This is a genomic window from Halostella limicola, from assembly GCF_003675875.1.
GTDB lineage: Archaea > Halobacteriota > Halobacteria > Halobacteriales > Natronoarchaeaceae > Halostella > Halostella limicola.
Genome location: NZ_RCDI01000004.1, coordinates 56,133 through 166,479 on the forward strand (window position 1 = coordinate 56,133; position 110,347 = coordinate 166,479).

Sequence of the window (110,347 nt, forward strand, 5' to 3'; positions counted from 1 at the left end):
GGTCGAAGACGGCGACTACCGGTAGAATACCCCGATCCAGGGACGAACAAATCGATAGAGGTGTCTCACCGGAGATAACGCTCCCGGCATCCCCCTTTTGATGGACTCTGACGGGGCCGGCCCCGGCCGACGCAGCATCGATCTCCGTCGGTTCGCAAAGCTCCGAACGGTTCGCAAACGTCCGAAAACACCTTGTGAGAAACCTTCGATAGGCGGCGTATGCCGACCGACTTCGTCACGCCGCCGCCGCTCTCGCCCGGCGACCGCGTCGCGGTGGTCGCCCCGTCGAGCGGCGGCGCACGTAACGCGCCGCACGTGTTCGAACTCGGCCTGACCCGCCTCCGCGAGGAGTTCGACCTCGAACCGGTCGTGTATCCGACCGCGCGACAGAGCGACGAGTATCTGGTTGCCAGCCCGCGAGCGCGGGCGGCCGACGTCCACGCTGCGTTCCGGGACCCCGACATCGCTGGGGTCGTCGCCACGATCGGCGGTTGGGACCAGTTGCGCGTCCTGCGTCACCTCGATCCCGGGGTCCTGCGCGCGAACCCGACCCGGTTCTACGGGATGAGCGACAACACCAACCTCTCGCTCGCGCTGTGGAACGCCGGCGTCGTCTCGTACAACGGCGGGCAGTTGCTGAACGAACTCGCCGTCCCCGGGGAACTCCCCGAGTACACGAAGCGGTACTGCCGCCGCGCGTTCTTCGAGGAGTCGCTCGGCGACCTCGACGCGTCGGCGGAGTGGACCGACGAACCGAGCACGTGGTGGACGAACCCCGACGAACTCGACTCGCCGCCCGCGTACGAGCCGAACCCCGGGTGGCAGTGGGCCGGCGGAACGGACGCGGTCACCGGTCGCCTCTGGGGCGGGAACCGGCAGATCGTGGAGTGGTACCTCGCGGCCGACCGACACGTCCCCGACGCCGAGCAACTGGACGGGGCCGTTCTGGCCCTGGAAACCGCAGAAGACCTGCCGAGTCCCACCGACGTTCGCGGGACGCTGATGGCGATGGGTGAGCGAGGCCTGCTCGAGCGATTCTCCGGGGTGCTCGTGGGGAGGCCGCCGGGTCGGAGCTTCCTCGAAGAACCGCCCCGCGAGGAACGGGAAGCCTACCGCGAGCAAGTGTACGACGCCGTCGTCGAGGAGGTCGGTCGGTACAATCCAGACGCGGCGGTTGTCTGCGGGCTCGACTGGGGACACACGACTCCGGTCGCGCCGCTTCCCGTCGGCGAGAGAGTGACCGTCGACCCCGCGGACGAGACGGTACAGTTCCACTGACGGGCTAGGGCGTAATCCTCCCTCTCTTCGGGTCTATTCGACGTGCGTCGTCTCCTCGCCGACGGCGACCATCCGGAGCGCGTCGGTGTCGAGGAAGTTCTCGGCGTCCGCGGTGACCTCGCGACCGGTCTCTGACTCGAAAGCGGCGTCCATCGCCTCGGGGTCGTCGAACCACAGCTGCGCGACGTAGTCGACGCCGGCCGAGGCGGGGTCCAGTGGGACCGAGGACGTGTACTTCTGGAGCCCCGGCAACTCCTCGACGAGCGGCGCGTGCTCTTCCTCCATGTACTCGATGCACTCCTCGTGACTGGTCCCCTCTTTTCGGGTGGCGAAAATGACCATCTTGCACGCCATGCCCGGAGCGTTCCACAGGACGACGGTTCAAACTACGGGAACCGGTATGCCGGGTCGGTCCTCTCCTAACACTCGAGGGCGTCGAGGCGGTCGTCGCGGACGAGCACCCCGCTCGACGCGGACTCGATCTGAACGCCCTCAGGGAGTTCGGAGCGCGCGACCGGATCGAGCAGCAGCAGTTCCTCGGCTTCCGTCTCCACCCACTCCCGACCGGTGTCTTCCTCCCAGCAACAGGGCTGCCACCGCCCGGCTTCTAACCGTTCCCACACCTGCACGTCGCTGTAGTAGCCGCCGTCCGAGCACTGGTAGATGGTCGCCATCTGTCTGACCCCACGGAGGAACCCTATTAAAATCTCGTGGCCGATATGATAGACTAAAGACTGGAACGCAGCGAAACACCGGGCGGGCTCAGTCGTCGACCGTTGCGCCGGCTGACTCGCCCTCCTCCGTAGCGGCTGGCGCGACCCGGACCGACGACACCTTGTACTCCGGGATCCCGCTCGTGGGGTCGAACGCCTCGTTCGTCAGGCGGTTGACCGCGCCCGTCGCGAAGTGCATCGGCACGAACACGACGCCCTCGCCGACCCGGTCGGTCACACGCGCCGTCACGGTGATCTCGCCCCGCGGCGACTGCACGGTGACGCGGTCGCCGTCGCCCACGCCCGCCGCTTCCGCCGTCGCGGGATGGATCTCGACGTAGGACTCGCCGGCGTGGCGCATCATCCCCTCCTGCCGTCTGGTGAGCGTCCCGGTGTGGAAGTGATACAGGACGCGCCCGGAGGTGAGCGTGAGCGGGAACTCCTCGCCGGGCACCTCCTCGGGGTGGCCGGAGTCGGCGGGGACGAACCGCGCCTTGCCGTCGTCGAAGTTGAACCCGTCCTCGTAGAGGAAGCGCGTTCCGGGGTCGTCGGCGTCGCGGCAGGGCCACTGGAGGCCGCCTTCCCGTTCGAGGCGGTCGTGGCTGATGCCGCCGTAGATGGGCGCGAGGTCGGCTATCTCGTCCATCACCTCGGCGGGCGAGTCGTACGACCAGCGGTCCCCGTCGTGGGCGATGCGCCGGCTGAGGTCCTGGAGGATCTGCCAGTCCTGCCGCGCGTCGCCCGGCGGGTCGATGGCCTGCCCGACCAACTGCACGCGGCGCTCCGTGTTCGTGAACGTCCCCTCCTTCTCCGCGAACGAGGCCGCCGGGAGCACGACGTCGGCGTACTCGGCGGTCTCCGTCGGGAACAGGTCCTGCACGACCAGGAAGTCGCAGTCGTCCAGCGCCTCCTCGGCGTGGGTGATGTCCGGCTCCGAGAGCGCGGGGTTCTCCCCCATCACGTAGAGGCCCTTCACGTCCCCGACGTGCATCGCGTCGACGATCTCGGGCACCTTCAGCCCGATCTCGCCCGGCGGGCGCGTTCCCCACGCGACCTCGTAGACGTCCAGCACGTCGGGGTCGGTCACGTCGAGGTAGCCCGGCAGGACGTTGGGGAGCGTCCCCATGTCCCCGCCGCCGCCCTGCACGTTGTTGTGGCCGCGGAACGGCGACAGCCCGGCGTTCGGCTTCCCGACCTGCCCGAGCGCGAGCGCGAGGTCCGCGACGGCCTGCACGTTCGCGGTGCCGTGGGAGTGCTGGGTCATCCCCATCGCCCAGCCGAAGACGACGCTGTCGGCGGTGCCGAGCGTTTCACCGGCCCGCTCCAGTTCCTCGGCGGGGACGCCGGCCAGCTCCTCCACGCGCTCGGGCGTGAACGGCTCGACCTTCTCCCGGAGGTCGTCGAACCCTTGCGTCTGTTCCTCGATGAACGCCTCGTCGTGATAACCCTGCTCGATCACGTACCGCGTGAGGCCGTTGAGCCACGCAACGTCGTAGCCCGGCCGCGTCCGGACGTACTGGTCGGCGTGCTCGCCGATCTCGTTCTGTCGCGGGTCGAACACCACCAGGTCCGCGCCCTCGCGGACGTTCTGCTTGATCCGCGTCGCGAGCACCGGGTGGGACTCAGTCGTGTTGGATCCCGTGATGAGGTAGGCGTCCGCGTTCGCCACGTCCTCGATCGAGTTCGACATGGCGCCGAAGCCGACGGTCTGTTTCAGCGCCGCCACCGTCGAGGAGTGACAGAGCCGCGCGCAGTTGTCGACGTTCGGCGTTCCGAGCACGCCGCGCGCGAACTTCTGCATGAGGTAGTCCTCCTCGTTCGTGCACTTCGAGGAGGCGAAGCAGGCCAGCGCCTCGGGGCCGTGCTCCTCGCGGATGGCCTCGAACTCGTCTGCGATCCGCGACAGCGCCTCGTCCCACGTCGCGGGCCGCAACCGGCCGTCTTCCCGAATCAGCGGCGTCTCCAGGCGGTCCTCTGCGTCGGTGAAGTCGTAGCCGAACTTTCCCTTGACGCAGGTCGAGAAGTCGTTCGCGGGCGCGCCGTCGGGGTCAGTCGCCCGGACCCCGAGCACCTCGTTCTCGTCATCGTCCGACCACACCTCGAAGCGACAGCCGACCGCGCAGTAGCCGCAGGTCGTCTCCGTCTGCTCGATGTCGCGGGACCGCGCTCGGGCCACCAGTGTCGCGATGTCGAACAGGCGGCCTTCCGGAACCGTCTTCCCCACGAGCCACTCGGCCGCGTGCTCGCCCTCCAGGAAGGCACGCATGCCCGCTTGCCGTGCCACGTCGCTCGCCTGTTGCTTCGCTCGCTGCATGAACCCGGCGACGCCCGAGCGCTCGGGCGCGCCGGCGAAGGGCTGCTGTTGGTCGGCCGTCCGCACTACCGCGTCGCTCTCGATGACCGTCCCCACGGAGTTCTTCTGCGTGAACCCCGGGAGCGGGAGCGTCGTCTCGTCGACGAGCCCCTTCTCGACGAGCGACCCGGTCGGGCACACCGTCGCGCAGTGGCCGCAGGAGACGCAGGTCGAGTCCTCCATCGTGTCGGCGTCGCTCATGAAACCGATCCGGGGGTCGCCGTCTGGGCCGTCCTCGATCCGGAGGACGCCCTGCACCTGCACGTCGTTGCACGCCTCGACGCAGCGGTTACAGAGGATGCACTTGTTGCGGTCGATCTGGATGAACGGCGACGTGTCGTCGATCGGTTCGTAGGCGTCCCGGTCGTCGAGCACGCCGTATCGCGGGTGTTCGACGTCGGCCTCGATAGATGCGTCCTGGAGTTCGCACCGGCCGTTCTTCCCGCAGGTCGTGCACCGGAGGTTGTGGTTCGAGAGGACCAGATCGAGGTTCACGCTCCGTGCCTCCGCGGCGGCCTCCGATCCAGTCCGCACGCGCATCCCGTCGCGGACGGGGTACGAACACGACGGCACGACCTCGCCGTCGGCCTCCACCGCGCAGGTCTGACAGGTCGTTCGTGGGCCGACGATGTCGCCGGCTTCTGTGTCGCGGTCGTAGTTACAGAGCGCGGAGACCTCGTCCTCCCGCCCGGCCGCTTCGAGGGCGTCGAGCAGCGTCGCCTCGCCCTCGACCGTCACCTCCCGGCCGTCGACATGCAGCGAGACGGGACCGTCGGCCGCACCGCAGGACCTTCCTGCGCCGACGGGCGGATCGTTCGCCGTGCCCGTGCGGAAGTCCTCGGTCAGCGGCGTCTCCTCGCGGGGATCGGTCACGTTGCGGACACCGGGGGTGGAGTCGGCCGGGCCGGGGCTGTCGGGGCCCGCCTCACCCACGTCCGGCACGCCCGGTGTGGGACCGGACGACCCGTCAGCGTCGGGATCGGGATCGTCGGCGCTCATGGCTCGCACTCCCCCGACGGGCACCGGCCGTCGGCGTGGGCCAGGAACTCGGGTTCGAACTCGTCCATCGCGGTCCGGGTCGGCCGCGCGGCGGCCACGCCGAACTGGCACAGCGACGTGTCGCGCATGCTCCGCAGCAGTTCGCGCAGGCCGGCGGCGTCGTAGTCGCCGTCGTACACGTCACGGAGTTTCTCCTGCAGTTGCTTCGACCCCTCGCGACAGGGGACGCACCGCCCGCAGTTGCGCTCCTCCGCGAAACGCGCCCGCCTGCCGGCGACCGCGACCGCGCAGCGGGACCCGTCGAACAGCTCCACGACGCCGTTCTCGCCGAGGTCAGCCGCCGCCATCGCGTCGGCGTTCGCCGGCACGTCGAGCGACCGCGTCAGGCCGCCGAACTGCCCGCCGACGCAGGCCATCTCGAAGTCCAGTCCGTCAGAGGGCCCGGGACGGTCGACGGCGTCGAGCGCGCGCGACAGCGAGGCGTCGGTCGGCAGTTCGACCGTCGCCCGCGGGGAGTCGCCGCAGACGGTGACGAGCCACGTCTCCGGGTCGTCCGGCGCGCCGACGTGGTCCTTCGCGGCCTCGGCGCGCACCGCCTCTCGCAGCTGGGCGACGGTCCGGGGCGTGTGGACCACGGTCGGCCGCCCGTAGAGGCCGTACGTCGCGGGCCCCGGCGGCCGCCGCCGCGCCTCGATTCGGTCGTTGCCCTCCAGCGCCTCCAGCGCCATCGTCGGCTCGCCGACCTCGAAGGCGTCCGGGCCGGTCGCGACCTCGAACGTTCCCGGGCCGACCGAGACGGTGGACGACTTTAGGTTCTCCTTCAGCGCATCGAGGCGCGACCGGGCGAGGTCGTGTCGCTCGCCGAGAAACGCCACCACGTCGGTCGCTCCGACGACGTCGGCGACCGCGAGCGCCCCGTCGACGACGCTCGCGGGATCGGATTCGAGGAGCAGGCGGTCGGCGTCCGCGTTCGGGTCCGCGTCGTTCCCGTTCACGACCACGACGGGGTCGCCGTCGGCCTCGCGGGCCTCGTCCCACTCCTCGACGACCGGGCCGTCGGCGGCGTCCGCGCGGCCGCGTCCCCGGACGCCCGTCTCGCGGGCGACCGATTTGAGCGCTTCGGGGTCGGTCTCTCCCATCGGCGCCGGGTCCGTCGGATCGACCCAGCCGCAGCGCGCGAGGACGCGCCGCTCGCCCGCCGCGAGCGGGCCCTCCGACGGCCACGGGAGCGCGTCCCCGTCGCCGACAGTCTCTGCAGGCGGCTCCAGCAGTTCGTCTGGAAACGGGTTCAGAAGCCCCCGAACCCCCGTCGGCGTCACGCCGCCGTACACCGCGGTCCGGCCGTCACGGGTCATCGCGACGAGGGGTTCCCGCCACGTCGCCCCCGTCGGCCCGACCTGTCGGACGTCGACGCCCGCGTCGGCGGCCTCCCGCGCCGCCCGGAACACGTCTCCACCCCCGCGTGAGCCGACGGTGACTCGCACCGTCGGCCCCGCTCCCTCGGTTCGTTTCGGCATGGACACGTGAACGGATGCTGTAATGTTAAATGTTGTCTAATATCATGAAAGGGTTCTTATTGGTACGATGCTAGCTAACCTGTGACATGAACGCTCCGATCGACGGTGACGCCATCCCCGTCACCACGATCAGCGGGCCGCTCGGCGCGGGCAAGACGACGCTCGTCAACAGGCTGTTGAGCGACCCGGGCGACAGGCGCATCGCCGTCGTGGTCAACGACATGGGCGAGGTGAACGTCGACGCCGCGCTGATAGAGGACGGGACGGACGAGGGGATCGTCGACCTCTCGAACGGCTGTATCTGCTGTCGCCTGCAGGACGACTTCGTCACGGAGGCGACGCGGCTGGCAGAGGCGCGGTCGTTCGACTACCTCGTCGTCGAGGCGTCGGGGATCAGCGAACCGATCCCGATCGCCCGGGCGATGACGGTTGGCACCGAGGACCGGGATCCGCCGGACGGGTTCCGACTCGACACGACCGTGTCGGTCATCGACGCCTACGGGTTCTGGAAGGCGTTCGACCCCGACGAGTCGCTGCCCGCCGCCGCGCCCGACCCGGAGCGGCCCCTGACGGAGGTGCTCGTCGATCAGGTGGAGTTCTGCGACGTGCTCCTGCTGAACAAGTGCGACATGGTGCCCGACGACGCCCTCGACGCGGTCGAGGCGGCGATACGGGAACTCCAGCCTCGGGCGATGCTCTATCGGACGACGTACTCCGAGGTGGACCCGTCGACGGTCCTGGGAACGGGCCTGTTCGATTTCGAGGAGGCACGCCGGCAACAGGGGTGGAAGCGGGCGCTCGCGGCGGGTGAGGGTACGCATGGCGGCGACGGAGCCGGCAGCGACGGAACTCACGCGCACGACCACGGCGACTCCGACCACGACCACGGCGACGCGTCCGCCGCCGAGGCCCACGGCGTCGAGTCCTTCGTCTACCGCGCCGCCCGTCCGTTCCACCCTGAGCGTTTCGACGCGTGGCTGGACGACTGGCGCGGCGACGTGATCCGCGCGAAGGGGTTCGCCTGGCTGGCGAGCCGACCAGACGAGGTCGTCGGAGTCAGCCAGGCCGGCCCCGCGGTGCAGGCCGGACCGATCGGCGAATGGGGGGACGACGACCCCGCGACCCGACTGGTGTTCATCGGCCGCGAGGTGGACGAGACGGCGATCACGGCGGAGCTCGACGACTGCCTCGTGACGGAGGACGCTGGTTCGTGGGCGCGGTCGGACGACGCGTTCCCTCGCGGCTCCGGCTGAGGGACGGCGCGGCGGTGGATAGATCCTGGCGCTCGGATGCCCTAGAAATGGCAGTCCTCGCTCCGCGCTGCCTGCCCTCGGTCCGCGTTGCGCCGCCCCAGCCCGCGCTGCATCGTCCTCAGTCCGCATTGCATAGTCCTCAGTCTCCGCCGCATCCCTCAGTCCGTGCCGTAACCGACCTCCTCGCGGAGGTCGTCCCAGGACTCGTGGAAGCCGTAGGTGGACCGGGACTCGCCCACGACGGCGTCCTGATACACGTCGTCGTACTCCAGAAGCGCCGTCCAGCCGTCGTGGTAGCGATAGCTGCAGTACTGACACATGTGAACGAGTACCGCGACGACGAACAAAGAGGTGTCGGCGGGCGCTTCCTCCGGCCGACCACCGACGCCCTCTCGGAGGGGATCCGCGGCGTCTCCTACTCCCCCTCAGCGAGGATCCGTCGCAGCTTCTCCGCGTCGAGGTTCCGGCCGGAGACCGGCAGAACGACCGTCCCGCCGCGGAGTTCCTCGGACCGCTGCCGCATCGCGGCGACGGCGGCGGCGCTGGCGCCCTCCATCACGACCGTCTCGTCGACGAGCAGGTCGCGGACGCCCGCCCGGAGCGCCTCCTCGCTGACGAGACGGAAGTCGTCGAGTCGCTCGCGGAGCAGGCGCGTCGTGAGCGCGAAGGGGACCCGAGTCGCCAGTCCCTCGGCGAACGTCTCCATCCGGTCGCTCGGGTCGAGGTGGTCCTCCGCCCACGCCCGGTACATCGCCGGCGCGGCCTCGGACTGCGCGCCGACGACCGTCGCGTCGGTCAACTCGCCGACCGTGAGGCAGTAGCCCGACGCGCTCGACCCGCCGCCGACCGGGCAGAACACGTAGTCCACGTCGGGGAGGTCCTCGACCACCTCAAGGCCGGCGGTGCCGACGCCGGCCACCAGGTCGGGGTCGTTCGCGGAGTGGACGTACCGGTACCCCTCCGCGGCGGCCAGTTCCTCCGCCCGCTCGCGCGCCTCGTCGAAGTCGTCGCCGTACTCCCGCACGTCCGCGCCGAGGCGCTCCATCGCGGTCACCTTGGTCGGGTTGGCGTCCTCCGGGACGACGATGGTGACCGGCACGTCGAAAGTCCGCCCCGCGTAGGCGACGGACTGGCCGTGGTTGCCGGTGCTCGCGGCGATCAGCCCCGGGTCGCGAAACTCGGGGTCGAGTCGTGAGACGAGGGTGATCCCGCCGCGCACCTTGAACGCCCCCGTCGGGAGAGTGTCCTCGCGCTTCAGGTAGACGTCGGCGTCGAACTCGGCTGAGAGCGGTTCGCTCCGAACCAGCGGAGTCCGGGGAAGGTGCTCGCGGACCGTCCGTCGGGCGCGGTAAACGTCCGCGACGGACGGTGCCGAGAGGTCGTGGTACGGGAAGACGGTGGTCTCGTCCGGCGAATCGACCGGTTCGTACTCTGGAGCCACGGTTGCTTTCGCCTTCGCCGACCAGGTACAAAAGCTCACGTGACGGCCGAAAAGCGCCGGTTCTCGCCACCAAGGTGGTTTGGAACAAGGGTCATCAGTACTTGAGCGCCAAGCTATGGCATGACGAACTCGAAGCGGGAGACGACTAGCGAAGCGCGGATGGAGACGACGGTCGAGACGGCAATGGATGCCGCCGTCCGGCGGGGTGTGGGCGCGTGAGCGACAGCGCGAATCCCCGCGGCGACGGCGAGGCGTGCGTCTGCGAGAAGTGCGGCGACGCGTTCCGGCTCGTCTCCGTGCTGCCCGCGGCGTCCGAGTGGGAGTACTGCCCGACGTGCATGGAAGAGTACATGAACCGCTGAGTCAGGCCCGCCGCGCGAACGGCTCCCTGTCCCGCGGCGTCGCGTAAAAAACGAGTGCGGACCGTGGCTTACGGCTCCAGCAGGACCTTCGTGACGCCCTCCTCGCGGTCGTCGAACTTCTGGTACATCTCCGGCGCTTCGTCGAGGCTGACCCGGTGCGAGACGACGAAGCTCGGGTCGGCGCGGCCCTCGATGATCAGGTCGCGGAGCTCGCGGTTGTACTCCTTGACGTTGCACTGGCCGGTGCCGAGCTTCTGACCCTTCTCGAACAGTAGGCCGAAGTCGATCCCGAGCCGACCCTGCGCGGCCATCTCGTCGGGCGCGCCGGGGTCCTCGGGGACGTACAGGCCCGGGATCCCGAGTTCGCCGGTCGGCCGGACCGTCCGGATGAGGTTGTTGATGACGATCGCCGGGTTCTCGCGCGCAGGGTCGTACGCGTCGTCGCCTTCCTTGTCCGGGTCGATGGCCTGATAGCCCACCGCGTCGACGCCCTTGTCCACGCCGCCGCCGTGGTGCTCCTTGATCTGCTCGACCGGGTCCGCCTCCTCGAAGTTGATCGCGGTCGCGTCGCAGTGCTCCTCGGCGAGTTCGAGGCGGCTCGGGACGCGGTCGACCACGTAGATCTCCGCCGCGCCCTTGATCTTTGCGCTGTAGGCGGCCATCAGCCCCACCGGCCCCGCGCCGTAGATGGCGACCGACTCGCCGGGCTGGAGGTTCGCCAGTTCGGTGCCGTGCCACCCCGTCGGGAAGATGTCCGCGAGTAGCGCGAACGAGTCCTCGTGCTCGTCGCCCTCCGGCAGTTTGAGCGCGTTGAAGTCCGCGTACGGGATGCGGAGCTTCTCGGCCTGGCCGCCCTTGTACGGTCCCATCGCGACGTAACCGTACGCGCCGCCGGCGAAGCCGGGGTTCACGTTCGTACAGAACCCGGTGTAGCCGTCCTCGCAGTTCTCACAGAACCCGCAGGCCACGTTGAACGGCGCGACGACGCGGTCGCCCTCCTCCAGAGAGCTGACCGCGTCACCGACCTCCGTCACTACCCCCATGTTCTCGTGTCCGAACACGATCCCCGGCTCGGCCGCGGTCCGACCCTCGTACATGTGCAGGTCTGACCCGCAGATGCACGACGTCGTGATGTCGATCAGCACGTCGTTCGGATGCTCGATCTCCGGTTCGTCTACCTCTTCCACCGCTACCTCGTGTTCCCCCTTGTACACGACGGCTTTCATTGACATTGTCTAACAGCCCACACATAGGCAACGTCCGCTGTAACTTAATGCTAATTTATGATAGTAGAGTAATACCGAAAACTCGTGTCAAGTTCCTCCCAGTAACCGGCCAGGATTGCCGAATCCCGCGCGTACTGTCGGTGTGCGGTGCAGACCGCTACGCATCCTTGTCTGTCATTCCGGGACGCGTACGCGATTCGTCCGGTAGTGAAGCCGTTGTTACGAGAGTAGTGACGCGCGCGTTCTCACTTCTTTCATTACGGTACCGTTTAATATCGAAATACCACCTAATCAGGTGTTCGATGGAAGACGGACCAGCATCGGGGGGTGAACCGCAGACGTTCGGACGGTGTACGGCGTGCGGTACCGTCTACGCGGTACAGCGGACGAAGGAGGGGAACATCAGACCGGTTGGCACTGACGGCTCTTGCGGATGTGGAAACGAGCAGTTCGAACCGCTCTTCGAACCGTAGCGCCCGCTCGTCGTCCCGTCAGAACTCTCCGCGGATCACGTTCGCGACGCGTTGGTGGTCGAACAGCTGTTCCTCCTCCGGGAGGCTCGGATAGGGGCCCTCGTCGTAGGTCGGCCACTCGCCGAACTGCTCGGGGTAGAGCTGTTTCGCCGTCATCTCGATCTGGAAGAGGTTCACGAGCGGCCCCTGGTGGCGCGTCCCCTGCGCGTGGACTCGGCCGTCCTGAACGGCGGTGATCACGCTCGCGACGGGGTCGTCCTCCAGACCGCTCCGGATCGCGGCCATGTCGCGGAGGTCGACCGTCCCGCCGAGAACGATCAGCACGTCGGGGTCGGCTTCGACGAGCGCCTCGTAATCGATCTGGTCGCCGTTGCCCACGTCGTCCCCGAACGCGTCGACCGCTCCGAACGGTCGGGTGTGCGACGTGTGGTAGCCGGGCGCGTTCACCCGGTACACCCACATGCTCTCGTCCGTCGTCGACGTGAGGACCATCGCCACGCTCGGCCGCTCGTTCTCGGGCGGGAGGTTCTCGCGGACGGTCGAGAGCATCGCGTCGCGCTCCTCGAGCAGGGCCTCGTAGCGGTTCCGCTCCCGGAGCGCGTCGGCGACGCGTCCGAACTGCTCCCAGAGGGTGTAGTACTCGTAGTCGTCCGCGTACTCGCTCGGCGGCTCCCGGTGCTGGTCGCTGAACGTGTTGCCGAACCACGGCCCCACCGTGTCCCGGACCTCCTCGATGTCCGACTGCTCCCAGTTCTCCATCGTCAGGACGTTCGCGGGGTCGGCGAGGTGGACGTCGCTGTCGAGTTCGTACAGCGTCTCCTTGTCGGGATTCCACGCGGCGTAGAGGTCCGCCCAGTCGACCGAGACGCCGTCGAGGGGGTCGACGAAGGCGCTCATCAGCGAGTCGGTGTACTCGGGCGAGTAGACGCCGGTGAGGTCGTCTCCCCGGCCGAGCGCGAGCGCCATGTCGGCGTGGTGGCTCAGCACCGTGAACACGTCCTCGGGTTTCGACTCGAACTCTACTTCTCCGACCGGGGCTATCGACGCCGTGTACGCCGGTTCGTCGTCGGTCTTTCCCCCCGATTCCGCGTCACCCCCGGCGGAACAGCCGGCGAGCAGCCCGCTCCCGACGACTGCGCTGCCGTATGTCAGGACCTCCCGTCGCGTCGGTTCCGGTGATCGCGTGGAATCGCTGCCCATGAGGTTTAGGCTACCCTAAAACACCATAGTGATTCCGATTCCTAGGCAGGCCTAATACTCGTCCCAGTCGGTTCTCGTCGAGCGCGGACGACCGCGGCTACGCTACGAGACGGCTGTTACGCGGCGTCACCGACGACGTTTCCGAGGACGCGGTCGCCGAACGCGAGGACGAGCAGCGCGCCGACGAGGTCGAAAACCAGATCCAGCAGCGTGTCGGTCGCCCCGTAGTGGACGAGTATCGGTTCGAGGCCGACGCGCTCTGCGACGGCGTGGATCCCGTATTCGAGGAGTTCCCACGCGAGTCCGAGGGTGACGACGGCGGCGAGGACTCGCGGGCGGGGATCGCGGCCGTTCCGACGCGCCGCCGCGAAGACGGTCCCGCCGAGGAGCGTCGCGGAGTGGGCGTGCGTGAGATGGTCCCACCACCACACGTCGTCGTACAGTCCGAGCATGCCAGCGGCGTGGGTGACCATCGCCGACTCCACGTACAGCCGCTGCCACGGGCGGAACTCGACGCCGTACCAGCGTTCCGCGAGCCCGGGGAGGTACGTGGCGGCGAACGAGAGGGCGGCGTTGACCACCGCCCCGGGGTTTCGCCGCCGAAGCCCGGCGAGAAACACCCCGAGTATCGCGCACCTGATACCGCCTTCGGCCGTCCGTTCCGCCGCCGTCCGTGGGGACTCCGTCATCGATACTCGTTGGTACGCCACAGCTCGGAAAATAGGTGGTGATCCGCGCAGGCACCCACCGATCACGTGGTTCCGGATCCCCGCTCCGACCTGCGGCTTGATGACTCCCGGGAACGAACAACCGTCCAACGGATGTTCCGAGACGTTCTCGTTCCGACCGACGGCAGCGACTGTGCGGGCGTCGCGGTCGAGTACGCCGCCGACCTTGCGGGACGGTACGACGCCGACGTCCACGTGCTGAACGTGGTGGACAACCGGCGCGTCGAACACGGCCCGCACTACGACGAGCGCCGTGAAGCGGCCGCCGAACTGGTCGATTCCACGGCGGATCGGCTCGAAGACGACGGGCTCGGGGCCGAACGGGCCGTGCGGACGGGGGTCCCGTACGAGGAGATCGAAGCGTACGCGTCCGAGGCGGGCGTCGACCTCGTCGCGATGGGGACGCGCGGGCGAACCGGTGTGGACGAGCACCTCCTCGGGAGCGTCACCGAACGAGTGGTTCGATGCTCCGACGCCCCGGTCCTCACGGTCCGGACGATGGACGATTCGGCCGTCACGTTCCCATACGACGACGTTCTCGTGCCGACGGACGGCAGCGACGGCGCCGAAGCCGCAGTCGGTCCCGCCGCGAGCGTCGCCGGCACGTACGGCGCGACCCTGCACTCGCTCTCGGTCGTCGACACGCGGTCGCTCGGGATCGACGTCCGCTCCAGCGCGCTCGTGGACGCTCTCGAAGACCAAGCCCGGGACGCCGTCGAAGCGGTCGCGGAACGGGCGTCGGCGGCGTCGGTGGCGAACACCGAGACGGCGGTCGACCACGGCCTGCCGTCGGAGTGCGTCCGAGCGTACGTCGAGGAGAACGACGTCGACCTCGTCGTGATGGGCACGCACGGCCGGAGCGGGGTCTCCAGGTACCTCCTCGGGAGCGTCGCCGAGAAACTCGTCCGCACCTCGCCGGTACCCGTGATGACCGTCCGGGAACCGACCGGGGACGAGGCGTAGCGGCGCCCGTTCCCCCGGGCGATGCCGTCCTCGTCCGCTTTGGCCGGCGGGGTCGCCTGCAGGGCGACTCAGTCCGACAGGTCCGCCCTGAGGCCCGCTGCGGCGTCCTCGACCACGTCACGGGTACGATCGATGCCGGGTTCGACGAGCATGGTGAACACCCCGTGGACGAGGTCGTCGTAGTGGTAGTGCGTCGTCGGGACGCCGGCCTCGGCGAGCGCGTCGGCGTACGCCCTGCCTTCGTCGCGGAGCGGGTCGAACCCGCACGTCTGGACCGTCGCGGGCGGCAGCCCGGCGTGGCTCGCCGCGCGGAGCGGCGACGCGTATGGGTTCGCCCGGTTCAGATCGCTCGGGAAGTACTGCTCCTCGAACCACCGCATATCCGCCTCGGTCAAGTAGTACCCCTCGGCGTTCTCGTAGGAGTCCCAGTGCGTGCTCGCGCTCGTCACCGGGTAGATCAGCAGTTGCGCGTCGATCGCCGGGCCGCGACGCTCCCGGGCGAGTAGGGTGACGGCCGCGGCGAGGTTGCCGCCGGCGCTGTCGCCGCCCACGGCGAGGCGGCCGTCGCCGCCGACGGCGGCGGGGTTCTCCGCCACCCACTCGGTCACCGCGAAACAGTCTTCGACGGCCGCGGGGAACGGGTGCTCCGGTGCGCGGCGGTAATCCGCGGCGACGATCACGCAATCGGCCGCGTTCGCCAGCGCGCGGCAGGCGGCGTCGTGGGTCTCCAGGTCCCCGAGGACGAACCCGCCGCCGTGGAAGAACGCCAGCGCCGGGTGCGGCCCGCCGCCGTCGGTTCTCGGGGTGTACACTCGGATCGGAATCTCGCCGTCGGGGCCCGGGACGGTCCGGTCCTCTGTCGCCGCCACGTCTTCCCGGTCCGACGGGTCCGAGAGAAACGCCGCCGACAGCTCCCGGGCCTGCTCCGCGCCGACGTCCGCGAGGTCGGGTTGGCCCAGTTCGTCGAGGAAGTCGAGGTAGTCGCTGACCTGGGGGTCGAGTTCGGCCATATCCCCTGATCGGTCGATAGGGGCAAAATTGTGGGGATTGTGAACGGAAAACAACCCAGAGAGAATTCACCGCAAGGATCAGCTATTTGCCGCCCGAACGCCTTTCTCTGCCAATGAACGATGAGATAGTTCGTCTCGGAGTCGTAGGGCTCGGGTTCATGGGCCAGACGCACGCGACGAACGCCGAGACGTTCGGACACGAGGTGGTGGCCGGCGCGGACGTGGTCCCCGAATCCCGCGAGGAATTCGCGGCGGAGTACGGCGCCGCGACGTACGAGGACCCGGTGGACATGTACGACGCGGAGGAGCTCGACGCCGTCGCCGTGGCGACGCCGAACGCGTTCCACGAGGAGGCGGTCGTTCCCGCGCTGGAGCGGGGGTACGACGTCATCTGCGAGAAGCCCCTCGCACACGACCTGGAGAGCGCGGAGCGCATCGCCGCGGCCGCCCGCGAGGCGGACGCGTTCTGCACGGTCAACTTCCACAACCGCGTCTCGACGGCGGCGGAACTGTTCAAGGGCTACCAGGACGACGGTCGCTTCGGCGACGTCCGCCACGTCCGGGGCAACTACATCCGCTCGCGCGGCATCCCGGGCGTCGGCTCGTGGTTCACCGACGAGAACCTGTCCGGCGGCGGCGCTGTCGTGGACATCGGCGTCCACGCCATCGACTTCGCGCTCCACCTGATGGACTACCCGGCCGTCGAGAAGGTGTTTGCCGTCACCCGCTCGGAGTTCGGCACCCGGGACGACTACGTCGATCCCGGCGACTGGTACGAGGCCACCGACGAGGCCGTGTTCGACGTCGAGGACTCCGCGACAGCGATGATCCGCCTCGCCGACGACCGGACCATATCGCTGGAGATCGCGTGGGCGGCGAACGAGGCGTCCTCGCAGGAGTTCGTCGTCCGCGGGAGCGATGCGGGCGCGAGGCTGGACCTCGGCGGCGACGGACTGACGATGCTTGAGTCGGGCAAGCAGGGGACCGACCACCTGGTCGACTCGGCCATCGACACCGGGTCGATCGACCACACGGGCTGGGAGGGCAGCGACAAGCGCTTCCTTGACGCGGTCGCCGCGGGCGCGGAGCCCGAGACCACGGTCGAGGAGGCGCTCACGGTCCAGCGCGTCATCGACGCGATCTACCGGTCCGGGGAGTCCGGCGAACTCGTCTCGGTCGACGAGGCGGACGCGGCGACGCGGGCCGGGGAGTAGGCCTCGGCCGCCCGAAAGGACGAACTGCCCCCGGCGCCTAGTCGGACCGTGACCCGGCGCATCCCGCGGTTCCGGCCCGGACTGCCGGTGGCGATGGAGTGGCGCGACGTGCTGTTCGCGAACTGGCCGGTCGATCCCGACCTCGTCGCGGCCCACCTGCCGCCGTCGCTGTCGGTGGACACGCACGAGGGCCGGGCGTGGCTCTCGGTGGTCCCCTTCCTGAACGACGACGTCCGCCCGCTCGGCGTCCCGGCTGTCGCCGGCCTCTCGCTCCCGGAGCTGAACCTCCGCACGTACGTCACCCGCGACGGGGTGCCGGGGGTCTACTTCTTCAGCCTCGACGCCGAGGGGCTGCTCGGGGTCCTCGGCGCTCGCGTCATGAACCACCTCCCGTACTACAACGCCCGGATCGCGATCGACGAGACCGACGACGGGACCCGGTTCACCAGCCGCCGCCGGCATCCGGGGGCTCGACCCGTCGACTTCGCGGCGACGTACCGCGGTACCGGCGACCGGTTCTACGCGGAGGAGGGATCGCTCGCGGCGTTTCTCACGGCCCGGTTCCGCTACTTCACGGAGGCGCAGGACGGCACAGTGCGGTACGCGTCCATCGACCACGACCCGTGGCCGCTGTACGAGGCCGAGGTCCGGATCGACCGGAACACGCTGTTTCGCGCCAACGGGTTCCGGCCGCCGGAGTCGGATCCCGTCCACCTCTACAGCCCTGGGGTGACGACGACCGCGTCGGAGAGCCGTCGATGGCGGCCGATCGACGACAGCGGTGCGGACTGATCCGCGCCGAACCTTTGACAGATAGTACCAAGGACACCGCGCTCCTACTCGACCGCATGGACCCGACTCCCGCGGCGGAGTGGCCGGAACGGCCCCTCACCGAGACCGAGGCGTCCGATCTGCTGGGTGACACCCCGGACCGACCCTATCCGGCGTTCGACGAACCGGTGACGGCCGTGTGGGTGATGGACCACGACCCGGCGACGCGGGCCGCCGTCCTCGGCCCCGACGCGCCGGGCGACGCCGTCATCGAGATCGTGCTGGAGACGCGCGGGTCGTTCCACATGTACAGCTACGCCGCTGGCGACGGCGAACCGGAGTGGACCTACTACGGCGAGGAGGAGAAGGAAACGGCGGGCGCGGAGCAGATGGCGGCGACGCTGGAGAGCTATCGGGTGCTCGCCGGGGAGAGCGACCTCGACTGACGGGCACGGTTCTCCGGTCAGAGGCCGAGCGCGTCCCGGATAGCGGCGAGGACGCCGTCGTCGCCCGTCGGTAGCTCGCGGGCCAGCGCGTCGACCTCGTCGTCGCCGAAGCGCTCGTCCTTCCGGGCGGACCGGAGCCACGCCTCCCACTCCGCCGGCGGCAGCGTGCCGCGCGAGTCCTCGCCCCACTGCTCGGCGAGCGCTTCCTCGTCGGGGAAGGGCACGTCCATGTCGCTCCCGCCCCAGTACAGGGGGACGAGTTTGAAGTCGTACTCCTCGTGGTTCTCGGCCCCCGTCCGCGGGATCGATGAGTCCTGCTCACCGGTGTCGAGCGGCGCGAAGCGGTAGGGGTAGTCGTTGAAGAGGAAGACGTCTTCCGGGGTGACGACCTCGCCGTTCGGGAGTTCGAGCGTCTCGGGCATCGGCTACGGGACGGTTGGGGCGCCACCTCCTTGAGGATGTACGTCTGTCTCTTCAGAACAGCGCGCCGACGAGCAGATACGTCAGCGCGCTCACGACGAGCAGGTACCCGCCGACGACGCCGACGGGCACGACCCCGGCGTTACGCAGCTCACCGAGGCGGATCTCGAACCCGAGGCCGGCGAACGCGAGCAGGAAGAGCGCGTCCGACGCCGTCAGGATCGGGTCGACCGCCCACCCCGGTATCGCGCCGACGTTCGTTAGCAGCGCGACGAGGACGAACCCGAGGAGAAACTTCGGAAAGTCGACCCACACCTGCCGAACGGGCTGGTCGATCGCCCCTGCGGTCCGGCCTGTGTACCGGATCGAGTACCCGACCGCGACGACGCCGATCAGCGCGTTGCGGGCGAGTTTCGTCATCGTCGCCCACTTCCCCGCGACGGGGGAGTGTGCGAACCCGGCGGCCGCGACGGGACCGGTGGAGAACATCGAGAGGCCGATCCAGACGCCGAACGGGCGCGGCGCGACGTCGAGCAGGCTACCGACCGCCGGGAACGCGACGAGCGTGACCGCGTCGAACAGGAGGATCGTCGCCGCGGCGTGGGCGATCTGGGACTCGTCGGCGTCGCAGACCGGCGCGACGGCGGCGATTGCGGAGACGCCGCAGATGCTCGATCCCGCCGCCAGGAGCGACCCCATGCGGTCGCCCAGCGCGGCGGCCCGCGAGAGCGCCTGCACGAGCGCGAGGCCGAAGGCGACCACGGCGACGATGAGGCCGACGAGCACCGGCCCAGCGGCGACTATCGCCTCCACCGAGAGGCTCGCACCGAGGAGGATGATACCGGCCTCTAGCAGCGTCGAGTGCGTCGCGACGCCCCGCTCCGCCCACGCCGGGATCCGGAAGACGTTGGCGGCAACGGCCCCGACGGCGATGGCGAGGACGAGCGGCGTCACCAGCGGGATCGCGCGCCCGAGAAGCGTCGCCGCGCCGGCGACGGCGACGAGCAAAAGCAGGCCCGGGACCGACCGCCGAGCGCCGGCGATCATGCGGCGTCCGCGCGCCCGCTGTCGGTCGACGTCGACGGGCGGCGACGGGTCCGTCGATCATCGGCGAGCGACGCCCGGCGTAGCCGCGGCCCGCAGGGTTCCATGCTCCCCACCAGAAGCCCCCGATGCAAAGAGGTTCCCGATCCGAGGACGGCCGCGAAGACGGCTCCCGACTCACTCCGGCGACTCGCCGAGCACGGCGTCGAGGAGCGCACGGGCGTCGCGCCGACGCCGCTCGCGCTCCGCCGGCGACTGCTGGTAGTCGAGGCGCTCCTCCTTGAGCGCTCGTTTGATCGCCGCGACCCGCTCCTCGCCGATGTCGCGGTCCCCGGGGATCCGCTCGTCGATCCACTCGTCGACGTGGGCCTCCCACTCCTCGCCGCCGTACGTCCCCTCCTCGACGCGCCAGTCCCAGAACTGGGCGAGTTCCCCCGGGAGGCCCTCCTCGCTTGCGCGGTGGTCCCGGACGAGCGACTTCGCGACGCGGGCGCCGTGCCCGGCGCTGACGAGCACCTGATGGGGGTCGCCTGAGAGCCACCCCGCGACGTAGAGGCCGTCCACGTCGGTCCTGCCCGTCGCCTCGTCGGCGTCGACGGGGTGGTTGCCCTCCTCGTGGAACTCGCCGTCCCGGAGGCCGGCGAGGTAGTCCGCGTCGTACGCCGTCGCGGCGACGACGTACGTCGCGCGGAGTCCCTCGCCCCCGTCGGTCCGGACGCGGAACGCGTCGCCGTCCCGCTCGACCCGTCGGACGTGGCCGTCGACGACCTCGGCGCCCTCGTACCGGGCGTGGCCCCTCGCGAGCGCGAGGAACGATTCGGGGTCGATCCCGAGAAAGCCCACGTAGTTCTCGACGAGATAACACCGCCGGATCGCCGACGTCCCGCGGTCGAGGACGACCGTGTCGAGCCCGTACCGCGCCGCGAACACGGCCGCCGCGAGCCCCGACGCGCCGCCGCCGACGACCGCCACGTCGTACTCCTCGCTGGTCGGCGCGTCGGTTTTCCCCGTTCTGATGGCGTCCGCGCGCGTCCCCTCGGACATCTCTCCCATAGTGTTTTAGGCTAACCTAAAACAATTTAACGGCTTCGGAGTTCCGCTCCGCAGAGCGACGAGCGAACGGACACGCAGTCCACGGCCGGGTGTCGAGCGATCCGGTACGGTGCACTGACGGAAGGAAGCGCTCGCCGTTACCGACTCAGGTCGTCGAACGAAAGCGGCGTCGCCGACTCCCAGTAGCGGTCGAACGTGTCTCTCGCCCACGACTGCACCGCCGCGTCGTCCGCGTCGACCGACGCCTGCAGAACGCCGTTGTCGTCGCGGACCAGCAGGTGCACGACGCCGTCGGCCACGGTCACCGCGAGCGGTATCGGTTCGTCTCGGACTCTGACCGCCGCGCCGTCGGCCGAGAGCAGCGACCGAAGCCGCCGGCGCAGTTCGTCGTCCTCGGCGAGCGCGTCGACGGCGCGCTTCGAGAACACGCCCCGAAAGGTCGCCGGTCCCTCCGTCACGCGGTCCTCCACCGCCGCGAGGCTCTGCTCGTTGAACGCGTGGGAGAACACCCGCACCTCGTCGGCGCCGGCGATCAGGTCGACCACCCGCTGAACCGGGGCGTTCGGGCGCGTACCGGACGGGACGGTGATGGTGGCGTCGGCGAGACGCCGGAGGTCGAAGTCCATCTCTCGCGTCGGCAGGTACCGCACGACGCCCCGAAGTTCGCTCTCCGTCTCCAGGATCTCCAGCAGGTCGGTGAACCCCTCAGCGACGAGTCGACCCGTCGCCGTCGCTTCGTACCGCCCGTCCTCGCGCCGGATCCACGACCGATCGTCGAAGTCGCTCAGGATACGTCCGAGCGTCGCCTGCGAAGCGCCCGTCTCCGCCGCCAGGTCGCTGCGCGCGTGCGGTCCCTCGGCGAGCAACTGTAGCACCTCGACGCGGTTCGCCGAGAGCGCGAGGAACTCTATCTCTTCGAGTGCCGACTCCATACTCCTTCCTTTCCCCGTCGCGCGGAAAGGACTTTCGCACCGTGAAACTATTTCACACCGTGAATAGGTGCGGCGGTGCTTGATCGTCTCTTCCCGTGAAATAGTTTCTGAACGAAACTATAAGCGGTCATCTCCTACGAGAGAGTAAGATGATACGTCGTTCCCTTTCGCCGCTTCGCAGTTTTCCGGTATCGTCGCTCCACGGGGTGAGTTCACCGTGGTAGACCGACGCGCCGTGGTCTTCTTCGCCGCCGCGAGCGTCCTCTTCGGCGGGACGTTCGTCGCCGCGAAGGCGGGACTGGAGTACTTCCCGCCGCTGCTGTTCGTCGCGTTCCGGTTCGACGTGGCGGCGGTCGTCCTCGCGGCGTACGCCGTCCTCACATCGACGCGAGACGAACTCGTGCCGCGCTCGCGCGGCGACGCGGCCGGCATCCTGGCAACGGGCGTCCTCTCGATCGGTCTCACGAACGCGCTGCTGTTCGTCGGGCAGCAGTACGCCACGAGCGCCGTCGCCTCCATCGTCTTCAGCCTCAACCCCATCCTGACGCCGGTGTTCGCGGCGGCGCTGCTCGCCGACGAGCGCCTCTCCGTGCGCGCGGCGACGGGGATGCTCGTCGGCCTCGTCGGCGTCGCGCTCGTCGTCAGTCCCGACCCGGCGAACCTCCTCGGGGGAGACGCCGTCGGCAAGGCGATCCTCTTCGCCGGCGCCGTCGCCGGCGCGCTCGGGAGCGTCCTCATCCGGTGGTCCGACGGCACGCTGTCGAGCACCGTCCGCACCGCGTGGGGGCTGCCGTTCGGCGCGGCCCTCTGTCACCTCCTCGCGTGGTCGGCCGGCGAGTCACCCGGCGCCGTCGTCTGGGGACCGGAGGCCGTCGCTTCGCTCGCCTACGTCGGCGTGTTCGCCGGCGCGCTGGCGTACATCGCCTACTTCGGCCTACTCGACACGGCGGGCGCGATCCGCGCGAACCTGGTGTTCTACGTCGTGCCGGTCGTCGCGACGCTGGGCGGGTGGGCGGTTCTCGGAGAGACGATATCGCCGGGCGCGGTCGCCGGGTTCGTCACGATCTTCGCCGGGTTCGCCGTGATCGGCAGCGAGTCCGTCGACGTTCGGAGGGCCGTCACGGCCGCGGTCGCGCGGCTTCGGGTGACCGACGACCGACTCGACGTCGGCGACGATCCCGGCGGGTTCGGGTCCGACTGAGCCGTTACTGCGCCGGGTTGGCGACTTCGGCGTCCTCGCCGAGGTACTGCTTCTCCCAGCGCTGTCGGTCCTCGATCTCCCGCCGTCCGCGGCTCGTGAGCCGGTAGGCGTTCGTCCGCCGGTCCTTCTCGCTCTTGTCGACGAGGCCCTTGTCGACGAGCGTGTCGAGATTCGGATACAACCGGCCGTGGTGTACTTCCTTCTCGTAGTAGCTCTCCATCTCCTCTTTGATCGCCAGCCCGTGGGGCTCCTCTTGCCCGGCGATGACGTACAGGAGATCGCGTTGGAAACCAGTCAGGTCGAACATCTTGAATTATCCTCGTTCCGAGATAGCAACACCTCGTTACTTAATAGTCGGGGGAGACGTGCGCGGTCCGCGGGCACGAGCTTATATCCGTTCCCGGGTCGTTGCGCCGACCACGATGACCGGAGACCCCGCACCGTACGACCACGTCTGGGCGACGGACGCGGCGATCCCCGACGGGACGTATCGCGTCGTCGGCGTCGAGGACGGCGTGACGCTCCTCCGCGTCGGCGACGCGTCGGGGAAGCGTGTTCACGACGGTCGGGTCTTCACCCTGTCGCGCGCGGAGTACGCGGCGCTGCCCGAGGCGGACAACCCCGACGAGGAGAGCGCCCTGCGCCGGTGGGGGCTCGTCGCGCTCGCGGCGGCGGTGTTTCTCGTCAGCCTCTCGCCGGACGCCGCGGACGCGCTCGGGGTGTCGCAGTCGGCGCTCAGGAACGTGGTCGTCGTCCTCGTCGCCATCGATCTAGCCGACAGGTTTCGGTGACGGAGGATCTCACCCATTTATGTCTCCGAGGCCCTTCCCTGTGAACGATGGATAGCGTCACCGAAGGGTCGGACGCGACGGCGTCTACGGACTACGACATAGTCGTCGTCGGTGGTGGTGTCGCGGGAAGCTTCGCGGCGGCGACCGCCGCCGACCGGGGAGCCGACGTGGTTCAACTGGAACGGAAGTCGGAGGAAGAGGCGGGCCACATCGCCTGCGGCGACGCGATAAAGAGCCCCACCGACTCGGAGCTGTACCCCGGCCCGATCGACATGGACGCTATCGCGGCGAACGAGGACGTCCTGGTAGACGAGAACATCGACCAGATCGAGTGGTGGGACGAGGACCTCGACGTGCGGAAAGTCCTGCCGTACGACAGCGGCAGCAACGTGATAGACCGGTACGAGTTCGGGCAGGCGCTCCTCAGCCAGACCGCGGAACAGGGCGTCGACCAGCACTTCGACACCGTCGTCAACGGCGTCCTTCAGGACGACCAGGTCCGGGGGGTCGAAGCGGTGCGCGACGGCGAGACCGTCGAGTACCGCGCCGACCTCGTGATCGACGCCGGCGGCTCCCTCTCGAGCGTGATGGCGTCCGTCGACTTCGACGACCTGGACGCGCGTCCCGAGACCAGCTTCGAGGAGCCGCACTACCAGCAGTTCGGCTCCGCCTACCGGGAGATACTCGTCACGCCGGAGGACGTGCCGTACGACAACGCGCTGGTCGGGAAGCCCTTAGAGGAGATGGGGTACGTCTGGTACTTCCCGCGGACCCCCCGGGAGATAAACGTCGGGCTCGGCTTCCAGATGAACAAGGAGCCGGTCGAACTCGTCGACCGCCTCCGCGAGGACGTCCGGGACAGGCCGGAGTACGAGGGCGCGGAACTCGACGAGGTCAACGGCGAGCCCGACAAGCTCGGCGCCGCGCTCGGGCTCCGGCGACCGCTGGACTCGATGGTGGCGCCCGGGTACGTCACCGTCGGCTGTAACGCGGGCACGACCCACCCCATCTCGGGCAAGGGCATCAGGGGCGCCGCCGTGACCGGGTACTCGGCGGGCAAGCACGGCGCCGAGGCGGTTCTCGGGGACGAGGACGGCTTCATCTCGGAGGCGGACCTCTGGGACCACAACTACTTCGTCTACGTTGAGCACGGCCTCGGCACCCGGATCGCCTCGAAGGACCCGTACAACATCGCCGCGTCGCAGGCGGGCATGGAGAACGTCAGGGCGGCCGTCGCCCTGCTCCCCGAAGCGGAGATAACGGACGTCGTCTCCTCCGAGGGCGATTCGTTCGGCCTCGGCAACGTCGCGACCCTCGCGGCCGGCGTCGCTCGGAACGCGTGGAGCCTGTTCGCCGGCGGCGGGTTCGATCAACTCGACACCTCGAAGCGGGAGGTGGTGGAGACGCTCGCCGACTTCGTCGCGACGCGGCGCTACGCCGACCAACTCGAACGGCAGTACGAGAACTACCCAGCGGACCGCGACGAGTTCTTCCGCTGGCGCGACGAGCGGGACGCGCTGGACGCCGAACTGAACGAGCGGCTGGGGGTCTCGGGATCCGAGGCGAAGTACTGACCGCCCGCACGGGGCCGTTCCCGGGGCCGCTCCGGCGAACGTCGCTTTCGACTCATCCGACGTTTGGCTCCCCGACCGCGAAAGACCGGTGCGGAGAGCGCCGCGAGGGGATCGATCCATCCACCGCGTCTCAGGGGCGGCTAGAGCCTGTGGCTCGCCAGCGACGCAGCGGCTAAGGACGGCGACTCACCAGCGGCGCGGCGGCCGGCGTTCGCGCCGCCGTCGCGGCCGCGTACGGCGATTTCGGCGGCGGTTCAGCCCCGGTCGCGTGGCAAAGAGAATATATTTACACGAAGCCGAGTAACTTTTTCCTTGGATGTCTACAGCCACGATACGGGACGTCATACGCGGTGACGGTGACCGATTCGTGTACATCGTCTCGGCGCTGGCGGCACTGAACGGACTACTGTTCGGGTTCGACACCGGCATCATCTCCGGCGCGTTTCTGTTCATCGAGGACACCTTCGTCATGTCCCCCCTCGTCGAGGGGATCATCGTCAGCGGAGCGATGGCCGGCGCGGCGGTCGGCGCGGCCGTCGGCGGGCAACTGGCGGACAGGATCGGCCGCCGGCGGCTCATCCTCCTCGCGGCCGGCGTCTTCTTCCTCGGCTCGTTCACGATGGCCGTGGCCCCGACCGTCCCCGTGCTGGTCGCGGGGCGGTTGATCGACGGGGTGGCGATCGGGTTCGCCTCGATAGTCGGTCCCCTGTACATCTCGGAGATCGCGCCGCCCCGGATCCGCGGCGCGCTCACCTCGCTGAACCAGCTCATGGTGACCACGGGGATCCTGCTCTCGTACTTCGTCAACTTCGCGTTCGCCGACGCGGGCGCGTGGCGCTGGATGCTCGGGGCGGGGATGGTCCCCGCGGTCGTGCTCGCCGTCGGGATGCTGAAGATGCCCGAGAGCCCGCGCTGGCTCTTCGAGCGCGGCCGGGAGGACGAGGCCCGCGCGGTGCTCCGGCGCACTCGCCAGGACGGCGTCGAAGCAGAACTCGACGAGATCGCCGAGACGGTGGAGAAACAGGCCGATAGCGGCCTGCGGGACCTGATCGCGCCCTGGCTCCGCCCCGCGCTCGTGGTGGGCCTCGGACTCGCGGTCTTCCAGCAGATCACCGGCATCAACGCGGTCATCTACTACGCCCCCACGATCCTCGAGTCGACCGGCTTCGGCGGCGTCACGTCGATCCTCGCGACGGTCGGGATCGGGACGATAAACGTAGTGATGACCGTCGTCGCCATCGCGCTAGTCGACCGCGTCGGTCGCCGGAAACTGCTGCTCGTCGGCGTCTCCGGGATGGTCGTCACGCTCGCCGTCCTCGGGATCGTGTTCTACCTGCCCGGGTTCGGCAGCGTGCTCGGGATCGTCGCGACGGTCAGCCTGATGTCGTTCGTGGCGTTTTTCGCCATCGGGCTGGGTCCGGTCTTCTGGCTGCTCATCTCCGAGATCTACCCGCTCGCCGTCCGCGGCTCCGCGATGGGCGCCGTCACGGTCGCGAACTGGGGCGCGAACCTCCTCGTCTCCCTCACCTTCCCCGTCCTGACGGCCCGGCTCGGGACACCGTCGACGTTCTGGCTGTTCGGGCTGTGTAGCCTCGTCGGGCTCGCGTTCGTCTACCGGCTCGTCCCCGAAACGAAAGGGCGGTCGCTCGAAGCCATCGAGAACGACCTGCGGGAGAACGTGTCGCTGACCGACTGACGACCGGCGGCGTCGCCCTTTCCTCGTGTCTTACCGTCGCTGATCCCCTGCGCCGACCTACGCCGCCTCCACTGTCTCCACCAGTTCGTCGTACGGGGGCTCGTTCGTCGGGTCGTCGGCGACCCAGGAGTACGCGACCGTCCCCTCGTCGTCGAGGACGTACACGGCGCGGTTCGCGATCCCGAACAGGCCGAGGTCTGGGATGTCTGTCTCGAGGTCGTACTCCCGGATCGCCTCGCCGCTCATGTCGCTGACGAGATCGAACTCGATACCGTGCTCCTCGCGGAACGCCCCCTGCGAGAACGGCGAATCGGCGCTCACGCCGAACACGGTCGCGCCGGCGCCCTCGAAGTCGTCGATGCGCTCCTGCATGGCGACCATCTCGTTCGTACACGGCGGCGTGAACGCCCCCGGGAAGAACGCGAGGACGACCGGTCCGTCGCCGATGTGGTCGCCGAGGTCGAAATCCTCGTGGTCGCTCGTCCCCTTCGTCGCCGAGAACACTGGTGCGGAATCTCCGGTGGACAGCATCGTCCTTCGTTAGGGGCCGATACTAGTTAAAACCAAACGCGAACGCCGGAGCGACAACGCGTCACCCGCTCGCCGATAGCCGGTGAGCGAGTGACGGTCGGGATCCCTACCTCCCGCCGTACCGTGCGGATGAAGGCGTTCGCCAAAGGGCCTATTCGGGACTCCCGCCAAGGTCGGACCGATGACGCTCGATCTCCGCGACCGGCCGCGAGCGGACCGCAGCGAACAGGTGTTCGATCTGCTTGACGACGTCGACGGCGGCGACTCGGTGGACATCGTCGGTCCTCGGCGGACGGAGCTGTATCTGCAGTGGTACCAGATCAAACGCGGCCGCCAGTTAGACTGGCGGACGACCAGGGCGGACGACGCGCTGGAGGTCAGCGTCACGAAAGCGGAACCGTTCGGCGACGGGGAGCGAAGCGAGTTCGACGTCCGCGAGATGCCGCCCCAGCGCCGCCACGAGGTCCTCCTAGACACGTTCGACGCCCTCGACCCGGAGGAGGGGTTCGTCCTGGTGAACGACCACGACCCCAAACCGCTGTATCACGAGCTGCGGTCGACCCGCGGCGACGTGATCGACTGGGAGTACCTGAGCGAGGGCTCCAACGAGTGGCGGGTAGAGATCGTCAAGACCGGGGCGTCGGACCCGGCTGACGACGGAGTCGTCACGAAGTTCGACGTCCGCGAGATCCCGAAGCCTGAGCGCCACCCGACGATCCACCACCGGTACGGGATGATCCCGGACGGAGGGACGATGGAGATCGTCGCGCCGCACGAACCGCGCCCCCTGTACGGCGAGTTCCGGGAACGGTACGGCGAGTCGTTCTCGTGGGACGTGATCGAGGACGAGCCCGGCCGCTGTCGCGTGCAGATCACCAAAGCGGAGGACGCCGAGACGGGGAGCGGAGACGACTCGGCGGCGGCACAGTCGCTGGAGGTGACGGCGGAGATAGACGTCCGCGATCTCCCGCCCGCTCGACGCCACGAGAAGATATTCGAGGAGTACGAGGGGCTCCGGTCGGGCGAGGCGTTCGTCCTCGTGAACGACCACGACCCGAAGCCGCTCTACCACCAGTTCGAGGCCGAGGCCGGGGACGAGTTCAGGTGGGAGTACCGGCTGAAAGACCCCGGCAAGTTCAGGGTGCTCATCGGCAAGGCCGACGCGTCAGGCACCGAGACGACTACGAACGAGACCCCCAACGCACCGTTCTGATCGCCATGACCGAAACGTCTCTCGACCCGGACCGACGGCTCGGCGAACTGGTCACCGAAGCGCCCGAGCTCGCGCGAGCGCTCGAGTCCCTCGGGATCGACTACTGCTGCGGCGGGGACCGGACGCTCGCCGAGGCGTGCGCCGAGGCGGACCTCGACCTCTCGACCGTCCGCGAGCGACTGGCGGACGCGCGCCGGACGGACGCCGACGAGCGGATCGAGCGCGAGTCGCTGTCGGCCCTCGTCGACGACATCGTCTCCACGCACCACGAGTACCTCCGGGATGAGCTCCCGCAGCTCGAAGAGCTCGTCCGGAAGGTCCGGAGCGTTCACGGCGAGAACCACCCGGAGCTCCGCGAGGTCGAGTCGGAGTTTATCGCCCTCTCGGAGGAGATGCGGACCCACACCGAAGAGGAGGAAACGGACGCGTTCCCGGTCGTCGAGAAGCTCGACCGCGGCGAGCCGCTCGACGGCGCCGAGGCCGAGACGCTCCGCGAGACGTTCGAGGACCTCGAAGCGGACCACGACGAGACCGCGGCCCGCCTCGAACGGATCGCTGACCTGACCGACGACTACGCGGTGCCGGACGACGCCTGTCCGAGCTACCGGAGCATGCTCGACCGGCTCGAAGCGCTCGAACGGGACACGCACATGCACGTTCACAAGGAGAACAACGTCCTCTTCGAGGAGGCCGAGAAGCGGCTGTCCGGCTGACCCGCCCGCCGGGGCGCTCCGACGATATCGCCGCTCGATTCGCGACCCCCCATCACGCCAACCGCCGGACGAGCAGGTAAGAGTATCCGACGGTCCCCAGCAGCGCGAGCGCCGCGCCGAGCGTTCTGATCCGCTGAAGCGAGGGAAGGGTACCGACCGCCTTGAGGACGCCGCCGCTTCAGAGCGCGAGGATCGTGGTCAGGGCGACCCGTTCTGTCGCTCCCGGGAACCCCCCGGCCGTCACCGGGAAGAACTGGTAGGCGTAGCCGAGTATCGTCAGCAGCAGGAACCCGTCGAGGACGAGCGGGACGTGGACGGCGACCGCGAGGCCGGTCTCGATCCCGAGCGCGCCGACGGCGGCGACCCCGACGGCCGCGACGCCGCCGAGCGCCCCGAGACCGATCCCGTAGAGCCCGACCCGCCGCCGGTCGGTTCGGTACGCGACGACGGCGACAAGGGCGGCGTAGCCCGCCATCGCGACGAGTTCCAGCCCCGCTCCGACGAGGAACCACGGCGGCCGCCAGAACGCCGCCGACAGCACGGCCGGTGCGACTGCCCCGCAGCAGAGCACGGTCCGCGAGAGGGCCGACGGCGGCGTCACGTGGAAGAAGCCGGTCAGCAGTCTGGTCCCGAGAGCGAAGATCAGCAGCGCGGCGAACCCGGTCCCGTAGTAGTGCACGACCATCGGGAGCGTCGCGCCGATCGGGTCCGGAAACGGGGGCGTCGCGGAGAGCAAGGCGACGGTTCCGACGACGAGGTAGCCGACCGCGACCGGGATCGCTACCGTGCCGAGCCGCGTCGAGCGCTGCGGCCGTTCGCCGGCGCGGAGGACGACTTCTGGGTCGGCCGCTATCGCGGGGAGAACCGTCCGGAGGAGCGTCCAGACGAAGATCCCGACGCCCGCGCTCCACAGGGTCGCGCCGACGGCGGTGACGGGGCCGCCGAGTTCGAAGACCGAGTCGCCGGCGAGCAGCCCCACTCCGGCGTACGCGAGGGCGAAGTGGACGCCCGGGAGCCGCCGCGCGGAGAGCGTTCGTCCGACGTACGACGGGAGCAGGAGGTACGCCATGCCGAACACCATCGGCAGCGCGGCGCCGAGAAGACCGACGACGGCGACCGTTCGGAGCGACGGATCGCCGAGGAACGCGGCCTGCAGCGCGACCATCGAGAGGGCGCTCGCGACCGCGAAGCACCGCGTCCACCGGCTCAGGCCGCCGCTGACGGCCATGTTTCGGAGAACGAACGGTCTTCGGTCATCGAGGGGTCGCCGCGCGGTACGCGCTGGCGTCCGTTCGACGGGCGATTACGGCGTTTCGGGCGTTCGGACTCGGCTCTAGCGACTGCCACGGCGCTCACCGGTCGAGGTAGGGAACGCTCTCACAGAAACCTGTGCCCGCATATATTCGCCGGCCCCGATCGGCCGGCCTCGAACGATCGTCTTCGAACGAACCTCTATTGACGTGGGGCGCTCATCCCCGATCGATGGGCCGCCTCGAAGGACTCAGGGTGTTTCCGGTGAAAGGACTGGACGGTATCGACGTGGAAGCGACCGAGATCCTCGACGGTGGGACGCTGAGCCGCGACCGGGAGTTCGCGCTCTTCGACGCGGAGGGCGACGTCGTCAACGGGAAGCGGACCGACCGCGTGCACGACCTCGCGACCGACTTCGACCCGGCGTCGGGGGCGTTGCGGGTCGAAGCGCCCGACGGCGAGGTCCGTCGGTTCGACCTCGCCGAGGACCGCGAGCGGGCCGAACGGTGGTTCAGCGACTTCTTCGACGCGGACCTGACGCTCCGGCGAGACGCCTCGCTGGGGTACGTCGACCGGCGCGAGATGGGGCCGTCGGTCGTCAGCACGGCCACGCTCGAAACGGTCGCGTCGTGGTTCGACGGGATGAGCGTCGAGAGCGCGCGCCGCCGGCTCCGCGCGAACGTCGAGGTCTCGGGCGTCCCGGCGTTCTGGGAGGACCGGTTCGTCGGCGACGGGGCGCCGGCTTTCGAGGTCGGCGGCGTCCCCTTCGAGGGGGTCACGCCCTGCGGCCGCTGCGTCGTCCCGAGTCGAGACCCGGACACCGGCGAGCCGACCCCCGAGTTCCGGGAGCGGTTCGTGCGAAAACGGCGAGAATCGTTCCCGGAGTGGGCCGACGAGGGCGCGTTCGACCACCACTACTCGCTGATGATCATCGCTCGGGTCCCGGAGCCCGACCGCGGTCGAACGCTCCGCGTCGGCGACAAGGTGGACGTGGTCGAACGGTAGGTCCCGCGGCTGAGCCGCCAGACGAGCGACGATCTCGGTCGTCAAACCCGGAGCGGCGCGCTCGGAGTGAGCGATGGCTTCCTCAGTCGTCCGTCACCGCGGCGTCGCTCGGGGGTCCCGCAAGTCGTTCACGTACTCCTTCAGGACGCGCTCCTCGGCGCGGTGGAGGATCTCGCTGCACGTCGACTTCGCGATGTCGAGGTCGTCTGCGAGCTCCACCAGGGTCGTCCGCCTCGGCGTGTCGTAGTACCCGCGGTCGATCGCTTCGTCGACCAGCCACAGCTGGCGGTCGGTCAACAGCGAGTCCGACTCGACGTCCTGTTGCACCCGCTCCACGGTGTACGGGATCCCGACGTCGTCGAGCGTGTCTCCGAGCTTCGAGAGGTTCCGCTGGGGGAGCGTCTCCGCGAGCGTCATCTCGCCGTCTCTCACCTCGAAGGGCGTGTCCAGCGGCACGCCGGAACTCTGGAGCGAGGTCATCAACAGCGGCACGGTCGTCTCGACCTGTACCCGTCTGCCGTCGCCGTCGGTCTCGAACTCCGTCAGGTCCGTCACCGATTCGTACTCCCGGATTTGGTCACAGACCGCTGCGGGGTCGCCGCCGAGTAGCTCGATCCGGGCGACGCCGGTCGCGTCGTTCGCGGTCGCCGCGAGGACGCGGAACTCGGTGTCGGGATTCGCTCGGGAGACTTCGCCGATCCATACCGAGTCCGGGACCGTTATCGCGAGTTCTACGTAGGGCATGTTGTGGCGTGGTTCGGTCCTCGGACCGCCCGCGCCCGGGTCGATCCGATTCCCTCCTGCCCGCACGTTTTCGGCCGGCCTAAAAATATGTTGGCGTGAATATCTTCGGGACGAACTGCAGTGTCCGCTCCGCGGGTCGGTGCCGACCGCGAACGAGTCGTTCACGCCGGCGGATCAGCGCCGGCGACCGTCGGGCCGGTCGCGCTGTCGTTGAAGCCCGCCCGTCTCCTCAGAACGGGGCGTCCGGCGACCCCCGACTGGCGCTCTCGGATTCCTTGGCCTGTTCCATCGGGGTCGAGCCGACTTCAGCGCTGTCCTCGGGGTCCGCCGACACGTCGCCGGTCGCCAGGAACGTCTCCTCGAGCTCCGCGAGCTGGTCGTTTATCGCCTCGCTCTGGTGGTGCATCGGCGCCGCGCGGACCCGGACGAGGTCGTACTCGTGGCGCTCGGTGAGCCCGTTCCAAGCGCGAAACGACCCGATCGTCAGCGTGTGGGTCTGCGGACAGAACGGGGTCGTCGGCGTGAACTCCGCGCGCAACACGCGGTCGACCTCGTCCTCCTCGACGGCGCCGTCGCCGTCGGTCCGTTCGACGGCGTAGCGGTAGCCGGCGTTCCGGTGACGCGTGTCCAGGTTCAACCGGGCGAGGTTGTAGTTGAACGTCATGTCGTAGACCTTCCGCTCCTCGAACAGCTCGCGAGTCAGCCGGTGGAAGGCGACGTGGTCCCGTCCTTCGAGGACGTCGTGGCCCTCGAGGAACCGCTCCGGCCTCGGCGCGTTGTCGGGGACGAACTCGTCGTAGCCGTCGAACAGTTCGTCGTCGCTCTCCCCGAACGGAGACGGTATGCTCGGCATGGGTGCGGCTACGCCGACGCCCGGGGTACGGCTATTGCCGGAGATATTCGCGGTGCGACGTAATACGTCCGGCCCGGCCGCCGCGAGATCCCGCGTCGGCGTCCGGACGCGTCACGGCTCGCGGTGGATCTCGAGATACGTCGTGTACTCCCGCCTGAAGAGCCGCTTCCGTTCGGACTCGATCGCGAGCAGTTCGTGGCCAGTCTGGTCGGCTAACCGCGGGTACTCCTCCTCGGCCCGCCGGTCGGTGCTCTTGATGACGAGTACTGCGCCCTTCGGGAGGTCTTCGAGGGCTCGCTGGACGCGCGCGATGCCGCTCGCGCACCCGCGGCCGCGGTTGTCGACGGTCATGTCCGGTTCGACGTCGGGCGCGGCGTCGGGGACGGCGGGTTCGGTCACGCTCGTCACCTCCCTCCGTCGGTCGGCCCGTCGTCGGCCGCCGCTCCGAGGTCGTCGAGATCGCAGACACCGTCGATCGGGGAACACGCCCGCCACATCGGACAGAGCGTGAAGATGACGACCAGCGCACCGATGAACCCGACCTTCGCGAGGACGGCGAGCCCTAGCGTCGTTTCGAGGTACGCCCCGCTCGCGGTTCCGAGCGTGTCGACCGCCTGGTACAGCCCCGTGAGAAACAGCGTCGGGATGATGATCCGGACGGCCCACCGGAACCGTTCGAGCTGTTCGCCCGCCGCCCGTGCGACGGCCGCCGTTGGCCGCCGCTTCCCCGTCGGGACCGCGACGAAGATGTTCCAGACCGCGCCGCCGATCCAGACCGCGAACGCGAGCAGGTGCAGCGCCCGCACGCCGGCGGCGACGGGTTCGAACCCGCGGATGGCAACCTCCATGAGGGCCGTCGAGACGGTGACCGCGAGAGCGAGTCCCAGCGCCGTCGCGCCGAGGCGGCTCCGGAACCGGTCGTCGACGGCTCCCGTCCGTCGCGTCGTCCCCGCCGCGGCCGCGATCGCGAGCCCGAGCAGCGCACAGTAACCGACCACTGTCGGACCGTAGTCGAGCCGCGACGCGTACGTCCCGGCGACCGCGGCGCCGCTGACGGCCAGCACGACGAGCGCGCCGGCCGCGATCCGGTCGAACCGGTCGTACATCTCCGCGCAGTAGCCCTGCGCTCCGGCCGCGAGGTCGTCCGGGCGGACGAAGCCGTGCTTCCAGAGCAGTCCGCCGGCGAGAACGCCGAGGGAGACGAAGTACGCCCACCTCGCCGCCGCGAGCGCGGCGTCGCTACCGGCCAGCGTCGTCGACGCCCACGCCCCGACGAGCGACGCGGCGAGGATGACGCCGAGCGCGATCTTCGGCAGGACGTACTTGTCGAAGAGGTCGGTCGCTTCCCGGGTCTCGGTCCGCGTAGGTGAATCTGACATGGTCGACGGGGGCTCCCTGCCGACGGTTTAGGTCTCCCAAAACTAAGGCGCGGGGCCGGAGATATTCGGGCGAGGAAACACGGGGGCACGTTGGAAAGGTGTCCGGTATGGAGACGGTTTCGTACGATCGAGCGGTGGACGCGACGCGAGGCTCCGCGGTCGGAGCGACCGCGGGACGATGCAGGCGGGCGTTCGCCGGCGACGAGCGACGTTTGCCCCGCGGTAACGGTGCGGACCGGACTGCGGTGCGAGACACGGCGGCGAAACGGGAGTTGATCTGATGGGGTCGAACGCGTACGCGGACCGCGAACCGGTCACGACGCGGCGTCACGACCGAGCGTGGACGGCGGACCTGGAGACCGACGAGCACGCGGCCGACCGCCGGCTGGTCGTCGCGGAGGGGATCGAGGCCGTCGAACTGACGAGCCCCGGGCGGTTCGTCGACATCGTCACCCCCGAGCGTCACGGTCACCCGTCGTCGTACCTCTACCCGGCGCTGCGCTCGCTGGACGCGGATCTGCGGCTCTCCGACGAGGACCGCTGTTCCTGCGGCGGGTACGTCACGCGAGCGTTCCTCGGCGGGGAGTGACCGGCCGGCCCCGTTCGCCGGGCGCACCGTTTCGACGCCGGAGAGCTTCGGGAGGAGGCATTTACCGCCCCGCTCCGAGAGACGAGATACGAGCGTCATGGACACGACTCGAACGGACTCGACAGAGGCGTCGTGGCGGCGGGTCCCGCCCGATTCGGTCGCCGCGCCCGTCGTCCGACGGGTTCCGTACCTCGAACTGAAGCTCGAACACCCCTCGCTGGACCCGACCGCCAGCGGCGAGCAGTTCTACCCGGACGCGGTACCGTACGAGGTCGACGGCGAGCACCGGGTGTTTTACTGGCGCTCCGGGCTCCCGGACGCTGCCCCCGACCCAGCCGATTGGCGGCTCGCGTGCGCGACGACCCACGGGCTCGCCGGCGCGGAGTCCCTCCCCGCGTCGCCCCCGCCGCTGACGACTGACGGGGCGGTCGGGACGGTCGTCGTCGTGGACGGCACCGTCGCCGGCGAGGTGACGACGGCGAGGCTCGACTCGTACGCGGTCCCGAGCGTCCGGATCGAGGCGGTCGACAACTCTGCGGTCGAACTCTCCGCCAACGGGACGAGCTACGCCGTCCCGAGCGGCGACCGTCGGCGGATCGAACTCCCGCGACAGCGGGTCGAAGCGCCGGGCAAGGACGACCCCTCGCGGACGGTGACGCCGGTGCTCGCCGCCAGGTATCCCGGCCCTCGGACCGTCTACCATCCGGCGCCGGGGGCGTCGTACCGCCTGTTCCCCTCGTTCGGGCTCGACCTCTCCGCGGTCCCGAACCCGCTGCCGGTGCCGCTCGCGGCCGGGGAACTCGACGACGAGCGGCTGGCTGAAACGATCGGCGTCGATCTGTCCGCGCGGCCGTACGCCGAACGCGTCCTCTGGCAGGCGTTCGCCTACACCGCGTTCGACCCACATGCGGACTCGACGCCGAAACTGGCACAGCTACCGCGCGGGCACGTCGCGCTCCGCGTCGACTAGCGGCGTTAGGACGACTCGACGGTCGCTCGCCGCGGGGTCAGACCGCGCAGCACTTGACGTCCCGCCCCGACTCGGGACACAGTTCCAGACACGGGGCGGTGACGAGTTCCCGGAGCCGAGCGATCCCGTCTCTCGGCAGCGCGACGCCGATCTCCAGCGCCGTCCGGTCGTCGAGCGCCGTCCCCAGCACCGAATCGAAGAAGCTCGTCACGACGCAGAACCGCCACGCGACGCGCGCCGCCAGCGCCTCTCCGCGACTCGTGAGCGTCACCCCCCGGTACTTCTCGTGGTCGACTAGCCCCCGGTCGTCGAGCTTCGAGACCATCTCGGACGCGCTGGCGGGCGTTACGCCCAGCCGCTCCCTGAGGTCGCCGGTCGCGATTCGGTCCGCCTCGTCCGTCGACAGCGCGTCGATCGCGAAGAGGTACCGCGCTGTCGTGCGCTCCACGTCCGACGGCGAGGGCGACGTGGACGGTGACGCCCGCACCCGGTCGTTCGACGACATGCGTCACCGTTTCACACCCACTGGGGAAAACGTCGTCCCGAATTCCTTCCCCTCACGTGCCGCCGAGTGGCCGAACGACCCCTCTACCGGCGAGCGTCCGGCGACGGCCGACTCGTGCCGTCCCGTCGCCCGCGTCGAGACGCGAAGATCTTCGGGCGAACCCTCTCGATAGGCGCGGTCGATCGTTCGAACAGGATGTCAGGACGACAGCTCGACCTCCGCGAGATCCCCCCGCCGAAGCGACACCCGAAGATCTTCGACGCCTTCGAGGAGCTCGAGAGCGGGGAAGCGCTGACGCTCTTCAACGACCACGAACCGACGCCCCTCTATCACCAGATGGCCGCGGAGGTGGAGTCGTTCGACGCAGAGGGCTACACCGTCGACCGCATCGGTCCGCAGGAATTCATCGCGACCCTGCCGAAGAAGTAGTCGAGCGGCGCAGCGACCGGCGGTCAGCCAACCGACGGGTCCTCCCCGGGATCGAGCGAGACGGCCTCGATCCGCGCCAGCTCCTTCACCGACTGTTCTCCGTCGACGCCGGGACCGACGAATCGCGTCCCGGGGCCGGCGTCGACGAGATCCTCGCCGTCGCGGGCGAGAGCGACCAGCGCGTCGAGCGCGGTCGCTATCTCGACGTGGACGCGGTACCCGCTGTCGCTCGTCAGGCGGAGGTGCGTCGTCACCGGCGGCGCGCCGGCGGACACGAGCAGGTCCGGGACCGGCACGCCGGTCCACGACGCCGCGGTCCGGTCGCCGGTCGCGCAGACGACCGTGCACTCCCGTTCGACGGTCGGCCGCGCGTCGAGGTCCGTCCGCGTCAGCGCCAGCCGCTTCTCCCCGACGACCTCGACGGTCGCGCCGCCGTCCGCCTCGTGCTCAGGGCCACTCTGCGGGCCGCGGGGGTTGCGGGTCACGGGTCGCTTCGGTTACGGCCGGACGGCCGTAAGCACCCAGTCGTCGGGCGTCCGTCGCTCGACCGCGAACGGTTCGATCGCGCCCGGATCGGCGTCTGCGAGGTCGGCCAGGTACCCCCTGACGGGTGACGGGTCCCTGTCGCTGACGAGCGTGAGCGTCGCCCCGCTGTCGAGCGACGCGAACCGGTCCGCGACACGCTCGCGTCGCACTTCCGGGGGCTCGCCCCGAATGTCGACCGCGTCGTCGGGCACGTCCACGTCCCAGGCGGTCGCCGCGGCGTCGGTCACCGACTCCGCGAGTCGCTCCATCTCCGGCGGCGCGTCGCCGGGTGCGGGCGTCTCCTGGAGGTCCGTCGAGAACGGTATCTCGGCGAGGACCGGCGCGGACAGGGCGTCGGCGGGCGAGCTGCCGGGGAACAGGTCATGGTCGTCGCCGCAGGAGGGGCAGGTGAACCCGCCCATGTTGACGACGGCGCCGAGGACCGGCACGTCGTTGTCCCGGAACAGCTCGACGCTCCGCGCGGTGTCGTCGAGACTCGCCGGGAACGGGGTCGTCACGACGACGACGCCGTCGACCGGCACCTCCTGCAGCGTGGTGAGGACGACGTCGCCGGTGCCCGGCGGCAGGTCGATGACGAGCGTGTCCTCGGCGCGCCACGCAGCGTCCTCGAACAGCTCCGTCAGCGCGTCGTGAGCCATCGCGCCGCGCCAGGCGAGCGGCGCGCCGTCCTCCATCAGGCCGACGCTCATCACGTCGAGATCCGCGTCCGGGCCGGACGCGCCGACGGGAAGCGGTCGTCCCTCGTCGTCCGAACGGACGGGGCCGGACACGTCGAGGAGCCTCGGCACGTTCGGGCCGTGGATGTCGGCGTCGAACAGCCCCGTCGACCGTTCCGCGGCGAGCGCGCAGGCGAGGCCGGTCGAGACGGTCGACTTACCGACGCCCCCTTTCGCGCTAGCGACGGCGATCACCGTGTCGAACCCGGCGACTCCCTCGCTCCCGTCGCCCGCCGACGGGGCGACCGGCTCGACGTGGGCGCTCCCGACGCCGGGGACGTCGCGGACCGCCCGCAGCATCGCCTCCATCGCGCCGGTCGCGCTCGCCTCGTCGAACGCGTCGACGGCGGCCTCGACGGTCACGTCGGTCCCGTCGACCCGGATCGACTCCACCAGTCCCGCCTCGAAGACGTTCACGCCGGCGTCGGGGTCGCGGACGGCTCGCAGCGCGGCCTCCACGCGGTCTTCGAGGGGGCCCTCGTCCGGATTCGCGGTAGCAAGGCTGTCGTCCGGGCCGAGGGTGGCGGCGTCGGTATCCGTCTCCGCGGATCCACCGTTCGGTGGTGGGTTCTCGTCCGGTTCCCCGGACGGCGTGCGATCGGCGTCGGTCGTCGTGTGTGGGTTGTCGGTCATGCTCAGAGGTTCGGCGTTCGGTTGAGGTCGTCTTCGCCCGGCAGCGTACGGTCCGTCTCGTCGAGCGCGCCCGTGAACTGCCGGCGGAAACTGCCCGCGTCGACCTCCTGCGCGCGGGCGGCAGTCTCGCGGACGATACCGCTCTCGTCGTCCGCCAGCCGGTCCAGCGTCTCGCGGGCCCGCTCGTCGTCGACGCCCCCCAGCAGGTGTGCCGCCCACTCGCGGACCCGTTCGCTCGGGTCGTCGGCCGCGTCGACGAGCGCGGGGAGCGCGTCCTGGCCGCGGAGCTTGAACAGCGACACGATGGCGTTCCGGCGGGCGGCGTGATGCTCGTCGTCCAGCGCGGCCTCGATCGCGTCCTCGTGTTCGGCCCGGTCGAGCCGGTCCAGCGCGACCACGGCCTCCGCGCGGACCCACGGTTCGGGGTCGTCGGTCAGCGCGAGCGCCGTCTCCGCGGCCGCGGGACCGCCGAGCTTCGCTAACGCCTCGACGGCGAACTGCCGCACCTCGGCGTCGTCGTCGGTCGCGGCGGCGCTGCCCAGCGCACGGACTATGCGGTCGTCGCGCTCCCGCTCCGCGAGTTCGAGCGCGGCGCGGCGGCGCTCGACCGCGTCGTCGCCGGCGAGCGCGGCGATCAGCTCCGCCGCGGGGACGTCCTCGACCGGCTCGGTGTCGCTGGCAGCGAGCTCTTCCGGCGACGCCTCGCCGATCGTCACGTCGCGGTCGACCTCGATGTCCTCCAGCCCGTCGGGCTCCTCGTCGAACCCGGGGCTCCGCTCGGGGTGAAGCCCCGGATCCGGCGGCCCGTCGGTCGCCTCCTCCTCGTCTCTCATGCGGCCTCACCTCCCGGCGCGTCGGCGAGCAGCGCGACGGCGACGACGACCCCGAGCGCCCCGAGCAGCGTGCCGGGGACGCCGGCCGCGAGGAGCAGTCCCGCGCCGAGCGCGTCGTCGATAGTTCCCCCTCGAAGCGCGTGAACGAGTCCGGCGACGCCGGCCCCGACGGCGAGGACGACGAACGCGAGGGGCGCGCCGATGACCCCGCCACCGACGAGCAGCACCGCACCAGTCACGTACGGGGCGCTCGTCGCGACCCCGAACGTCAGAACGCCCGCGAGCGCCCCGACGATCAGGCTCGCTCGGTCGCCGCCGACGAGCAGCGACGTCAGCGCGACGCCGACCAGCGCCAGCCCGGCGCCGAGCGGGCGGAGCGTCGCGGCCGCCACGCCCGCCGTCGCAGCGAGCGAGGCGACGACGCCGGCAGTGAGGACGACCGCGACGCCGGCGCGCCGGACCGAGGCGGCACTCACATCACGCCGGAGCTGCCGGACGCGACTCCCGGCGGCGAGCCCGCCCCCGAAGACGACGCCGGTCGCGGCCGGGAGCCACGCCAGTGGCGACGCGAGCGCGACCAGCCCGAAGCCCCCAGCGAAGGCGAGGCCGACCCGCTCGCCGGGGGCGTCCGCGGTGCCCGCGACGAGCAGCGCCGCCAGCGCGGGGCCGACGACGGCGGCCGGGAGCGCGACGGTCGCGACCTCGACGAGGGGAGCGGGCAGCGGTCCCGGGGCGTTGTGGGCGACGCGGTACAGCGTCGCCGCCGCGACCGGGACGAGCGCGACCAGCCCCGCGGCGGTGCGCGTCGAAACCGGCGTCCCCGCCGAGAGCCGGGCGACGCCCCCTGTGACCCGGCCGGTTATCGCCTCCTCGACTCGGCGTCCGCTCACCGCGCGTCACCCCCTTCGAACCGGTCGGCGAGGGCGGCCTGGTCCGCGGTCACGAACCGGTCGAGGAAGGCGGCGAGTTCGCCGTAGAGCCCCGTGCCGCGCTCCTCGGCCATCCGGTCGGCGAGGCCGCCGGCGACGACGTGGAGGTGGCGGTCGTGGAGGTCGAGCCTGGCCCGCGCGGCGTCGGCCGATGACTCGGCCTCGCGGCGCGCGAGGTAGCCCGCGAACTCCAGCTGGTACGGGAGGTAGTCGTGGTTGTCGCGGGCCGACTGGTCGACCTCCAGACCGAAGTAGTCGTACGCCCGCGCCAGGTCCAGGTTCACGTCGTTCCACGACGCCTCGGGCCGGTAGGACGTCTCGTACAGCGACACCGCCGGCCCCTCGCTGTCGAGCGAGCCGTCGGTGCGGTCCTCGTACTCGGCGTAGCCGACCGTGAACAGGTCGTTGAACCGAGCACAGAGGGTCTCGTGGTCGTCGTCGACGGTCAGGTCCGGCGGGTCGACCGCCAGTCCGGTCGCGTCGACCAAGTCGCGACAGGTCGCGTCGACGCGGCCGTCCGCGATCCGGGCGTACAGCGACTCGTCGGGCTCGTCGAACAGGGTGGCGAGGAGCGCGTACACCCCGCCGCGGGCTGCCGCCTCGCGGTCGATCCGCCGCGGGTCGATGGTCGCGGGTGCGGCGGCTCCGTCCTCCTCGGCTCCGCTGTCTGTCCCGTCAGCGCCTGGTCCGTCCGGTCCGTCGCGGCTCGCGTCGGCGGTCATCTCGTCTCACCCCGCGTGGTCCGCACGGCGTGGATCGTCACCAAGGCGACGCCGGCGATAGCGAGCCCGGCGACGCTCCACAGTATCGTCTCGTACGGCGGTCCCTGGGGGCCGGATCCCAGCGGGAAGTGGTACCACTCGCTGACCGACTTCTGGCCGGACCGCTCCATGTTCGACCCGTTCCACGCCGCGAACGCGACGTCGACGTCGCGGTCGACGGCAAAGGAGGTCCGGTTCTCCGCGTCCGCCGGGATCTCCCGCGACATGACGACCGTCCAGCGGCCGTCCTCGTGGGTCGTCGACGTCTCCACCGCGGTCCGCTCGAACTCGGTCGTCGTTCCGGGACCGCCGGCGAGCAGCTCCTCCGACTCGCCGTCTGCGCTCCAGTACCAGACGTTCACGGGGTTGTCCGTCCCGCCCATCGCGATGGGCGGACGGGCGCTGCTGTTCGCCGGCAGCTGGACCGCGACGGCGTCGACGAACGCTCGCGGGCCGGTGGCGTTGCGGTCCGCGGTGCCGTCGGCCCACGAGAGCCGGAGGTAGAACCGGTCGTCCGTCCGGGCGGACTGGACGCTGAGCGTCTCGACGGTCGTGTCGCTGGCGTTCGGCACGCCGCTCGGCGCGGCGGCCATCGGCACGTCGACGGCGGGAACCGCGTTCCACGCCTCGCCCGTCGGGTCCTGCGGGTCCTCCTCGGCGTCGACCGACTCGACCGGGATCTGGTTCGCCGGCCGCGCGGCCGCGAGCATCGGCGCGAGCGCGGTCGTCACCAGGATGAGGCAGGCGACGACGACCGCGCCGACGGCGACGGACCGTCGATCGCCGGAACTTCCCGTTCGATTGTCGGCGCCGCGCCGCCGTTCGCGCGGTCCGCTCATCGCTGACCACCTCCGGTCCGGTACGCCGACCTCGGTACCGGTTTCGGCGGGCGCATCAGTCGAACACCTCCAGTCTGTACTTGCGTGCTGGGTTCGTGTCGGTGAGCATGTCGAGCAGTTCGCTGGAGCCGCCGCGGTTCACCTTGTCGCGCTCCCGCTCGATGGTGTCGAGCGCGTCGTGGACCCGCTCGCCGAACAGCTCCTCGAGGTACGTGCGCGGGATGCGGTCGACGTCGACCGTCTCGCCGTCCTCGGAGTGCTGCGGCGGCGCGTACGGCGGGATGTAGTAGACGTTCGGCTGGGTGCGGTACTCCGGGTGAAGCGGCAACGCGACCTCGTACTCCTCGACCAGCTTGTAGATCGGCCCCTCCTCGTCGTCGAGGAAGCCGACCAGCCGCAACTGCGGCGGACAGTCCTCCGCGCAGGCCGGGGCGAACGTCTCGCCGTCGGGCCCTTCCCCCTCGATGCGGGGGTAACAGAAGATGCACTTCTCGGACGTCTTCTGGGCCGCGTTGTAGTACACCTTCTTGTAGGGACAGCCCTCGACGCAGTAGCGGTAGCCGCGGCAGCGCTCCTGGTCGATCAGGACGATGCCGTCCTCCTCGCGCTTGTAGATGGCCTTGCGCGGACACGCCTCGACGCAGGAGGGGTGCGTGCAGTGGTTGCAGATGCGCGGGAGGTAGAAGTAGTACGAGTTGGGATACTCGCCGGCCCCCCGGTCCTCGTCCCAGTTCGGCCCCCACTCGGGGTCGCCGTCGGGCCGGAGCGGCCGGTCGCTCCCGTCGTACATGATCTCCTCGTGGTTGAACTCCCACGACTCGCCGTAGTCCTCCTGGTCCGGGATCTGACCCGGCTGGCGCTCGCTGTGCTCGTCCGACTTCCAGCCGCCGCCTTTCTCCTCCCAGTCGCGCGGGTAGCCCTTCCCGGGCTTGGTCTCGACGTTGTTCCAGTACATGTAGTCGCGGCCGCCGCCTTCCGTCCACAGCGACTTGCACGCGACCGTACACGTCTGGCAGCCGACGCACTTGTTGAGGTCCATCACCATCGCAACCTGATGGTCGACGCCGTCCGCAATGTCGACCGTCTCGCCGTCCTGCGCGGTCATCAGTCGTCACCTCCCTTCTTCCGCACGTCGACGCGGACGTCGCTGTTGACGCCGGTCGGCCCCCAGTAGTTGGGGAAGAAGTAGAGGTGTTCCCCGGTGTCCTCCGGGTATTGCACCAGCTGGGTCGGCTTCATGTACATCGGGACGAGCGTGTTGAAGTTGTTCCGGCTCGGATACTGGAACTTCTCCCAGGAGAAGAAGTGCCTGACCGTGCCGGGGTCGCCGGACGGGTAGAGCTTCGCCTGCACCTCGACCGACCCCATGTCGTTGAACACCTCGACGGCGTCGCCGTCCTCGATGCCCCGCTCCTCGGCGTCCTCGGGGCTGAGGAAGACGGTCGGCTCGCCGCGCTGGAGCCGCAGCATCTTCTCGCTGTCCCGCCACGTCGAGTGGATCGCCCAGCGGCTGTGGGGCGTGTTGTACTCCATCGGGTAGTCGCCGCCCGTCTCCGACGGTCCCTCCTTGTGCGTCGGCAGCTGCTCGCCGAGTTCGAGGAACCAGTCGTGGTCGACGTAGTACTGCTGCCGGCCGGTGACGGTCGGCCACGGGTTCTTGTCCTGCACGAAGTCCTTCCACGGCGCGTACGCCTCGCCGTCCTCGATGTCCGAGGTCCAGTGGTCGCCCGCCTCCAGCAGGCGCTGGGGCTGCTCGACCGTGTCCGCGAACGTGATCTGCTCGTCGCTGTCGGCGGGGTTCGACTCCTCGGAGTGGTCGAGGATGTACTCGCAGGCGGCGCGGTCCTCCGCGAGCGCCCCCTCCTCGTCGGTCGACCAGTCGCGGACGTAGTCGTCGTGGACCGACTGGAGGTCGATCTCCCGGTCGAACTTCCGGTCGGGCACGGGGTCGACCCCGCGCTCTGTGGCGACCTCCTGGATCTTCGCGGCGAGTTCGCGAAAGATCTGCCAGTCCGTCTTCGCCTCGCCCAGCGGTTCCACCGCGGGCGTGAACGGGTGCACGTAGGTGTGCATGTCCGTCATCGACAGGTCGTGCTTCTCGTAGTGGCTCGCGGTCGGCAGCACGATGTCGCTGTACAGCGCCGTCGAGTCCATCCGGAAGTTGATGTCGACGACGAGATCGAGCTTCGGCCACAGCTCCTCCTCGACCGCGACCCCGCCTTTCGCCTGGTTGAAGTAGTTCCCCCGCCAGACGAACATCGTCGTCGGGTCCGGTCGGGAGCCGTCCTCGCGCTCCTCGGGGTAGACGGGCATCCACCCCTCGTCGATCGACTCCCGTATCTTCGCAGCGGTGTCAGGGTCGGTGTTGTCGAGGATGCCGGCGTGGTAGTAGGTCCACAGCGTCGTCGGCACGCCACGGACGTTCCCGGTCGGGAAGGAGAGCGTCTTCCAGCCGTGGAACGTCCAGATCTTCTCCTGGCCGACGTAGTGGTCGAGCCCGGTCCCCTGCTCGCCGAGGTTGCCGGTCAGCGTGACGAGCAGCTGGATGGCGCGGTTGCCCAGGTCGTTGTGGTACCAGTCGTTGACGCCTTTCCCGTGGATGATCTTCGCCTTGTCCGCCGCGGCGAACTCCCGGGCGATCCGCTGGTGGGTCTCCCTGCCGACCCCCGTCTCCTCGTGGACCGTCTCGGGGTCGTACTCGGCGAGTTCGTCGCGGAGCTCGTTCCACACCGTCCGGACCCGCACGGTGCCGTCCGTCGTCTCGACCGTCCGCTCGGCGTCGAGCCGGGGGTCGAAGTCCAGTTCGATGCTCTTCGAGTAGTCCTTCTGGCCGTCCCGCTCGCCGAGGGACCCCGGCGCTTCCCGGAGCCGCCCCTCGTCGTCGACCATGAGGAGCATCCACTCGGGCCGGTCGGCGTCGGTATCGACGGCGGGTACGTCGCTCGCGCGGAGGAACTTCCCGGTGTCCTCGCGGACCAGCAGCGGCATGTCCGTCTGCTCCTTCAGGTGGGCCTCGTCGTGCAGTCCCTCGTCGACGATGGTGCGGGCCATCCCCAGCGCCAGCGCGGTGTCAGTGCCGGAGTCGGGACTGATCCACTCGTCGGTGTGGATCGCCGTCTGGGAGTAGTCGGTGAACACGCCGACGCGCTTCGCGCCGTCGTACCCCGCTTCGAGGAAGTACTTCGCGTCGGGGATGCGCGTGACGTTGACGTTCGACCCCCACGCCATCAGGTAGTCGGCGTTGTACCAGTCGGCGCTCTCGGCGTTGTCGGTCTGGACGCCCCACGTGATCGGCTGGCCCGGCGGCAGGTCCGAATACCAGTCGTAGAACGAGTGGGAGACGCCGCCGAGCAGGTTGATCAGCCGGGAGCCGCTGGCGAAGGAGACGGGACTCATCGCCGGGATCGGCGTGAACCCGCTGATCGCGTCGTAGCGGCCGGCCTGCACCTCGTCGACGACGTGTTCGGCGATCTCGGTGAGCGCCTCGTCCCACGAGACGCGCTGCCACTTGCCCTCGCCGCGCTCGCCGACGCGCTTGAGCGGGTGTTTGACCCGCTGGTCGGCGTTGACGTAGTCGGTGTAACAGGCGCCCTTCTGGCAGCCGCGCGGGTTCGGGTCGGGGAGGCTCTCGTCGAAGCGCGGGTAGTCGCCCGCTTGCTCCTCGCGCCAGACCTGCCCGTTCTTCACGTAGACGTTCCACGAGCAACTGCCGGTGCAGTTGACGCTGTGGGTCGAGCGCGCGACCGAGTCCCAGTCCCACTCGTCGCGGTAGAGGTCCTCCCACTCGCGGTAGGGGTAGTCGCCGATGGGGTCGTCGACGGTCTGCAGTCCGTTCATCCCGAGCAGCCCGTCGCCGGCGGCCGACGCGCCCCCGAGGCCGAGCACCGACGCGATGCCGACGCCCTCCAGGAAGCTGCGGCGGGAGACCGCCCCGCCGGAGTCCGCCGGATCGCCCGGCGGGTCGCCCACTTCGGGGCCGTCGCTCGCGTGCTCCTCGCCGTCCGGTACCTCTGTCGTCTCGTCGGTGATGTCGTTTCGAGTCATTCGTCTCTCCGTACGAAAACCGTCGTCAGTGCGAGCGCTACGCCGACCGCGCCGAGCGCCGCTCCCGCGACCGTGTCGCCGCCGGTTTCGAGGCCGAGCGCGACCAGTCCGACGCCGAGGAGCTTGCTCGCGCGGTCGAGATGCCGGTACGTCCGGGCCGACAGTTCGATCCCGGCCGTCCCGTCCGCGGCGGTGCCGGCGTCAGTCATCGTCGGCCACCTCCGCGGCGTCTCCCCGTTCGCTCGGCTCGCCTTCGTCCCGCAGGACGCGGTAGGTCAGCAGGCCCGAGGCGAGCGGGACGACCAGCAGCGCGACGGTGAGAACCTGGTTCACGGCGCCGGTCCCGACGCCGAGCGCCCGCGCGAGCAGGTTGTTCATCCCCGCGATGGAGGCGATCATGATGGTCTGGACGGCCGCGACGCCGACGGCGGTCTGCCACGGGCGGTCGAGCGGGCTCGCCGTGAAGTGGACCGGCTCCTCGTGGTAGTCGACGAACGGCCAGAGGGCGACGGCGCCGAACACCAGCGTCGGGAGCAACACGCCGCCGACGAACTCCGTCGACACGTGCACGCCGACGACCGGGATCGTGAAGCTCATCCACGCGGGCAGCAGCTTCAGGAAGCCGTACACCCACATCAGGAACCAGTCCGGCATGATGAGCTCCGGCGTCCCGGCGGGGTCGTTCGGGCCGTACTCCGCGATGTTGTGGACGGGGAGAAAGCCCGCCAGAATCGCCAGCGTCGCCAGCGTCAGGAAGAACACGACGGCGCTGACAGCGGCCTGATTCGGGAACGCCGGCAGCCCGACCACGACGCTGTCGTCGCTCTCGTCGACGGTCGCCGGGCCGCCGTCCGGGGCCGTCCCCTCGTCGGCGGTCGGCGGGGGCCCACGCACGTCGTCGTCGCGCGGCGCTTCGGTGTGCTTCTGGCGGACGAGGATCCCCATGTGGACCGCGAGCAACACGGTGATGGCCGCGGGGATGACGAGCACGTGGAGGAAGTACAGCCGCGGGATGGTCGCGCTCGACGGGAACTCCCCGCCGAAGAACGCCTTCCCGAGCAGCTCCCCCGCGAACGGGACCGACGTGGCGAGGTTGTAGCCGATGCCCGTCGCCGTCGCGGCGAACTCGTCGAACGGGAGCGCGTAGCCCGTGTAGGCCGCGCCCATCGCCAGCCCGGCGAGACCGGTGCCGACGATCCAGTTCGGCTCGCGGGGGTTGCGGTACGCCCCGGTGAAAAACACCCTGAGCATATGCAACCCGATCGAGGCGACGAACAGGTGCGCCGCCCAGTGGTGCATCCGCCGGATGAACATCCCGAACGGCACGTCGTAGGTGATCTGCAGGACGCTCGCGAACGCCTCCGGCACCTCCTCGCCCTGGTACTCGGCGACGCTGCCCTCGTACTCGACCTCGCTGGTCGACGGCTCGAAGAACATCCCCAGGAACATCCCCGTCAGGACGAGCATCAGGAAGCAAAACAGCGCGATCTCGCCCAGCAGGAACGAGTCCTCGGCCGGGAACGCCTTCCCGAGGAACTCGCGGCCGCTGTCCAGGCCGAACCGCACGTCGAGCCAGTCGTACGCGCGCCCGCCGGCGTCGGCCGCCCGCTCCGCGAGCCTGTCGGACCGGGACATCAGTCACCACCCGGGCCGACCGGCCCGTCGAAATCGCCAGTGGCGATCAGGTTCCCGTCGCCGGAGAGCGTGATCGGCAACTGCGGCAGCGCCCGCTCCGGCGGCCCCCCGACCACGGCCGCGCCGTCCGTCGGGTCGAACTTCCCGAAGTGACACGGGCAGACGAGCGTCTCGCCCTCCTCGTTCGACACCATACAGCCGGCGTGCGTACAGACCTTCGAGTAGGCCGCGTAGCCGGAGACGGTGTACTCCATCTTCGTCTCGCCGCCGTAGGCGTCCTCCGGGTGCCGGACGAGCAGCGTCGGGGCCCGCTCGATCCCCGGTCGCGGCTCGGGGAAGACGGTCATGCGCTCGCCCTCCGACAGCGCCGACTCGCCGACCCGGTTCCCCTCGCCGTCGACGAGGTTGATGCCGTCCGAGTAGACCGGACCGGTGTACGACCGGTCGAACACGCGCGTCAGCCCGGCGAGCGGGGCCGCGAGGCTCCCGACCGCCGTCAGCCCCCCGACGGTGGCGAACAGCTTCGCGTAGTCGCGCCGGGCTATCGACGCCCGCGCGTCGGTGAAGATGCTCGGGTGATGCCGTCCGCCGCCATCGCCCGGACAGTCGGTACAGCCGCCGTCGCAGTCGTTCGGTTCGGAGTTCGGTGTGTCGTGTCCCATCAGTGTCCCCTCCGTTCGGCGACCTCGACGTGCGGGAGGAACCAGGCGTAGTACGCGACGGTGAGCAGTGCCAGCGACACGAACATCCCCGCCGCGTAGACGCCGAAGTACTGCGTCCGCGCGAGCGTGAGGTACTCGCCGGTGAACAGCGCGGCGAAGACGATCGCGACGATCGTCAGCCCGCCCATCGCCAGGACTCCCTCCATCGCGTCCGAGGCGTCGTGGTACTCCACCACCCATCGCTCGTCGGTTCGGAACCACGGTAGCCCGACCTGTCCCCCGTCGGCGACCGCCGCATCGTCCGCGTCGTCCGGCCTCACCGCCGAGTCCATGAACCGGTGGACCGCGGTGAGCGCGGCCACCAGGCCGAACAGCGCGACCCAGACGATCACGCCGACCTGGCTCGGCGCGAGCTTCTCCGGCGTGTCGACGATGTCCTGCAGCGGCCGCATCTCGCTGACGCTCTTGTCGATCTCGATCTCCTCGCTGGGGGGCTCCCCGTGCAGCGCGACCCACCACATCGGCAGGAGCACGGCGACGACCAACAGGACGACCACGACCGCTCCGCGCTTCACGGCCGGTCACCTCCCGGGGTTCGCGCGCGACGGATCGCTACCCGCCTGTGATTTCTGAGCATACTCTCTTCCCGACACTTGCGCCCGAACGCCGGTAACACAGCGACCACAGGATGGTGGGTGTTTAAATAGGGGCGAACGGTTTCGCGGGACTGCCCGTCCGGACCAGTGGGAGGGGAAGATATTTGCTGTCCAGACCCCGATACTCTCACGATGGGAGACAGCATACGGGCCGAGATCCGGGTCGACCACCCCTCGGAGTGTCAGATCGCCTCCGTCTCGCTGGAGGCGTCCTCGGTTCGGTCTATCTCGCGAAGCGCCACGCCCGTCGGGGACGCGGTCACCGAGGAGTTCACCGTCCAAACCGACGCCGACGTCGACGGCGACGAGATGGACGAGATCTTCAGCTACGACGCCGAGAGCGTCTACCGGTTCTCCCGCGACCAGGGGCAGGGCTGCGTCTGCGAACTCGTCGAGTCCCACGACATCCCTATCCAAACGGTCCGGGCGAAGGAGGGGTCGCTCTTCATCGCCTTCTTCGTCACTGACCTCGACGAACTGCGCGCGATCGTCTCCGACCTCCGCGCGGATTTCGACGGCGTCAGCCTCCGCCGACTCACCCGGTCCGAGGGGCCGAAGTCGGACGAGAGCCTCGTGTACGTCGACCGCAACGAACTCACCGACCGGCAGCGGGAGGTGCTCGCGACGGCACACGATCTGGGGTATTTCGACCACCCGAAGCGCGCGAACGCGACCGAGGTGTCAGAGGAACTCGGGATCAACCGGTCGACGTTCGCCGAACACCTCGCCGCGGCGCAGTCGACCCTGCTCGATACCGTCCTCGACGCCTGAGTCGAACGAAACCTGAACCGGACGAGATCGCCGACGTCGCCCTCCAGCGGAACTTCAACGCCCACAGGATGCGGGGTGGACGGTCATCACGTCGGAGGTCGATCTGAGAGTTGTGTGTCCCGATTCACGTTCGACTGTCCGGAGTGTAGCGTCGAGACGGAGGTCGACGACGAGGTCCGTTCGGAGATCCTGAACGCCGGTTGCGTGCTGTGTCGGGCGTCGGTCGGGTCCGACGACTTCTCGCGGATCGACGCCGAGACGACGCGGTGAACGTCTCTCCTTCTCAGGGCGCCGTCGCGGGGGGCTACAAATACGCCTGTATATTGTAGCGAACCACCGTTACCGGGTCGGGAACGAACTAGAACCATGTCGGTGAGCATCTCACTCCAGCGCTCGGTCCCGGACGACGACGGCGACCGGGACCGCTTCGACCGGGAGGCGATCGTCGGGCTGCTCGACGACGACGACGCCGTGTGCCTGTTCCGGAGCGCCACGGACCCGAAGACGGTGTCGACGCTGGCCGACGAGTGCGACGTCCCGCTGTCGACGGCGTACAGGAAAGTGGAGAAACTCGAAGACGCCGGACTGATCGGAGAGGTTGCGCGGGGGCTCGCGGACGCGTCGGAGCCGGCGCGGTACCGGCGCACGGTCGACGCCGTGACGGTGACGCTGCGCGACGGCGTGAGCGTCGAGTGCGCCGTCGCGGTGGGACGGGACCCGGCCCGCTCTCAGTAACTGAGAACCGTGACGGCAGAATTAAACGACCCCATCGTACGCTCACCTGTGACACGACACCTATGAACGATCAATGGACGGTCGTCGTCGGCGTCAAGCAGGTACCCGACGAGGACGACGTGTCGCTCGACCCCGACACCGGGACCCTCGACCGCGCCGACGCCGAGGCGATACTGAACCGACCGGACCGCAACGCGCTGGAGGCCGCACTCCGGATCAAAGACGAGGTGGGCGCGCGCGTGGTCGCGGTGACCATGGGCCCGCCGATGGCGACGCCGGTTCTGGAGGCGGCCGTCGCGATGGGCTGTGACGACGCGGTGCTGGTGACCGATCGGGCGTTCGCCGGCAGCGACACCTGGCCGACGAGTCTCGTCCTCGCGGCGACCGCGGACTACCTCGACGCCGACGTCGTGGTCTGCGGCGAGGAGACCACCGACTCCTCGACGGGGCAGGTGCCGCCGGGCATCGCCGCGCACAACGGCTGGGCGCAACTGACCTACGTCGAGGAGCTCGACCCGCTTCCCGAGGACGAACAGATCGCGGCCCGCCGCGACGTGGAGGGCGGCCACGAACGGGTCGTCGCCGACCTGCCGGTGGTCGTCGCCGTCGCCTACGGAGAGAACGAGCCGCGGACCGCCGGGCTCCACCGGAAGATACACGCCGAAAACGAGTTCGAACCGGTCGAGCTCACCGCCGACGACCTCGGCGTCGACGAGGACGCGGTCGGCCTCGCCGCCTCGCCGACGCAGGTCGGCGGGATGGAGACGGTCGAGCCCGTCGAACGGGAGCGCGAACGCGTCGAAACGCCGTCGGAGCTCGTCGGGGCGCTCGCCGACGAGGGGGTGATGTAGATGCCGGTGGACGTCGACGAGTATGAGGACGTCTGGGTGTTCGTCGAGGAGCACGACGGCGACGTCGCCCCCGTCTCGTGGGAACTGCTCGCCGAGGCGCGGGACCTCGCGGCCGAACTCGGGGAGGACCTCGTCGCGCTGGTGATCGGGGAGGACGTCGACGACGTCGCCCGCGAGGCGCTCCGCCGGGGCGCCGACCGGGTGCTCGTCGCCGACGACCCCGTCTTCGAGCCGTACCGCGCGGACCCGTACGGCGAGCAGTTCCGACACCTCGTCGAGGAGCGGCGGCCGGACGTCGTCCTCATCGGCGGGACCCACACCGGGCGGGACTTCGCCGGGCGCGTCGCGGTTCCGGCACACGCCGGCCTCACCGCGGACTGCACGGAACTGGGCATCGACGAGGACGGGCACTTGGAGGCCCGCCGCCCGGCGTTCGGCGGCAACGTCCTGGCGACGATCAAGTGCGAGAACCACCGCCCGCAGATGGCCACCGTGCGATCGGGCGTGTTCGAGGCCGCAGAGCCCGACCCCGACCGGGACGGAGAGATTGAGCGCGTCGACGTGATCGTCGACGAGGCGGACACGCTGACGTCGGTGCTCGATCGGTCCGTCGGGGAGACGGCCGACATCACCGACGCTGACCGGATCGTCGCCGCGGGCGGCGGGACCGAGGGCGACCTCGACCCCGTACTGGACCTCGCGGACGCGCTCGACGCCGAACTCGCCGCGAGCCGGAAGGCCGTGGACGAGGGCTGGGTCGGTCACGACCGACAGGTCGGTCAGACCGGCAAGACGGTTCGACCCGACCTCTACGTCGCGGTCGGGGTCTCGGGGGCCGTCCAGCACGTCGAGGGGATGAACGACAGCGACGTCGTGGTGGCGATCAACGACGACCCGAACGCGCCGATCTTCGACCACGCGGACTACGGCATCGTCGGCGACCTGTTCGAGGTGTGTCCCGAACTGGTCGACCTGTTAGAGGACGCCGACGACCCGACGGAGGTACCAGCATGACCACGGACCGAGAGACCGAGACTGGGGGGACCGACTCCGAGCACGACGGTTCCGCCGGCGGACTTCCGTCCGACCGCACGGCGTCGAACCCGAACTACGACGGCGCGTTCGACGCGGTCGTCGTCGGCGCCGGCCTCGCGGGAAGCGCCGCGGCGGTCACGATGGCCCGGGAGGGACTCGACGTGCTCGTGATAGAGCGGGGCGCGTCGCCCGGCGCGAAGAACGTGTTCGGCGGCGTGCTGTACACGCCGACGATCCGGGAACTCGTCGACCTCGACGACGCGCCGCTGGAGCGCTACGTCGCGGAGAAGCGCTTCGGCGTCCTCTCGACCGAGGACGAGACGGCCGTCTCGCTCCGACCCGGCGAGTGGCACGCCGAACCGCACAACGACTCCTACACCGTGTTGCGCGGCGACTTCGACGAGTGGTTCGCCGAGCAGGCGGTCGACGCCGGGGCGACGCTCGTCACCGAAACGACGGTGACGGGGCTCCTGCGAGACGACGACGGGACGGTGGTCGGCGTCGAGACGGACAGACCGGACGGCGAGCTTCGCGCGCCGATGGTCGTCCTCGCGGAGGGCGGGAACTCGCTCGTCAGTGAGGGCGCCGACCTCAAGGGACGCCCCGACCGGGGCGACGTGGCCGTCGCGGTGAAGGAGGTGCTGGAGTTTCCCGATAGCGACGACGCCATCGCGGACCGGTTCCGCCTGTCCGACGACGCCGGGGCGTCCTACCACTACTTCGGCGAGGGGGCGGTCGGCGACGCGTTCGGCGGCGCGTTCATCTACACGAACGACGACACGGTCAGCGTCGGCCTCGCCTACCGGATCGAGGACGCGGTGACGGGACAGCCGGACCCGGAGCGGACGCTCGACCGGTTCAAGTCCCACCCCGCCGTCGCCCCGCTCGTCAGGGGCGGCCGCACCATCGAGTACGCCGCCAAGACGATCCCGGAGGGCGGCGCCGATGCCATCCCGGAACTCGTCCACGACGGTGCGGTCGTCGTCGGCGACGCCGCCGGCCTCGTGCTCAACAACGGGGTCCACCTCGAAGGGACGAACATGGCCGTGGAGAGCGGCTATCACGCGGGGCGGACGGTGGCAAGCGCACTGGCGGACGACCGGACCGACGCGGCCGCCCTGCGGGCGTACCCCGAGTCGCTGAACGAGTCGTTCGTCGTACAGAACCTCGAACACTACGAGTGGCTGATGGAGACCGTGCGGGAAGACCGCGACCTGCTGTTCCGCGACCTGCCGCGCGCCGTCGCCGACGCCGGCGAGGAGTACTTCCGCATCGACCGTCAGCCGAAGGCGCTCCACGCGGAGAACGCGAAGACTCGCCTCCTCCGAACCGTCGGGGGGTGGCGCGGCGCGGCGAAACTGGCCTGGCGCTACCGCAAGGTGATCTCATGAGCACCCATCCCAAGACGCCCGACGTCGACAACGCGACGCTCGAAGACCGACTCTACACAGTCAAGTACGAGGACCCCGGCGACTCCCACCTGGACGTGAAGGTGCCGGGGTTCTGCGCGGAGCGGTGCGACACCGACGACTGCGTCGACGTCTGCCCCGCCGACGTCTGGCGGAAGGAGGAGGGCGACGACGTGCCGACGATCGCGTACGAGAACTGCCTGGAGTGTGGGAGCTGTCGGTTCGCCTGCCCGTACAACAACGTCGAGTGGGAGTATCCGGAGAACGGCTCCGGGGTGACCTATCGGTACGGCTAGTCGAACGGCGCGGGAACGGCCCACCGGATCCTCGGACCCGGGGCCGGCGAGTCGTCCCGGCCGTACCCGAGGGTCGGGCGGAGATAGCGTCCGGAGGTTCGTCAGCCACCTGCCGAATCCGAGTTCCCGGGAATCGTCGAGCGGTTCTTTTTTCGCGATCGCCTAGTCGAAAACGAGATGGGATACTACGACCGGCTCCTCGGCGGTATGCTCGCGTCGCTGCTGGCGGGCGCGGTGGTGGGGTTCCACCCGGTCGTCCAGATGCACCAGGGTCTCGCGGGGGGAGCGGCGCTGGCGACCCTGCTCCTGTGGGAGGGGTTATTCCGCAACCCGCCCGTGCCCCCGTCCGACCGGCGGGTCGCGACCGCTGCGGCGGTCTGGCACGGCGGACTGCTGTTGCTCCTCTTCTCGGCGTAGTACCGGGGGGCGGCGACGCCGCCTTCAGTCGCCGGTCCCCGCGACCCGCGTCTTCCCGGTCTCCGCGTCGACGTGAACCCTGAACTCGCCGCTCCCGGCACGCATCGGAACGATCCAGGAACTCGTGCCGCGGTAGGGTTCCTCCAGCGGCTCGGCCTGCCCGTCCCCTGTCTCGTCGAGTGCTGCAGTGGCGCGGTCGATCGCCTCCTCCGGGGAGTCGACCGCCGGCGCCGTCTCGATCGCTCGAACCGTGGTCACGGGGACCTTCGCCTCCCGGACCACGCGCTCGGCGACGCTCCCGAGGAGCACGCGGTCAAGACCGGTGCGACCGTTCGTCCCCATGACGATCCCGTCCACGTCGAGGCTTCTCGCCGCCGCAAGGATCTCGGCGTGGGGGATGCCGCGCCGCAAGGCGGTCTCGACGTCGACGTCGGCCCGCGCGCCCACCTCCTCGACGACCTTCAGGGCCTTGCGTCCGCGGGCTTCGATCGAGTCCACGACCGGCCCGTCGAGCGTCTTGTACTCGGAAGTATCGACCACGTAGAGGGCGTGGATCGACGCCCCGGTCTCGTCCGCGATCGCGACCGCGTGGTCGATCGCCCGTCGACTCCCCTCGCTGCCGTCCGTCGGTAGCAGGATGCGTTCGTACATGGTCCTCCGTTTGCGGATACGACGATCGTTATCAATAGATCGTCGGGAATTCCCGCGATCTGAGAAGCGAGACCTTCGACATCGGCGTCTCGTAGCGAAAATTCTGAGTTCGCGGATGCGTTCTCGCATCGGTGCAGGGGTTCCCATGGCTCGACCGCGGGAAGCGCTTCCCCGCCCTGAATCAGGGTCCGTTTTCCACCGATCCGGAATGGCTCCTCGTCGCGGTTCTACGAATCCGAACGGGCGACAGTCTACACTTAAAACCCTGTAATCTGGTGCGGAGTCGATACGGGGGCGTCCGTCCTCGTTCTACACGTGAGGTGAGATAACCATGTCATATCAAGCGGCCAACCCCCTGTCGGAGGAGTTCGAGTTCGAACTCTCGGGGGCGCTCACGGGATACTGGCTCGCGTTCCTGCGCGTCGTCGTCGGCTGGTGGTTCTTCCACTCCGGCGTGACGAAACTCATCGAGGACGGCCTGGCCTACAGCTACGGGCCGATATACCTGCAGGGGATGGAGGGTACCGCGCTCGGCCCCATCCCGGTCTGGATGGGGAACAACCTCGGCTGGTTCATCGAGGCGATGGTGCCCCTCGGCGAGACGCTCATCGGCCTCGGCCTCATGGTCGGGGCGCTGGTGCGGCTGGCCTCCCTGTTCGGGGCGCTGTTCATGACCCTGTTCTGGCTCGGCAACGCCGGGTTCGGGCACGGCCTCGTGAACGGCGACCTGATGGGCCTGCTGCTGTTCGTCACGATGATGGTGCTTGCCACCGGGCGCTACTACGGCCTCGACGCCATCCTCGAACGGACGCGCTTCGTCGAACAACGCCCGAAACTCCGGTACCTGCTCGGTTAAGGAGGTGAACGACATGAAACACGACATCGACGCAATCGACAGGCTGGCGATGGGACTCAGCGCCGCGTTCATGCTGCTGGGTATCGTCGTCCTCGGAATCGTGGAAGTGATCGCGGGCCAGCCGTACGGGGCCGCTCCAGTGACCAACGACGCGGGTGAGGTGGTCGCGACCCCGACCGTCGACCCGACGCTGCGGACCGGTCTCGTCCTCGCGGGACTGGTGGTCCTCCTGCTGTGGGGGAGCTACCGGTTCCTGACGGCCGAGACCGAGACCGAACGCGGCCGTACCGTCGAAGCCCCGTCCGACTGACATCGGCTGACCCTTTTCCTGCGGTTTTTCACTGACACCCGAGGAGCGGTCGCTGGGTCCCGCGGCCCCGAAGCGCCTCGCGTGATCCGGCCGCCGTCCCCGATTCTCCGATCGTGGGAATCGGGGCCGTATATATTGGGGCGAGGTGACCAACTCTCACACGTCATGAGCTACACCGTCGAGGAGAGCGGAACCGGTGCGGACGTCGGTCCGCTCGACGTGCGGCTGGCCATCGACGCCGACACCGCCACGGGGTGCCCGCTCAGCGGGCGAGACGTCGACGGGGTGCGGCAGTCGATGACCAACGGCGACGCGGGGGAAGACGAGACGTGTCAGGTCGCGGTCGACGACGCCGAGGCGCACGGCTACTGCCGGACCCCGGTAACCGAGACCTGTCCCTGTGCGGTCTTCGACGAGCACGACTGCATCTCCGACCTCGAAGCCGTCAGGGACGGCCGGCTACTGTTCTCGATCATCGTCCCCGGTCGCGAGACGCTGCGCTCGCTCGTCGACGACCTCAGATCCATCGGCGCGTCGGTGTCGCTCGAACGGATCCGAGCCGACGACGCCGAGGACGACGCGGTGTCGGACGGCGTCGTGTTGACCCCGAAGCAGCGTGAAGTGCTCTCGCTCGCGATCGAGTCCGGGTACTACGACCGGCCGCGGGGGGCCTCGCTGGACGACCTCGCGGACGAACTCGACGTCACTCCGTCGGCGGTGTCCCAGCGTCTCAACGCGATCGAGCGAAAGCTGGTCTGCGAGCGGGCTCGCGAGTTCGACCTCCGGTGACACAGTCGGCTCGGGCGCGGACGGTCGGGACTGCGCTCCCCGGCCGTGCTTGTGTCAACCGCGTCGGTTCGCGCCGATTCGGTGGTAGCTCTCTCGACGCTCGTTGCGGTCGTTTCCGTCGCCCGGGAATCGCCGGCTCGTTTTATACGGCTGTGAGGCGACTAATTACTCGAAGAGGACCATGTACGATACGATTCTGGTACCGACGGACGGAAGCGACCACGCGGTCCGAGCCGCCGGACACGGACTGAGCCTCGCACGCGCGTTCGACGCGACGGTCCACGTGGTCAGCGCCGTGGACGTTCAGGCGGCGGCGGGGCCGTTCGACGTCGGCGGGGTCGGCGACGACTTCGTCGCCCGACTCGAAGCGAAAGCGGAGGAGACCATCGACGCGGTCGAAGCGATCGCCGACGAGTCGGACGACGTTCGAACGGCGGTTCTCAGGGGGACCCCGTCCGACGCGATACTCGAATACGCGGACGACCACGACGCCGAGTTGATCGCGATGGGGACCCACGGCCGGTCCGGTCTGAAGCGCTACATCGCGGGGAGCGTGACCGAACGCGTCGTCAGGCTCGCCGACGTGCCGGTTCTCACGACCCGGGCGACCGAACGGAGTCGCGTCGGGGACGGGTACGAGGAGATCCTCGTCCCGACCGACGGGAGCGAGCTCGCGGCCGCGGCGATCGAACACGGGATCGCGATCGCCCAGCGGTTCGACGCCCGCGTTCACGCGGTGAACATCGTCGACGTGAGTGGGATCGCCGCCACCCCCAACTACACCCCACCGATCGAACTGATAGAGCGATACGAGTCAGAAGGGGAAGCGGCGACGGAGCGGATCGCGACGGTGGCCCGTGACGCGGGTCTCGACGCCGTCACCGAGGTCCGCGAGGGGTTCTCGGCCGTGGACCTCCTCGAGTACGCCGACGAGAACGATATCGACCTGATCGCGATGGGGACGGCCGGCCGGTCGGGACTCGACCGGTTCCTCCTCGGGAGTACCACCGAACGCGTCATCAGACGCGCCGACGTGCCAGTCGTCGCCGTCAATCCGGGGGAGAGCGCGGACGACTGACCGCCGACCCCGTTCGGAAACCGAGGGTCTCGCGAGCCCGCCGTCTCGTCGGTCGACTCGTCGCCCCGGCCACGCACTCACCGAGGCGACCGCGTCGAAAAACAGGAAGCGATCGGCTCCGATTCCGCGCGGTCGGAGAGCCCTGAACAGACGGGGCGGAAACGGCCGCGTTACCGGTGCCGTTTACTCCTCGAGCAGCCACCCGAAGCGCTTCTCCCAGAACGCTTCGGTCGGGTGCTTCTTGCTCCGTCCGCGGGTTTTCTCGTCCCGGATCCGTCGCTCCAGCACGTCGCGTGCCTCGTTCAGCGCCCGACTGGCACCGTACCCTTCTCCGGAGGCGAGGTACTGCCCCTCGTCCGTGTGTAACCGCACCCGGGCGAGCAGCAGCGGCGTCCCGCGCAGGGTCTCGTCGTGCTCGTGCAGGTGGACCTTCGCGTCGAGGACGGTCATCGCGCGGTCCCTGTCGCCGACCTCGTCGATCATCGTCGCGACGTCGTCGTACGTCACGTCGTCCAGCAGATCCGCACCGTAGACCTGGACGGCCCGAGTCCCCTCCGCTTCCCACGTGAGGGCGTCGAGGACGTCGGTTTTGGTGAGGATGCCACCGGGACTCCCGTCCTCGGTGACGACCAGCGACGAGCCGCCGACGGCGTCCATCTCCCTGACGGCCGCGTCGAGCGTCTCGTGTGGCCGGATCGTCCGGACGGGAGAGGCCATCACGTCACGAACCGGGAGGTCCAGGAGCCGTTCGCGTTCTCCCTCCCGCGCTCCGAATCCGCCGCGGCCCGCGCCAGCGGCGCTGCCGACCACCTGTGCCCCGAACGAGCCGGTCCCGTCCGCGTCTCCGCCCTGACTCCGCCGAACGGATTGGACCGAGACGTCGGTGACGTCGTAGAGGCTCAGGATCCCGACGGTCGCGTCGTCCTCGACGACCGGGAGGTGCGCGATGCGGTTCTCGCGGAAGGCGTTGAGCGCCGCTCCGAACGTCGTCTCGGGAGTCACCGTGACGAGGTCCGGTGAGTACGCGTCGGCGACGGTCGCCGCGTCGAGGAACGGCTCGACCTCGCGGAGGATATCGTCGTCGGTGACGACGCCGATCAGGTCCCCGCTCTCGAACACCGGCAGTAGCCGCGAATCGCTGTCGATCATCAGCTGGGCGACTTTTCGGACGTCCTCGTCGGGCGTGAGTCGCGGGACGTGCCAGACGACCGAACCGAGCTTTTGGTCGGGGTGGTGGCGCGCGGCGGCGAGCTGGCGCCTCGTGACCACCCCCTCGTACTCGTCGCCGCGCACGACGGCGCCCGTGACCGCCGGGTCGTCGAGCGCTCCGACGAGCTTCGAAACCCGCGTCTCCGGTGTGAACTCTTCGTACTCCGCCGAAACGATATCTGCGATGTCCATGGGTGTTGGTTTGCTGCCGCGGTCGGTCGGTTTCCTTGCTCCTCGAACGGCGCCGTCCGCGGTCGTATTTCGTCGGCGACGGCCAAGTACCCGCCGTCCGTTCCCGATATCTGAAAAATCACATTCACTACTTGACGGGCCCCGATCCCCGGAAGGCCCCGGATCGCGCGGGGTGGTCGTCGGGGCGGTTCGGCGTCGTTCCGGGGTTCCTGATCGCTGACGATCCCGACTCGAAACGCCCGGGCCCGGCGGGTCGATCCCGCCTCCACCGTCACGGTGATCTCGGCGATTGTCGGAGGTTAGTACGGCGGGCGCTGGGCGCGAATTACCTCGGCGACCTGCTCCTGTTCCTCGGCGAGGAGTTCCGTCAGGTCGTCGGCCGTGATGATGCCGGACAGCTCGTCGCCGTCGCGGACGGGGAGCCGACGGACGCCGTTTTCGGACATCAGCTCCGTTGCCTGATAGAACCCGGCGGTTCGGTCGATCGTACACAGGTCGGTGGACATCACGTCCGCGGCGGTCGCGGCCGACGGGTCGGTCCCCTCAGCGAGGACCCGGAGCGTCAGGTCCCGATCGGTCACGATACCGGTCGGTTCGTTCCCGTCGGTTATCACGATGCTACCCACGTCTCGCTCTTTCATCGTCGAGGCGAGTTCCTCGACCGACGCGCTGGACTCCGCGGTGACCACGTCGCTGCGTGCTAGGTCTTCGATTGGCATGGTGCATGTAGGACGTGGACGTGCCGATATTTAGACGCGATCAGGATTCCTGAAATATAGGAATCTCCGCCGGTTTTAGGCCCATACGCGGTCATATAGGTTCCCCGGACTGTATCGTCGCTACCCGTCCCGGTCGCGACTCGGTTCGACGCCCAGTCCGCGGTGAACGCGCGACCGGGCGGACCCGCGCGGTCGGGTATCCCGGTCGTCCGGTGCCGTCTTCCGTACCGGTCGAACCGCCGACGACACGGTGATTTTTGCCGAGACGTCACGTACTCGGTACCATGTCTCAAGATATCGGCGAAGCACTGTCCGCGGAGGAGATCGATGGGTTTCTGAGGGAACGGGGGCTCGGGGTGCTGGGCTTCGCGACGGGGAGCGAAGCGTACACGATCCCGATCGCGTTCGCGTACGACGGAGACTCGAACCGCTGCTTCTTCCGGTTCATCATGGGCAGTGACAGCCTGAAGCGGTCCTTCGTCTCCGAGACGGACGTCGCGAGCCTGACGGTGTACGAGTGGAAAACCAAGAACCAGTGGAAAAGCGTCGTGATGAGGGGGCCGATCCGGGAAGTGGAGAACGCTGACCTGGACGTGGCGGCCACACTGTTCTCCGCTATCGGCGAAGAGGCCGCTCTCGAAGTGTTCAACGACTCCCTCTCCGAGTACGAGACGGTCTGGTACGAACTCGAGGCTTCGGAGATAACCGGCCGTTGTCGGTACGTCGGATCCGGCCCGAGTCACGACTGATGTCGGTCCCGCAGCGTTCTCGCTTCACGGGAACCCACCTCCGGATTAAGGTGCTATCGGCGTCGATCTAAGCGTAGAGGACCATGTACGACCGAATCCTGTTACCGACCGACGGCAGCGACGTCGCGGAGTCCGCGGCAGCGGCGGCTATCGCCCTCGCACAGCGGTACGACGCCGAGTTGCACGCTATTCACGTCTCCGAGTCGAACCGGGTGGTGTCCCGGTCCGCGGGCGATAATGAGCTCGACCGCCGCGGCAGCCAGGCGGCGACAGCGGCCGGCGAGAGGGCCGCCAACGTCGGGCTCGACGCGACGACGGCGGTCGTCGAAGATGCCGACTCGGTCCATCGCGGTATCCTCGACTACGCCGACGAGCACGATATCGACTGCATCGTCATGGGGACGTACGGCCGGACCGGGCTCGACCGACTGGTCGTCGGGAGCGTCACGGAGCGGACGTTGCGCGAATCTCCGGTTCCGGTCCTGACCGTCCACGAGGACAGCGTCATCGATCCGGGCGTCGACGCGGTGCTGGTGCCGACAGACGGTAGCGACTTCGCGGCGGCGGCAGCCGACCACGCGATCGAACTCGCGCTGACGACCGGTACCGCTCTCCACGTCGTCTACGTCGTCGACCCCGGCATGGTCTGGGGCAACGTGAACACCGGCGTGGTCCGCGACTCGCTCGAGGAGATGGGGCAGCAGGCGACCGAACGGATCGCCAGCCGAGCCGAGGCGTCGGGCGTTTCCAACGTCGAAACGGCGATTCTGAACGGGAATCCGTCCCGCGAGATCGCCGACTACGCCGCCGAACGTGGGGTGGATTACGTCGTGATGGGCACGCACGGACGAACCGGGATGGATCGGTACCTCCTCGGCAGCGTCACCGAGCGCGTGATCCGTCGCAGCGAGGTCCCGGTACTCGCGACCACGGATCGCGGGCCGCGTGACTGACTATCACCGTTCGGACCTGGAACGACCCTTTCGGGGCGGATCGCGCGGGAGTCGCGAGGTTCCGACGAGGCCGCCGACCGCGGCGCGCCCGCGAAAGAGGCCGATCCGTCGACCGCGCTCGGCGGTACTCTCGTGCCCTCACTCTCTCACGCCACGGCGTCGGCGGATTCGACGACGCTTCGGTCGATAGTCCGACAGCACCCCTGTCGCATTTAACGTAAAAATACGATGCATTGGGAATATTCTACAGAACACCGAGACGTATAGAGCGATGACGGGTTACTAGTACTCATCCGGGGACTTTATTTTCCAGAACCGGGCGTACATAACCGAAGCGGCGGTATTTTACAGAGGTAACCGTGTAAGCGGACGCGACGGAGCAACGAAATACTATTCCCTCTGTTGATAGGAATCGTCTATTGATTCCCTTCGAGAAATTACACCCGGTTACGATGGGTGGAACGCCCCAGAGGATCTAGAAGTCTGTCGCGTCGCGTGGAAGCGGACCCAGGCCCCCGGACCGTCCCGTTCGGACGGCCTCCGGGGCCCGGGTTCATCGCTCGTCGGGCGACGACAGGCTCAGTACGGGCCGTTCCGAGAGCCGCACGACGCGGGCGGTGACGCTGCCGAGGAGGTACCGATCCAGACCGGTCCGGCCGTGCGTCCCCATGACGATCCAGTCGACGTCGCGCTCGTCGGCGTAGTCGAGGATCGAGCGGGCGGGCGTCCCGCTGAGCACCGACGCCTCGACGGACCGCACGTCGGCATCGTCGGCACGTTCGACGACCTCGTCGACGGCTCGTTGCCCCGCTTCCTCCAGCGCCTCGTACAGCTGCGGACTCTCGATCTCCCCTCCCCAGCCGCCGGTGAGGTTCACGACGTGAACCACGTGCAGGGCCGCGTCCGTCGCCGCTGCGAGTTCGATCGCGTGGTCGGCGGCCGCGTTGGCCGGATCGCTTCCGTCGGTCGGCACCAGCACCGTCTCGACGTCGCGATCCGAATCCGCCTCTCCGCTGACCGTGAGCACGGGCACCGGCGAGGTCCGGAGCACGCGCTCGGCGACGCTTCCGAGGACGAGTCGGTCCCAGCCGGTGCGGCCGTGGGTTCCCATCACGATCAGGTCGACGCCGTAGTCGACGGCGTAGTCCACTATCTCCTCGTGGACCGGGCCGGTCGTTTCGACGACGCGGGTCGTCGTCGCAACGCCGGCATTGGTCGCCAAGTCGGAGACCTCGGCGAGGGCTGTCTCGCCGATCCGGGTCAGTTCTTCGGTGGCCTCGGCCGCGACGTCGGCCGGCACGTCGTCGACCTCCAGGACGTGGATCGCGTGGATCGAAGCGTCGAACCGTCGCGCGAGCGCTATCGCTTTCTTCACCGCCACCTCCGAAACGTCGCTTCCGTCCGTCGGGACGAGGATCGTGTCGTACATGTCGATCACGTCGTGGTACGTCGCGCACCAGTGTCAAACCGGGCGTCGATTCCCGCGCCGAGGGAAGACCGCGAACGCCGTCCGGACTCGTCCGGGACGGAACGCCGATCGAACTCGCGACGGTCGGTTACACCCCCTGAATCGGGACGGGGGAGTTCTCCCTCGCTGGGAACCGACGATCGATTAACGAAACTCGGGGTCGTCGGTTCGCACATGACGACCGACGAACTGGGGGACTACGGGATGGAACGGATGGACGACGAGGAGATCGGGGGGTTCCTGTCGAGCCAGAGTGTGGGGGTCCTCTGCTTCTCGGCGGAGGACGCCCCCGACATGCGACCGATGTCGTACTGGTACGACGGCGAGGACAGCGTTTATTTCCTCTACGTCGTCGGATCGAACAGTCGGAAGGAGGCCCTGACCCGGCGAGCCGACACCGTCCGGTTCCTCGTCTACCGGGCGAACTCGACGTTCGAGTGGCGGAGCGTCCTCCTCACCGGGACGATCGAGGAAGTCCCCGAGAGCGAACGCGACGCCGTGCTCGACGCCGCGGAGCTGAAGTGGCGACCGGAACTGTTCGAGCGGGCGAGCGCGTCGGAAGACACCAAGCTCTACAGACTGCGGATCGAGAAACAGGACGGTATCAAACACTCCGAACTTCCGCCGGGGTTCAAGGAGAACTAGTCCGACCCCCGACGACGCTACTCGCCCTCGACGGGCGTTTTGACGATCGTGACCGGCCGCTCGGACATGTTGGCGACGCGTTCGGCGACGCTACCGAGCAGGCGTCGGTACTCGCCGGACCGGTTTTTCGACCCGATGACGGTCAGGTCGATATCCGCCTCGGCCGTGTATTGGAGGATCTCTGCGTGCGGAACGCCGTGTCGGATGACCGGTTCCGCTTCGACGTTCGCGGAGTTGGCCCGGTCGATAATGTCTTCGACCGCCTCCCGGCCCGCTCGTTCGAGAGCGGCTTCGAGGCCCTCAAACTCGTGGACGTACTCGTCGCCGGGGTAGGAGCTGTACGCCTCGGTATCGACGACATAGAGCACGTGTAACTCGGCGTCGTATCTCCGCGCAGCGTCGATCGCGTGCTCGATAGCTCGGTTCACACCGGGGCTCATATCCGTCGGTAGCAGGAGGCGGTCGTACATCCTACTCGATACGTTTCGCCCGCAGAAGCGTATCTTGACCCCTCGATTTTGAAGGCGTTTTTAACGGTCCCCCCTGCCCAGTCGTCCGTCCGCCGCGGAGACCGAGCGGACCGTCTCAGTGGTCGTGATCGTGACTGGTAGCCTCCGGGCTCTCGCCCGCGTACGACGCCGGGTCGGCCTCGAACGCCCGTTCGCAGGCGTTCGAGCAGAAGTAGTACGTCGTTCCATCGTGGGTCGCGCTCGGTCCGTCGTCGTCGGTGCGCATTCCGCACACCGGGTCCCGGTACTGGCCGGACGCGCCGAGACCCCGCCGGTACACGTACAGCAGGAATCCGGTGAGCCCGAACGCGATCAGGTTGAGATAGAAGGTGTAGTTGAGCTCGAAGTACGTCCGTTCAGTCGCCGTTTCTCCGCCGGCGAGGTCGGGGACGATGCCGAGTGCGTCGAACAGCAGTTCCATGACGAACCCGGTGAACGCCATCGTCACGAAGAAGACGCCGAGGATGTACAGCATGACCGTCCAGCCGTAGTACTTCCGGTAGACGTTCAAGACGGGGATCGTGATGAGGTCCGCGTAGACGAACGCGATGACGCCGGCGAAGCTGATGCCGCCGCCCCAGAGCGCGACGGCGAACGGAACGTTGCCCATGCTGCCGACGAAACTTATCACGGCTATCGCGACGCCCATGATCGCGTTCTCGGCGGTCACGAGCAGGCCGTCTCCCTAGAGGAAGAGGGCGTTCCAGACCCACTGCGGGACGAAGACGATAACGAATCCCGAGATGAGAAAGCCGGCGATGACGTCCTTCCAGATCATCGACCACTCCTTCCGGTACTGATTCCCGATCCTGTACCACCCGCCCCACGAGCGCAACTCGTCTCGCCAGCCGCCACGACTCGACGCCGACTGGCGGTAGGTCTCCATACAGCCCTCCGAGCAGAACTTCAGCGTCTCGCCGCCGTCAGTGGTGAGGGCGTACTCGTCTCTCCCCTCCATCCCGCAGGTGGGGTCTTCGGTCACGTCGGACTCCCCGTCACGCTCGTTGAGCGTCTGCCGAACCTCTCGAAAGAGGTTTTCGGGGAGCGTCACGTGGACGATGACCGCCATGACGGCGATGAGGACGAGGCCGCCGAGCAGTTCCGCGAGGAGGAACTCCCAGCCCAGCAGGATGAGGATCATCAATCCGAGTTCGACGATGAGGTTCGTCGACGCGAACATGAACGCCAGGAAGTTCACCGCGTGCGCGCCCTTCTTGAACAGCCCCTTCCCGATGGCGACGGCGCCGAAGCTGCAACCGCTGCTCGCCGCGCCGAACGCGGTCGCCATCGTGAGACTGCGCAGGTCGCCCTCGCCCAGGACTTGCGCCATCCGCTCCTTGGAGACGTAGACCTGGACTAGACTGGTGACAGTGAGGCCCATGATGATAGCCCACGCCGCGGTCCAGAGAAACCCGACGCCGATGCGGAGTGATTCGAGGACCCCTCCGACGGCCGTTTCAGGCATAGTGGTACGATCGCGGGGATCATCTATTGCAGTTTTCCCTAGAAAAACACCGTCTTACGCCCGCGATACTGTTGAATCTAAACTTCCTGCGGATCATTTTCGAACGGTCGCGTCGTGTTCGACTGATTCTCCGCAGTCCACGGCGGCCGTCGGAACGCTGGCGGACGGTCGACCGCGGACGGAGCCCCACCCCTCTTCGGTTAGGAATATGAAGGAAAACTGCATTGAACACCGCACGCGTAGCTAGCAATAGCGGACTCACGGAGTGAAACATATGCCAGAAACCACTGACGACACACGGCTCGTCGCGATCGTCTTGCTCATCATCGGCGCGCTAGCAGTCCTGCCGATGTTCTTCATGGGCTTCGGGATGATGGGGTACGGCCCGATGATGGGCGGGATGTGGGACCGCGGAACGGCGCCCGGCTGGATGCTCGTCGCGAGCGTCGTGATCCGGCTCCTGTTCCTCGGAGCGCTCATCGGCGGCGGCTACCTCGTTTACCGGGCGCTGACGGGGAGCGACGGCGACTCGGACCGGGCGCTCGAAGAACTACGCCTCGCGTACGCTCGCGGCGACCTCACCGACGAGGAGTACGAACAGCGACGGGACTCCCTCGAACGGGACACCTAGCGAGCGAACGATGGTCGGCACCGCAAAGCGTGTTCGACCGACGGGCCGTACTCTCCCCGGCTGGCTCGATCGATACGCGACGATCGGTCTCTACGGGCTCGTCGTCGGGACCGTGCTCTGTCTCGTCGCGCTGTTCACCAACCCGGTACCCGACCCGTCGTTCCCGTGGGCGTCGCTTCCGGCGTCACAGCGTCTTCCGGTCCGGCAGCCGCGGATCGAACACTGGCCGGTGACGTACACGATCGGCATCTGGCTCTGGGTCGCCGGCTTTCCAGCGGTGTTCCTCGCGGGCTACAGGCGGTACGCGGAGAGAACCCGCGCGGCTGTGCCGACGTGGCTCGCCGGCTTGCCGACGCTCGCGATGCTCGGGTGGACGACCTACTGCCGGTTCTTCTGGCCGAAGCTTCACCCGCCGACGTGGAACGCGCCGTCCTACACCTTCGTCTGCTGGTTGTACTGCTCCTCCTACGACGTCATCTGGAGTAACGCAGCCTACGCCGTCGCTCTCTTCGGGATCGTCACGACGGTCCACGCGCTCCGATGCCGGAACGGAGCAGGGTACGCCCTCATCGGGTTCGGGATACTGGCGCTGCCCCTCGGACTGCCGGCGCTGTACGCGGGGTACCGCCGAACGACGGGGACGGCTCTCTGAGGCGGATCTTCGGCCGCTCGAACTCCTGAGACGGGACCTCACGCGGTTCGTTCCGCACCGATTCTCGCCTGACGGCAAGAAAGCCGGTATATCGCATCCACACCGTCTTTTATTCACGGCGCTATCGTACGAGTATGAACGGACTCGAGCTCGGGATTCGCCTCTCCGCCGGTCTCGTACTCATTCTGGCGAACGGTTTCTTCGTCGCGATCGAATTCGCGCTGACCCGCGTCCGACAGTACCCGGAGTCCGAGTTCGACGAACCGGGCCTTCGCCGAGCCTGGGAGATGACCCAGGACCTCGAGATCTACCTCACCAGCTGTCAGGTCGGGATCTCGGCCACGAGCATCGCCGTCGGGATCGTCGCCGAACCGGCCCTCGCGTCGCTGCTGGAGCCGCTGTTTCGCAACACACTCCTCGCCTCGGTCGGCGCCGGCGGCGTCGTCGCGTTCGTCATCATCAACCTGCTCCACCTGACTCACGGCGAACAGACGCCCACGTATCTCGGCGTGGAGCGGACGAAGTTCGTGGCCCGCTACGCCGCGACGCCGCTGTACTGGTTCGCGAAGGCCATCTCTCCGGTCATCGTGCTGGGCGACGGCGTCGCCAAGTGGACGCTCCGGCTGTTCGGCGTCGAGATGACCGGCGCCTGGCTCGAAACCGAGACCGACGTCATCGAGTCGCGGGCCGACCTCCGCCATCGGCTGGACTCGCTGCTCGACCGCGGTGGGATCTCCAGGGAGCGGAAAGAAGAGATCCTCAACGCGTTCGCCGTCGGCGACCGTCCCGTTAGCGAGGTGATGACCCGCCGCGAGGACGTCGTGTTTCTCTCGACGACCGAACCCGTCGAGGAGAACCTCCGACGGATCGGGAACAGCCCCCACACCCGATTCCCTCTGATCGGCGAGGAGCCGAGCGACTTCCGGGGAATCGTCTACGTGCCCGCGATCGTCGACAACATCGACGACCTTCGGAGCGGGGTGGTGACCATCGAGGAGGTGGCCGCGCAGCCGATGACGATCCGGGAAGACACGTTCATCAGCGACGCAGTCGACCGATTTCAGGACGAACATCAGGAACTGGCACTGGTGCTCGACGAGGGCGAACGAGTCGCGGGGCTGATCACGGCGACGGACGCGCTCGAAGCGATGATGGGGGAGATCGAGGACCCCCTCGACGTCGAACTGAAAGAACGAAATCGCGGATCCGGGACGAGGTCCGCGTCCGGCGGCGACGCGTGAAGGGGTCGATCCCGGGCGGAATCAGTCGTGTCCCGCGTCCGCTGTTCGCGTTCCGGCCCTCCAGTCTGTGCCAGGGAACGCGCTGACCACGTTCGGGCCCGCCACGTTGTTACCGACGGAGCCGAGTTTGAGGTTCTTCGAGCGCTCATCGTGAGGGACGTCCAGTCCCCGGAACGTGTGGGAGTTTGTGACTCCGTAGCCGATCGCGGTCGCCGAGGCCTGTGAGAACCAGCGGGCGTAGGCACGTCGAGCGCCTCCGCGATGGTGGTGAGAATTGCGTATGCTTCGAACAGCTACGATACCTAATCCCTGTTCAGGCTAGCTATCAGTCCCAGCACTCGGCCTGCTTCTATTGAATTCTCGCACCGGTATTCTGTATCGCGTATTCTGGTGAGTACTGTACAGCGGTTGACCTCCCATCCGGTCCTTCCCTACTACTCGGCCTGTAAGTACCGGCATTGCGGACACTCTGATGACGATATTGTACATTTTACCCAAAACCCTTAATTACTGACGGGGCGTACGAACAGGTGATGACAACTGAAACCGCTTCCGAGACCAGCACAGATGCTCTCGACGAACCGGTCCACGTGGACGGGCAATCCGAGTTCGACGAGCTCGTCGCGGACTACGACGTCGTGCTCGCGGACTTCTACGCGGACTGGTGCGGTCCGTGCCAGATGCTCGAATCCGTCGTCGAGCGCCTCGCGGCCGAGACCGGCGCCGCGGTCGCGAAGGTCGACGTCGACGCCAACCAGCAACTCGCCGGCGCGTACGGGGTCCGCGGTGTTCCGACGCTCGTCCTGTTCGCCGACGGCGAGCAGGTCGAAGAAGTGGTCGGCGTCCAGTCCGAAGACCGACTGCGCTCGCTGATCGAGAGCTACACGGAATAGATGACCGGGCACGTTCGCGACCTCGTGATCGCCGGGTCGGGCGTCGCCGGTCTCTCGGCAGCCGTGTACGCTGCGCGCGCCGACCTCGACCCGCTCGTCCTCGAAGGCGACGAGCCCGGCGGCCAGCTGACGCTCACTACCGACGTGGAGAACTATCTCGGGTTCCCCGACGGCGTCGGCGGGATGGAACTCGTTCAGCGCGGGAAAGACCAGGCCGAACAGTTCGGGGCCGAGTTCCAGCGCGGCAGCATCGACGCGGCGGCCCTCGACGGCCAGCCGATGGAGCTCTCGCTGTCGACCGGGGGAACCGTCCGAACCCGTAGCCTCGTCGTCGCGACCGGCGCGAGCGCTCGATGGGTCGGCGCCGAGAACGAAGATGAACTGATGGGATACGGGCTCTCGACGTGTGCGACCTGTGACGGCGCGTTTCACCGCGGGGACGACGTCCTCGTTGTCGGCGGCGGCGACAGCGCGATGGAGGAAGCGCTCTTCCTCACGAAGTTTGCCGATACCGTGACGGTGGTCCACCGCCGCGACGAGCTTCGCGCGTCCGAGATCATGGCGGAGCGGGCTCGCGACCACGACGACGTCGAGTTCCGCTGGAACACGGAACTGCAAGCGATTCACGGCTCGCAAGCGGAGGGCGTGACCGGTGCGACGCTTGTCTCTCATCCCGACGGTTACCCGAAGGAGAAAACCTCCGACGGGATCGACGTCGATACGGAAACGGTCGACGTCGGGGGCGTGTTCTACGGTATCGGTCACACGCCAAATACCGAGTTCCTGGACGGAACCGGCGTCGAACGCGACGAGGAGGGCTACGTCGTTACCCTGCCCGACGAGACCGGGCGGATGACGGCGCACACGGACGTCGAGGGCGTCTTCGCTGCCGGCGACGTCGCCGACCCCACGTATCGACAGGCGATCACCGCCGCTGGGACCGGCAGCATGGCCGCCCTCGACGCCGAAGCGTACCTCGAAACGCTCGAAACGGCGGATCAGGCCGAAGTCGACGCTTCGGCATAGAAACAATATTTTCGATCAGTTCATGATTTCCAGAGTTACAGACGTACTCAGGCGAACGGCTGTAGGGACGATAGCGTCGATCGGTCTGAGTGGCGTCGTGACGGCGCAGGGCGGTGGTCACGGGGGAGGAATGAGTGGCGGTATGAACGGTCTCGGCGGGTGGCCGCTCCTCTGGGTAGTCGTCGCGCTCGTCGCCCTCGGCTTACTCGTGTACGTCGCCGCAACTCAGCGGCGCACGAATCCCGACAATGAGAGAGACGGGGCGGCCGATGACGCCCTCTCGACGCTCCGTGCTCGCTACGCCCGCGGAGAGATCTCCGACGAAGAGTTCGAGGAACGGCGAATCAGATTAGAAGAGTGGGAGTAAACAGCCGCCGCCGCACTGTTCCTTGCGAACCATCCGACGGCACCGTCCACGAACGGACGAATTCGCGTTCGTTCCGGAGGCCGTTAATCGATCACAGCGCGTTGAGGACCCGTTCGAACCGAGCCGCGACGTCCTCGGCGATCTCGTCGAGGGCGGGGTTCTCAGCGATACCGACGAGTTCCGCCGGATCGACCGCGCTCACGGTCACTGTTCCGTCGTCGGTCTCGTAGACGATGACGTTACAGGGGAGCAGCGCCCCTAGTTCGAGTTCGTCTTCGAGGCCCTGATACGCGAGCTCCGGGTTGCACGCTCCGAGGATACGATACTGGCGGAAGTCCTTGTCGAGTTTCTCCGCGAACGTCTCTCGGACGTCGATGTCACAGAGTACGCCGAATCCTTCGTCTTCGAGAGCGGAGGTCGTTTTCTCCACGGCGTCGTCGAACGATTCGCTCACCTGCTTTTGGGTTGTATAGGCCATACTGTACACGACGGTGTCGACACTAATGACTGTTGTGCGGACGGCGGTTACTCGGAACGCGATCCCCTCTGATCTCGGCTACCGGAGTGGAAGCGGGCGCCCGTCTCGTCTGCCAAGGCGACACCGGCTACGCTTCGCCGAGGAACTGTTCTGCCGCACCTCGGAACAGGTTCTCGAACGCCGTTTCCGAGAGGTCTCGACGGACTAACCCCTCGTATTCCCGGGCGTAGGCGTGCGGCAGGTTCGGATAGTCGGAGCCGTACATGACGCGGCCGGCGAGGTCCTCGAAGACGGCGTCGTCGATGGCGGCGGCGTCGAAGTCGACGTAGCGGTCGACGACCGGCGACGTCGCGAAGCTCGTGTCCAGATACACGTTCTCGTCAGCGCGGGCGATCTCGACGAACGCCTCGTGCTCGAAGGTACCCATGTGGGCACAGCAGGCCCGCACCTCCGGGAACCGCTGGCGGAACCGCCGGAACCGTTCGATCCCGACGTACGGGCTGTCCTCGAACATCGGCGCTGTGCCGGCGTGATGAAGGACGGGACGGTCGTACTCGGCACAGAGCTCATAGGCGGGATCTAGCCGCGGGTCGTCCGGCGCGACCTCCTGCACGGGGCACTGGAACTTCAGCCCGCGGGCGCCGCCTCGGAAGGCCGCCTCGACGACCGCGCGGACGTCGTCGGCGGGGTGGACCGTCACGAAGGGGATACACATCTCGGAGTCGCTCGCCTCCTCCAGCAACCAGTCGTTGAGGTCGGCGGCGATACCCGGTTCGTGAGCGTACGGTAGCGCGACGTATCGCTCGACGCCGTGCTTGCGAAGCACGGCCTCGACCGCCTCTCTGTTCGTCGGATGGTCGAACTCCCAGCCTGCGGCGTCGTTGAGCGCCTCGCGGATGGCGTCCATCAGCCGGTCAGGCATCAGGTGGGCGTGCGCGTCGATCGCGCCGTCGACGGGGATCCCATTGCTCGTCATTGACTAGCCTCTCCCTCGCGATCGCGAAAAAGACTCTGTCGGTTCTCGACCGCCTAACGCCACGCCGCTCGAGTGAGAACGTGCCACGAAAACAGGGAATCAACGACCAGAGTACCACTGGAACAGTTCTCCAGTGTACCCGCTTACGTATCGGTCACCAGTGATTAAAGCACTCTGCACGACTGCTGCTCATAGTCGGAAGGTGCGTAATATCGGTTGGGAGAAAAAAATCGCGCCCGCCCGTCCCGACCGTTCTCTCAGTGAGCGGGCTCGGGCGTTCGTTCCACGGTCACGACCGGCTCCATGTCGTGGGCGTAGCGCATGAGGCTCCAGACCGGAGACCGCTTCGCACCGGTTGCCAGAAGGTCAGCGTCCTCGTTCGAAAGGTTCTCGCCGCTCACCTCTATTTCGACCCGGATGTCGTCGAAGGCCTCCTCGGAACGGTCGATGTCGTGGATCATGAGCACTACACGCGGATCGAAGTCCAGCCGAACCGTCGTTTCGAGGTCGTCGAGTTCGATCTCGTTGGCTAGTGCGGTGACGCCTACGGCAACGTTCAGGCAGCCACTGAGTGCCGCAAGTGCCACTTCGATCGGCTCCATTCGATCGGTGGGGTCGATAAAGCCTGCAGCTTCCTCGACCTCTTTCCATGCCCCCAGTGGTAGCGTGTACTCGCGAGTCTCTCGGTGAATCTCTTCCCCGCCAAGCGTATATTCGTCGACGCTCGCCAGGCTGTGAAAGAGTCGCCCCTCATACGGAGCACGGGCACCGAGCTCCATCTGCACATCGTCGGGGTTCGCCGTCGCGTGCTCGACGAACTCGTGGAACTTCTCTAGATCGATCCCTTCTTTTACCGATTCTGTCGGTTGTGTCGTTGTCATTGGTTCTCCCTCCGTTCTAACCCACGGCAAAATCGCGTTGGCCCCGACCGCGCCGAACCCTCCGAAGACGTTCCGCTGTGGATCACCTTTAACCACGCGCTCTAAGGTAATGAATGTTCATTATGGAAAACTGGGATCTGATTCTCAGAGTACTCCATGCTGGGGACGAATTTCGTCGCTGGACAACCGACCGAACGTCTCGACGGGACGCAGGAGGCGGAGTCGCGTTCGCTCATCGGAACGCACACTGGTTCCTGACTGGAGATCACACGGATGTGGAGCAACCGAACGGCCCACGACGCGAACGGACACACGGCGCGTACGCGGCTGTCGGTCCAATGAACAGTCGCTTCCGTAAGCCCAGGCCCGTATTCCGCGGGACGGTCTCGCGGTGGCTCGACCACAAACCCGATAAATGAGGGTGCCGCATACTTGTACGTCAATGGAAAGCGAGAGCAATATTACACGGCGCCGGATCCTCGCTGCCGGCGGCGCATCCGTCGCTTTCGGCGGCGGGATCGCGTACTTCGCATCCCGCGACGGTTCGTCCGACCGGGAGTACGTCCCGGATACCTTCCACCGGAGTGACGAGACGACAGGGTTCGGCGTCGAACTCGCCGGACGACCGATCGCGGGGGAGCGGGACGCTCCCATGGACATCTACTACTGGACGGACTACCTCTGTCCGTTCTGCAAGCAGTTCGAGACGGAGACGCTCCCCGACGTCGGGACCGACTACGTCGATACCGGAGAGGCAAGACTGATCGTCCTCTCGTATCCCAACATCGGGGAGTACTCCACCCCTGCGGCGGTCTGGGGCCGCTGCGTCTGGGAACAGGTCGCCGAGGATGTCCCGGCGGCGTTCTGGCGCTGGCACGGGGCCGCGTTTGACGAGCAATCCGAGTCGGGTCACGACTGGGCGGACGATGAAACGTTCGCGGCCGTCACGGAAGAGACCGAACATGTCGCCGTTTCCGAGGTCAACGACTGCCGACAGACACGTGGCGACGCGGTCCGCGAGTCGATCGGGACCGACGTCGACGCTGCACGATCGGCGGAGATACGGGGGACGCCCGGCTTCGTTCTCTACAACCGCGAGGCCGATGCAGCGGGTAAGCTGGTCGGTGCGCATCCCTACGAGAACTTCTCGGACGCACTGGATCAGGTGCTAGAAGCGTGACGCCGAGTGTCGGGGACTCGGGGTGGGTCCGGACGCTCCCCGACGCGCTCGCGTATCCGCTGACGTCGAACAGGCGACTCCTGACCGCCGGGGTCGTTACCGTGCTGACCTACGTCGGGCTGGTGCTGAACACGTTCCCGCAGTTCACCGTCCAGCTCCTCGCGCGGGACCCGACTGACCTGTTCTACGCGGTCACGGTGCTCACCAGGGAAACGTATCTTAGCGTCGGCTGGCTCGGGCTCGTCCTGGTCGCGACTTACGCACTGCTCACCGGGGTCGCCGTAACGGCCGCGGTGACGCTGTTCAGCCGGGCACGGCGGCGGAGCGCGTCGACGGTGTTCGGGGTCCTTCCGGGCCTGCTCGCCGCCAGCTGTGCGAGCTGTGGGGCCGGAGTCCTCGGAGCACTGGGGTTCGTCGGCGCGATGGCGGCGCTCCCGTTCCAGGGAAACCTCCTTCGGGTCGGCGGGATCCTGTTGCTCGTGTTCTTCCTCGGGCGGACTGGCGACCCACGAACGTGTACGATCAACCTTTCAGACACATGAATCAGGATCGGATACTCCACAGCGACGGGGGGTCTCGTCACGGAAACGAGAGGCGTACTGAGCGTCGGGAAGGTGTTCGCAACGGATGACGTCGCTTTCGCACCCGCGCTTCTTCAAGAGTGCCGGCATCGGCGTCGGGGTTTTCCTCCTGTTCGGGACGGTGACCGGACTGATCCCGAACCCGGTCTACGTCAGGATGGTGGACCGGACGCCGGCCGATTACCTGTTCCTCGTCGCGACGTCCGCGTTCGCCGCGGCGTTCGTCTACCAGCGCTCGTTGGCCGCCGAACCGATCGGGGACCGTTCCGCGGTCGGCGGCATCGTCGGAGGGTTCCTCGCGTTCGGCTGTCCCATCTGCAACGCGGTCCTCCTGGCGCTTTTCGGTTCCTCGGCGCTGATGACGTATCTCGACCCGTTACGCCCGGTACTGGGGGCAGTGTCGGTCCTCTTTTTCGCTGGGCTCCTCTACTACCAGCGACGGCGGTGTGAGGTCTGCTGACCCCTCTTGTGCCTATCTGCTGTTACATCGACTGGACCCCACTCACAGGCGACCCACGTGACTTTCCTCATCCTGTCCGATGCGACCGACAGTATCGAATTGCCAGAGGTGTTACTGCTGCCGTCGGAGAACCGATGACGAAGAAGAGCAGCCTTACGGTGCGATGCGGTCAGACGAGGAGCTGGATGTCGGCGTCGGCCATGTCCTGCAGAGCGGTTGCGGCGCCGACGCCGGTGGTGACGCCGTCGTAGAAGTCGTCCTCGTCGTAGTCCATCAGGTCGATGGTCATCTGGCAGGCCTGGAACTCGACGCCCATCTCGAGGCTGGTTTCGACGAGTTCCTCGATCGTCGCCGTGTCGTTGTCTTCGATTTTCTTCTCCATCATCTTCGTCGTCACGCGGTCCATTCCGGGGAGCGCGCCGACGACGTTGGGAACCGGCATGTTCGGATTGCCGACCGAACTGAGCTTCAGGTCCTTCGAGCGCTCCTCGTGGAGGATCTCCAGCCCCCAGAACGTGTGGAACACGGTCACGTCGTAGCCGAAGGCGGCCGCCGTGCTCGCGAGGATCAGCGGCGGGTACGCCATGTCGAGCGTGCCCTTGGTGGCGATGATGCTCATCTTCCTGCTATCGTCCTCGCTGTCCGCCGTGGCCTCAGCGAGCGCGTTCTCGAGGTCGTCGACGCGCGCGGCGAGTTCCGCACGCGAGGGTGCGTCGTCGGCCGGCACGTCGGATGTCTCCGTGCTCATCGTCACTCGGTCTTGCGCACGTAGTGTTTGTACACGTCGTCGCCCTCCTCTTGGTCGACGAGTTCGACGCCGGCGGTGCCGGACGCCCAGCCGTCGATGTCGCTCATACTCCCCGGGTCGGTCGCCAGCACTTCCAGTACCTCACCCTCCGCCAGGTCGTCGATGGCGGATTTGGTCTTCACGACCGGCATGGGACACGATGCGCCTTTCACGTCGAGCGTCTCCGCGATGTCGAATTCCGTACTCATTGGTTGTCCGCTCCGTTGGTCTGTATTGGAGCTATCGCACAATATAGGGCCCATGGTTAAAAGAATGTTGGTTCTTGTGGTGAATCTGAACAACCATGCTCTATCCCTGTCGGCTTATATGGGTCAGTACCTCCGATTCGAGTGTCTTGGAGAGTGTGGAATTTGATATCGGGGTCCTATATTGTGTGGTTAGTGGATTACTATGCAAACCCTTTTGTACATCCGTCCGGTAGATGGGGGTACACGATATGAACGCCGAAGACTTCCCGACTCCCGACGTCGAAGTCGAAACGATCGCACCGGAGACGCTGAAGAGCCGCATCGACGCGGGCGAGGAGCTCACGCTTCTCGACGCGCGGATGAACTCCGACTACGATGAGTGGCGCATCGACGGCGAGAACGTCACCTCCATCAACGTCCCGTACTTCGAGTTCCTCGAAGACGACATCGACGAGGACGTTCTCGAACGGATCCCCGCCGACCGCGAGGTGACCGTCCTCTGTGCGAAAGGCGGCGCCAGCGAGTTCGTCGCGGGAACGCTCGCCGAGCGCGGCTACGACGTTAACCACCTCGAAGACGGCATGAACGGCTGGGCGCGCATCTACGAGGCCGTCGAGGTCGCAGACTACGACGGCGCCGGCACGCTACTGCAGTACCAGCGCCCGTCCTCGGGCTGTCTGGGCTACCTGCTGTACGACGACGGCGAGGCCGCGATTATCGACCCGCTGCGCGCGTTCACCGACCGCTACCTCGCGGACGCTGATGACCTCGGCGTCGAGCTCGAGTACGCGCTCGACACGCACGTCCACGCCGACCACATCTCGGGCGTGCGCGACCTCGACGACGACGGCGTCGAGGGCGTCATCCCCGATGCCGCCGTCGACCGCGGCGTCACCTACGCCGACGAACTCACTCGGGCCGAGGACGGCGATACTTTCGAAGTCGGTGACGCCACCATCGAGACCGTCTACACGCCCGGCCACACGACCGGGATGATGTCGTACCTCGTCGACGACAGCCTGCTCGCGACCGGCGACGGGCTGTTCATCGAGAGCGTCGCGCGCCCCGACCTCGAGGAGGGTGACGACGGCGCACCCGACGCCGCGCGCATGCTCTACGAGTCGCTCCAGGAGCGGGTGCTGACCCTCGACGACGACACGCTGGTCGGGGGCGCGCACTTCAGCGACGCGGCCGAGCCCGCCGATGACGGCACCTACACCGCGCCGATCGGCCAGCTCGTCGAGGAGATGGACGCGCTCACGATGGACGAAGAGGCGTTCGTCGAGCTGATCCTCTCGGACATGCCGCCGCGGCCGGCCAACTACGAGGACATCATCGCGACGAACCTCGGTCAGAACGAGGTCGACGACGAGGAGGCGTTCACCCTCGAACTGGGTCCGAACAACTGCGCGGCGAGCCAGGACTCGCTCGCGGGTGACTGAAACCGCCGATGGTGACTGACCCGCTCCCGCTGCAGGTGGCCGCCGAACTGTTCCCCAACGGGATCAGTCGCTACGCCGTCGGCGGGCTGCTCGTCGGGCTCGGCGTGACCGTCATCTACCTCGGCACCGGCATCAGCGCTGGCGCGAGCACGTTCCTCGAGTCCACGCTGTCGTACGTGTCCGACCGGTCCCGGTTCCAGCAGTACGTCAGCTCTCGTGATTGGCGGCTGGTGTTCACGGTCGGGATCGTTCTGGGTGCGGCCGTGTACGCGGTCGTGTATCAGGGCGGGGCGTGGACGACGGACGTCCAGCCGTGGCGACTGCTCGTCGGCGGTATCTTCGTCGGCGTGGGAACGCGCGTCGGCAAGGGCTGTACCTCCGGCCACGGCGTCTGCGGTGTCGGTTCGGCGTCGAAGACGTCGATCGTCGGCGTCGTCACGTTCCTGCTCGTCGCCATCGCGACCGCGCAACTCGTCGCGGCACTGGGGGTGAGCCCGTAAATGTCCGACCGACACCCCGCGTTCATGCCGCTGGTGCTCGTCGGCGGCCTGATCTTCGGGTTCGGGCTGGCGTACAGCCACATGGCCCGCCCGGAGGTGGTGCTGAACTTCCTCCAGTTCGAGGACTTCGGGCTGGTGTTCGTGATGTTCGGCGGGGCCGCGGTGACCGGGCTGACGTTCTTCGTCGCTCCGCGGCTCGTAGGACGGGCGCCCCTGACCGGCGACAGCTTCGAGCGGCGACTGAAGTCCTTCGACCGGGACGTGCTCGTCGGAGGAGCGATCTTCGGCGTCGGCTGGGGGCTGTCCGGGATCTGTCCCGGTGCGGCCTACGCTAGCCTCGGGATCGGTAACGTGACGATCCTCTGGGCGCTCGCCGGGATGTTCCTCGGGGCGTACCTGCAGGGCTACTGGCGGAGCCGCACGACCGAGACCGGTCCCGTGGCATCGGGTGCCGACTAACCCCGCATACTTCGTTCAGAGATGGATCCCTCCACAGTCGGACTGTTCCTGACCGCCGGATCGGCGAGTCTGTTCATGGCCTGGGTCATCGGGGCCGGGTCGAGCGGCGCGACGCCGTTCGCCCCCGCCGTGGGTGCCAACGCCGTTTCGACGATGCGAGCGGCGTTCATCGTCGGTATCTTCGGCTTTGCGGGCGCGGTCGTACAGGGGAGCAACGTCTCCGAGGCCGTCGGTCGAGGACTGATCGGCGGCGTGAGTCTCCCGGCGACGGCCGTCATCATCGTGTTGCTGATCGGCGCCGGGCTCATGGCGATCGGTATCAAGACGGGCTATCCGATCGCGACAGCGTTTACCGTGACCGGGTCGGTCATCGGGGTCGGACTCGCGCTCGGTGGAACGCCCGTCTGGCCGAAGTACCTCCAGATCGGTGCCGTCTGGGTGCTGACGCCGTTCGTCGGCGGCGGCCTCGCGTACGCCATCGCGAGTGTCCTCCCCCGGTCCGACGTGCCGGAGCGATACAGCGTCTCCATTCTGGCCGGTCTGGTCGGTGCGGTCCTCGCGAACGTCGAGTTCGCGTATCTCGGTCCGAACGGCGCGGCCGGCTCCCTCGTCGGGGTCAGCCAGCGGACTCTCGGGAGCGACGGGATAGCGATCCCTCTCGCAGTTTCGCTGCTCGCCGCAGCTGTCGTCGCCGGGTTCGTCACGCGAGACATCCGTCGTGATATGAGCGGGGGACTGCGACGGGTGCTTCTCGCTCTCGGCTCGCTGGTCGCGTTCTCCGCGGGCGGGAGCCAGGTCGGACTCGCCGTCGGTCCGCTGCTCCCCCTCCTCGACGGCCCGGAGACGGTTCCGGTGATCGCGATCCTGACCGGCGGCGGATTCGGGATCCTCGTCGGATCGTGGACCGGCGCGCCCCGGATGATCAAATCGCTGGCGCAGGATTACTCGTCGCTCGGGCCCCGTCGGTCCATCGCCGCGCTCGTGCCGTCGTTCCTGATCGCGCAACTCGCCGTCCTGCTCGGGGTCCCCGTCTCGTTCAACGAGATCGTCGTCAGCGCGATCATCGGGAGCGGCGCGGCCGTCGGCGGAAGCGACGCGATCGATTCGCGGAAGATACTCGTGACGGTGAGTGCATGGGCCGGATCGCTACTGCTTGCCCTGGCAGTCGGCTATATCGCAGTCGTCCTCCTCCCGGTCGGCTGAACCGTTTCTCAGCGAACCGGGTTCCGCAAGGCCAACCCTCGGGACCGTCACCGCTGTGGGTCAATTGCGCGCGTTCAGTTTCCTTCCGCTCGTTCTAGCAGACGACGCTCTCGTGGTGACTGAGAGACCAGTTCCCGGGCAACTGCCCGCTCGCGACACCGAGCGAACTTCGATCCGTACGAAAGAAGGTAGGCCGCCGGCTCGGTTCGAGCGATAACTTATGAGTAGCATACGTGACGCCATCTCGGAGTTACGGGGATATAGTATTGTACAGTAGTCCCAAAACCGTTTTCAACCCCTCTCCATTAGATAGAATTGTACAGAATAGTATGAAGCAGACAATCTCGACTGCAAGAGAAGAGGTGACGTACGATGATCGGCGTTGAATCGCTCGGCGGATGGTCCCAAGCAGCGGCTGTCATCGGTGCTGTCCTGCTGGAAGCGATCGTGCTGTACGTGGGATACGGGGCGTTAGAGCGATTCCTCGGACCGTCGATCACCGACGCGATTCGAGGTGACTGACGATGGAGATATTCGGCATCGCCGCATCACTGCTCGTGATGTTCTCCGGGTTCGGCCTCCTGATCGGCCTGCTGTTCGGCTTTTTCGGAATGGGCGGGTCGTTTCTCGTGACTCCCGCGTTGCTCGTGATGGGGTACGAGACCGATGTCGCCGTCGCGTCCGGGCTCGCGTTCGTCTTCGGGACCTCGGTCATCGCGACGCTGAAACACCGCGACCTCGGTCAGGTCGACTACAAACTCGGCGTGCTGATGATCGCGGGTACCACTGCAGGTATCGAAGTCGGCAAGCAGGGACTGCACCTACTGCAGGACCTCGGACTCGCCGATACCGTTGTGAGTGTGGCGTACGTGGGGTTGCTCGGTGGTATCGGGCTGTTCATCACTCACCGAGCGATCAGTGACGACAGCGGCGGGGGCATCGCCCACGATGCCGAAACCGACGGGGAGTTCGACGAGGAGGACGTCCCGGAGATCGCCAGGACGATCCAGTCGTACGAAGTCCCTCCGATGATGTCGCTCCGTGGCGGCGTGACGGTTTCGCTGTGGATGATCCTCGCCGTCGCGTTCGCCACAGGCCTGTTGTCGGGGTTCCTCGGCGTCGGCGGCGGATTCATCCGAATGCCGGCGCTGTTCTACCTCATCGGTGTGCCCGTCCCCGTCGCGGTCGGTACCGACCTGTTCGAGATCGTCTTCTCGGGCGGGATCGGTAGCTTCCTCTACGCCATCGACGGCGCGGTCGATCTCGCGATCGTCGCGCCGCTGCTGGCCGGGAGCGCCCTCGGTGCTCGGGTCGGCGCTGCGGCGACGAGCATCGTCGACGAGGACGAGATCAAGGTGTACTTCGGCGTGATGCTGCTGCTGGGCGCTATCGCCGTCGCGATCCGGAAGATCGGCGGCGTCATCGAGATGCCCGTGCTCGACGTGGTCGCACTGGCCATCATCGTCGGTGCAGCGCTATTGGTGAGTAGCGCAGTCGTCTACAGTTCCATCCGTGAACTCCGGACGACCTCCAACGAGACCGATACCGTCACAGCTGACTGAGGTGCGATCCGGCTGCCAGTAACGCGGTATTTTTGCACAGTTTCGACTGAGCACGCTTCGTGGGTGTCCCCGCTTCCGAGTGTTCTTCCCGGACGACCAGCAGACCGTACCACGCGTCATCGTCGACGTGATGAGGGATACCCGGCCTCTCGAGTTGTGTCTCATGTTCGTGGTTGGGTCTGGTTCCCTCTGTTTGAGAACTCGCCCCGTCGCTTATCGGGGTGTCTGGCGTACCACTCGGCATGGGAGAACTCGAAACCGAGGCCGAGAAAACGCGGTCAGAAATCGCATCGTACCTCCGCGAATTAGCTGCGCAGCTTGACGGCGGGGGAGACGTGACCGTTGAACTCGGCGGTCAGCAGGCACGGTTGAATCCGACGAACCCGGTGACCTTCAAACTGGAGGGAGAATCGGACTGGACCGAGGGCGAGACCGAGGCAAAACAGAGTATCGAGTTCGAGTTAGTCTGGTGGCGTGATGCTCGGACGGCGGACGAGGGAAGACTGGACATCAACACCGAGGGGGAGTAACATTCCTTGTTTCCTTGAACCACGTGACTATGTACGAGCAAATCCTATTCCCGACGGACGGAAGCGAGCCAGCAGATTCAGCCCTTGATTATGCACTCCAGATAGCGTCCGAACACGAGGCCACGATCCACGTCCTCAACGTTGCGGATACGAACCAGGACAGCCTCGTCCGGATTCAGGGGAATGTAATCGACGTCTTGGAGCAGGAAGGAGAAGAGATCGTGGAGGACGCGGCACAGCGTGCAACAGAACGCGGCATCTCCGTCGTCTCGGAGGTACTCCAGGGCGACCCGTACAGAACGATCGTCGACTACAGCAAGCAGTGGGATATCGACTGTATCGTCATGCCGACGCACGGCAGACGTGGGCTTCAGCGGTTCCTTCTCGGGAGTGTCACTGAACGGGTCATCAACACTGCGCACGTACCAGTAATCGCGGTCAGCCCCGATCGAGATCGGCCACTCACGTATCCACCTCAGCACATCCTCGTTCCGACGGATGGGAGTCGGGGTGCGGAACTCGCAGTAACGGAGGGAATTAACGTTGCGAAGGCGTCAGGGGCAACGCTCCATCTGCTTCATGTGGTTGAGACGGGGAACATCGGCCCGGATGCACGATCCGTCCTGAAACAGGGCGAATTGACAGAGCGGGCATACGAAGTTATGAACGAGGCTACCGAGAGGGTCGAGGAAGCGTCGCTTGATCCAGTCACCAGCGTGATCGAGCACGGTGACCCGTCGAAGGTGATTCGTGACTACATCGACGAGAACGGAATCGATCTCGCCGTCTTGGGAACTCATGGCCGAACCGATTTCAGTCGGTACGTCATGGGCGGTGTCAGCGCCAAACTCGTCCGAACGTCACCAGTACCGGTGATGTGGGTTCGAGAATCTGACTCAGATGATACCTGACTCCTGAAAGGGATGCCCCAGAGCAATTCCACTCCTTCGGTAGAATTCGACGTGTCGAGGCACAACTTTTCGCAACCGAGCCCGAATTATTCGTATGGAAGATGTCCGCTCGGTACGGATGAGTAGAGAAGAACGGAACGAGTTCTTAGGGAGTGGTGGTACGGGTGTCATCTCGTTCGATCCGCCGGACGACGGCCCTCCGTACTCCTGACCGATTTCGTATGGATACGACGCAGATACGGGGAATTTCTATTTCCGGTTCGCCATTGGTCCTGAAGACACTGGAAAGAAAGACTTCATCGACGAAGACAGGGAAATATCATTCGTTACGTACGACGAGACGGATCGTGGCTGGCGAAGCGTCATCGCAACCGGTAGACCGGACGCGGTTACAAAATCAGCACTCGACACCGAAGTCGCCGAGGCGATGCAGCGAGTGAGAATCCCGTTTGTGGATGTGTATGATAGTTATCCTCTCACGCCCGTGTTCCGATTTTTCCAGCTCATCCCGGAGGAGGTTACTGGCCAACAAGAAGTAGGAACTGGGGAGTGAGAAGCTCGAAGAGAGCGGGTTACATCTCCCCCTTAACATCCTCATCGCGTAATCACGCGCTGTATGCCATCTGAACTGGCTTCGAGTTCGTCGTAAATTCGGCTGATCCCTTGTGAATGCCAGCTTTCGGGCTCCGCCGACGAGGAGACGGCCATCGAAATGTAAGATAGGTTACAAACCAGTGGTCAGTGTTCAGTATCGTCCGGGTGATGGGAGCCTCGTACTTCGACTGGTGAGCGCTTTCGACTCGGATCCAGCATTCAGAAGCATATCCTCACTCCTGATAGACAGATCACTCGACTTCGTTACTTGTGCATCGTGTTGTCGCATTCACCCGGTCTTTTTCGACTGCCAGTGACGATAAACGCCACCTCTTACTCTGCGAAACGATGCATGATGGTTCCCGGCGGGGGGAAACGGATTTATCCGCTCACATTGCTCTTGCAAGCGATGAGAGAATGAAATCAGAAGGTTTGTCACCGCGGCGTTCTACGGGCAGAACTCGGTGCGGCGGAAACGAAATGAGCCGTCGTACGTTCGTCGCCGCGGGTGTCACCACGGCGGGAGCCACAGCCGGAACCGCCGTCGCGAACGCGACGCAGGAGACGCAGACGGTGGAACTGGTTGACTATGCGTACGAGCCGGGGACCGACGAACCGCTCGTTATCGCACCGGGGACTACCGTCCGCTTCGTGTGGATCACCGACAATCATAACATCGCCGTCGACTCACAACCGGACGAAGCCGAGTGGGAGGGGCACCAACCCATCGAGAACGCGGACTTCGAGTACGAGCACACGTTTGAGGTGGAGGGGGTGTACGAGTTCCACTGCGACCCCCACCAGAGCCTCGGGATGGCGGGGACGATCGAAGTCCGCGAGGGCGGCGCATCGGAAGAGGAGGGGGGTCCCGTAGAGGACCTCCTGCCCGACGAGGCGTTGACGGTCGGCATCTGGGCCCTTGGCGCGCTGCTGGTCATCGTGTTCTTCGCCTACTTCTTCACGAAGTACAGCGGAGACTACGGGGAGTGACCGTCCCGGGCGAATCAGCGGTGCGGGGATGCCGGTGAAAGCGGCGATCGATCGCATTCACCCCGGCGTTCACGCCGCGTAGTTGTTCGGTCCGAGATCCAGTTCGGTCGCCTCGTCCTCGATTTCGGGCGATTTTCGGCCGTTGTTCATCGCGATAACGTCCTCGTAGTTCGGCGGCTTCTCGGAGACGTCGACGGTGCGCCTATCGAGGAACGCCTCTCGATCGAGTCGCAGCAGGTCGAGGTCTTCTCTGAGAGTATCCCAATCGGGCCATAATCAGGTTGCCCGGCGACCCCGTGTTCGTACCGCCCGTCGGATGACACCGAAACGTGGCCGGGGAGGACGGTCGTGTGGTCCGGTAGGTCGAGGATCTTCTCATGGAGCGTATCGTTGAGCAGCGCCGCCCCGTGGGCGGCCTCGGCCTCGCCGAACTGGAGTTCGGTGCGTCCGACCGATTCGACGGACAGCGTGTCTCCTGTCAGTAGAAACTCGTCATCAATCCCGTAGTTCATCATCTCCCTGGTGTAGCCGGGCGCGTAGATCGCACGGACCCGGATATCTCGAGTTCGATGAGATCGTGATCGGTGACCGGTTCGTACTCGAGGTACGGTCGGCCGCCACCTCACCGAGGTGGTACGACGTACCGACCTCGGCGGCGAGGTCGTGGCCACCGGAGATGTGGTCGGGACGTGCGTGTCGAAGACGCCTTCGAGCGTCAGTCCTTCCGATACGGGGTGACTACGTAGGTGTTTGTCTGCCGCGTCGCGTCGAACACGGCGGTTGCGCCCGCCTCCCGAGACCCGACGTCGTTCCCCAGAGACCCCTTCTCACAGCACTGGTCCTGACGGACGTCGAGGTCGTCATTCGACGGTTCGGCCAGGACGATGACGTACACCTTCCCAGGAGTGTCACCGACTGTGTCTCCCGATTGACGATCCGACCAACGACCGTAATGAGGTCTGCGAGTACCGACAGTGCGGTTCGTAACCCGTGAAGTCGGTTTGCCGCAGCACTCCACCGCAGCAAGGATGTCGTCTGTCTCGTCTCTACGTTCCAAATCCCTGAGTACTAAGACGGTGTCGTCGGTGCAGAGAGGTTTGGGAGTTCTGCAGGATTGGGACTGAGAACTGCTTCGTTTCTGCGCTGTTCTCGGGTGTGTAGAGCTATGAAGAACGTTAAATCCGAATAGGTCGTACAGTAGCGTATGTTGCGATCCATGATGGACCAGAACCTGTTCTGGATTCCTCGTAACAGATCAGTTATGACCGCTGACCAGTACGTGCCTATCTTCCTCGGATTCGAACTCAGTGCTGCAATCGGTGGATTCAGGAAGCGAGGCGACTACCAGTTCCGGTCAGCAGGTAAACAGCGATGGATATAATACCTTTTGCAGTCGGTGTACTCCTCCTCGCCAGTGTCGTTATTGATCTCCTCTGGACAACGCTCTGGGTTGAGGGAGGCGCCGGACCCCTGACCTCGCTGTTGATGGTGTCGGTGTGGCGAACGCTACGACGGTTCGGAGGGGTAGAGTCACGAGCCCATACCCTCTCAGGTCCGATAATTCTCACTGTTAGCCTAACGACGTGGATTATACTACTTTGGGGAGGGTGGACGTTTATCTTTGCGAGTGGGGAGAGTTCTATCATCGATACCGTGAACCAAGATCCTCTGTCTTGGTCAGACTGGGTGTATTTCTCTGGATACACGATCTTCACATTGGGGATCGGAGATCTCGTCCCGCGAGAGGGTTTCTGGCAAATTATGACAACTCTCGCGACGGCGAGCGGGATGCTCTTTATCACACTCAGTGTTACATATCTCCTCAATGTCCTGAGTGCAGTCACGCAGAAACGGTCTTTCGCCAGTGGTGTGAACGGGCTCGGTGAACACGGTACTGAAATTCTTCTCACGAGTTGGAACGGCGAGGAGTTCGAGGGACTTGAGTTACCTCTGAACACCTTTACTAGCCAACTGAACATGCTTACGTCGAATCACAAGGCGTATCCAATCCTCCATTACTTCCACAGCAAACATCCCGGCCAGTCACCAATTGTGAGCGTTGCCATCTTCGACGAGACATTGTCGCTTCTCCAGTTTGGGTTCTCCAAACGCTCTCATCCGAGTAACGCTATTCTTAAAAACGCCCGGTCGAGCGTCGATAGCTATCTAGAAACGCTCCAGAATTCTTTCGTCGAGCCCGCTGATCGCTCCCCACCGCCACCCGACCTCGATGCGTTTCGAGAAAACGAACTTCCGACTGTCTCTGACGAGGAGTTTACCACCGCTCTTGAAGCCATGGACAAGCGGCGGCGTGCACTGCTCGGTCTCGTCGAATCTGACAAACGAGAATGGCCCTCACAGGACGATGAGTAATGAAGTATTGACGTCTTGTTTCGACACAGCGTAAGAAGGTGCTCTGCTCCACAGGATCCGAAATTGTCCATACACCAACTCCCTCCAGAAGGTGGGCGACAGGACGAGAACCGTGCCGCCTAACATCGTGACGATGGCCAGCGCCGCACGGTCGACGGGGACGTAAAATAGTACGTAGACAAGAGCTGTCTTTAACGGCCCGCATGCCGCGAACTGGGTATTTTCCTAGTGATATTGACGGGATATACCCCCTGACAGATGTATTCATGTGTGAATAGACAGCATTCGATATTTCGAAGTGCGGCACTATCTACCGTACAGCGAGAACCAACACTCGTTTCTGGATCCCCAAATTCCCGAACTCTGTAATCTTAGTTTCCTGTCGTCCGGTTATTTCAGAGGTGTATGGCGGTGAGAACGAGGTTTGCGACAGCCACGATGGCTAACCAAGGCCAGATACTTTGTGTTCGTTGGCCGGCAGCACCCTCGATTCTGCCAAGCCCAGCACGCATCCATCCCGTCGAGGCTAACCGGATTGCTTCTCGATGGTCTTCCACCTCACTGCTGATATTCGCATTCCTGCTAACGAAAACCCGACTCTTGGAACTAGGAACCACCACCACCATTTTTTAACACTTCTGTGGAATTCAATTGTGTGGTGAAGAATGCCATGTCAACACAATCCATCCGTACGAGGTTCCTCGGAACCGAGACGTCGTACTCGGTCTCGGGAGCCTGGTTGTCGTATTGGATCCTGCTGCTCCGGCTGACCGCCGGGTGGTGGATGCTCCACGCCGGTCTGGACAAGATCTGGGCGTGGCCCTTCGACGCCAGCTGGTTCGTCGGCGGGGCCGCTCAGGGCACGATTCTCGCTCCCTTCGTCACGCCGTTCAGCGACGGCATCCTGTTGTCGTTCGTCAACGTGGCGGTACCGCTCGGGCAAACCGCCATCGGTATTGGGCTCATACTCGGCCTCCTCACGAGGACCGCTGCCTTCTTCGGCGCCTACCTGATGCTCTTCTTCTACTTCATCAACGGCTACGGCGGCGGCTGGGCCCACGGCATGGTCACCGGTGAACTACTCGGGATCATGGTCTTCGGGACCATCGTGGCCCTTGGAGCGGGCGGCGTCCTGGCAGTCGACAACCGCCTGCGGGAGATGGAACCGTTCGAAAACACGCGATTACGGAGACTTCTCGGGTGACTAGCAATGAGTGACCTAACAATGGCAGACAAAATCGCCATGTACGTCGGCGGCGGACTGGTCGTCCTTGGCGTCGTCGTGATCGGCCTGCTCGACATGCTGCTGGGAGCCGGGCATCCGGTCAATAGCGAGGGTGCAATCGAACACGCTGCAGTGGTCCCCATCGACATCAGGGCGGGTATTATCCTGCTTGGCCTGGTGGTCTGGGGGTCCGTCGCCGTTTACAAGTTCGCCGCAGGGCCGGCGCCGACCGGAACGTCTGCCGGCCAAGCGCCATCCGGCATGGACGACTAGTTCAACGCCTCGGTCAGTGACGCCATTTGCCGGTATCTTTCCGTGGTGCTCGCGTTAACGTCCATCCAATGCACCTCTACGTGAGGATGAACACGATTTTCAGAGCGAACCTATCCTTGCTCGGTTTTTCTTCTGGTCGATAAGCGCTGTGTATTCAGCACGACCGCCGGAATATATATCTACTGAGGGTTTCAACAGAGTCGTTCCCCCGAAACGCGCTGAAAGAGCACGCAGTCCCTGATTTGGGCACCACCAGTCTCGTCGAACCCCAGCAGTCGAATACAGGATGTCAAGGACAGTATTCGGGAGATGGATTAACGAGTGTATGGCGCATATCGCACACATGGCGTATCAATTCGAGTGCACGGCCCCGGACTGCGTGTTCCTGATTCGGGCCGCGGACCAAGAAGAGGTCATCGCACAGGTCCAACGACATTCGGAAGAACAACATGAGAAATCCCCGCCACCCAAGGACGTACTCCTGGAGCGAATGGAGACCGTCGACGTCGAGTGATACTGCTGAACTCAGTCCCCTTCGAGCCAGACACGGCGAAGGCGGTCGACTTCCGTGGGCGTGACGTCGTCGCGTTCAACTGCCTCCTCAATGTCTACGTCGGTGACTGTGCCACGTTCGAGAACTCGCTGAAAGACGTCCTCGACGACGGTGGCTGTCTCGTCACCGTTGACCGAATGCAGACCGTCTCTGTTTTCGACGATACCCTCCAACGTGACTACGTCGCCGTCCGCCGCTTCTCCAGGGAGTTCGACCGTGTACTCGAGGGTCACCTTGGATGGTGACTCACCGACATCCCAGAACACGGTCACACGCCCGTCACACCGGTCTATGGTAACCGGTTCAGGGACGACATCGAAGTCTGCAATCTCGCCTGGGACTGTCTCTCGGAGGGACACCCGGCCGCGGACGTTCCGGAGTGAGACCGTTACTGGAATAGACTGGTCTGGCAAGATGTAGGGGCGGTGAATCGCACGCGTCGCGTCGAGATCGACCGTGAGTGCTTTACCGTTCGATTCCGCCGCTGTGACCGTGCCGGCCCTTTCCGTGGCCGTGTCATGCCCCATGAACCGCGCCCAGACGACCAGCAGACTCGGGAGGACGAACACGCTGGCGAGGAACGCGAAGACGATGGTCAGTGCGGTGATGAGGCCGAACGACTGAAGGAACGGCAGGATCGCGACGAGCAACACGGCGAATCCACTGGCGGTCGTCGCCGCACTCGACAGCAGGGCGCCGCCGGTCCCGGTCAGGGACTCGTGTAACGCCGTTGTAACCGTCTCCGCTCCGGCGAGTTCCTGATTGAACCGCTCGCTGACGTGGAGGCTGTAGTCCACGCCGAGCCCGATGGTGAGCCCGGTGATCATGCCAGTGACGATGTTGAACGGGATGTCCAGCAGCGCCATCGTCCCGAGCACCCACGTCAAGGTGAACGCGACAGGCACGATCGTGACGATGCCAAGTGACGCGCTCCCTTCGATGACCCGGTAGGCTGCCGCGAGGACGACAAATACCGATAGTAGCGCGACGACAAGACTCAGGAGCGCCGTCTCCGCGAGCTGATCGGCCGTGATCTGGTTGACGATGACGTCACCCGTCGCAATCGTGGAAACACCTCCCTCGTCGGCGTCGTCGGCAATCCATCCCATCTGGTCGCGGACCACATCGCCGTCGGCTCCACTGTCGACGGTCACGACCATCCGGACGGCCTGGTACTCACCGTCTTCCCGGTGGACAACATCGGCGGCCTCCTCGGGTGCGACCCGGTAGAGTTCGTCATAGACGGCGCTCACGTTCTCGCCGGGAATGCCGTCGCCGTCGGTGTCGGCGACCGACAGCGTCCGGTTGAACGACTCGTTGTCCGTTGCGACGCGGTCCATCACTGTGATCGGGTCGGTCACTGCGGGCTTACCGTCGGCGTACGTCTCCGTCGCCGACATGTCGCTAGCGTTCGTGCGTGCGGCATCGAGCCGGTCGAGTGTCGCGGGATCAGTCACGTCGCCTCTGACGAGTATCGTGGCTGTGGTGTCCTGTCTGACGAAGTCCTGGTCGAGCGTGTCGATTGCCGTCTCCGCCGTGTACGTCCTTGGCGCGATCGGATCAGGGAGGTCCTTCAGCCAGTCGTCGGGATCCTCTGCGAGGAAATCTGACTGCTCGAAACTGGCGTCGATATCCGTCGCTCCGTAGGCTCCCGCGCCGCTGACGAGAAGCGCAACGGCGATGACGACGTAGGGAACCTTCGTCGCGAGCGTCGCACCCGTATCGAGGAGGCGATTGACCGGCCCGCCTCCGGTTCCGACGGCAGGTTTCACCCGGTCGATTCCCCGGCCTTCGAGCAGTTCGTCGAGTTCGACTTTCAGAGCCGGAACGAGGAGGCCGAAGACGAGGAGCGTGGCCACGATGCCGATGGCGCTGACGACGCCGAGTTCGCGGAAGACCGCGAGCGGGCTCGTGAGATTCGAAAGGAACCCGATGACGGTCGTCGTGGTGACGTAGACGAGTGCGACCCCAACACTCCCGAGCGCGACAGCCATGGCACGACTGGGTGGTGTCTCGCTGGACCCGCGGGCCTCGCGATATCGCATCACGACGTGGAGGCCGTAGTCGATAGAGAGACCGGTCAACAGGACGAGCACGACGATGAACGGCTGGCTGAACGCGATGTCGAACCACCCCATCGCACCGAACGTCCACACGAGGACGAGCGCGATCCCGAGGAGGCCGAGCAGGATGTCGAGCAGGTCCCGGTAGACGACCCCGAGCACGAGCAAGACGAACGCGACGGCGAGCGGGCCGACCAGCAGGACACTGTCGATCATCGAGTCCATGATCTCCGTGGACACGATCCCGTCGCCGTAGACCAGGACGGACATCGAGTCGTCGTTCGCCGCCAGGCCCGTCATGGCGGTCTGCGCGTCTTCGATCTCATCGGGCGCGTCACCGGGCGCGAACGACCCGCCCGCTGTCTCCTGGGTTACGACGAGCAGCGTCGCGTTTGTCTCAGTAGATCCTGATTCGTAGTAGTCGGGCATGAAGGCGAGTGCTCGTGCCGACTGGTTCGAATCTCCGCTCAGTACGTCCGCGACGAGGGTATCGATTTCCGAATCGTTCAGCGACTGGAGTTCCTCGGTCTGATCCTCAAGTGTGGGGTCAAGGTTCGCTATCTCCCGCCTGTCCTCGGCGAGGCTTGCGTACTCGTCCGTGAGTATCTGTTCCGTGACGTTCCTCGTACTATCTCTCGTCTCGTTTTGACCCGCAGCTGTTTCGGTTCTGTTGGTCGTTGCGTTTCCGTCAGTCGCTTCGCGTCGCTCCTCGACAACGTCTGCGAACAGAGCGTAGTCCTCCTCCGTGAGAGTCACTGACGTGTTGGCGTCGACGGCACCGAACGCGGGTCGGACGCTCGCGTTCGGGTTGCTTGCGAGCAAATCAAGGGTATCCGCAAGGACCGCCTCTGACCTGGCCAATTCGCGTTCGCGGGTCTGGAGGTCAGCAGCCCGGTCGTCGCGGATCGCGGCGGTCGCGATTAGGTTCGCGACGCTTTGGGTGGAGTCGTTCTCGACGAGTGTCTCGTTGATTGTTTCGTTGGTCTGGAGCGCTCGCTCGTATTCGATCATGGAGACGAGCGTCTCCTTATCGAGGACGTCGTCGTCTTGGACGATGACCTGTGCGGACGTTGTGTCCGTCGTCTCGCTAGAGAAATTTCCGTCGACGTAATCGAGCGCATCAGCCTCGTCGGCGTCGGTCTGGAACTGGTCGAGCGATGTCGAGCGGTCGACCATTGGCACTCCAGCGGCGACGACCGCGGACGCGACGAGCATGACCGCAATGACGAGCCGAGCATTGTCCGTGATCCACTCGCTCGTGTCGAACATTACTGAAGACTCACCCCTGGTTTCGAAGACGTGGACGAGACATGAGACGCAGCAGTTGCCACCCCACGCGTGACGCGAGACAGTTTTCCGTCAACAGAAGTCCGGACGACGGGAAACTGAAAGTCCGGTCCTATTGCCACGTATTCGTGGTGTATCGACATTACGTGTCTGTATACTCCTCGGCCGGTTAGTGATCAGTACGAATCATCGAGAAGTACCCTAATATATTCGCAATTGCCGCTACTATAAGTGGTCGGTTAGAGTTACCTACCGACGATGCCACACGCGAAACTCGCGATAGATCTTCCAGATCACACCTGGATTGGTGACCTCTCAATCGCTCATCCGGAGGTAGTGTTTCAGGTCGTCACGAGTATCCCAGGTGAAGGAACCGGTATTGGACTCGTTCGACTCATTGCGACCGACCCGCTGCCTATCATCACCGACATTCAAGTTCGTGATGACGTCGAGGACCTTGAACTGCTTTGGAAACACGACGACGAAGCGCTCCTCCAGATACAGACGGCGAATCCGCTCCCGCTTCTCCCGGTCTGGCGGGCCGGTGTGCCGCTCAAGATGCCCTTCGACATTCAGGATGGGGAGGCCACGTGGGAGGTGACGACATCGACGAGTCGCCTCTCGAGCCTCCGCGACCACCTCGACGATTTGGGCATCGGATTTTCTATCGAGTACGTTCGTGAGATCGATGCGAGCCAGGCTGACCAATTGTTGACTAACCGCCAGCAAGAAGTACTGATGGCCGCCGTCAAAGCCGGTTACTACCGCGCACCACGGGAATCGACGTTAGGTGATGTGGCCGAGACGCTCGGCGTCGCGAACGCAACATGTAGCGACGTACTCCATCGTGCCGAGGGTCACATCATCCACTGGTTCGTCGAGGAGCACATGGAAGCGTATGATGTCGGGCCTCACATGAGTTCTAAGTTTAATGAATAGAACAGATCCGTTCGATGCGGTTCGGGAGCTAAAGGTCGTTTGAGAAGTCCCGGTAGCGTTTCTGACAAGCGATCGCGTACGAACCCTCGACTTCGATCTCACCAGGGAACGTGCAGATTTCATCGGTGATCTCAGACTCGGGATCGAGAGAAACCGTCGCTTCCCCAGCGTCTGCAATGATCCCGATCTGCAATCCATTGTCGTTGATCGCGGGCTTTTCGGTATGTCTGAGGTCGAGTAGTCGACTTAGTTTGTTATTAGTGGCAAGTGAAGCGCGTAGGATATGGAAAACTGTTACCTGGTTGATGGGGCGTCGGCTTGTTCCACAGCCGTCATTTCAACCGCTACCGTTGCCGAAACATGAACGAGACAGTCAACGCGGCGATCAACCAGCAGTTCGGAGCGTTCGTACGGTCACGCCGGTGGTGGAAGTAGTTCCGCGAACTCGTCATCAAATGCGTCGCTCACAATTTGGAACGAAGCCTAGCCGTTTCGCATGAATAGTGCGGATGTCCCTATTGCTGAGAGGAATGAACTGCTGGATATAGAGGTGCATTCGGCAACGGACAGAGATACTTGCGATGGTAGTCCATCGGGTCTTCCGGGTGGCTCAGCAGATCAGTTCGGACCGACTGCGGCGGTTTCATCAACGTCAGGACGTTCAGTCGTCGAGATCCTCGGCTTCGAGAATCAGTTTAGTGTTTTCCCGCGTCGCGTTCGCATTCCGTTCGAGGTAGCGTCGCAGAAGCGAGCCCGTCAGTCGCCCAAGAAGGCCAAATCCAGGTGGTTCGATTTCGTTTGTAAAGGCATATCGTGTTTGCTCGTCCTCGCTCGACAGTTCATACGTTGTGCGAGCGTCGACATCGTCCTCGACTTCGAAGACGCGTCGATTCGGCGGGACGAAGTTGATGTCTCGTGCCCGTGAAGGTTTCTGCCGAGCATCTGGAATGTGAACTCCGCCTCGTGACCGCCGTTCGGGAGCTCTTCGACACCAGTGACATCGATGATGCTCGGATTCATCGTGGAGTGGTTTTCAGGGGCACCCACGTACTTGAAGACCGTTTCGAGGGGGGCGTCGATGAGAATGTCCGCTTTTGATGGTTTGCACATCTCTATACTGTAGCCTCTGTGACAACATCAAAATAGCGGTGATGGGATCAAACACATGCTAACGCTGGATCAGCGCTATACAACGATGCCTGCGCCCACGAACTCGGGATGGAATCCTGAACATGGACTTAACCTCCTGCGGATGAATCTCTCACCTATGACTGGCCTTGACCGAATTCTCGTCTGTGTGGATGGGAGCGACTGCGCACTTCGCGCGGCGAAGTACGGGATCGAACTCGCCAAGGTCCACGGGGCTAGCGTCGACGTGTTACACGTCATTGAGCGGGGTCGAAGGGTTGCGCGCGAACCCAAGGGACTGAGCAAACGTCGGAGAGAAGCAGGTGAGGAGTACTTGGACGAGGTGGGAGATCTCGCTATCGAAATCGGCTACGACGTTGATACCCATCTAGAAGAAGGAGTCCCCCACCGTCGAATCACCGAATATGTGAGGGAGAACGATGTTGACATAGTTGTAATGGGGCGTCGCGGGCGGTCGAAGTTGGCGGAGAGGCTGCTCGGCGGCGTCACTGAACGTGTACTTCGACGTACAGATCGGCCGGTGCTCACCGTTCCAGCCGCCGAAGGCGCCTCCGGATCGGCGGTGGAACGCGTCCTCCTACCGACGGACGGTAGTGACAACGCGGTACAGGCGGTACCCGTAGGGACGGAAATCGCCGGACAACACAGTGCAACGATTCACGTTCTCACCGCGGTGGATGTCGCGGCGGAGGCGGGTCTATTCGACGCTGGCGGAGTTGACCGGGAGTACATCGAACGGTTGGAGGCCGATGGACAGGAGGATGTCGATGCGGCTGCAGAGCGCATCCGGTCTGCGGACTCCGGCGTCGTCATTGAGACCGCTGTCATACGCGACACGCCACATGTGGCGATCCGAGAGTACGTCGAGGAGAACAATATAGACCTCATCGTCATGGCCTCAGAGGGTACGTCCGACCTTGCCGGGCAGGTACTCGGAAGCGTCGCGGATCGCGTACTCAGAACCGTCGACGTCCCAGTCTTGATAATCGTCATCTGACCGTGGCTAATCAGAAGGTAATGCTGCGATGGCGTTGTCGCGATACGCTCTCGACAGACATTAGCTTAATCGGATAAGAGTCACGCGAACCGGTGACCGAAATGCGACGGCTTCCGTGACACCACCGAACAGTATTCGGCATCCTAGGCGAGATCCGACCGCTAATCCTCGAGGAGTTCGGTCAGGAAGAGACCACACGTATGTGCTTGACCTCGGAGTAGAGGTCCCGTACACGGCGATCACCGCCGTATGACTACAGCGAAGGCGGCCCTGGAGGTATGTTTTTGCCGGCGCTCTGGTAGTGCTGGCGGCGCTGTTGGCGCCGATCCTTCTAGCCATCACCCTCAGCGACGTGCTGGATAACGTTGTGTCGCTGACATTGCCGCTGATCCTTGGTACTGTCCTCCCGCCCAGCGGTCTTCGCCATCAGGTACCTCCGCACACTCGACTAATACGAACGAGGTGGCACTCTGACGACGGACGGAGGGTGGACTCGTACCTCCCATCGGGTCTCGCTTTCTCTCCCGTACGTTCTTGCTTCCCTCCCAACGCTGGTGCTTCTAGCGTGCAACATTGTTGTGTATGAATCGACGATGTCGAAACCGTCGTAATCATTGTCGATCCCGGGACAATATTATCGGGAGTTGATATCTCACCCTTACCGAGATTCCCTGGGACGTGAGCAAGCAGTTCGACCGAGTGCTGAATGCACTCTCTTCCGAATCAGTTGCCTGACGCTGCGTCGCCTGCGGTGTGTTCTCAGTAGGAACTGAGACCGATAATCACCTATTTTTTATCATGGATAGCCTTCCGTCTCATCAGTTCTATTCGAATCTACTCAGTACCGATGCTCCGTTCGACGAACCTCATAGACTTTTGCCGTTAACAGTCATCCTCCGAGTCACAAATGTCCGGTGAAGAAATATGCGAAACGCACGTATGGGCGTCCGTGGGGGTCGTCACCCGGAACGGGGCAGTCTGCCGGATCTGGGAGTGCGAGCAGTGTCCGGTTTGGACCGCGGAGCCGTTTGATCCTGACTTCGAACAAAACTGGAGTGACACGTGGCTATCCGAAGGTTGATATGCAGGTTTCAGGTGAGCTACTGACCCAGATCTCCATCGGTGCAGTTGCCCTGTACGCCTTGGTCACAGCCGCGAGTCGGGCGATCGATCGGCTGTTGGCACTCGCCGAGTACTATGATATTGACGAGGTTCTGATGGGGATGACCGTCCTCGCGGTGGGAACGGGCTTGCCCGAACTGAGCTCACACCTGATCGCGTCGCTGGGGATTCTCTCTGGAACCCTCGACTACCAAGTCACCTCCGCCGTCGTCATCGGCGGGAACACCGGTTCCTCGACCGTCCAGCAGTTTCTGCTCGTCGGCGTCCTCCTCATTGGGTACGGGAGTATACAGCTTACGCGAACGTTCATCCGCGAGAGCTACGTCCCGATGCTGGGCGCGTTCGCCGTGACGATTCTCGTGGCTTGGGACGGGTCGATCAGCCGGCTGGACGGTGTGGTCCTCTTCGTGCTGTACCTGGGGTACGTTGGCATCCGAGTGTCTCGTCGAGAGCAACTCCCGACGCTCAGGGAACGACCGAGTCTGAATCCCCGCTGGGATATCCTCGTTGCCACAGGTCTGCTCATCCTCGTTCTTCTTTCTGCGTCAATCATGCTGTCAGTCGTGGAATTGATCGTGAATACGCTGGCTCTCGGCGGGTCGACGATCGGCGTCATGACTATCGGTGTGGCCGCTGCGCTCCCAGAACTGACCGCCGTGATCGACTCGATTCGCCGTCGGGCACCGAATCTCGCGCTTGGGACCCTCATTGGGAGCAATATTGTCAACCCCCTCGTCGGCATTGGGCTGGGTGGTGCAGTATCGACCTACTACGTGCCGCCCGCCGTCATCCTCTGGGACCTTCCATTCAAGCTAATCGTGGGCGCCGGCCTCCTCATCTGGACGCTGTACTGGCGTGACGGTGAACTCACCCGACGGGAGGGGGCCTATTTGTTGGGGTTGTACGTCGTGTTCGTGACAGGCCGGCTGTTGTTGTTCTCAGGCCAGTAGTGGTTCGTACCGCAATAGTGGTTCTCGGCGCCGATTTTTGACTAGATGAAGTATCGCCACAAATCCCAATACGACGCATTTAGTTAGTTACACATCGAGACTCATGACAGCATACATTGTAGATTCCATCGGAGTCGTATCATTAGCAAAGATCCTCGGTGTCATTGGATTGCTCTGGGGGATCATACTTGCACTCAGCTGGATTGTTATCGGCGGACCGATGGGTGGCCGGCCTGGACTGCCAGATCTCCTTATTGCGACCATTGGTGGTGCTCTATATGGTGTAATCGGCGGAGCAATCACGGCACTCATCTATAACGCTGCAGCAGGACTGATGGGTGGGATCGAACTCGAATTATCCTGCTAATAATACTTATGTTATATATTAAATCGCAATATAATTTATTATGGATAGCGGTTAATCATCCGATATGGAATTGCAATGAGCAGCCAGTAGCGCAATTCTCGGTGCGGTCGTCTCGATCGTCGCCGGCTTCCTGCCATTCGTATCATTCGTCGCACCGTTGCTTGGCGGCGTTGTTGCGGGAGATGTCTACCACGCTGGTCTACGAGACGGGGTAGGTGCAGGCGCACTTACGGGTGTTTTTCTCGCCGCCCTCGGGATACTGCTCCAGATATTGGGACCCACCTTTCGTCGTTCCCCGCAGCGGTCGTCCTCGGACCCTGGACCCGTGGATTTTGGCTCGGAATGATGAGTAGTATCGTTGCGATCCTCGCCGCGAGCGCGGTATTGCTCGTACTCGTTGGGGCAATTGGTGGTGCTATCGGGGGAGTTCTTTCTGGACAGGGAGCACAGCAGACAGACGAAACCCTCGGCTAGGACTCGATGACACGAGATGACAGAAATCGTATAGATAGGGCCTCACGCCGACGATTCTTGAGAAACATCGGCGCGACGACCACCGGCGCGGCTAGTATCGGGCTCGCAGGCTGCCAGGGACTCCCGTTCGGACCGAGCGCCAATGCGGCGTTTTATCATGCATATGGTCTAGCACTCGACGTCGACTACGATGCGATCATGGACGCAGCACTGGATGCGGGATACACTGTCGACGAGTCCTTCGACTTGCACACCGAGGATAGTTTCATCGGGGTCGTGGCTGGTTTTCCACTCGAGAAGGGAGTGGTAGGCATCGCGAACGTCCGCGATCGGGATTCCTACTTCAACGCCGTCAATTGTCGTACTATAGAAGAGGAATAACATGCGGGAGCACAATTCAGCTGGCAGCACTTCTGTGGTCCCATCACCACTATTTGCTCGCCGGAGTGTTTATGCAGTATGCTGACCCGTTTCCTCGACTCCGATATCAAATCATCCGGGGCGTATCTGGCAGAGATCATCTATGGGGCGAACGACGGGATCGTCACGACGTTCGCGGTCGTTGCCGGCGTCGCTGGTGCAGCACTCGATCCGGGTATCGTGGTCATCCTCGGAGTAGCGAATCTGCTTGCGGATGGGTTCTCGATGGGGATGAGCAATTACCTGAGCCGACAGTCCGATATCGCCTATCAGGCCACCATCGGTGAGACGACTGACATCGAGAAAGCACCAGTCTATACTGCGCTCGTGACGTTTGTCTCGTTCGTCATCGCTGGATGGACCCCACTGCTTCCGTATATTGCGTCCGTTCGTCCATTCTTCGAACTCTCGGTGGTGACGACTGCAGTCGTCTTCTTTCTTGTGGGGGCAAGTCGAACGTTCGTCACCCAACGGAGCTGGTATCGAAGCGGCACTGAAATGCTTTGCATCGGTCTCGTCGCAGCCGGCGTGGCCTACGGGGCAGGGGCCTTCCTGAGCGGGGTGGCCTGACAATGGTGTCCGGGCGGTCACGGCTCTTTCTCGTAAGTGCCTTGATCGCTATGGGCCTCGTCATTCTCCTCCCACTGCCGGGGTTATCACAGGCCGGAACGTTCGCGCTTGCGACGATGGTGTTCGCCGCCGTCCTCTGGGTGACCGAGGGACTACCCCTTCCGGCGACGGCCCTCTGCGTGCCGATCCTGCTGACGCTCTTCGGCGTCTTCCCTACGATGGCCGGCGCACTCCAGGCGTTCGCGGATCCGATCATCTTCCTGTTACTCGCCGGCTTCGTGCTCGCCGAAGCGCTCAAGAAACACGGCATCGACCGTCGAATTGCCTATTATTTGATTGGTGGGCTGGGAACTTCCGCTCGTGGGATCGTGTTCGCGGTTATGGCGGCGACTGCCCTCCTGTCGATGATCGTCTCGAACTCCGCGACGACGGCGATGATGGTTCCTATCGCGCTCGGGATTGCACGTGAATTGACCGAAACTCAGGCGGAAAGCCCAGCATCCACCTCCAATATTGAAATCGCACTGCTGTTGGGCACGGCCTACGCGGCAAGCATCGGCGGCGTTGGGACGCTCATCGGGACGCCCGCCAATGCCATTGTCGTCGCTCAGCTCCAAACACAGCTCGACCATCACATCAGTTTCCTCGACTGGCTGGCCATCGGGCTGCCACTCGTAGCGGTCGGTCTTCCGGTCGCTTGGTACCTGCTCGTGTACCGGCTTTTTCCGCCAGCAACTGTCGACGTAGAACAAGCCCAGTCCCATGCGGCAGGGGCACTCGACGAACTGGGGTCGCTGAATTCGGCTGGCCGGCGGACAGTTGGGATTACAAGCGCGACCGCCGGACTTTGGGTGCTCGGAGGGCTCGATTTCCTGTTCGAAGATATCCTGCCACCGGCTTGGTACAGCACGATCTTCGGCGGTGCCGGCAGTATTATCGGTGCCACACACCAGGGCGTGCTGTATTACGTGTTAGTGGGACTCGCAGCAGTGCCGATGCTGCTGGCCGCTGACGCTCTCGAGTGGGACGACGTCTTACGAATCGATTGGGGGACGTTGGTGCTCCTCGGAGGTGGGCTCGCACTGGCAGATGGCTTAGCAGCGACTGACGCGACACAGTGGCTTGCAGAGCTCACGTTTGGTGGTCTAACCGGTGTGTCCGTCCTTGTGCTCATTCTCGTGGTCATAAGCGTCACCGTGTTTCTCAGCGAACTCGCATCGAACACGGCCGTGGTCGCTATTTTCGCTCCGATACTTATCACCATCGGCCCACGATATGCAACCGTCCTGAATACGACCGACGAGGGCGCAGCTGTCTTCCTGGCAGTGGCTGGCGCCGTCGCCGCAAGTTTTGGGTTCGCACTACCGGTTGCGACGCCCCCGAACGCCATTGCATTCGGGACCGGAACTATCCACCGAGAACATATGCTTCATGCCGGGGTCCGGTTGGATATACTGATGATTCTTCTGTCAGCGGTGGTTCTCCTCGGTGGTTTTGTTCTCCTCTGAGGTAGACTGTGAGTGATTCAGACAGCCCACCCCCGATTCGCTGGAACTCGTTCTCGATGTACTCCCGTCCGAATGTTGGTCTCATTGTGGTAGTGGCACCTCGTAATCAGCCGCCAGTTCCTGGAACTCGTCCCATTCCGGAAGACGATCGTCGTCGACCTCACCACGCGTGTCGAGGTAGTGGAGCAAGGCGTCGATTCCATCTTCGAGCCCGTATTCCGCCGCTTGCTCTCGGAGGTCGTCCTCATCAACGTCGATATGGCTGAGTAGTAGGAAACAGTACGGTGGCACGTATCGTGTTAATTAGCAACGTGTGACAGCAGAGTTCGGCCGGCGATATCTCCCCTACGTTCTCGGAGTAGAGGTAGTAGTGATGGCGGGTCAACAGAAATAGGACATCGAGTCGGTGAACTCAGCGATGTGCCGCGGAAGCGTTGTCTGAGATTGATGGATTGTGGAATGGGGCTTCTACACAGAATATCTTCTCAATGGGCTGTCCACCCACCATCCACTGGAATGTTCGCCCCTGTAATGTAGGAAGCCTCGTCGGACGCGAGAAACATCGCGATCCCGCCGATTTCCTCGGGTTGGGCAACACGACCCATCGGTGTTTGCCCGTGGACGAACTCATAGAACTGTTCCTGATCGAGATATTCGTCGGTCATCGGTGTTTCGACGAAACCGGGACAGATGCTGTTGACCCGTACCCCGTCGCTCGCATAGTCGACGGCGATCTCCCGGGTCAGGTTCACGACGCCACCTTTCGCGGCGGAGTACGCTGCTGCTCCCGGTCCACCGACGAGTCCGTAAATAGAGGCCACATTGATAATACAGCCGTCGGTCTGTTTGAGGTAAGGAAGCGCAACGCGGGTGCCGTACATCACTCCCGTAAGATTGATCTGAATGACGTCGTTCCAGTCCTTGATCGTCATATCTTCAACCGTGCCAACCCGCCCGATCCCCGCATTGTTCACTATGGCATCCAACCGGTCGTACTCGTCAATCGTGCTCTCGACGAGATGCTGGGCCTGATCGTAATCAGCTATATCACACTGCTGGAAGTCACAGCCTAGTTCCGCAGCCGTCTCACGTCCAGCTTCTTCTGAGCGATTCGCGATTACGACCTCCGCACCGTACTCGAGATACTTTTCTGCGATCGCTTTCCCGATGCCTGTCGAACCACCCGTGACGATTGCGATTTTGTCGTCGAGCATACGAACCCATATACTATTGTCCAGTGTTATCAATACACAGGGGATTGGATATGACTGCCACCGCTACTGAGGATACCTCATGGCACACGGAGCCCCTTGAGGCGGTATACTCCCGATTAGCGGGTGCCAGCTCGGGGCTCTCCTCGGAGGAAGCCACAGCCATGCGGGCGGAATATGGGCCGAATCGGCTCCCGCAGAAGGAGCCAACCCGGCGTGGCTCATCTTCCTTCGGCAGTTTCGGAGCCCGCTCATTTACATCCTCGGTGTGGCGGCGATCGTCTCCATCGCTGTCGGGGAAACTACGGATGCGGGGTTTATCGCGCTCGTTCTGGTCATCAATGCGATAATTGGCGGGACCCAGGAGTTTCAGGCTGAACGGAGCAGTCGTGCATTGCAGCAGCTGCTTCGGACCAGAGGGACAGTCATTCGCGACAGTGAGACGATTGATATCGATGGCGAAGATACTGCCTCAGGCGATATGGTTCTGCTGGAGTCAGGCGACTGAGTCCCTGCGGATATCCGGTTGACGTCGGGAACAAACCTTGAAGTCGACGAATCGGCGTTGACCGGTGAATCCGCTCCGGTCCTGAAAGATCCTGATTGGTGGGGTAAGGAAAACGCCCCATTAGGAGATCGCCGTAACATGGCCTTCGCTGGCACAACCGTCACCCGAGGTCGAGGACGTGGTCTCGTCGTTGAGACCGGCTCCGAAACAGTCATCGGACGTCTTGCTCGCGATGTGTCGGCCGTCGAAGGAGGCAATCCACCGCTGGTGGTTCGGATAGAGCGATTCACTCGGCTCGTTGCCGTCGTGGTTCTTATTGCAGCGCTCGTCACTGCACTGTTGGGGATTTTTGTCCGTGGCTTCGGCGCCAACGAGATATTCCTGTTTGCTGTAGCCCTCGCTGTGTCTGCGATTCCTGAAGGCCTACCAGTCACCATGACCGTCGCGCTCGGCGTCGCGACCAACCGGATGGGGCGGGCCGGCGTCATCGTTCGCCAACTCGTCGCTGTTGAGGGACTGGGAAACTGTACGATGATTGCAACGGACAAGACGGGCACGCTGACCGAGAACGAACTGACCGTTCGGCAGCTCCGACTCCCGATTGGAACGACGCTGGAAGTGACTGGTGCTGGATACACCCCTGACGGGACAGTCCTGCAGGACGGGAGCCAGCCGGATCCGGCTGTGGCGGATGACCTCGCTCGCCTTGCTCAAGCGGCAGCACTATGTAACGAGGGTAGCACGCTTGTAAACGTATTAGCTGACACTGGCGGTTCTCATCGGAGAGGAACTCGTCTTGTTGACGTCCAGAACGGGATCGTTTCTCGAAACGGGTAGTCATACGATACGGGTAGTCATACGATATCTTAGAATCAACCTCAGCGTCTCATGGCGGACTCGGTGGGAATCCGAGTCACCGTTGGAACCCGGTTGACCTCACTATTGTCCGAGGCGATCGTTCGTGATGGGAAATCAGTCATATATGACGACGACGTATCATGTGACAGCAAACCATGATCTCTCGACGAACGATTCGTAATGGGGTGATCGGGGCGGTAGTCGGGAGCGTGTTAGGGTTCGTCCCGCTCGTGCTGCTGGTCGCGCCGGTGGTCGGCGGCGGTGTCGCGGGATATCTCGAACGTGACGGCGCGAAACGTGGTGCGGTCGCCGGAGGCGTTGCCGGCCTCCTGATGGCCGCTCTCACGACCGTCATCACCGGCACGATTACGTTCGTTCGGTTCGGCGACCTGCCGTTCGCGTCGCCGAACGTCCCCTTGGAGGGGCTCGCGCTCGCGGCGGCCCTGTCGTTGCTCGCATCAATCGGACAGATCGTCGTCGCGGGGATCGGTGGCGGACTCGGGGGAATTCTTGAAGCCGACCGACGGCGGGCTGACGACCGCGAGTCACTTTCAGGTGAGGTCCGTCCTCGTTCGTGGCTGTGGATCCTCGGCAGTCTCCTCGCCGGATTGGTCACGTTCGGTGTCGTCGCTGTCGTGCTGACCACCGTCCTGGATCCGCTGATTTGGCCGTCACTACTAGTGAGCCTTCCCTTCGGAATCATCGCTGGTATCGGGGTCGCGGTCTTCACCAACCACTACCTCGCTCGAGCAGCCGAGGGGCGCGTCGACTGGCGACCGGTCGCTGTCGGGGCGGTTGCTGTGATACTCGTGTTCGGCCTCGTCGTCGGTGGCCTGTCGGTGCTCGGCCAGCAGCGCCAGGCCGCGACGACCGAAAGCACCTACCAGTACGAAGTGACGATCGCTGCCGACGAAACTCTCGAGAACGCGACGTTCTACGTCCCCGTACCGACCGAAAACGGCTCTTCCCTCCTCGGCGAGCGGTTCGTCGAGGACGTCCGGTACGACAGGTACACCCCGGCGGTGCAAGGGTACGACCGCGACCCCGCGCCAGTGAATTTCTCGTACGAACTGGTTGAGACCGAACGGGGACGGATGCTGGCGATTACCGCTGACAGGATCGAGGTGACGAACGTCTACTACCGGGAGGTCGAAAACGAAACGATGGGCTGGTACGAGCAGATCCCGGCCGAGCAGTACGATCCTGACGACCCGGACATGGGTGTCCAGAACGACGGCAGCTTCACGTTCACTGTGACGCTCGTCGCCGACGACCCGATCGAGACGGCCGACCCCTTCGACGACGAACCGCTGCTCGCCCCGGGAGTCGACCGGACGGAGGTCGACTGTTTCTCCGGGGACTCGGCGACACACCGCTGTTTCGAGTACGATGGCCAGATGTACGCCGACTACGAGACCAGCGAGGAGACGACCGTCTACGTCTCCGCACAGCTCGACGGTCGCAACGAGTGGTTCTCCGGAGGCTGGACCGGCAACGAGTACCGCGAGTGGTCCCGGGTCGAACTCCGTGGTCCTCAGTCGGGCTGGGTCCTCACAGACGGCGAACTCGAGATCGGGAGCGGCAATTACCGGAATTAACAGCCCAGAAATGATTAACCGACATGAACTGGAGCCGACGTAGAGAACGCAGATGTCAGAACCGGACTCACAAGTCAGATGACGAACGTCCACGAACTCATCGATGTGGGGACTATTCAGGTCAGTGCACTCCTGCTTCGTGATGCGAAGTTCTTCACCCGAGCGCTTGACTCACGAGCACTCATTAAGGTGGCGAGTGAATCGGAGGCCAGTGTCGAGGATCTCAGTAGTGCTGGTGAGCGGACTGTACCCGTCGACACACCAATCGGGGCGTTCGAGACGGCGTTCATGCCCTGGCAATGGCGTGGTCCAGACTATCCAACCCTCATCTATCACCACGGGAGTGGCGAGCGACCGTTCGACTTCGGGCGGTTCAGTTCGAACTCGTTTCGGCGGTTATTCGTCGCAACCGATGAAGCGATCCCAGCCAACGTCGTAGCCGTCAGGGCACCGTTTCACGACGGGTCGAACATGGATTACGCCCGGGCGATGGGCGAACTCGAGAACTTTGTGGGGATGCTCTCCGCCTCGGTCGCCCTCATCGACGTGCTCGCGACACAGGCGAGCGATCAATCCAGTAGCTCGGTTCTCGCATCGGGGATCAGCCTCGGTGGCTGGGCCGTCAACCTCCACCGGACCTGCTTCGACACCGTCGATCGTTACGTCCCGATCTTCGCCGGAGCCGCACTGGGTGAGATGTTCGTTTCATCCGTCTATCAGAAGATGACCGCCGGGCCAGCCCAGATACGGCCGGACCACCTCCGTGAGGTGCTCGACTTTGAGGAGGAGTTCAGGGCCGTCGAAGCGGCTAACTGTGCCCCACTTCTCGGCCGGTACGACCGTATCATCGAATATGACCGACAGCGTCGGGCTTACGCGGGGATGTCGCTGTCCGTACTCGATAAAGGCCACATCACTGGGTCGCTTGCGACTAATCAGCTCCGCGAGCACGTCCTCCGTGTGCTCTCGGCACGTGACATCAACCGGATCTGTCGAGGATAGGTATCGAGCAGTCGGGAGCAATCTGAGTGGGTCGGATCTATCTCTGACTGGGAGTGGATAGCGATAGGCGGAGAGTCGCTATCAAAACCACTCAGATATTAGTGCTCGAATTCCGCCAATCACCAGCCTGTCGAGGGAGTGAGCTGTGACGCTGTAGGCGACGAAGAACACGACCAATACGAACAACCCGATGAAGTCGACCGGGACGACGTCGACGGTAGCGATAACGGGGATCAGCGACAGCAGGGCCTTGACCGCACGGTTGAACGTTATCACGGCGATTGCGGTGCCGGCGATTAGGGCCAAGAGGTACCGGCTGTTCGGAGCGACGGCGTGTTTACACGTGACCACACGCGTAATTGGTAGTCGTCGTACGTACCGACGCCGAGCGCCGCGAGTGGACGCCGTGTCTGGTCGATTGCGGTCACCAGAAGTATGAACCACAGCGCGGTCGCGAGCCCGAATCGGACGAACGAGGGTGACAGATCGAGAACCGTGTCGCTGAACACCGTGACGACGGCCGGGGTCACGCGATCTACGAGGACGTAGAACAGGAGGTAGCCGAGGCTTGCCTCTATCGGACCGTATGCCGGGAATTGGCTATCGTCCTCGTCAACGTGACGAGCCTCGACCGCGATAGACATATTCATGCGTAACCAATAGCGAAGAGCGTCTCCAAGTAAAATATTTGCTGGCGAGGAGGATGTTACTCGGCTTACGGTTGCACGAGGTTCGGCAGGCACCCGTACTGACTACGCACCCGTAAGTTCGTCAGAGACGTCCCATGAGTACGGAAGTTTGTTCGTCGGTGGCCTAGGATTGTTTGAACAGTGATATTGGTTTTTGCTGGGGGAGACGCCCCATTTCCCTCGATGACAGAATCTGGAGTGGAGGCTGGTACGTCGTGTACCACGTTGAGCGCATCCTCTTTTAAGTAATCGAGTTGTAATGAGTGGTGTGCGACTCTCTTTCGGGACGGCGGAGCGCCGGGGCGTTGTAGTCGCCCTCGTCGCGGTGCTCCTCCTTTCGACGGTGACAGGCGTCGCAGCGGCACAGTCCGTTAGGGGTGCCTCGGGAACGATTGTCGTCGAAGAAGGGCAAACAGTCTCCAGCGTCGACGCACTCGCGGGGAGCATCGTAGTTCGTGGAACCGTCACGGGAGACGTCTCCGGGGCCGCCGGGACGATTCACGTCGCCGAGGGTGGGCGCGTCGGGGGATCGATCTCCGGCGCGGCCGGGGACGTCCGTATCGACGGTAAGGTTGGGGGCGACGTTACCGCTGGCAGCGGAAACGTCCAAGTGACCGAGACCGCCACGATTGGTGGCGACGTTGAGATTGGCGCGGGATACGTCCGCATAGACGGCCAGATTGACGGCGACGTCCGTGTCGGCGCTGAGACAATCGTGCTTGGACCGAACGCAGATATCGGTGGCGAGTTCCGCTACGATGCCGCCGAGTTCACGCAAGATCCCGGCGCGACAGTCGCGGGCGGCGTCGTCGAGGATCCGGATCTCCGAGGCAACGTCGGTACCTTCACCCTCCCCAACTGGGTAACAACGGGGTACAGCCTCCTCGCAAATCTTCTACTCGGAGCGATTCTGCTCGCCCTCTTTCCGGCCTTCTCGGCGAGGCTCGCGGGGCGTGTGTCCGACGAGCCTGCGAAAACCGGCGGCGTTGGATTGCTGACCCTCGTCGGAGGACCGATTCTCTTGGCGCTGGTCGCCATCACGATCATCGGCATTCCACTCGCCGTCCTCGGCGCAATTGCGTTCGGGCTCGCAATCTGGGTTGGAGTCGTCTACGGTCAGTACGCCATCGGTGCGTGGATTCTCCGGCGGGCCGGACGGGATGACCGGTGGTTGGCGCTCGTGACCGGTCTCGTCGGGTTCGCAGTTCTGGATTTGATCCCGGTCTTGGGCGGATTTCTCGTATTCGGTGCACTCCTACTGGGACTGGGTTCACTCACGTTGGAACTCCGGGACTCGTTCCACACCCGGCGACGTTCGGGTCCCAGTGATCGACAGACGACGTTCGCCGAGTCGTTCGGCGATTCATAGGCCGAGTCTTCCACCGAACGGACGACGGACGGTCAGTGAGTACGGTCGGACATCGGGTGTAGCTTCCGAGGTTCGATACAACCGAGGGCGAAGTTCGGCGGAGCTACTGGCGTCGGGACATCCTCCGCACCGACGGGTCAGGTAGTTCCGCACGTGGTTTCAGACGAGTATTGCAGTGAGAACGAGGTTTGCGACAGTCACGACTGCTAACCCCGGCCAGATACTCTGTGTTCGTTGGGCGCCTGCACCGACGATTACGCCAAGCCCGAAGGCATAGACAAAGAGATACAGCCCAGCCTGAAGCGGTTCGAAAAAGAAGATGGGAATGGATTGGAAGATAGTAAATACAACTGCCTGACCAGCGACTGCTACTCTCGGTGTCGTCCGCCGGTTCAACGCCTGTAGCAACCAGCCACGAAGGAACAGCTCTTCGCTATACAGGGTTACGAAGCCGCTGAAAAGAGCTAAACCCGCCCATCCACCCACACCATCAAGGCGAACTAACCACGCGAACGTGGGATCCGGCCCTTCTAACGCGAGGACGAGCAAGCGGTCGTAGACTCCGCTCCACGGTTCGGCGAGGATGAGTAGAGTCCCATAAGAGATACCTGCAGCGATCGCCGCTCGAATTCCTTGCCCACGGTCAGGAGTTCGGAATTCAACCCGGTCGATTTCACGATGCCGAACGAGACTGATCAACGGGACGATCAACCAGAACATCTGGAAGATCGGCGTCGTCGTCCGCAGTATTAGCGGAGTAATCACTAGTGCAGCGAGCGCGAGTCCTGTCCAGAGGAGCGCGATGGTGACCCGATGCCGCGATAATAGATGCATCGATGTCTCCGATTCACCAGTTGATGTCATATACTACAGATCATACCTCACTCGTAAGCCAGCTGGTGGGGGCTGATCATATTCAGCCAAGCATTCTACCAACACAGAGTCAACGCTTTCTGAGTTCAGCCAGGGCGATACTCACATACAGTAACCCGATGAGGCGAGTTCCGGAGTATACCCACGATTTCCACTTACAGGTGGTGGCGTCAGTGTACGTAATCTCAGCTGCGTAGTCAACGTATGCACGTGGGTACAGTAGCGCAAGCAGACCGGTAATTCCGAGGAATTTCTTGAATAGTGAATACGATGTATCGCTTCGCCACATCAGTACGAGGAAGACAAGCCCTTCGAGTCGTGCACCAGGAACCACTCATGACTTCAATTCACACTCGTCTGGATTATCCAGCGCGATTTCCTCTGCGGCATCAATCAGTGTCTCCGGCCACAGGGCTTCGACGATCGTTATCGACGTCAGGACTTTGCGGAGCAGACACAGAGATTAGAGCCCCCGCTAGATGAACGTATTTTCTGTCTTCATCGCATCGTGAATAACTCAGACCATGGGATTTTGAGGAGGGTACACGTACTGACAATATGAAAACTCCTGCTCGTTCGATATCTGATTCGAGAGAATCGGCCAATAACGGGGCGATTGCCATCCAGACCACAGGACTGACAAAACGATATGGGAAGGACGTTCTCGCTGTTGACGATCTCGATCTAACAGTCTACGAAGGCGAGATATTCGGGTTTCTCGGGCCGAATGGCGCCGGCAAATCAACGACGATCGATGTGATTATGGACTACGTCCGTCCGTCGGCAGGAAGCGCAACTGTCCTCGGATACAACGCGCAGACTGAGACGCGAGAAATCCACGATCGAGTCGGCATTCTTCCGGATGGATATGGACTCTACGACCGCCTCACCGGTCGTAAACACCTGGAGTACGCAATCGCGTTGAAGCAATCCAACGACACTGTCGACGACCTCCTCGATCGAGTCGGCCTCGATGCTGCAGCTGCTGACCGAGTCGTCGGTGGCTATTCGAAAGGGATGATGCAGCGATTGGCTCTCGCGATTGCCCTCGTCGGCGATCCCGAATTGTTGATTCTCGACGAGCCGTCCTCGGGGCTCGATCCCAATGGCGTTCGCCTCGTGCGTGAGATTGCTCGAACCCACGCTGACCGGGGGAAGACCGTCTTCTTCTCTAGCCATATTCTCAGTCAGGTCGAAGCGGTCTGTGATCGCGTC

At 65.6% G+C, this 110,347-nt stretch carries 121 protein-coding genes and 4 pseudogenes (1 of these 125 running past the window's edge); 71 read left to right on the forward strand and 54 right to left on the reverse strand.

Annotation, left to right across the window (positions count from 1 at the left end; genetic code table 11):
* Window positions 1-219: 219 nt before the first annotated feature.
* Complete coding sequence (locus tag D8670_RS17185) at window positions 220-1,278, forward strand: S66 family peptidase (protein WP_121819359.1); 1,059 nt, start codon at window positions 220-222, stop codon at window positions 1,276-1,278.
* A gap of 33 nt (window positions 1,279-1,311) precedes the next feature.
* Here D8670_RS17185 and D8670_RS17190 read toward each other — a convergent pair whose 3' ends face one another.
* The 4 genes from D8670_RS17190 to D8670_RS17205 form a co-directional block, all read right to left on the reverse strand.
* Window positions 1,312-1,632 (reverse strand): EthD family reductase, encoded by a 321-nt coding sequence (locus tag D8670_RS17190; RefSeq protein WP_233752260.1) that lies wholly within the window; start codon window positions 1,630-1,632, stop codon window positions 1,312-1,314.
* 65 nt (window positions 1,633-1,697) lie between these two features.
* Window positions 1,698-1,952, reverse strand: coding sequence for a hypothetical protein (locus tag D8670_RS17195; RefSeq protein ID WP_121819360.1), 255 nt, complete (start codon window positions 1,950-1,952; stop codon window positions 1,698-1,700).
* 88 nt (window positions 1,953-2,040) lie between these two features.
* A complete protein-coding gene (gene fdhF / locus D8670_RS17200) occupies window positions 2,041-5,343 on the reverse strand; it encodes a formate dehydrogenase subunit alpha (protein ID WP_121819702.1) in 3,303 nt (1,100 codons plus the stop codon).
* Window positions 5,340-6,860, reverse strand: a complete 1,521-nt coding sequence (locus tag D8670_RS17205; protein WP_121819361.1) for an NADH-ubiquinone oxidoreductase-F iron-sulfur binding region domain-containing protein — start codon at window positions 6,858-6,860, stop codon at window positions 5,340-5,342. The genes fdhF and D8670_RS17205 overlap by 4 nt, the downstream gene beginning before the upstream one ends.
* Window positions 6,861-6,946: 86 nt before the next feature.
* Here D8670_RS17205 and D8670_RS17210 point away from each other — a divergent pair, with 86 nt between their 5' ends.
* Window positions 6,947-8,113 (forward strand): CobW family GTP-binding protein, encoded by a 1,167-nt coding sequence (locus D8670_RS17210; RefSeq protein WP_121819362.1) that lies wholly within the window; start codon window positions 6,947-6,949, stop codon window positions 8,111-8,113.
* A gap of 158 nt (window positions 8,114-8,271) precedes the next feature.
* Here D8670_RS17210 and D8670_RS21120 read toward each other — a convergent pair whose 3' ends face one another.
* Window positions 8,272-8,433 carry a hypothetical protein gene (locus D8670_RS21120; protein ID WP_162994342.1) on the reverse strand — a complete coding sequence of 54 codons (162 nt, stop codon included), beginning with the start codon at window positions 8,431-8,433 and terminating at the stop codon, window positions 8,272-8,274.
* A 95-nt stretch (window positions 8,434-8,528) separates the two neighbouring features.
* Entirely contained in the window at window positions 8,529-9,554 is a 1,026-nt protein-coding gene (locus D8670_RS17215; RefSeq protein ID WP_121819363.1) for a threonine ammonia-lyase, read from the reverse strand.
* 215 nt (window positions 9,555-9,769) lie between these two features.
* Between D8670_RS17215 and D8670_RS21125 the strand changes: the two genes are divergently transcribed.
* Window positions 9,770-9,916, forward strand: a complete 147-nt coding sequence (locus D8670_RS21125; protein WP_162994343.1) for a hypothetical protein — start codon at window positions 9,770-9,772, stop codon at window positions 9,914-9,916.
* A 68-nt stretch (window positions 9,917-9,984) separates the two neighbouring features.
* Here D8670_RS21125 and D8670_RS17220 read toward each other — a convergent pair whose 3' ends face one another.
* From D8670_RS17220 to D8670_RS17230, 3 genes are all read right to left on the reverse strand, one after another.
* Window positions 9,985-11,142 (reverse strand): glutathione-independent formaldehyde dehydrogenase, encoded by a 1,158-nt coding sequence (locus D8670_RS17220; RefSeq protein ID WP_121819364.1) that lies wholly within the window; start codon window positions 11,140-11,142, stop codon window positions 9,985-9,987.
* A 491-nt stretch (window positions 11,143-11,633) separates the two neighbouring features.
* Window positions 11,634-12,815 carry an ABC transporter substrate-binding protein gene (locus tag D8670_RS17225; protein WP_121819365.1) on the reverse strand — a complete coding sequence of 394 codons (1,182 nt, stop codon included), beginning with the start codon at window positions 12,813-12,815 and terminating at the stop codon, window positions 11,634-11,636.
* Window positions 12,816-12,931: 116 nt separating this feature from the next.
* Window positions 12,932-13,504 (reverse strand): DUF2238 domain-containing protein, encoded by a 573-nt coding sequence (locus tag D8670_RS17230; protein WP_121819366.1) that lies wholly within the window; start codon window positions 13,502-13,504, stop codon window positions 12,932-12,934.
* 132 nt (window positions 13,505-13,636) lie between these two features.
* On the opposite strand from D8670_RS17230, the gene D8670_RS17235 reads away from it, so the two are divergent.
* Entirely contained in the window at window positions 13,637-14,506 is an 870-nt protein-coding gene (locus D8670_RS17235) for a universal stress protein (protein WP_121819367.1), read from the forward strand.
* Window positions 14,507-14,574: 68 nt separating this feature from the next.
* On the opposite strand, the gene D8670_RS17240 is transcribed toward D8670_RS17235, so the two are convergent.
* The gene (locus tag D8670_RS17240; protein ID WP_121819368.1) at window positions 14,575-15,516 is read right to left on the reverse strand and encodes an alpha/beta hydrolase; all 942 of its coding nucleotides are present in this window, start codon (window positions 15,514-15,516) and stop codon (window positions 14,575-14,577) included.
* A 113-nt stretch (window positions 15,517-15,629) separates the two neighbouring features.
* Between D8670_RS17240 and D8670_RS17245 the strand changes: the two genes are divergently transcribed.
* From D8670_RS17245 to D8670_RS17255, 3 genes are all read left to right on the forward strand, one after another.
* A complete protein-coding gene (locus D8670_RS17245) occupies window positions 15,630-16,730 on the forward strand; it encodes a Gfo/Idh/MocA family protein (RefSeq protein WP_121819369.1) in 1,101 nt (366 codons plus the stop codon).
* Window positions 16,731-16,823: 93 nt separating this feature from the next.
* Entirely contained in the window at window positions 16,824-17,522 is a 699-nt protein-coding gene (locus D8670_RS17250; protein ID WP_121819370.1) for a YqjF family protein, read from the forward strand.
* Between the two features lie 56 nt (window positions 17,523-17,578).
* The gene (locus D8670_RS17255; protein WP_121819371.1) at window positions 17,579-17,947 is read left to right on the forward strand and encodes a hypothetical protein; all 369 of its coding nucleotides are present in this window, start codon (window positions 17,579-17,581) and stop codon (window positions 17,945-17,947) included.
* Between the two features lie 17 nt (window positions 17,948-17,964).
* On the opposite strand, the gene D8670_RS17260 is transcribed toward D8670_RS17255, so the two are convergent.
* From D8670_RS17260 to D8670_RS17275, 4 genes are all read right to left on the reverse strand, one after another.
* Window positions 17,965-18,369, reverse strand: a complete 405-nt coding sequence (locus D8670_RS17260; RefSeq protein WP_121819372.1) for a hypothetical protein — start codon at window positions 18,367-18,369, stop codon at window positions 17,965-17,967.
* A gap of 52 nt (window positions 18,370-18,421) precedes the next feature.
* Window positions 18,422-19,414 (reverse strand): YeiH family protein, encoded by a 993-nt coding sequence (locus D8670_RS17265; protein WP_121819373.1) that lies wholly within the window; start codon window positions 19,412-19,414, stop codon window positions 18,422-18,424.
* Between the two features lie 174 nt (window positions 19,415-19,588).
* The gene (locus tag D8670_RS17270; protein ID WP_121819374.1) at window positions 19,589-20,464 is read right to left on the reverse strand and encodes an NAD(P)-binding domain-containing protein; all 876 of its coding nucleotides are present in this window, start codon (window positions 20,462-20,464) and stop codon (window positions 19,589-19,591) included.
* Between the two features lie 137 nt (window positions 20,465-20,601).
* Complete coding sequence (locus D8670_RS17275) at window positions 20,602-21,396, reverse strand: helix-turn-helix transcriptional regulator (RefSeq protein ID WP_121819375.1); 795 nt, start codon at window positions 21,394-21,396, stop codon at window positions 20,602-20,604.
* 217 nt (window positions 21,397-21,613) lie between these two features.
* On the opposite strand from D8670_RS17275, the gene D8670_RS17280 reads away from it, so the two are divergent.
* The gene (locus D8670_RS17280) at window positions 21,614-22,597 is read left to right on the forward strand and encodes a DMT family transporter (RefSeq protein ID WP_121819376.1); all 984 of its coding nucleotides are present in this window, start codon (window positions 21,614-21,616) and stop codon (window positions 22,595-22,597) included.
* A 4-nt stretch (window positions 22,598-22,601) separates the two neighbouring features.
* On the opposite strand, the gene D8670_RS17285 is transcribed toward D8670_RS17280, so the two are convergent.
* Window positions 22,602-22,904 carry a PadR family transcriptional regulator gene (locus D8670_RS17285; protein ID WP_121819377.1) on the reverse strand — a complete coding sequence of 101 codons (303 nt, stop codon included), beginning with the start codon at window positions 22,902-22,904 and terminating at the stop codon, window positions 22,602-22,604.
* 115 nt (window positions 22,905-23,019) lie between these two features.
* On the opposite strand from D8670_RS17285, the gene D8670_RS17290 reads away from it, so the two are divergent.
* The 3 genes from D8670_RS17290 (at window position 23,020) to D8670_RS17300 (ending at window position 26,658) form a co-directional block, all read left to right on the forward strand.
* Window positions 23,020-23,388 carry a hypothetical protein gene (locus tag D8670_RS17290; protein ID WP_121819378.1) on the forward strand — a complete coding sequence of 123 codons (369 nt, stop codon included), beginning with the start codon at window positions 23,020-23,022 and terminating at the stop codon, window positions 23,386-23,388.
* A gap of 47 nt (window positions 23,389-23,435) precedes the next feature.
* Window positions 23,436-24,962, forward strand: a complete 1,527-nt coding sequence (locus tag D8670_RS17295) for an NAD(P)/FAD-dependent oxidoreductase (RefSeq protein ID WP_121819379.1) — start codon at window positions 23,436-23,438, stop codon at window positions 24,960-24,962.
* A gap of 316 nt (window positions 24,963-25,278) precedes the next feature.
* A complete protein-coding gene (locus D8670_RS17300) occupies window positions 25,279-26,658 on the forward strand; it encodes a sugar porter family MFS transporter (RefSeq protein WP_121819380.1) in 1,380 nt (459 codons plus the stop codon).
* 57 nt (window positions 26,659-26,715) lie between these two features.
* Here D8670_RS17300 and D8670_RS17305 read toward each other — a convergent pair whose 3' ends face one another.
* A complete protein-coding gene (locus D8670_RS17305) occupies window positions 26,716-27,189 on the reverse strand; it encodes a redoxin domain-containing protein (RefSeq protein WP_121819381.1) in 474 nt (157 codons plus the stop codon).
* 181 nt (window positions 27,190-27,370) lie between these two features.
* Here D8670_RS17305 and D8670_RS17310 point away from each other — a divergent pair, with 181 nt between their 5' ends.
* Both D8670_RS17310 and ric read left to right on the forward strand, forming a co-directional pair.
* Window positions 27,371-28,402: a DUF2249 domain-containing protein gene (locus D8670_RS17310; protein WP_121819382.1), complete on the forward strand. Its 1,032-nt coding sequence runs from the start codon at window positions 27,371-27,373 to the stop codon at window positions 28,400-28,402.
* Window positions 28,403-28,407: 5 nt separating this feature from the next.
* Entirely contained in the window at window positions 28,408-29,115 is a 708-nt protein-coding gene (ric, locus tag D8670_RS17315; RefSeq protein ID WP_121819383.1) for an iron-sulfur cluster repair di-iron protein, read from the forward strand.
* A gap of 178 nt (window positions 29,116-29,293) precedes the next feature.
* Here ric and D8670_RS17320 read toward each other — a convergent pair whose 3' ends face one another.
* The gene (locus D8670_RS17320; RefSeq protein ID WP_205254108.1) at window positions 29,294-30,343 is read right to left on the reverse strand and encodes a hypothetical protein; all 1,050 of its coding nucleotides are present in this window, start codon (window positions 30,341-30,343) and stop codon (window positions 29,294-29,296) included.
* 254 nt (window positions 30,344-30,597) lie between these two features.
* Here D8670_RS17320 and D8670_RS17325 point away from each other — a divergent pair, with 254 nt between their 5' ends.
* Window positions 30,598-31,371: an MOSC domain-containing protein gene (locus tag D8670_RS17325; protein WP_121819384.1), complete on the forward strand. Its 774-nt coding sequence runs from the start codon at window positions 30,598-30,600 to the stop codon at window positions 31,369-31,371.
* A gap of 93 nt (window positions 31,372-31,464) precedes the next feature.
* On the opposite strand, the gene D8670_RS17330 is transcribed toward D8670_RS17325, so the two are convergent.
* From D8670_RS17330 to D8670_RS21560, 4 genes are all read right to left on the reverse strand, one after another.
* Window positions 31,465-32,115 (reverse strand): helix-turn-helix domain-containing protein, encoded by a 651-nt coding sequence (locus D8670_RS17330; protein ID WP_121819385.1) that lies wholly within the window; start codon window positions 32,113-32,115, stop codon window positions 31,465-31,467.
* 229 nt (window positions 32,116-32,344) lie between these two features.
* Window positions 32,345-32,968, reverse strand: coding sequence for a DUF7998 family protein (locus D8670_RS17335; RefSeq protein WP_121819386.1), 624 nt, complete (start codon window positions 32,966-32,968; stop codon window positions 32,345-32,347).
* A 111-nt stretch (window positions 32,969-33,079) separates the two neighbouring features.
* Window positions 33,080-33,367, reverse strand: a complete 288-nt coding sequence (locus tag D8670_RS17340; RefSeq protein WP_121819703.1) for a sulfurtransferase TusA family protein — start codon at window positions 33,365-33,367, stop codon at window positions 33,080-33,082.
* Between the two features lie 5 nt (window positions 33,368-33,372).
* Window positions 33,373-34,347, reverse strand: coding sequence for a hypothetical protein (locus tag D8670_RS21560; protein WP_121819387.1), 975 nt, complete (start codon window positions 34,345-34,347; stop codon window positions 33,373-33,375).
* Window positions 34,348-34,627: 280 nt separating this feature from the next.
* On the opposite strand from D8670_RS21560, the gene D8670_RS17350 reads away from it, so the two are divergent.
* Together D8670_RS17350 and D8670_RS17355 are read left to right on the forward strand one after the other, a co-directional pair.
* Window positions 34,628-34,936 (forward strand): CGCGG family putative rSAM-modified RiPP protein, encoded by a 309-nt coding sequence (locus D8670_RS17350; RefSeq protein ID WP_121819388.1) that lies wholly within the window; start codon window positions 34,628-34,630, stop codon window positions 34,934-34,936.
* A 97-nt stretch (window positions 34,937-35,033) separates the two neighbouring features.
* Window positions 35,034-35,906 carry a hypothetical protein gene (locus D8670_RS17355; RefSeq protein WP_121819389.1) on the forward strand — a complete coding sequence of 291 codons (873 nt, stop codon included), beginning with the start codon at window positions 35,034-35,036 and terminating at the stop codon, window positions 35,904-35,906.
* A gap of 37 nt (window positions 35,907-35,943) precedes the next feature.
* On the opposite strand, the gene D8670_RS17360 is transcribed toward D8670_RS17355, so the two are convergent.
* On the reverse strand, window positions 35,944-36,411 hold the full coding sequence (locus D8670_RS17360; RefSeq protein ID WP_121819390.1) for a metal-dependent transcriptional regulator: 468 nt from the start codon (window positions 36,409-36,411) through the stop codon (window positions 35,944-35,946).
* A gap of 195 nt (window positions 36,412-36,606) precedes the next feature.
* Here D8670_RS17360 and D8670_RS17365 point away from each other — a divergent pair, with 195 nt between their 5' ends.
* Window positions 36,607-36,840, forward strand: a complete 234-nt coding sequence (locus D8670_RS17365; RefSeq protein ID WP_121819704.1) for a DUF2249 domain-containing protein — start codon at window positions 36,607-36,609, stop codon at window positions 36,838-36,840.
* 23 nt (window positions 36,841-36,863) lie between these two features.
* On the opposite strand, the gene D8670_RS17370 is transcribed toward D8670_RS17365, so the two are convergent.
* The 12 genes from D8670_RS17370 to D8670_RS17425 are packed head-to-tail and all read right to left on the reverse strand — an operon-like array spanning window position 36,864 to window position 48,959.
* Entirely contained in the window at window positions 36,864-37,325 is a 462-nt protein-coding gene (locus tag D8670_RS17370) for a molybdopterin-dependent oxidoreductase (RefSeq protein WP_121819391.1), read from the reverse strand.
* A gap of 12 nt (window positions 37,326-37,337) precedes the next feature.
* On the reverse strand, window positions 37,338-38,735 hold the full coding sequence (locus tag D8670_RS17375) for a P-loop NTPase (protein WP_121819392.1): 1,398 nt from the start codon (window positions 38,733-38,735) through the stop codon (window positions 37,338-37,340).
* 2 nt (window positions 38,736-38,737) lie between these two features.
* Window positions 38,738-39,568: a HEAT repeat domain-containing protein gene (locus D8670_RS17380; RefSeq protein WP_121819393.1), complete on the reverse strand. Its 831-nt coding sequence runs from the start codon at window positions 39,566-39,568 to the stop codon at window positions 38,738-38,740.
* Window positions 39,565-40,458, reverse strand: coding sequence for a DUF8068 family protein (locus D8670_RS17385; protein WP_121819394.1), 894 nt, complete (start codon window positions 40,456-40,458; stop codon window positions 39,565-39,567). The genes D8670_RS17380 and D8670_RS17385 overlap by 4 nt, the downstream gene beginning before the upstream one ends.
* Window positions 40,455-41,219 carry a molecular chaperone TorD family protein gene (locus tag D8670_RS17390; RefSeq protein ID WP_121819395.1) on the reverse strand — a complete coding sequence of 255 codons (765 nt, stop codon included), beginning with the start codon at window positions 41,217-41,219 and terminating at the stop codon, window positions 40,455-40,457. The genes D8670_RS17385 and D8670_RS17390 overlap by 4 nt, the downstream gene beginning before the upstream one ends.
* Window positions 41,216-42,097, reverse strand: coding sequence for an ethylbenzene dehydrogenase-related protein (locus tag D8670_RS17395; protein ID WP_121819396.1), 882 nt, complete (start codon window positions 42,095-42,097; stop codon window positions 41,216-41,218). The genes D8670_RS17390 and D8670_RS17395 overlap by 4 nt, the downstream gene beginning before the upstream one ends.
* 55 nt (window positions 42,098-42,152) lie before the next feature.
* Window positions 42,153-43,202 (reverse strand): nitrate reductase subunit beta, encoded by a 1,050-nt coding sequence (gene narH, locus D8670_RS17400; protein ID WP_121819397.1) that lies wholly within the window; start codon window positions 43,200-43,202, stop codon window positions 42,153-42,155.
* On the reverse strand, window positions 43,202-46,141 hold the full coding sequence (locus D8670_RS17405; RefSeq protein WP_121819398.1) for a nitrate reductase subunit alpha: 2,940 nt from the start codon (window positions 46,139-46,141) through the stop codon (window positions 43,202-43,204). The genes narH and D8670_RS17405 overlap by 1 nt, the downstream gene beginning before the upstream one ends.
* Window positions 46,138-46,350: a DUF8120 family protein gene (locus D8670_RS17410; protein WP_121819399.1), complete on the reverse strand. Its 213-nt coding sequence runs from the start codon at window positions 46,348-46,350 to the stop codon at window positions 46,138-46,140. Before D8670_RS17410 ends, D8670_RS17405 begins: the two co-directional genes overlap by 4 nt.
* Window positions 46,343-47,776: a cytochrome b gene (locus D8670_RS17415; RefSeq protein WP_121819400.1), complete on the reverse strand. Its 1,434-nt coding sequence runs from the start codon at window positions 47,774-47,776 to the stop codon at window positions 46,343-46,345. Before D8670_RS17415 ends, D8670_RS17410 begins: the two co-directional genes overlap by 8 nt.
* The gene (locus D8670_RS17420; protein WP_121819401.1) at window positions 47,776-48,438 is read right to left on the reverse strand and encodes a QcrA and Rieske domain-containing protein; all 663 of its coding nucleotides are present in this window, start codon (window positions 48,436-48,438) and stop codon (window positions 47,776-47,778) included. The genes D8670_RS17415 and D8670_RS17420 overlap by 1 nt, the downstream gene beginning before the upstream one ends.
* On the reverse strand, window positions 48,438-48,959 hold the full coding sequence (locus D8670_RS17425) for a hypothetical protein (protein ID WP_193569445.1): 522 nt from the start codon (window positions 48,957-48,959) through the stop codon (window positions 48,438-48,440). The genes D8670_RS17420 and D8670_RS17425 overlap by 1 nt, the downstream gene beginning before the upstream one ends.
* A gap of 267 nt (window positions 48,960-49,226) precedes the next feature.
* On the opposite strand from D8670_RS17425, the gene D8670_RS17430 reads away from it, so the two are divergent.
* From D8670_RS17430 to D8670_RS17460, 8 genes are all read left to right on the forward strand, one after another.
* On the forward strand, window positions 49,227-49,865 hold the full coding sequence (locus D8670_RS17430) for a helix-turn-helix domain-containing protein (RefSeq protein ID WP_121819403.1): 639 nt from the start codon (window positions 49,227-49,229) through the stop codon (window positions 49,863-49,865).
* Between the two features lie 114 nt (window positions 49,866-49,979).
* Window positions 49,980-50,135 (forward strand): DUF7560 family zinc ribbon protein, encoded by a 156-nt coding sequence (locus tag D8670_RS21130; protein WP_162994344.1) that lies wholly within the window; start codon window positions 49,980-49,982, stop codon window positions 50,133-50,135.
* A 96-nt stretch (window positions 50,136-50,231) separates the two neighbouring features.
* Entirely contained in the window at window positions 50,232-50,600 is a 369-nt protein-coding gene (locus tag D8670_RS17435) for a winged helix-turn-helix domain-containing protein (protein ID WP_121819404.1), read from the forward strand.
* Between the two features lie 62 nt (window positions 50,601-50,662).
* A complete protein-coding gene (locus D8670_RS17440; RefSeq protein ID WP_121819405.1) occupies window positions 50,663-51,451 on the forward strand; it encodes an electron transfer flavoprotein subunit beta/FixA family protein in 789 nt (262 codons plus the stop codon).
* A complete protein-coding gene (locus D8670_RS17445) occupies window positions 51,452-52,465 on the forward strand; it encodes an electron transfer flavoprotein subunit alpha/FixB family protein (protein WP_121819406.1) in 1,014 nt (337 codons plus the stop codon). It abuts the gene before it with no gap.
* On the forward strand, window positions 52,462-53,877 hold the full coding sequence (locus D8670_RS17450) for an FAD-dependent oxidoreductase (RefSeq protein ID WP_121819407.1): 1,416 nt from the start codon (window positions 52,462-52,464) through the stop codon (window positions 53,875-53,877). The genes D8670_RS17445 and D8670_RS17450 overlap by 4 nt, the downstream gene beginning before the upstream one ends.
* Complete coding sequence (locus D8670_RS17455; protein ID WP_121819408.1) at window positions 53,874-54,191, forward strand: ferredoxin family protein; 318 nt, start codon at window positions 53,874-53,876, stop codon at window positions 54,189-54,191. The genes D8670_RS17450 and D8670_RS17455 overlap by 4 nt, the downstream gene beginning before the upstream one ends.
* A gap of 177 nt (window positions 54,192-54,368) precedes the next feature.
* Complete coding sequence (locus D8670_RS17460) at window positions 54,369-54,608, forward strand: DUF8015 family protein (RefSeq protein WP_121819409.1); 240 nt, start codon at window positions 54,369-54,371, stop codon at window positions 54,606-54,608.
* 24 nt (window positions 54,609-54,632) lie between these two features.
* Here D8670_RS17460 and D8670_RS17465 read toward each other — a convergent pair whose 3' ends face one another.
* Window positions 54,633-55,259 carry a universal stress protein gene (locus D8670_RS17465; RefSeq protein WP_121819410.1) on the reverse strand — a complete coding sequence of 209 codons (627 nt, stop codon included), beginning with the start codon at window positions 55,257-55,259 and terminating at the stop codon, window positions 54,633-54,635.
* 331 nt (window positions 55,260-55,590) lie between these two features.
* On the opposite strand from D8670_RS17465, the gene D8670_RS17470 reads away from it, so the two are divergent.
* The 4 genes from D8670_RS17470 (at window position 55,591) to D8670_RS17485 (ending at window position 58,292) form a co-directional block, all read left to right on the forward strand.
* Window positions 55,591-56,115, forward strand: a complete 525-nt coding sequence (locus D8670_RS17470; RefSeq protein ID WP_121819411.1) for a DoxX family protein — start codon at window positions 55,591-55,593, stop codon at window positions 56,113-56,115.
* Between the two features lie 13 nt (window positions 56,116-56,128).
* The gene (locus tag D8670_RS17475) at window positions 56,129-56,425 is read left to right on the forward strand and encodes a hypothetical protein (RefSeq protein WP_121819705.1); all 297 of its coding nucleotides are present in this window, start codon (window positions 56,129-56,131) and stop codon (window positions 56,423-56,425) included.
* Window positions 56,426-56,590: 165 nt separating this feature from the next.
* Window positions 56,591-57,214, forward strand: a complete 624-nt coding sequence (locus D8670_RS17480) for a helix-turn-helix domain-containing protein (protein ID WP_121819412.1) — start codon at window positions 56,591-56,593, stop codon at window positions 57,212-57,214.
* Between the two features lie 181 nt (window positions 57,215-57,395).
* Window positions 57,396-58,292, forward strand: coding sequence for a universal stress protein (locus D8670_RS17485; RefSeq protein WP_121819413.1), 897 nt, complete (start codon window positions 57,396-57,398; stop codon window positions 58,290-58,292).
* A 183-nt stretch (window positions 58,293-58,475) separates the two neighbouring features.
* On the opposite strand, the gene D8670_RS17490 is transcribed toward D8670_RS17485, so the two are convergent.
* Together D8670_RS17490 and D8670_RS17495 are read right to left on the reverse strand one after the other, a co-directional pair.
* Entirely contained in the window at window positions 58,476-59,693 is a 1,218-nt protein-coding gene (locus D8670_RS17490) for a CBS domain-containing protein (protein WP_121819414.1), read from the reverse strand.
* A 299-nt stretch (window positions 59,694-59,992) separates the two neighbouring features.
* Window positions 59,993-60,412 (reverse strand): CBS domain-containing protein, encoded by a 420-nt coding sequence (locus D8670_RS17495; protein ID WP_121819415.1) that lies wholly within the window; start codon window positions 60,410-60,412, stop codon window positions 59,993-59,995.
* A gap of 284 nt (window positions 60,413-60,696) precedes the next feature.
* On the opposite strand from D8670_RS17495, the gene D8670_RS17500 reads away from it, so the two are divergent.
* Together D8670_RS17500 and D8670_RS17505 are read left to right on the forward strand one after the other, a co-directional pair.
* On the forward strand, window positions 60,697-61,161 hold the full coding sequence (locus tag D8670_RS17500) for a pyridoxamine 5'-phosphate oxidase family protein (RefSeq protein WP_121819416.1): 465 nt from the start codon (window positions 60,697-60,699) through the stop codon (window positions 61,159-61,161).
* A gap of 83 nt (window positions 61,162-61,244) precedes the next feature.
* Complete coding sequence (locus tag D8670_RS17505) at window positions 61,245-62,114, forward strand: universal stress protein (protein WP_121819417.1); 870 nt, start codon at window positions 61,245-61,247, stop codon at window positions 62,112-62,114.
* Window positions 62,115-62,667: 553 nt separating this feature from the next.
* On the opposite strand, the gene D8670_RS17510 is transcribed toward D8670_RS17505, so the two are convergent.
* A complete protein-coding gene (locus tag D8670_RS17510; protein ID WP_121819706.1) occupies window positions 62,668-63,543 on the reverse strand; it encodes a universal stress protein in 876 nt (291 codons plus the stop codon).
* Window positions 63,544-63,756: 213 nt separating this feature from the next.
* On the opposite strand from D8670_RS17510, the gene D8670_RS17515 reads away from it, so the two are divergent.
* On the forward strand, window positions 63,757-64,227 hold the full coding sequence (locus tag D8670_RS17515) for a pyridoxamine 5'-phosphate oxidase family protein (protein WP_121819418.1): 471 nt from the start codon (window positions 63,757-63,759) through the stop codon (window positions 64,225-64,227).
* A gap of 17 nt (window positions 64,228-64,244) precedes the next feature.
* Here D8670_RS17515 and D8670_RS17520 read toward each other — a convergent pair whose 3' ends face one another.
* Together D8670_RS17520 and D8670_RS17525 are read right to left on the reverse strand one after the other, a co-directional pair.
* Window positions 64,245-64,697, reverse strand: a complete 453-nt coding sequence (locus D8670_RS17520) for a universal stress protein (RefSeq protein WP_121819419.1) — start codon at window positions 64,695-64,697, stop codon at window positions 64,245-64,247.
* A gap of 115 nt (window positions 64,698-64,812) precedes the next feature.
* Window positions 64,813-66,201, reverse strand: a pseudogene (locus D8670_RS17525) (permease).
* Window positions 66,202-66,475: 274 nt separating this feature from the next.
* Here D8670_RS17525 and D8670_RS17530 point away from each other — a divergent pair.
* The 6 genes from D8670_RS17530 (at window position 66,476) to D8670_RS17555 (ending at window position 71,011) form a co-directional block, all read left to right on the forward strand.
* Complete coding sequence (locus D8670_RS17530; RefSeq protein ID WP_121819420.1) at window positions 66,476-66,832, forward strand: SHOCT domain-containing protein; 357 nt, start codon at window positions 66,476-66,478, stop codon at window positions 66,830-66,832.
* A gap of 10 nt (window positions 66,833-66,842) precedes the next feature.
* Window positions 66,843-67,484, forward strand: coding sequence for a hypothetical protein (locus D8670_RS17535; RefSeq protein WP_121819421.1), 642 nt, complete (start codon window positions 66,843-66,845; stop codon window positions 67,482-67,484).
* 134 nt (window positions 67,485-67,618) lie between these two features.
* Window positions 67,619-68,725, forward strand: coding sequence for a hemolysin family protein (locus D8670_RS17540; protein WP_121819422.1), 1,107 nt, complete (start codon window positions 67,619-67,621; stop codon window positions 68,723-68,725).
* Window positions 68,726-69,258: 533 nt separating this feature from the next.
* Window positions 69,259-69,618: a thioredoxin gene (gene trxA, locus D8670_RS17545; protein WP_121819423.1), complete on the forward strand. Its 360-nt coding sequence runs from the start codon at window positions 69,259-69,261 to the stop codon at window positions 69,616-69,618.
* Complete coding sequence (locus D8670_RS17550; RefSeq protein ID WP_121819424.1) at window positions 69,619-70,644, forward strand: NAD(P)/FAD-dependent oxidoreductase; 1,026 nt, start codon at window positions 69,619-69,621, stop codon at window positions 70,642-70,644. It begins immediately after the preceding gene.
* 142 nt (window positions 70,645-70,786) lie between these two features.
* Window positions 70,787-71,011: an SHOCT domain-containing protein gene (locus D8670_RS17555; RefSeq protein ID WP_233752262.1), complete on the forward strand. Its 225-nt coding sequence runs from the start codon at window positions 70,787-70,789 to the stop codon at window positions 71,009-71,011.
* A gap of 91 nt (window positions 71,012-71,102) precedes the next feature.
* On the opposite strand, the gene D8670_RS17560 is transcribed toward D8670_RS17555, so the two are convergent.
* The 3 genes from D8670_RS17560 to D8670_RS17570 all read right to left on the reverse strand — a co-directional run bounded on the left by D8670_RS17560 (window position 71,103) and on the right by D8670_RS17570 (window position 73,346).
* Window positions 71,103-71,489, reverse strand: coding sequence for a DUF302 domain-containing protein (locus D8670_RS17560; RefSeq protein ID WP_121819426.1), 387 nt, complete (start codon window positions 71,487-71,489; stop codon window positions 71,103-71,105).
* Between the two features lie 127 nt (window positions 71,490-71,616).
* Complete coding sequence (locus D8670_RS17565; protein WP_121819427.1) at window positions 71,617-72,465, reverse strand: amidohydrolase family protein; 849 nt, start codon at window positions 72,463-72,465, stop codon at window positions 71,617-71,619.
* Window positions 72,466-72,722: 257 nt separating this feature from the next.
* Window positions 72,723-73,346: an OsmC family protein gene (locus D8670_RS17570; RefSeq protein WP_121819428.1), complete on the reverse strand. Its 624-nt coding sequence runs from the start codon at window positions 73,344-73,346 to the stop codon at window positions 72,723-72,725.
* 442 nt (window positions 73,347-73,788) lie between these two features.
* Here D8670_RS17570 and D8670_RS17575 point away from each other — a divergent pair, with 442 nt between their 5' ends.
* From D8670_RS17575 to D8670_RS17585, 3 genes are all read left to right on the forward strand, one after another.
* Complete coding sequence (locus D8670_RS17575) at window positions 73,789-74,526, forward strand: DsbA family protein (RefSeq protein ID WP_162994345.1); 738 nt, start codon at window positions 73,789-73,791, stop codon at window positions 74,524-74,526.
* Window positions 74,523-75,068, forward strand: a complete 546-nt coding sequence (locus D8670_RS17580; protein WP_121819430.1) for a hypothetical protein — start codon at window positions 74,523-74,525, stop codon at window positions 75,066-75,068. The genes D8670_RS17575 and D8670_RS17580 overlap by 4 nt, the downstream gene beginning before the upstream one ends.
* A gap of 85 nt (window positions 75,069-75,153) precedes the next feature.
* A complete protein-coding gene (locus tag D8670_RS17585; RefSeq protein WP_121819431.1) occupies window positions 75,154-75,567 on the forward strand; it encodes a hypothetical protein in 414 nt (137 codons plus the stop codon).
* 169 nt (window positions 75,568-75,736) lie between these two features.
* On the opposite strand, the gene D8670_RS17590 is transcribed toward D8670_RS17585, so the two are convergent.
* Complete coding sequence (locus D8670_RS17590) at window positions 75,737-76,315, reverse strand: DsrE/DsrF/DrsH-like family protein (protein ID WP_121819432.1); 579 nt, start codon at window positions 76,313-76,315, stop codon at window positions 75,737-75,739.
* Between the two features lie 2 nt (window positions 76,316-76,317).
* Window positions 76,318-76,563 (reverse strand): sulfurtransferase TusA family protein, encoded by a 246-nt coding sequence (locus D8670_RS17595; protein ID WP_121819433.1) that lies wholly within the window; start codon window positions 76,561-76,563, stop codon window positions 76,318-76,320.
* 248 nt (window positions 76,564-76,811) lie between these two features.
* Between D8670_RS17595 and D8670_RS17600 the strand changes: the two genes are divergently transcribed.
* From D8670_RS17600 to D8670_RS17640, 10 genes are all read left to right on the forward strand, one after another.
* A complete protein-coding gene (locus D8670_RS17600) occupies window positions 76,812-78,005 on the forward strand; it encodes an MBL fold metallo-hydrolase (protein WP_121819434.1) in 1,194 nt (397 codons plus the stop codon).
* A gap of 8 nt (window positions 78,006-78,013) precedes the next feature.
* The gene (locus D8670_RS17605; RefSeq protein ID WP_121819435.1) at window positions 78,014-78,505 is read left to right on the forward strand and encodes a YeeE/YedE family protein; all 492 of its coding nucleotides are present in this window, start codon (window positions 78,014-78,016) and stop codon (window positions 78,503-78,505) included.
* Window positions 78,506-78,964 carry a YeeE/YedE family protein gene (locus D8670_RS17610; protein ID WP_121819436.1) on the forward strand — a complete coding sequence of 153 codons (459 nt, stop codon included), beginning with the start codon at window positions 78,506-78,508 and terminating at the stop codon, window positions 78,962-78,964.
* A gap of 21 nt (window positions 78,965-78,985) precedes the next feature.
* Window positions 78,986-80,167 (forward strand): inorganic phosphate transporter, encoded by a 1,182-nt coding sequence (locus tag D8670_RS17615; protein WP_121819437.1) that lies wholly within the window; start codon window positions 78,986-78,988, stop codon window positions 80,165-80,167.
* 372 nt (window positions 80,168-80,539) lie between these two features.
* Entirely contained in the window at window positions 80,540-80,689 is a 150-nt protein-coding gene (locus D8670_RS21135) for a DUF7512 family protein (RefSeq protein WP_162994346.1), read from the forward strand.
* A gap of 2 nt (window positions 80,690-80,691) precedes the next feature.
* On the forward strand, window positions 80,692-81,729 hold the full coding sequence (locus tag D8670_RS17620; RefSeq protein ID WP_121819438.1) for a sulfite exporter TauE/SafE family protein: 1,038 nt from the start codon (window positions 80,692-80,694) through the stop codon (window positions 81,727-81,729).
* A 242-nt stretch (window positions 81,730-81,971) separates the two neighbouring features.
* Window positions 81,972-82,259, forward strand: a complete 288-nt coding sequence (locus tag D8670_RS17625; RefSeq protein WP_121819439.1) for an amphi-Trp domain-containing protein — start codon at window positions 81,972-81,974, stop codon at window positions 82,257-82,259.
* A gap of 29 nt (window positions 82,260-82,288) precedes the next feature.
* Window positions 82,289-83,170 (forward strand): universal stress protein, encoded by an 882-nt coding sequence (locus tag D8670_RS17630; protein ID WP_121819440.1) that lies wholly within the window; start codon window positions 82,289-82,291, stop codon window positions 83,168-83,170.
* A 214-nt stretch (window positions 83,171-83,384) separates the two neighbouring features.
* A complete protein-coding gene (locus D8670_RS21760; protein WP_310732551.1) occupies window positions 83,385-83,723 on the forward strand; it encodes a pyridoxamine 5'-phosphate oxidase family protein in 339 nt (112 codons plus the stop codon).
* Window positions 83,724-84,244: 521 nt separating this feature from the next.
* A complete protein-coding gene (locus D8670_RS17640) occupies window positions 84,245-84,754 on the forward strand; it encodes a plastocyanin/azurin family copper-binding protein (protein WP_121819441.1) in 510 nt (169 codons plus the stop codon).
* 146 nt (window positions 84,755-84,900) lie between these two features.
* Here the strand turns inward: D8670_RS17640 and D8670_RS17645 are convergent, their stop codons facing one another.
* A complete protein-coding gene (locus tag D8670_RS17645; protein WP_121819442.1) occupies window positions 84,901-85,269 on the reverse strand; it encodes an MBL fold metallo-hydrolase in 369 nt (122 codons plus the stop codon).
* Window positions 85,270-85,469: 200 nt separating this feature from the next.
* Window positions 85,470-85,649: a hypothetical protein gene (locus D8670_RS17650; RefSeq protein WP_121819443.1), complete on the reverse strand. Its 180-nt coding sequence runs from the start codon at window positions 85,647-85,649 to the stop codon at window positions 85,470-85,472.
* 476 nt (window positions 85,650-86,125) lie between these two features.
* Here D8670_RS17650 and D8670_RS17655 point away from each other — a divergent pair, with 476 nt between their 5' ends.
* From D8670_RS17655 to D8670_RS17670, 4 genes are all read left to right on the forward strand, one after another.
* Window positions 86,126-87,127, forward strand: coding sequence for a potassium channel family protein (locus D8670_RS17655; RefSeq protein ID WP_121819444.1), 1,002 nt, complete (start codon window positions 86,126-86,128; stop codon window positions 87,125-87,127).
* A 655-nt stretch (window positions 87,128-87,782) separates the two neighbouring features.
* Window positions 87,783-88,331 carry a DoxX family membrane protein gene (locus D8670_RS17660; protein WP_233752263.1) on the forward strand — a complete coding sequence of 183 codons (549 nt, stop codon included), beginning with the start codon at window positions 87,783-87,785 and terminating at the stop codon, window positions 88,329-88,331.
* Between the two features lie 21 nt (window positions 88,332-88,352).
* Window positions 88,353-88,625 carry a hypothetical protein gene (locus tag D8670_RS17665; protein ID WP_233752264.1) on the forward strand — a complete coding sequence of 91 codons (273 nt, stop codon included), beginning with the start codon at window positions 88,353-88,355 and terminating at the stop codon, window positions 88,623-88,625.
* Window positions 88,626-88,968: 343 nt separating this feature from the next.
* Window positions 88,969-89,139, forward strand: coding sequence for a DUF1059 domain-containing protein (locus D8670_RS17670; RefSeq protein WP_121819446.1), 171 nt, complete (start codon window positions 88,969-88,971; stop codon window positions 89,137-89,139).
* Between the two features lie 11 nt (window positions 89,140-89,150).
* Here the strand turns inward: D8670_RS17670 and D8670_RS17675 are convergent, their stop codons facing one another.
* Window positions 89,151-92,510: an efflux RND transporter permease subunit gene (locus D8670_RS17675; protein WP_205254109.1), complete on the reverse strand. Its 3,360-nt coding sequence runs from the start codon at window positions 92,508-92,510 to the stop codon at window positions 89,151-89,153.
* A 276-nt stretch (window positions 92,511-92,786) separates the two neighbouring features.
* Between D8670_RS17675 and D8670_RS17680 the strand changes: the two genes are divergently transcribed.
* Window positions 92,787-93,467: a helix-turn-helix domain-containing protein gene (locus tag D8670_RS17680; protein ID WP_121819447.1), complete on the forward strand. Its 681-nt coding sequence runs from the start codon at window positions 92,787-92,789 to the stop codon at window positions 93,465-93,467.
* A 345-nt stretch (window positions 93,468-93,812) separates the two neighbouring features.
* Window positions 93,813-93,902: pseudogene (locus tag D8670_RS21855) on the forward strand (IS5/IS1182 family transposase); the annotation flags it as partial.
* Between the two features lie 321 nt (window positions 93,903-94,223).
* Here the strand turns inward: D8670_RS21855 and D8670_RS17685 are convergent.
* A complete protein-coding gene (locus tag D8670_RS17685; RefSeq protein WP_121819448.1) occupies window positions 94,224-94,577 on the reverse strand; it encodes an SRPBCC family protein in 354 nt (117 codons plus the stop codon).
* 157 nt (window positions 94,578-94,734) lie between these two features.
* On the opposite strand from D8670_RS17685, the gene D8670_RS17690 reads away from it, so the two are divergent.
* From D8670_RS17690 to D8670_RS17710, 7 genes are all read left to right on the forward strand, one after another.
* Window positions 94,735-95,613: a universal stress protein gene (locus D8670_RS17690; RefSeq protein WP_162994347.1), complete on the forward strand. Its 879-nt coding sequence runs from the start codon at window positions 94,735-94,737 to the stop codon at window positions 95,611-95,613.
* A gap of 1,055 nt (window positions 95,614-96,668) precedes the next feature.
* Window positions 96,669-97,685: a sodium:calcium antiporter gene (locus D8670_RS17695; RefSeq protein WP_205596933.1), complete on the forward strand. Its 1,017-nt coding sequence runs from the start codon at window positions 96,669-96,671 to the stop codon at window positions 97,683-97,685.
* A gap of 103 nt (window positions 97,686-97,788) precedes the next feature.
* Window positions 97,789-98,052, forward strand: coding sequence for a hypothetical protein (locus tag D8670_RS21140; protein WP_162994348.1), 264 nt, complete (start codon window positions 97,789-97,791; stop codon window positions 98,050-98,052).
* Window positions 98,053-98,146: 94 nt separating this feature from the next.
* The gene (locus D8670_RS21860) at window positions 98,147-98,398 is read left to right on the forward strand and encodes a DUF5518 domain-containing protein (RefSeq protein ID WP_162994373.1); all 252 of its coding nucleotides are present in this window, start codon (window positions 98,147-98,149) and stop codon (window positions 98,396-98,398) included.
* Between the two features lie 185 nt (window positions 98,399-98,583).
* Window positions 98,584-98,907: a hypothetical protein gene (locus tag D8670_RS17700; protein WP_121819450.1), complete on the forward strand. Its 324-nt coding sequence runs from the start codon at window positions 98,584-98,586 to the stop codon at window positions 98,905-98,907.
* A gap of 78 nt (window positions 98,908-98,985) precedes the next feature.
* Window positions 98,986-99,516 (forward strand): VIT1/CCC1 transporter family protein, encoded by a 531-nt coding sequence (locus D8670_RS17705; RefSeq protein ID WP_121819451.1) that lies wholly within the window; start codon window positions 98,986-98,988, stop codon window positions 99,514-99,516.
* Between the two features lie 2 nt (window positions 99,517-99,518).
* The gene (locus D8670_RS17710; RefSeq protein ID WP_121819452.1) at window positions 99,519-101,024 is read left to right on the forward strand and encodes an SLC13 family permease; all 1,506 of its coding nucleotides are present in this window, start codon (window positions 99,519-99,521) and stop codon (window positions 101,022-101,024) included.
* An 81-nt stretch (window positions 101,025-101,105) separates the two neighbouring features.
* Here D8670_RS17710 and D8670_RS17715 read toward each other — a convergent pair.
* Both D8670_RS17715 and D8670_RS17720 read right to left on the reverse strand, forming a co-directional pair.
* A pseudogene (locus D8670_RS17715) lies at window positions 101,106-101,424 on the reverse strand (transcriptional regulator TrmB); the annotation flags it as partial.
* 85 nt (window positions 101,425-101,509) lie between these two features.
* Window positions 101,510-102,238 carry a meso-2,3-butanediol dehydrogenase gene (locus D8670_RS17720; protein WP_121819453.1) on the reverse strand — a complete coding sequence of 243 codons (729 nt, stop codon included), beginning with the start codon at window positions 102,236-102,238 and terminating at the stop codon, window positions 101,510-101,512.
* A gap of 50 nt (window positions 102,239-102,288) precedes the next feature.
* Between D8670_RS17720 and D8670_RS21865 the strand changes: the two are divergent.
* From D8670_RS21865 to D8670_RS17735, 5 genes and pseudogenes are all read left to right on the forward strand, one after another.
* Window positions 102,289-102,461 (forward strand): annotated as a pseudogene (locus tag D8670_RS21865) (cation-transporting P-type ATPase); the annotation flags it as partial.
* A 42-nt stretch (window positions 102,462-102,503) separates the two neighbouring features.
* Window positions 102,504-102,743 carry a hypothetical protein gene (locus D8670_RS21375; protein ID WP_205254121.1) on the forward strand — a complete coding sequence of 80 codons (240 nt, stop codon included), beginning with the start codon at window positions 102,504-102,506 and terminating at the stop codon, window positions 102,741-102,743.
* Window positions 102,744-102,800: 57 nt separating this feature from the next.
* On the forward strand, window positions 102,801-103,580 hold the full coding sequence (locus D8670_RS21380) for an HAD-IC family P-type ATPase (protein ID WP_233752266.1): 780 nt from the start codon (window positions 102,801-102,803) through the stop codon (window positions 103,578-103,580).
* Window positions 103,581-103,786: 206 nt separating this feature from the next.
* Complete coding sequence (locus D8670_RS17730) at window positions 103,787-105,199, forward strand: DUF8147 domain-containing protein (RefSeq protein WP_121819454.1); 1,413 nt, start codon at window positions 103,787-103,789, stop codon at window positions 105,197-105,199.
* Between the two features lie 78 nt (window positions 105,200-105,277).
* Window positions 105,278-106,201 (forward strand): hypothetical protein, encoded by a 924-nt coding sequence (locus D8670_RS17735; protein WP_121819455.1) that lies wholly within the window; start codon window positions 105,278-105,280, stop codon window positions 106,199-106,201.
* An 81-nt stretch (window positions 106,202-106,282) separates the two neighbouring features.
* Here the strand turns inward: D8670_RS17735 and D8670_RS17740 are convergent, their stop codons facing one another.
* Window positions 106,283-106,477, reverse strand: coding sequence for a hypothetical protein (locus D8670_RS17740; RefSeq protein ID WP_162994349.1), 195 nt, complete (start codon window positions 106,475-106,477; stop codon window positions 106,283-106,285).
* A gap of 20 nt (window positions 106,478-106,497) precedes the next feature.
* A complete protein-coding gene (locus D8670_RS17745; RefSeq protein ID WP_121819457.1) occupies window positions 106,498-106,851 on the reverse strand; it encodes a hypothetical protein in 354 nt (117 codons plus the stop codon).
* 298 nt (window positions 106,852-107,149) lie between these two features.
* Here D8670_RS17745 and D8670_RS17750 point away from each other — a divergent pair, with 298 nt between their 5' ends.
* Window positions 107,150-108,259: a bactofilin family protein gene (locus tag D8670_RS17750; protein ID WP_121819458.1), complete on the forward strand. Its 1,110-nt coding sequence runs from the start codon at window positions 107,150-107,152 to the stop codon at window positions 108,257-108,259.
* A gap of 159 nt (window positions 108,260-108,418) precedes the next feature.
* On the opposite strand, the gene D8670_RS17755 is transcribed toward D8670_RS17750, so the two are convergent.
* Window positions 108,419-109,123 (reverse strand): CPBP family intramembrane glutamic endopeptidase, encoded by a 705-nt coding sequence (locus D8670_RS17755; protein WP_121819459.1) that lies wholly within the window; start codon window positions 109,121-109,123, stop codon window positions 108,419-108,421.
* A gap of 567 nt (window positions 109,124-109,690) precedes the next feature.
* On the opposite strand from D8670_RS17755, the gene D8670_RS17765 reads away from it, so the two are divergent.
* A protein-coding gene (locus tag D8670_RS17765) for an ABC transporter ATP-binding protein (protein ID WP_121819460.1) crosses the window boundary here: on the forward strand, window positions 109,691-110,347 show its 5' portion. Its footprint extends 339 nt past the window's final position; the window shows 657 of its 996 coding nt (coding positions 1-657); its start codon is at window positions 109,691-109,693; the stop codon falls past the right edge of the window.

Bases quoted from the DNA above. Each gene is read 5' to 3' on its own strand.
- D8670_RS17185 (WP_121819359.1), top strand. From the start codon at position 220: ATGCCGACCGACTTCGTCACGCCGCCGCCGCTCTCGCCCGGCGACCGC.
- D8670_RS17190 (WP_233752260.1), bottom strand. From the start codon at position 1,632: ATGGCGTGCAAGATGGTCATTTTCGCCACCCGAAAAGAGGGGACCAGT.
- D8670_RS17195 (WP_121819360.1), bottom strand. From the start codon at position 1,952: ATGGCGACCATCTACCAGTGCTCGGACGGCGGCTACTACAGCGACGTG.
- fdhF (WP_121819702.1), bottom strand. From the start codon at position 5,343: ATGAGCGCCGACGATCCCGATCCCGACGCTGACGGGTCGTCCGGTCCC.
- D8670_RS17205 (WP_121819361.1), bottom strand. From the start codon at position 6,860: ATGCCGAAACGAACCGAGGGAGCGGGGCCGACGGTGCGAGTCACCGTC.
- D8670_RS17210 (WP_121819362.1), top strand. From the start codon at position 6,947: ATGAACGCTCCGATCGACGGTGACGCCATCCCCGTCACCACGATCAGC.
- D8670_RS21120 (WP_162994342.1), bottom strand. From the start codon at position 8,433: ATGTGTCAGTACTGCAGCTATCGCTACCACGACGGCTGGACGGCGCTT.
- D8670_RS17220 (WP_121819364.1), bottom strand. From the start codon at position 11,142: ATGAAAGCCGTCGTGTACAAGGGGGAACACGAGGTAGCGGTGGAAGAG.
- D8670_RS17225 (WP_121819365.1), bottom strand. From the start codon at position 12,815: ATGGGCAGCGATTCCACGCGATCACCGGAACCGACGCGACGGGAGGTC.
- D8670_RS17230 (WP_121819366.1), bottom strand. From the start codon at position 13,504: ATGACGGAGTCCCCACGGACGGCGGCGGAACGGACGGCCGAAGGCGGT.
- D8670_RS17235 (WP_121819367.1), top strand. From the start codon at position 13,637: ATGTTCCGAGACGTTCTCGTTCCGACCGACGGCAGCGACTGTGCGGGC.
- D8670_RS17240 (WP_121819368.1), bottom strand. From the start codon at position 15,516: ATGGCCGAACTCGACCCCCAGGTCAGCGACTACCTCGACTTCCTCGAC.
- D8670_RS17245 (WP_121819369.1), top strand. From the start codon at position 15,630: ATGAACGATGAGATAGTTCGTCTCGGAGTCGTAGGGCTCGGGTTCATG.
- D8670_RS17250 (WP_121819370.1), top strand. From the start codon at position 16,824: ATGGAGTGGCGCGACGTGCTGTTCGCGAACTGGCCGGTCGATCCCGAC.
- D8670_RS17255 (WP_121819371.1), top strand. From the start codon at position 17,579: ATGGACCCGACTCCCGCGGCGGAGTGGCCGGAACGGCCCCTCACCGAG.
- D8670_RS17260 (WP_121819372.1), bottom strand. From the start codon at position 18,369: ATGCCCGAGACGCTCGAACTCCCGAACGGCGAGGTCGTCACCCCGGAA.
- D8670_RS17265 (WP_121819373.1), bottom strand. From the start codon at position 19,414: ATGATCGCCGGCGCTCGGCGGTCGGTCCCGGGCCTGCTTTTGCTCGTC.
- D8670_RS17270 (WP_121819374.1), bottom strand. From the start codon at position 20,464: ATGGGAGAGATGTCCGAGGGGACGCGCGCGGACGCCATCAGAACGGGG.
- D8670_RS17275 (WP_121819375.1), bottom strand. From the start codon at position 21,396: ATGGAGTCGGCACTCGAAGAGATAGAGTTCCTCGCGCTCTCGGCGAAC.
- D8670_RS17285 (WP_121819377.1), bottom strand. From the start codon at position 22,904: ATGTTCGACCTGACTGGTTTCCAACGCGATCTCCTGTACGTCATCGCC.
- D8670_RS17290 (WP_121819378.1), top strand. From the start codon at position 23,020: ATGACCGGAGACCCCGCACCGTACGACCACGTCTGGGCGACGGACGCG.
- D8670_RS17295 (WP_121819379.1), top strand. From the start codon at position 23,436: ATGGATAGCGTCACCGAAGGGTCGGACGCGACGGCGTCTACGGACTAC.
- D8670_RS17300 (WP_121819380.1), top strand. From the start codon at position 25,279: ATGTCTACAGCCACGATACGGGACGTCATACGCGGTGACGGTGACCGA.
- D8670_RS17305 (WP_121819381.1), bottom strand. From the start codon at position 27,189: ATGCTGTCCACCGGAGATTCCGCACCAGTGTTCTCGGCGACGAAGGGG.
- D8670_RS17310 (WP_121819382.1), top strand. From the start codon at position 27,371: ATGACGCTCGATCTCCGCGACCGGCCGCGAGCGGACCGCAGCGAACAG.
- ric (WP_121819383.1), top strand. From the start codon at position 28,408: ATGACCGAAACGTCTCTCGACCCGGACCGACGGCTCGGCGAACTGGTC.
- D8670_RS17320 (WP_205254108.1), bottom strand. From the start codon at position 30,343: ATGGCCGTCAGCGGCGGCCTGAGCCGGTGGACGCGGTGCTTCGCGGTC.
- D8670_RS17325 (WP_121819384.1), top strand. From the start codon at position 30,598: ATGGGCCGCCTCGAAGGACTCAGGGTGTTTCCGGTGAAAGGACTGGAC.
- D8670_RS17330 (WP_121819385.1), bottom strand. From the start codon at position 32,115: ATGCCCTACGTAGAACTCGCGATAACGGTCCCGGACTCGGTATGGATC.
- D8670_RS17335 (WP_121819386.1), bottom strand. From the start codon at position 32,968: ATGCCGAGCATACCGTCTCCGTTCGGGGAGAGCGACGACGAACTGTTC.
- D8670_RS21560 (WP_121819387.1), bottom strand. From the start codon at position 34,347: ATGTCAGATTCACCTACGCGGACCGAGACCCGGGAAGCGACCGACCTC.
- D8670_RS17350 (WP_121819388.1), top strand. From the start codon at position 34,628: ATGGGGTCGAACGCGTACGCGGACCGCGAACCGGTCACGACGCGGCGT.
- D8670_RS17355 (WP_121819389.1), top strand. From the start codon at position 35,034: ATGGACACGACTCGAACGGACTCGACAGAGGCGTCGTGGCGGCGGGTC.
- D8670_RS17360 (WP_121819390.1), bottom strand. From the start codon at position 36,411: ATGTCGTCGAACGACCGGGTGCGGGCGTCACCGTCCACGTCGCCCTCG.
- D8670_RS17365 (WP_121819704.1), top strand. From the start codon at position 36,607: ATGTCAGGACGACAGCTCGACCTCCGCGAGATCCCCCCGCCGAAGCGA.
- D8670_RS17375 (WP_121819392.1), bottom strand. From the start codon at position 38,735: ATGACCGACAACCCACACACGACGACCGACGCCGATCGCACGCCGTCC.
- D8670_RS17380 (WP_121819393.1), bottom strand. From the start codon at position 39,568: ATGAGAGACGAGGAGGAGGCGACCGACGGGCCGCCGGATCCGGGGCTT.
- D8670_RS17390 (WP_121819395.1), bottom strand. From the start codon at position 41,219: ATGACCGCCGACGCGAGCCGCGACGGACCGGACGGACCAGGCGCTGAC.
- D8670_RS17395 (WP_121819396.1), bottom strand. From the start codon at position 42,097: ATGAGCGGACCGCGCGAACGGCGGCGCGGCGCCGACAATCGAACGGGA.
- narH (WP_121819397.1), bottom strand. From the start codon at position 43,202: ATGACCGCGCAGGACGGCGAGACGGTCGACATTGCGGACGGCGTCGAC.
- D8670_RS17405 (WP_121819398.1), bottom strand. From the start codon at position 46,141: ATGACTCGAAACGACATCACCGACGAGACGACAGAGGTACCGGACGGC.
- D8670_RS17410 (WP_121819399.1), bottom strand. From the start codon at position 46,350: ATGACTGACGCCGGCACCGCCGCGGACGGGACGGCCGGGATCGAACTG.
- D8670_RS17415 (WP_121819400.1), bottom strand. From the start codon at position 47,776: ATGTCCCGGTCCGACAGGCTCGCGGAGCGGGCGGCCGACGCCGGCGGG.
- D8670_RS17420 (WP_121819401.1), bottom strand. From the start codon at position 48,438: ATGGGACACGACACACCGAACTCCGAACCGAACGACTGCGACGGCGGC.
- D8670_RS17425 (WP_193569445.1), bottom strand. From the start codon at position 48,959: ATGTGGTGGGTCGCGCTGCACGGGGAGCCCCCCAGCGAGGAGATCGAG.
- D8670_RS17430 (WP_121819403.1), top strand. From the start codon at position 49,227: ATGGGAGACAGCATACGGGCCGAGATCCGGGTCGACCACCCCTCGGAG.
- D8670_RS17435 (WP_121819404.1), top strand. From the start codon at position 50,232: ATGTCGGTGAGCATCTCACTCCAGCGCTCGGTCCCGGACGACGACGGC.
- D8670_RS17440 (WP_121819405.1), top strand. From the start codon at position 50,663: ATGAACGATCAATGGACGGTCGTCGTCGGCGTCAAGCAGGTACCCGAC.
- D8670_RS17445 (WP_121819406.1), top strand. From the start codon at position 51,452: ATGCCGGTGGACGTCGACGAGTATGAGGACGTCTGGGTGTTCGTCGAG.
- D8670_RS17450 (WP_121819407.1), top strand. From the start codon at position 52,462: ATGACCACGGACCGAGAGACCGAGACTGGGGGGACCGACTCCGAGCAC.
- D8670_RS17455 (WP_121819408.1), top strand. From the start codon at position 53,874: ATGAGCACCCATCCCAAGACGCCCGACGTCGACAACGCGACGCTCGAA.
- D8670_RS17460 (WP_121819409.1), top strand. From the start codon at position 54,369: ATGGGATACTACGACCGGCTCCTCGGCGGTATGCTCGCGTCGCTGCTG.
- D8670_RS17465 (WP_121819410.1), bottom strand. From the start codon at position 55,259: ATGTACGAACGCATCCTGCTACCGACGGACGGCAGCGAGGGGAGTCGA.
- D8670_RS17470 (WP_121819411.1), top strand. From the start codon at position 55,591: ATGTCATATCAAGCGGCCAACCCCCTGTCGGAGGAGTTCGAGTTCGAA.
- D8670_RS17475 (WP_121819705.1), top strand. From the start codon at position 56,129: ATGAAACACGACATCGACGCAATCGACAGGCTGGCGATGGGACTCAGC.
- D8670_RS17480 (WP_121819412.1), top strand. From the start codon at position 56,591: ATGAGCTACACCGTCGAGGAGAGCGGAACCGGTGCGGACGTCGGTCCG.
- D8670_RS17485 (WP_121819413.1), top strand. From the start codon at position 57,396: ATGTACGATACGATTCTGGTACCGACGGACGGAAGCGACCACGCGGTC.
- D8670_RS17490 (WP_121819414.1), bottom strand. From the start codon at position 59,693: ATGGACATCGCAGATATCGTTTCGGCGGAGTACGAAGAGTTCACACCG.
- D8670_RS17495 (WP_121819415.1), bottom strand. From the start codon at position 60,412: ATGCCAATCGAAGACCTAGCACGCAGCGACGTGGTCACCGCGGAGTCC.
- D8670_RS17500 (WP_121819416.1), top strand. From the start codon at position 60,697: ATGTCTCAAGATATCGGCGAAGCACTGTCCGCGGAGGAGATCGATGGG.
- D8670_RS17505 (WP_121819417.1), top strand. From the start codon at position 61,245: ATGTACGACCGAATCCTGTTACCGACCGACGGCAGCGACGTCGCGGAG.
- D8670_RS17510 (WP_121819706.1), bottom strand. From the start codon at position 63,543: ATGTACGACACGATCCTCGTCCCGACGGACGGAAGCGACGTTTCGGAG.
- D8670_RS17515 (WP_121819418.1), top strand. From the start codon at position 63,757: ATGACGACCGACGAACTGGGGGACTACGGGATGGAACGGATGGACGAC.
- D8670_RS17520 (WP_121819419.1), bottom strand. From the start codon at position 64,697: ATGTACGACCGCCTCCTGCTACCGACGGATATGAGCCCCGGTGTGAAC.
- D8670_RS17530 (WP_121819420.1), top strand. From the start codon at position 66,476: ATGCCAGAAACCACTGACGACACACGGCTCGTCGCGATCGTCTTGCTC.
- D8670_RS17535 (WP_121819421.1), top strand. From the start codon at position 66,843: ATGGTCGGCACCGCAAAGCGTGTTCGACCGACGGGCCGTACTCTCCCC.
- D8670_RS17540 (WP_121819422.1), top strand. From the start codon at position 67,619: ATGAACGGACTCGAGCTCGGGATTCGCCTCTCCGCCGGTCTCGTACTC.
- trxA (WP_121819423.1), top strand. From the start codon at position 69,259: ATGACAACTGAAACCGCTTCCGAGACCAGCACAGATGCTCTCGACGAA.
- D8670_RS17550 (WP_121819424.1), top strand. From the start codon at position 69,619: ATGACCGGGCACGTTCGCGACCTCGTGATCGCCGGGTCGGGCGTCGCC.
- D8670_RS17555 (WP_233752262.1), top strand. From the start codon at position 70,787: ATGAACGGTCTCGGCGGGTGGCCGCTCCTCTGGGTAGTCGTCGCGCTC.
- D8670_RS17560 (WP_121819426.1), bottom strand. From the start codon at position 71,489: ATGGCCTATACAACCCAAAAGCAGGTGAGCGAATCGTTCGACGACGCC.
- D8670_RS17565 (WP_121819427.1), bottom strand. From the start codon at position 72,465: ATGACGAGCAATGGGATCCCCGTCGACGGCGCGATCGACGCGCACGCC.
- D8670_RS17570 (WP_121819428.1), bottom strand. From the start codon at position 73,346: ATGACAACGACACAACCGACAGAATCGGTAAAAGAAGGGATCGATCTA.
- D8670_RS17575 (WP_162994345.1), top strand. From the start codon at position 73,789: ATGGAAAGCGAGAGCAATATTACACGGCGCCGGATCCTCGCTGCCGGC.
- D8670_RS17585 (WP_121819431.1), top strand. From the start codon at position 75,154: ATGACGTCGCTTTCGCACCCGCGCTTCTTCAAGAGTGCCGGCATCGGC.
- D8670_RS17590 (WP_121819432.1), bottom strand. From the start codon at position 76,315: ATGAGCACGGAGACATCCGACGTGCCGGCCGACGACGCACCCTCGCGT.
- D8670_RS17595 (WP_121819433.1), bottom strand. From the start codon at position 76,563: ATGAGTACGGAATTCGACATCGCGGAGACGCTCGACGTGAAAGGCGCA.
- D8670_RS17600 (WP_121819434.1), top strand. From the start codon at position 76,812: ATGAACGCCGAAGACTTCCCGACTCCCGACGTCGAAGTCGAAACGATC.
- D8670_RS17605 (WP_121819435.1), top strand. From the start codon at position 78,014: ATGGTGACTGACCCGCTCCCGCTGCAGGTGGCCGCCGAACTGTTCCCC.
- D8670_RS17610 (WP_121819436.1), top strand. From the start codon at position 78,506: ATGTCCGACCGACACCCCGCGTTCATGCCGCTGGTGCTCGTCGGCGGC.
- D8670_RS17615 (WP_121819437.1), top strand. From the start codon at position 78,986: ATGGATCCCTCCACAGTCGGACTGTTCCTGACCGCCGGATCGGCGAGT.
- D8670_RS21135 (WP_162994346.1), top strand. From the start codon at position 80,540: ATGATCGGCGTTGAATCGCTCGGCGGATGGTCCCAAGCAGCGGCTGTC.
- D8670_RS17620 (WP_121819438.1), top strand. From the start codon at position 80,692: ATGGAGATATTCGGCATCGCCGCATCACTGCTCGTGATGTTCTCCGGG.
- D8670_RS17625 (WP_121819439.1), top strand. From the start codon at position 81,972: ATGGGAGAACTCGAAACCGAGGCCGAGAAAACGCGGTCAGAAATCGCA.
- D8670_RS17630 (WP_121819440.1), top strand. From the start codon at position 82,289: ATGTACGAGCAAATCCTATTCCCGACGGACGGAAGCGAGCCAGCAGAT.
- D8670_RS17640 (WP_121819441.1), top strand. From the start codon at position 84,245: ATGAGCCGTCGTACGTTCGTCGCCGCGGGTGTCACCACGGCGGGAGCC.
- D8670_RS17645 (WP_121819442.1), bottom strand. From the start codon at position 85,269: ATGATGAACTACGGGATTGATGACGAGTTTCTACTGACAGGAGACACG.
- D8670_RS17655 (WP_121819444.1), top strand. From the start codon at position 86,126: ATGGATATAATACCTTTTGCAGTCGGTGTACTCCTCCTCGCCAGTGTC.
- D8670_RS17665 (WP_233752264.1), top strand. From the start codon at position 88,353: ATGGCAGACAAAATCGCCATGTACGTCGGCGGCGGACTGGTCGTCCTT.
- D8670_RS17670 (WP_121819446.1), top strand. From the start codon at position 88,969: ATGGCGTATCAATTCGAGTGCACGGCCCCGGACTGCGTGTTCCTGATT.
- D8670_RS17675 (WP_205254109.1), bottom strand. From the start codon at position 92,510: ATGTTCGACACGAGCGAGTGGATCACGGACAATGCTCGGCTCGTCATT.
- D8670_RS17680 (WP_121819447.1), top strand. From the start codon at position 92,787: ATGCCACACGCGAAACTCGCGATAGATCTTCCAGATCACACCTGGATT.
- D8670_RS17685 (WP_121819448.1), bottom strand. From the start codon at position 94,577: ATGTGCAAACCATCAAAAGCGGACATTCTCATCGACGCCCCCCTCGAA.
- D8670_RS17690 (WP_162994347.1), top strand. From the start codon at position 94,735: ATGACTGGCCTTGACCGAATTCTCGTCTGTGTGGATGGGAGCGACTGC.
- D8670_RS21140 (WP_162994348.1), top strand. From the start codon at position 97,789: ATGACAGCATACATTGTAGATTCCATCGGAGTCGTATCATTAGCAAAG.
- D8670_RS17705 (WP_121819451.1), top strand. From the start codon at position 98,986: ATGCTGACCCGTTTCCTCGACTCCGATATCAAATCATCCGGGGCGTAT.
- D8670_RS17710 (WP_121819452.1), top strand. From the start codon at position 99,519: ATGGTGTCCGGGCGGTCACGGCTCTTTCTCGTAAGTGCCTTGATCGCT.
- D8670_RS17720 (WP_121819453.1), bottom strand. From the start codon at position 102,238: ATGCTCGACGACAAAATCGCAATCGTCACGGGTGGTTCGACAGGCATC.
- D8670_RS17735 (WP_121819455.1), top strand. From the start codon at position 105,278: ATGACGAACGTCCACGAACTCATCGATGTGGGGACTATTCAGGTCAGT.
- D8670_RS17745 (WP_121819457.1), bottom strand. From the start codon at position 106,851: ATGAATATGTCTATCGCGGTCGAGGCTCGTCACGTTGACGAGGACGAT.
- D8670_RS17750 (WP_121819458.1), top strand. From the start codon at position 107,150: ATGAGTGGTGTGCGACTCTCTTTCGGGACGGCGGAGCGCCGGGGCGTT.
- D8670_RS17755 (WP_121819459.1), bottom strand. From the start codon at position 109,123: ATGACATCAACTGGTGAATCGGAGACATCGATGCATCTATTATCGCGG.